Raw genomic sequence first — 111,747 nt, forward strand, 5'->3', positions numbered from 1 at the left:
CGGCACGAGGCTCGTCAAAGAAAAGGCCGCCGCATCTTTTTGCGGCGGCCACAGAGTCTTCAGCATGCACGAGGCCGGGGAGACGCCGTGATCAAGCCCACTCGCCACGGCGCATGACCGGAGCGCGGCTGCTGTCGGCACGCACGCCGTCGATGTCCACCTCACCCGAGCCGATCATCCAGTCGATATGGATCAGGCTCGAATTGCCGCCCTGGGCGCGGATCTGTTCCGGCGTCAGCTTGGTGTCGTCGACGAAGCAGCCCGAATAGCACTGGCCGAGCGCGATGTGACACGAGGCGTTTTCATCGAACAGCGTGTTGTAGAACAGGATACCGCTCGCCGAAATCGGCGAGGAATGTGGCACCAGCGCCACTTCGCCAAGCCGGCGCGCGCCCTCGTCGGTGTCGAGCACCTTGTTCAGCACTTCCTCGCCGCGCGATGCCTTCGCCTCGACGATCCGGCCACCTTCGAAGCGCACCTGGATGTTGTCGATCAGCGTGCCCTGGTGCGACAGCGGCTTGGTCGAGGAGACATGCCCCTCGACGCGCAGCGCATGCGGCGTGGTGAACACTTCTTCGGTCGGGATGTTCGGATTGCAGGTCACGCCGTTCTTGGCTTCGGATGCGCCGCCGCACCACAGATGGCCATCGGCCAATCCCACGGTCAGGTCGGTGCCGGGACCGGTGAAGTGGAGTGCGGCGAAGCGCTCGCCGTTCAGCCAGGCCGAGCGCCGGGCGAGGTTGGCATTGTGCTCCTTCCAGGCAGCGACCGGATCGGCGACGTCGACACGCGAGGCGGCAAAGATCGCGTTGGCGAGCTTCTCGACGGCAACGTCTTCCGGGTCGTTCGGGAAGACCAGCTTTGCCCAGGACGGGTTCGGATAGGAAACGATGTTCCAGTTGATGTCGAAGTTGGAGATCTTTTCGAGTGCCGGCTTGTAGGCGATGGAATTCGCCTTGTTGGCACGCGCGACCTTTGCCGGGTCCTGCGCCGAAAGCATCATAGGGTTGTCGCCGGAGACCGCAAGGCGCGCAGCGCCACCGGCAAAGGCCTTGGCCATGCCGTCGAAGAGCCAGTCGCTCGCCCGATCGAAGCTTTCGTCGGGGGCGTAGGCATAGCGCGCCAGCGTCGTGTCCTCGTCGGAATAGAGCGTCGTCACGAGCCCGGCGCCCGCCTTGTAGGCGTGCTTGGTGATCAGGCGAACGAGCGGCATTGCCGCTACCGGCGCGGTCATCACCAGATCCTGGCCGCGCTGCAACTGCAGGCCGACCTGGATCGCGACTTCCGCGAGCTTGTCGAGTTTCACCGGATCAATCGGATTGGGCGTATTGGCGGGATAGGTCATGATCTGCCTGTCTTTTGAATCGGAAGAAGAAGACTTAGAGCGCTTTGCGGCGAAAATGAAGGCCGAGCGCCGCTGCAATCAACGCGTGCCAAGCGCAGCGCGCACCCGTTCGATATTGCTCTGGTGAACAGTTTCGTAGGGCTCGAAATAGAGGATCGCGCCGGTGGCGAGCTCGTCGGCGATGAAATCCTTGAGTGTGCCGATCGGAGCGTCGGCCGCGATGGCGCTCGTCAGTCGCTCGATGTAGCGGCGATTGGCGTCGATCAGTTCCGGGCCGTAGCCACCGGCAGCGATGCGGTCCCGGTCGCCATGAGCAGGCAGGATCCTGGCGATCGGCCATTGTCGCAGGCGCGTGAGCTCGGCCACATGGGTTGCCGTCTGATCGGCCTCGCTGACGTAAGTCACGGTATCCTCGAGCGTGTCGCCGGCAAGCAGCAACCGCTCTTCAGGCAGCCAGATGACGTTGCCATCGGCGCTATGGATGGCGAAGTGATGCAACTCGACCTGCCGCTTTCCGATGGCAAACGTGAGCGTCTGCTCGAACAGCCGGTTGGGCATGACAAGCGGCCGGATCGGCGGCGTTGCCGTTTCGATCTTTTCGCGGTTTTCCGACAGCTTCTCGGCTGTCAGCCTGAGGGCAATGATCTCGCAATCGGCGAAGACGGCGTTTCCGGCCACGTGGTCCTTGTGCCAGTGGCTGAGTACGACACGGATCGAGGTAACGCCGAGGCTTTCGAGATGTCTGCGGATTGCCTGGGCGTGGTCGAGCGAAATATGCGTGTCATAGACCAGCGCCTGCTCGCCGTCGACGATGGCATAGGAGGCGACACCGAGCTGGTAAGCGCCGTCATCGAGCCAGTTCGGCCGTTGCGAGTGAAGCCGCACCCCGGCAACGCGCCCGTCATAATAGACGTAGACACCCGGGCAGGGCTCCAGGATCGTCAGGGTAGAGGTCATGTCCGTCACGCTGCATTCCTCCCAACATGGCTCTGTGACCGTCTTAGGCCAGCGACGAGCGAAAATGAAGGACCGACATGACCTCGTTTGGCTGGGTCACGCTCGGCGGGCGTTGAGCAGATAGGCGTCGTGATCCCTGAGGAAGGTCATCAGCCGCTCGCCGTAGTCCGGCGTTACAGCCGCCTTGACGCTCGGCCGTTCAGCGAGCGCCCTGCGCCAGGCGCTGACCCGATCGAGCCCGTCGAAGATGCCATGATCGGCGAGCGTGTCGAAGAGATCGAAATAGCGGAAGATCGGTGCGAACACCGCGTCGACCAGCGAGAACGCGGTACCGGCGAAATAAGGCCCCGCGGAAAGGGCCGCTTCGACGGTCGCAAACTTGCCGGCGATTGCCTTGCGTTTCTGCTCATAGGTTTCTGTATCCTTGGCGGTTTCGAAGCCCCAGAGATCCGAAAGGATCGACGAACCGAACTCCATCCAGCCGCGATGGCGCGCGCGCTCCAACGCGTCTTCGGGGTGAAGTTTGGGGCCATCCTGGGATTCCTCGACATATTCGGCGATGACCGAGCTTTCGAACAGCACGGCTTCGCCGCCTCGCTGCGGCACCTGCAGCAGCGGCACCTTGCCGAGTGGCGAGATCTTCAGGAACCAGTCAGGCTTGGCCTCGAGGTCGATATAGGTCCGCTCGAAACGAACGCCTTTTTCATCAAGCGCAATCGAAGCACGTTGCACATAGGGGCAGAGGTGGTGGCTGACGAGGGTGAGCATGGCAGTCTCCCGGTTGATGTAAGTAGATGCAATTGCATGTATGTAGGCTTGCTTCGACTTTCAAGATGGATGTAATTGCATCTATGAGCGATGAGACGAAGCACGACGAAAAGCTCCCCGGACCGGAAACCACGGAGGCCTGGACTGGGCTGATGCGCGCGCGCGAGCGCGTGCTTGCGCGGATCGAAGCCGATTTCAAGGCTTCAGGCTTGCCGCCGCTTGGCTGGTACGACGTGTTGTGGGAACTGGTTCAGGCGGAAGCTGGCCGGCTGCGCCCCTTCGAGATCGAGGCGCGCACGCTGCTTGCGCAGTACAATCTCTCGCGCCTGATCGATCGGCTGGCAAAAGAAGGCCTGGTCCGCCGCGAGACCTTCGACGCCGATGGTCGCGGCCAGTGGGTGGTGATTACCGAGGCCGGTCGGGCGATGCGCGCACGCATGTGGCAGACCTATGGCCCGTCGATCGAGGCCCATGTTGGCGCCAGATTGAGCGAGGGGGAGGCGCGGCAATTGGCGGCGCTGCTGGCGAAGCTGCGGTAGGTGCTATCGAAAGTAGCCGGTAGGCCTAAGTGCGGCAGGCGGCCAAGACGACTGCTGCTACAGCGCGGGAATAAACCCTCACCCTAAAGGGGAGAGGCGACGCGTGCTGCGGAGCAACTCGGCGATCACGGCCAGGGATCGCGAGGCGGTGCAATGTTGTTCCTTCTCCCCGCAGGCTGGGAGAAGCTGCCGGCAGGCGGATGAGGGGGCTCGACGTTGCGCTTCGTCGAGAAAGCGTCGCCGCCTAGCTGTTGAGGCCGAAGGATTTCTCCAGGGCTTCCCAGGTCTCGTCCATGGCAAAGGTACCGGAGAGGTAGGGGAGCGCCACGTGGCCGTAGAGCGGCGAAAGCTGCCATTCGGCCGTCTCCTCGTCGACGCCCGCGATCTGCTGCAGGTAGATCGTCGAGACGAGGCCGGTGCGATCGGCGCCGGCCTTGCAATGGATCAGCAACGGTTTCGGCGCGTCCTTCAGGATTGCCATCAAGACATCGGTTTCCTTGCGGTCGATTTCGGCCGAGGCAGACATCGGGAAGTTGATGAGCCGGATACCGTTACGCTCGGCAGCAGCGACCTCGTCGCGATACCAGCGCTCGTCGGGTTTCTCGCCGCGCAGATTGAGAATGGTGCGGATGCCGTAGGCCTTGGAATAGGTGGCGATCGCCTCCGGTGTCGGCTGGGCCGAACGGTAGACCTCACCGGCGACGAGCGTGTGGAAGTTGCCGGTCCATTGCAGACCGACGAGGTAGAGAACCAGGGCTGCGACGAGCGCAACCGTGCCGACGGCGAGGCGTTTCAGAAGACGCTTCGCGCGCGGAAACCTTGCAGATGCCATGAAACAACTCCGAAGCGACCCCTCGCTCCTGGCCATGAGCGGGATGCGGGCGAAAAACAGTGGACGTTTTCCTCATCCCGCCTTGGCTGCTCCTATAGGCCATCCGTGATATTTTGATGGCAAGGATCAGGCGATGAGTGGTGCGGCGATCGCCTTCAATGCGGCCTGTGCGTCGCGCGGCGCGAGCCGCACCTGCAGCCCGCGCTGGCCGCCATTGATATAGACTTCAGCCTCGGCAAGGGCGGCTTCCTCGATCGCTGTTGGCACCAGCTTCTTCTGGCCAAACGGGCTGATACCGCCGACATGGTAGCCGGTCAGCCGCTCGGCATCGGCGGGCTTCATCATGGCGGCCGACTTGCCGCCGAAAGCAGCGGCCAGTTTCTTCATGCTCACTTCGCGATCGGAGGGCACGACGCAGCAGACCGGCTTGCCGTCCACTTCGGCCATCAGCGTTTTCAACACCCGGCCCGGATCCTCGCCGAGCGCCTCCGCCGCCTGCAGGCCGACGCGTTCGGCATTGGGATCGTAGTCATAGGTATGCACGCTGAAGGCTACACCGGCCTTCGAAAGCGTCTGCGTCGCGCGCGTGGTCTTGGACATCGCCTGCCTCCGGCTCAGACGCTATAGCGCCGCCTCGTAGAGGTCAGGTTTGAAGCCGATCAGCAGATTGCCGTCGGCTTCGAGCACCGGGCGCTTGATCATCGAGGGCTGCGCCAGCATGAGTGCTATCGCCTTCTGCTCATCTAGGCCCAGCTTGTCGGCGTCGTCGAGCTTGCGGAAGGTGGTGCCGGCGCGGTTCAGCACGGTTTCCCACCCGGCTTCCTTGCACCAGCGTTCCAGGTGCGGGCGGTCGATGCCTTCGGCCTTGTAGTCGTGGAAGCGATAGGCGATTCCCCGGCCGTCGAGCCAGGTGCGCGCCTTCTTCATCGTGTCGCAGTTCTTGATGCCGTAGATCGTAACCGTCATTCCATGCCCCAACATCGTCGTGAGCAACTCCGCGAACAAACCGGAATCGCACAATTTCAAAGCGTGGCAGGAGTGATAGCGTCCCGGCGAGCCCGAGGGAAGACGTTGACCGTGCCTCAGGTCACGCCGGCATAGCGGCCGGGCCTGTGGTTGATCGCCAGCGTCATGTTGACGACGGCTGCACCCACGACCGAAAGCACGAGGTTTGCAGGCGGCAGCACGAAATAGGCGGCGGCGAGGATGGCGAGATCGACCGCGAGCTGGAAGTAACCGGCGCGGACGCCGAACTTTTCCTGGAGATAGATCGCCACGATGTTGATGCCGCCAAGCCCGGTGCGATGCCGGAAGAGGATCAGCAGGCCCGTGCCCATCAGTCCGCCGCCGACGACGGCCGCATAGATGGGATCGAGCCGGGCGATCTCCACCCAACCGGCCGTCAGCCGCGAAAACAGCGAGACGAGGCTGACGGCGATGAAGGTGCGCAGCGCAAACATCCAGCCGAGCCGTTTGATCGCCAGGACGTAGAAGGGCAGGTTGACGAGGGAGAAGACCAGCCAGAACTCGGCGCCAGTCGCATATTGCAGAAGCAGCGCCAGCCCGGAGGTGCTGCCCGTCAAGAGCATCGCCTTGCTGTAGATGATGACGCCGAGCGACATGATCAGCGTGCCCGTCAGGATCGCCAGCGCATCCTCGTAGAGGCGGTGGCGTTCGAGAGGGACTTCGGACACGTCGATGCTGCGCTCGGCCATCTTAGCCTCAGAGGTTCTTGAACTTGGCGATGACGCCGTCGACTTCCGCCGTCTTCAGGCCGGCGATGTTGATGCGGCCGGAGCCGGGCATGTAAATGCCATGCTCGTTCCTGAGCCGCATCACGTCGGCCTCGGCGAGCGGCAGCAGCGAGAACATGCCTTCCTGGCTGGCGACGGCACCGAGCGCCTGCCAGCGGTCGCGCAAGCCTTCGGCAAGCGCCCGGCGGATGTTGGCGATGCGCAGCCGCATGGTTTCGAGCTCTTCCATCCAGTCGCGCTTAAGATCCGTGTCGGAAAGAATAATACGAACGATGGCTGCACCATGATCCGGCGGCATCGAATAGCTGGTGCGCGCGAGGCCCGCGAGGTTGGAGCGGACGGTATCGGCCGAGGACGACGAAGTCGTCACCGCGAAGATCGCGCCGGCGCGCTCGCGGTAGAGGCCGAAGGACTTGGAGCAGGAAACCGCGACCAGCGCCTCCGGCACGACGCCGATCAGGTGGCGAAGGCCGGCGACGTCCTCGTCGAGGCCGCGGCCGAAACCCTGATAGGCGAGATCGACGAGCGGCAGCAGGCCGCGCTCGGCGATGACGGCCGCAAGCTCCATCCATTGCGCTTGCGTGATAACGCCGCCCGTCGGGTTGTGGCAGCTCGCATGCAGGAGAACGGCGTCGCCGGCAGCAGCGCCCTGCAGCGCCGTCATCATGTTGTCGAAGAGCACGGTCTGCGATGGCACGTCGAAGAACGGGTAACCGGCGGTTTCGAGGCCGGCCGTCTTGAAGATGCTCGCGTGGTTCGGCCAGCTCGGCAGACCGATCCAGATGCGCTTGCCGCCCATTTGGTGAATGAGGTCGGCCGCAAGCCTGAGCGCGCCGGAACCGCCCGGCGTCTGCACGCCGGCAATGTGGCTGCGATCGACGGTGTCGCCGCCGACCAGCGTCCAGAGATGATCGATGAAGACCAGGTCGCCTTCGGGGCCGACATAGGCCTTGCTGTCCTGGGTTTCGAGCAGGCGCTTTTCCGCAGCCTTGACGGCGCGGAAGATCGGCGTGTGGCCGGTTTCGTCGCGGTAGACGCCGACGCCGAGATCGACCTTTCCGGGGCGCTCGTCCTTGCGGTAGAGCCCGATCAGGGCCAGCAACGGGTCGTCGGGTTGGCGGGTCAGTGCGTCGAACATGCCGGAAAATCCCCCTTGAGTGGCAGCGGTGCGTTGTCGGTCGAGAATGCCTGCCGGCCGCCGTTCCTCCGGCTGCCCTGCGGCTTCCTTCTTAAGTCAGCGCAAGCGCAAAATCGATGCGATTTTTGCTGCGGAGACAATATCGACAGCGTGCTATTTGCGCGAAATTCTGCAATTGATTTGCTGATTTGCGTGTTGGAGCTTGGTGATGGTTGAAAAGGCGGTGATGGAACTGGATCAGGTCGACCGACGCATCATCCGTCTGCTGGTCGAGGATGCGTCGTTGAGCAACAACGAGCTTGCGGCCCGGGTCGGTCTCTCACCGGCGCCGCTGTCGCGCCGCCTCGCCCGGCTCTATGCGACGGGCGTTATCCGCCAGACGGTGGTGGTCGATCCGAAGGCCGCAGGCATCGGCTTCCAGGCCTTTGTCGAGGTGACGCTGGAGCGCACTGCAAGCAAGGTCGGCCACCGTTTCATCGAGCTGGTTTCACGCATGCCGGAGGTGGTGGAATGCCACACGGTCGCCGGCGACTTCGATTTTCTCCTGAAGATCGCCGTGCGCGACGTCGCCGACTACAAGCGTCTGCTCTGGAGCGAGTTCGAGCAGATCGCGGAGATCAAGACGCTGCGTTCGACCATCCTTCTCGACAGCCCAAAGATGACGGCCGCCACCTTGGGTGACGGCCGCTGAATGTGGGCGATTGGGGGGGCTCTCAGGCTTCGAGTGGTCCCGGCTTGCGCGCGGCGTTGGAGGGCTGAGCGCAGGCGATCTTCATCAGGTCCGAACGTCGGCGTGCAAGGCGGGTCGAGACGCGGGTGACGATCAGCCCATCCTGCGGCGCCCGCACTTCGACGGTTCCGCCGGCCTGGCCCGGCCGCGCGAGAATGGTGGCGAGCAGGTCGCCGGCCTTCACGCTTTCGCCGATGTCGCGATGAAACAGGATGGCGCCCGCCTCCGGCGCGCGGATCATCTCGATATTGTCGAGCGGCGAAACGATGCCGGCGAACGGCGCGATCGCGTCGTCACCGGTGATCACGCCACGGGCGACGAGGAAGCGGAAGACGCCATCTGCGTCCTTGCGGGCAAGCTCCGGATAGACGTCGCGGGTGCCGCGAAGCTCCACGGTAACCGACAGGCGTCCGGGGAGCCGCGTCTTCTTCTGCCCGGTCTCATATTTCCAGGCATAGGCGACCGCCTCCTCGAAGGCAGAGCTCTCGCCGTCCGAGAGGAAAACCGCTTCCATGCCGAGCGCAGAAGCGAGGTCGCCCGCCTCCGGCCAGAAGGCGTCGTCGATATAAGCGTATTGCAGCGCCTCGTCGTCGCAGTGGAGGTCGAGCATCAGGTCGGCGCCGAGCGCCATGTGCAGCAGCTGGCGCTTCAGGCGGTCGGTCGCCGAGTAACGGTCGAGATCGTCGATGAGGCTGTCGCGGTCGGCAAGCGAGATCAGCGGGAAGTCGCGGTTGAAGTTGGTGCGCGATCCCAGATCGAACCGGCCCTGCAGCTCGCCGAAATGCGACTGCGCCGTGCCGATCGGGTTTGCCTGCGGCACGACGGTGATGTCGCCGAGGATGGCGCCGTCTTTTTCTGCCTGCTGCAATCCTTGCAGAAGGAAATGCGCCAGCGCCGTGCCCGGCAACTCGTTGGCGTGCAGCGCCGCCTGGATATAGGTCTTCGGTGCCGCAGCGTTCCTGCCCTTGAAGCGGAAGACGGGCAGGCGCCATTCGATGCCGGACGTATCGCCGGCGATGATGATTTCGGAAATGTCCATGGGCTCCTCCCGTATCGTTTGTTGGTGGCGCTTATCGGCATTCCGACGGCGCTCCGCAAGTCGCTAAGAACTGGGGTACGGATGGGGTTGCGTCGAAGTCGCTCTGGCCTTGAGATCCGGGGAAGGCCTATTGTTCCTGGACAACGCCAGCACAGGCAGGAGACGGCAAAATGATCCTGATCGGCCAATACGATTCGTTCGTTCGTCGCGTGGGCATAGCGCTCACGCTGTACGGTATCCCCTTCGAACACCGCCCCTGGTCGTCCTTCGGCAACGCGGACGAGCTTCGCGCCCACAATCCGCTGACGCGCGTACCGACCCTTGTGCTGGGTGATGGGCTGGCGCTTACCGACAGCCACATCATTCTCGACTATCTCGATAGCCTCGTATCCGATGATCAGGTCATGTTCCCACGAGCCGAGCCGGCGCGGCATCGGGCACTGCGGATTGCCACGCTCGCGACCGGCCTTGGCGACAAGGCGGTCAGTCTGTTTTACGAGAAGCGCCTGCATGGCGAAGTCTCGGCGCTCTGGGTCGATCGCTGCCGCCGCCAGATCGAGGAGACGCTTGGCGTCCTCGAGGCGAGCCGCACTGAAAGCCGGAGCGAATACTGGTTCTCGGAGCGCATCGGCCACGCTGACATCGCAGTCGCGGCGGTCCTGCGATTCCTCAAGGACGTGCATTCCGATCTCGTCGCCATCTCGCATTATCCCCACTTGCGCGCCCACGCGGAGAAGCTGGAGGCGCTCCCCGCGTTCCAGACGATCAGCCAGCCCTTCATTCCGCCGGCCTGAGGCTTCTGCCGATCTTGAGTGAGCGTGGCCGATACTTCACCGAGGCGTGATGGTTTCGCGGCGGCCGGTCACTCGCAACTCCATTATCCGGTCACAAACGCGGAGGATTTGGCGAGGCTGGCGTTCAAGAGCCTCCGGGGCGTTTTGTGGGACCGAATGCAGTGCGAAATATAAGGCCGCGCAAGCCGCCGGCTCGCTCAATGGCATGAAATGGAATGACTTCCTGAAGGCGCAATGCGGAACCGACACCGCTGCCAAACCGGCAGTCATGACAAATGAAGAGCCGAAGGCCGCCAACACGGACAACGCGCCGGAGCCAGCGGCAACGACGGCAAAGGCGCCGAAGGGCGTGGTTTTCCCGAAGAAGGTCGACCCGAGATAATCGAATGAAGCCGCCGGAAAGGCGCGTATGCATACCTGCCTCGACCAATACAAGGCCGACAAGGCGAACAACACCTTGGGTGACCTCAACTGGATCAAGAAGGGCGGTGGCTACTACAGCATCTGCAATTCGCAACTGAAGCATTCCTGAATCCACGCGACCGGCACCCAGCTGCAAACCCGCGCGTCCTTTTTGGGCGCGCGGGAGCTTCAGTTCAAATCGCGGCCGTCTCAGTTGCTGCGGCTATTCCGTATCGAGAAAGCTGCGGATCGCTTTCACCGTTGCTTCCGGTTGCTCTTCCATCAGCCAGTGGCCGGATGCCGGAATCACCACTTCCGTGACGTTGTCGGCGGCTGCTCTGGCAACGACGGCCATCGTCGGCCCGAAGGATTTTTCGCCGCCAACGGCGAGTACCGGCATCTTCAGCTTGCCCTGCTTCAGAAGGGCCTGGTCATCGATCGCGTCCTGATCGAAGGCCGCAAACTGCGCGAAGCCGGCGTGCATCGCTCCGGGCTGGGCGTAAAGCGTGGCGTAGTGCTGGCGCGATGCTTCGTCCCACTTCTTCGGGTCAGCGGAGAACTCGTTCCAGAAGCGGTCGAGATAGATGCGTTCGCGGCCAGCGACCAACCGTTCCATGTCGGGCCCGCCAAAGCGGAAGTGCCAGAGCAGCGGGTTCTTGAGGATCTCCTCCCAGGGGCCGATGCCGGGCAGAGGCGCGTCCATGAGCACGAGTTTGGTCGTCCGTGCCGGATATTGCGCGGCGAACGAGTAGCCGACCATGTTGCCGATATCGTGCGCGACGACGTCGACCTTGTCCGCCTTCAAGGCGTCCAGCACGCCGGCGATATCCTTGGCTTCATTTTTCTTGTCGTAGCCGGTTTCAGGCTTCTGTGAGCGTCCCATGCCCCTGAGATCGGGTACGATGACGCGGTGACCGCGCACGAGTTCGGCGGCGAGCGGCGCCCACATGTCGCCGGTCTCGCCATAGCCGTGCAGCAGCACGACGGTTGGCCCGGACCCTCCGACACGGACATGAAGGGTTGTGCCGTTGGTTGCGATGTCCTGCATCGTAAAGGCCGCCGAATAGGGCTGAACGTCAGCGAGCGCCGGGGCAGCAATGGCGATGGCTGCGCTGGCGATGAGGGAACGAAGCATTCTGTCTCTCCTGTTGAGGCGTGTGCCGAATGGCGTTTCGATAATAAACAGAAGATGACATTGGGCCGACGTTCGAACTAGTGGCGGGAAAGCGAAGCTATTGTTCGCTATTGCCGAACGCTAAAGCCTTGTTCATCTATCGCCGGATGGCAACAAATAGGCCTCGGCGGCGACCTGAGATTGAGAGACCAGGTGGACGGTTGGCAAGTGATTTCGATCACTTCGAATAGCGGATCACGCCGTCCTGCACCGGATGTGCGCGGGAAAGCGGTTGGGCGTGCCGAGGACGCGCCTTTCGGAATTTGCGCTGCCATCGCTGACGACGCTACGTCGGCGGCATCGTCTCGAATTTCGTCAGAGCCGGATCGAGATGGTCCCAGTCGTATCCGCGCACGGCATAGGTCACTGCATCGGGCTTGTAGCGGCTCGGATCATCAAGGCTCGCCGCGCGCACACTGAAGAATTCGGGCATGGCCGCAAAGGTCATGTAGACGGGCGAGCCACAGGTGGGACAGAAGCCGCGCGTCTTCACATGGCCGCTGTCGGCAACCATATCCCAGTGCGTCGCTTCGCCTTCGAGCTTCACGCCGTCGCGGCGGAACGTCATATGCGATCCGTGTCCGGTCCCGCTTTCGTGCTGGCAGTCGCGGCACTGGCAGTCGTTCGAAAATACCGGTTCTCCGGAAATCTCGTAGCGGATCGCGCCGCAGGCGCATCCGCCGATATAGGACCTGCTCATGCATTCCTCCTGTTTCGGGCATGGCAAGGCCTGGCGCGCGGCCGCGAGCGCCGCGCCGACCATTCTCCTTGCTCGTTTCGGTTTGTAAGGTGCCGGCTCGCCGTGACGATCCGGCTTCGGTTTTAGGGCTGTTCGTCGGTGACCTCACCGAGGCGCGAGAGCACCTTCGGCCAGCCATTGCTCATATTGCTGAACGCCGAGTCGTTCTTCGGCGTGACGAAGCCGGAATGCACGAGGCGAAGACGGGTGCCGTTGTCGACCTTCGTCAGCGTCCAGGTCACGACCGTGTCGAGACGGGAGCCGTAACCGACATTGTCTTCATCACCGCTCTTCCACGAATAGACGAAGCGCTCATGCGGGCGGACCTCCAGCACCTGGCAACGGATCGTCCCGTCCCAGGCTCCGGCCGGTGTCGTCTGGAAGGTGAAATGCGTGCCCTCGACGGGCCTGAAGCCGGTCGGCGGCATGATCCAGCGCCCCATCAGGTCGCCATTGGTCAGGGTCTTCCAGATCGTCTCGGGTGCATGCGGAAACACCTCGTCTATGACGATGTCCTGTGTCTCGATTTTCAAGGCTGCTGCGTCGGTCATGGATCGATCTCCTTGAGAAGAGTGCGTAGATCTGCAAAGCGCTCGCGCCAGAAGCTGCCATAGTGGCTCATCCAGTCGACGAGCGGCGCCAGGCCTTCAGGCTCGGCGCGGTAATAGACGTTGCGGCCTTCCGGACGCTCGGCGACCAGGCCCGCCTGCTTCAGCGACTTGAGGTGCTGCGAAATCGCACCCTGCGTCACGCCGCTGCCGCGGGTGAGCTCGACCACGGTGATCTCGTCGGCATTGGCGATGCGCTCGAACACGGCGCGCCTTGTCGGGTCGGCAAGGGCGCGCATGACGGCGGTGACGGGGGTGGTTTCGATCATCATGAGAAACAAATAGCATTCACTAATTGATTAGTCAATACTATTGATAATGATAGCGGAAAAGGGCGAACCGTTTGGTCCGCCCTTCCTGTCCGTTTCGCGACCGCGATGTGCGGTGCCGGGATTATGCTTATTCGCTCGCCTGTGCCGCCTTTTCGATGAGCGCTGCGACGGCATCCGGCTTCGAGACGTAGACGGCGTGGCTGCCGGCGGTCTCGACCACCGTGGAACCGGCGCGTTTTGCCATCTGGCGCTGGGCGGCCGGCGGGATCATGCGGTCGTCGGTCGCAACGAGATAGAAGCTCGGCTTCTCCTTCCAGGCCGGAGCGGTGACGGTGCCGGCTGCCGCTTCCACGGCCCACGGGACCTGCGAGTCGGCCATGAAGGCTGCAATCTCAGGGTCGACGTCGGCCGCGAATGCAGCGGCGAATTTCGCCTTGTCGAGTGCGAGGAAACCATCGACGGGCGGCAGGATCGGCGGAACCGGAGCGCCGGCAGGCGGGTTGGCGATGAGCGAGGAAACGGACTCGCCCTTATCCGGCGCGAAGGCGGCGATATAGACGACGGACTTCACCTTTTCGTCGGTGCCGGCTTCCGAAATGACCACGCCGCCATAGGAGTGGCCGACGAGCACGACCGGGCCGTCCTGCGCGGCGATCGCGCGCTTGGTGATGGCGACGTCGCCGGCAAGCGAAAGGGTTGGGTTCTGGACGATGGTGACGTTGTAACCGTCCTTCTTGAGGATGTTGTAGACGCCCTGCCAGCCCGAACCGTCAGCAAAGGCGCCATGAACCAGCACGACATTCTTGGCGGCAGGGGCGGCCTGGGCCGACGTGAGCGCGCTTGCGGAGAGGGCGAAAGCGGCGGCAGCGATGAGGGACTTAAGCATTTCGGGTCTCCTTTGATTTGGTTGTTTTCGCGAAAATTATTATCGCGATAATCATCGTGTACGCCGACTCGGTTTTCTTGTAAAGATATTAATTATCGCGATATCGATTTTCGAGGCAGAAAACGCGCTGCGCATCCTTAGGAGCCCCAGATGTCCAATGATCCCACGACCGTGCCGCTGGATAGCCAGCTTTGTTTTTCGATCTATTCGGCATCGATCGCCATCAACCGCGTCTACAAGCCAATGCTCGACGCGCTCGGCGTAACCTACACTCAGTATCTTGTCTTGAGCACGCTCTGGGAGAAGGACGGCCTGACGATCTCGGCGATCGCCGATCGGTTGGGCCTTGAGTCGAGCACGATTACGCCGGCCGTCAAGCGGCTTGAAGCCGCCGGTTTCCTCGGCCGCCACCGCAGCGTCACCGACGAGCGACAGGTGGAAGTGCACCTTTCAGCAAAGGGACGCGGTCTGCATGTGAAAACCGGTTGCCTGACCGATGCTCTGCTGAAAAATTCAGGCTTCACCGTGCCGGAAATGATCGATCTCAACGAGCGAGTTCGGAAGCTGCGCGATGGAATGCGTGACGCGGTGAAGTAGCGGCGCCGCGCGGACCGAAGGGCCGGCGTGTCTGGATTTTGAGCGCGAAAAGTCGTGGCGAACCTGAGCCGCGCTTATCTCAGCCGGCCGATCGGGATGATCTCGGACGCGGAGGTTTCGAACGGTCTGCCGTCCCAGCCGCCGAGCCACTGCTCCACGACGAGTCCGGACTCGTCCATCATCGCGGTGAGGTCTTCGTGGGAAGGGAAGGCGATTTTCGACTGGGCCGCGTAGGTGCGTTCGTCCGCTGCGATCCGGTAGAACGTATCGTACTCCACCACCCCGGTTGCAGGGTCGTGCCGGACATCGTTCCAGGCGAGAACCTTGCCAAAGACGGGATGTTCGGTGTCCCGCTCGGATTCGTCCGGTGTCCATTCCTTCCATTCCTCGACCACCGGATTGCGGCTGTCGAAAATGAAGTGCCCTTCGGGCGAAAGATGCGCGGCGATGGTCTTCAGCGCCGCAAGCTGATCGTCTTTTGTCAGGAATACCTGAAAGGCATGGCCGCTGAGCAGCACCATGTCGAACGTCTCGTCGAGGCGGATGGTCCGCCCGTCACCCTCGACCCAACGGACGCGGTTACCGCCAGGTCTTGACCTGGCGACGTCCAGCATCGCGGCTGCCGGATCGACGCCGACGACCCGCTTTCCACTCTCAGCAAGAGCAGCGGTCAGCATGCCGGTGCCGCACCCCAGATCAAGGATCGAGGTGCGGCCTTCGGCCATGGTCTTCAGATATGCGGAATCGGCGGTCCAGCCGTTCTCGATGTCGTAGAACTCTACAAGGCTTGGATCGTTATAGAGCTTGTCCGACGGCATCGAGGTGACTGCTTATTCCCACTCGATCGTGCCCGGCGGCTTCGAGGTCACGTCGTAGACGACGCGGTTGATGCCGCGGACCTCGTTGATGATGCGCGTTGCCGCGCGTCCGAGGAATTCCATGTCGTAGTGGTAGAAGTCGGCGGTCATGCCGTCGACCGAGGTGACGGCACGAAGCGCACAGACGAATTCATAGGTGCGTCCGTCGCCCATGACGCCGACGGTCTGTACCGGCAGCAGTACGGCGAACGCCTGCCAGATGGCATCGTAGAGGCCAGCCTTGCGGATTTCGTCGAGGTAGATCGCATCGGCTTCGCGCAGGATCTCAAGCTTCTCGCGGCTGATGCCGCCCGGGCAGCGGATCGCAAGGCCCGGACCCGGGAAGGGGTGACGGCCGATGAAGCTGTCGGGCAAGCCGAGCTCGCGGCCAAGCACGCGGACCTCATCCTTGAACAGTTCGCGCAGCGGCTCGACGAGTTGCATGTTCATGCGTTCCGGCAGGCCACCGACATTGTGGTGCGACTTGATCGTGACCGACGGGCCGCCGGTAAAGGAGACGCTTTCGATGACATCCGGGTAAAGCGTGCCCTGGGCGAGGAAATCCGCGCCGCTGAGCTTCTTTGCCTCTTCCTCGAATACCTCGATGAACAGGCGGCCGATGATCTTGCGTTTGGTTTCCGGATCGCTCTGGCCTTCGAGTTCGCCGATGAAGCGGTCGGACGCGTCGACGTGCAGGAGGTGCAGGTTGTAGTGCTCCTCGAACATCGCAACGACGTTCTTCGCCTCGTCCTTGCGCATCAGGCCGTGGTCGACGAGGATGCAGGTGAGCTGGTCGCCGACGGCTTCGTGGATGAGCAGTGCCGCGACCGAGCTGTCGACGCCGCCAGAAAGCGCGCAGATCACCTTCTTGTCGCCGACCTGCTTGCGGATTGCCTCGACGGCCTTGGCGCGGTAGGCCGACATAGACCAGTCGCCCTTGATGCCGGCGATCTTGTGCACGAAGTTGGAAATCAGCTTGGCGCCGTCGGGCGTGTGCACCACTTCCGGATGGAACTGCACCGCGTAGTACTTGCGCTTCTCGTCGGCGATGAAGGCGAAGGGCGCGTTGGCGGAGGTCGCCACGACCTCGAAGCCTTCGGGGATGGCGGTGACGCGGTCGCCATGCGACATCCACACCTGGTGGCGCGAGCCGACGGACCAGAGGCCTTCAAACAGCGGGCAGTCCTTCTCGACTTCCAGGAAGGCGCGGCCGAATTCGCGGTGATGGCCGCTCTCGACCTTGCCGCCGAGCTGGGCGCAGATGGTCTGCTGGCCATAGCAGATGCCGAAGACCGGCAGGCCGGAATCGAAGATCACGGACGGTGCACGCGGCGAGCCGATGTCGAGCGTGGACGCCGGGCTGCCGGACAGGATCACGGCCTTCGGCTTCAGTCGCTGGAAGCCTTCTTCAGCCGACTGGAACGGCACGATTTCGCAATAGACACCGGTTTCGCGCACGCGCCGGGCGATGAGCTGCGTCACCTGGCTGCCGAAATCGACGATGAGGACGGTGTCGGGATGGGCTGTCTGGGTCATTGGAAGCCTTCAAACAAGCTTGATCATGGCGAGCCTTTAATGAAAGCCCGCCATCAGCGCAACGATTCAATTGCACCCCGACAATTCCGGGGTTTCAGAGCGGGATGGCGCCGCTTAAAACCGCATTCTCCAACCGGTCGATCACATCAGCAAGCTTCTCGTCGATGACGTGAAGGTATTCGGTCCAGTCGCTGACATGCTTGAGCTCCGCCTTGCCGTCGGAGATGCCGCGCAGGGCAATCAGCGGAATCCCAAAGGACTGGCAGGCGCGCAGAACCGCAAAGGTCTCCATCTCCACCATGTCGGCGTCGATCGTTTCATAGGCCGCGCCCGAAACGATATTGGCGCCGGTCGAAAGCCGGGCTTCGGGCACGCCGGGAATCCGGAGCGGCAGCGGCACCACGGCCGGCAGGTCGAGGAACGGAGTCGCGCCCTTCTCGAAGCCGAGCGGCGAGGCATCCATGTCGCGATAGCCGACGGAGACGGCCTGGTAGACTTCGGTCTGTTCAAGCGTGGCAGCGCCGGCCGAGCCGAGCGAAACGACGAGATCGGGCAGGGCCCGCTCCGCTGCGAGCTCGGCAAGCGTGCGCGTCAGCACCACGGCAGCCTCGACCGGGCCGACGCCAGTCATCAGCGGCTTGATCCGGTCCTTGAGGTGCGGCCCGTATTCGGCATCCACGGCCATGACGTAGAGGACCCTGCGTCCGGCGACGTCCTTGATGGCAAAACTCATCCTTCGATCCCCTCGCGTCCGCGCACCACCATCATCGTTCCCGTCATCGATGCGATCAGCTTTGCCGGTCCGTCCGCACGGATCGCATAACCGCGCCCGTCGGAGACGATGATCGTCGAGCCGGGCTTCGTCACTTCCCCGCGGAACAGGAAGCGCTCCCCGCGCCCCGGCGAAAGCAGATTGACCTTGAACTCGATCGTCAGGATCGAGGCATCGGGATCGATCACAGAATAGGCGGCGTAGGTGCCGGCCGAATCCAACGCAGCCGAAATGACACCCGCATGCAGGAACCCATGCTGCTGCGTCAGCTTCTCGTCGAAGGGCAGTTCGATCTCGACAGTGCCCTGTTCGACGAGCGTCAGTTCCGCGCCGATGGTGCGCATCGCCGCTTGCCGCGCAAAACTGTTGCGGATGCGCTTTCGGAAATCGGGGGGATCACGGTCGTCCATCAGTCCACATGGCCTTTTTAGTCGGGCGGCATCACTATGCCAGCGGGACAGTGGCACGCTCGTGAAGGTCCGACAAGTTCAATTCATGAGCAAAATCGAGCTGTTGAGCGCCGTCGCAAACGCAACCCAGGCGAGATAGGGAAGGAACAACAGGGCCGAAACGCGATCCCGCTGCCAGCTTGCGACAACGAAACCAGCGATCGCAATCAAGAGCGCGATGATGACGATCAGGGCCGAAGAGATGTCCTTGATCCCGAAGAACAGCGGCGACCAGAGGAGGTTGAGCATCATCTGCGCCAGCCACAAGCGCATGGCGGCGGCGCGGCGATGGTCAAGAAACATCCGGGCCCCGGCAATCCCGATCATCACGTAGAGGATCGACCACACCGGAGCGAAGATCCAATCGGGCGGATTGAACGCCGGTTTTGCCAGTGACTGGTACCATTGTCCGGGGATGTTGTTGTAGCCGATGAGGAGACCGAGACCGAGAACGGCGGCGATGAAGACTGCATACACGATGGTTCTGTTCATGGCCTCGACAGATAGAACAGACTTTCGGGCTTTCCATGGGGGCTGCCGTTTTGAAGCCGCGATCTGCCACCTATATCATGTGCCATGAAGAGTTTCAGACGCATCGATATCCGGCCGGCCGCCCCGGATGACATCATGATGATCGCCTCCGTCATCGTCGAAAGCTGGCGATCGACGTTCCGCGGGCTGATTTCCGACGATTTCCTCGATGGCATGAGCGTCGAGGAGCAGGCACTGCGCCATGCAAGGCGCATGCGTGTCGCCGATGTCTTCCATCTGGTCGCGGTCGACATGAGCACGAACAAGGTGATCGGCTTTGCCAATTATGGAAAAGCCCGATCGATGCCGCCGCGTTTCGATCGCGAGCTCTACGCGCTCTATATCCTCAAGGAATTCCAAGGCGCCGGCATCGGCTCGGCACTGGTGCGCAGCGTTGCCGGCCATTGCCGGGAGCTGGGCGGCAAATCCCTGTTTGCCTGGGTGCTTTCCAGCAATCCGAACAGGGCGTTCTATGAACATCTGGGTGCCGTTGCCGTCGGCCAGGGCCAGGTGAGCCTCGGTGGTGAAAACCACGACCAGACGGCCTATCGCTGGGACGACCTGGTAAAGCTCTCCGGCGCGGGCCGCTTTTCGGCGTGAGGCAGTTCCGGACGCAATATCGCTGCGCGCTTGCCATCGAACCGCTTTAGCTGCGGCCGAGCCGGACGATGTGCTGATCCCAGGCAACGCGGCTCTGGCTCGCCTTGAAGTGCCCATCATAAGAGGAAACGGCAAAGCCGTGCTCGGCGCTGGCGACCCCTGCCGCATCGGCGACGCGCTCTTCCTTCAAGACGGCGCCGGTTCGTGCATCGAGCGACACGGCCACGCCGCCCTTCGGCGAGGTCAGGCCAACGAGCCCTTCGCGCCGGTTGACCGCGATCGCGCCGACATAATTCGCCAGCGCTTCCGTCGTGCGCTCCGGCAACGACAGGAACTTCAGGTCCTCGCCCCTGGAGAAGGATCCGACGAGCGGCGGCAGATCGTTGCGGGCGCCCTCGTACTGGCAGGCAAACCAGATCTCCCCCTTCGGGCCGATATCGACGTGGCGTGTCGAAAGACGGCTGAGCTCGGCAGGTAACCCATGCTTCTGCACGAGCGCACCGGTTTTCGTGTCCACCAGCGTCAGGCTCGGCTCCATATGGTCGAGATTGAGCTTGGTGCGGCCGAAATCCGGGTGGGTCTCGATGCCGCCATTGGCAATGGCGAGCAGGTGACCGTCGGCTGTCAGCGTCATGTCGTGCGGGCCGATGCCGTAGGTTGGGAATTCGCCGATGCGGGTGAAGTCGTCGGTGCCGTCATAGATGCCGACCATGCCGCGATTGGCGGCGAAGTCGTTCTCCGTGGCATAGAGCAGCTTGCCATCGGCCGAGAAGCAGCCATGGCCGTAGAAATGCCGGCCCTCGGCCGCAGCAATCACGATCGGCTCGGCGGTCCCGTCGGTCGCAAGGATCATCGCATAGGTGCCGGGACGGCGTGCAAAGGCGACGGCTCGGTGCGTGGCCGGAGAATAGGCCATGCCATGCGCACGCGCCGGCAGCGCCGTGCGATCGATGATTTCGCCCGTTTCCGTCAGCGTCGCCACGCCATAGCTTCCATCCGGCGCCATGAAGGCTGAGGCAAAGACGGCATCGGCTCTGCCAAGCGCGAAGGTCCGATCGGGCGCGAGGCTCGCGACCCAGGCGGCGCCCGCCATTTTCAGGAAACTGCGTCGGTCGATCAGACCCGTGGCCGCCATCATGCTGTCGTCTCCACCAAGGCATTTTCGGTGAAACGGCGGCGCCTGGCGCCGCCGCTTGCGTAAGCGGACGATGCGGTCAGAGCCAGCCGCGCCGCTTGAAGTAGAAATAGGGCACGATCGCGGAGATCACCATCAGCATCAGTGCCGCAGGGTAGCCGAACTCCCACTGCAGCTCCGGCATCACGCCGAAGTTCATGCCGTAGATCGAGGCGACCAGTGTCGGCGGCAGGAAGACGACGGCGGCAACCGAGAAGATCTTGATGATCTGGTTCTGCTCGAGGTTGATGAGACCCAGCGTCGCATCGAGCAGGAAGTTGATCTTGTTCGACAGGAACAGCGCGTGGTCGCCGAGCGACGTTGCGTCCCGTTGGATCAGCTTGATCCGCTGCCGGCTTTCCTTTCCAGCCTTGCGCGGCCCCATGCCTTCGAGCGCCACGTGATAGGCGACGAGCCGACCGATGCTGACGAGGCTTTCCCGGATGACCGTCAGGAGGTCGCCCTTCTGGCCGATCTGCTCGATCAGCGACTGCAGGTCGCGCGTCTTCTTGGTGGCGCTGGCATTGGTCTTGCGGAACACCTCGCGCGAAATCGCGTCGACCTCGCTGCCGGCACGTTCCAGCGCATCCGCCGTACGGTCGATAATCGCTTCCAAGAGGCCGAGCATCACCAGTTCGCCGCTCTCGCAAATCTGGCCGTTGGCCTTCTGGATGCGGTGGGAAAACGTCTGGAACGGCTTCGGGTCGGCATGGCGGACCGTGACCAGCGTCGCGCCCTTGAGGATGAAGGTCACCGGCACCTTGACCGGATAGTCGCTGTCGAGCTTGGCGGCCGCCGTCATCGTCATGAATTCGGCGCCGTCCTCCTGGTAGAGGCGGTCGGAAAGCTCGATCTCCTGCATCTCGTCACGGGTGGGAATCTCGATGCCGAGCTGCCCTTCGACGAGGCGCGTTTCCTCGGTCGACGGATTGAGAAGATCGTACCAGATGGCAGGGGTCGGCAAGGCGATGCCATCCAGCATGTCGACGAGCACGAGGTGGCTGTTCTGGCTTTTGAAGATGCGCAGCATATTGGGCTCCATAGGGCGAGTCATCCGACCGCCGTGAAGCCCTGATCAAATCAGGACCGGACGGTCGTGAGCGTGAAGGCTCGACTTCGACTGTCGGGGTTCATTGTAGGTTGGTCCTTGTGGTGAAACGTGCCCGTGAGAGCGGGCACGGAAAGCGCTTTGCGCCTAAAAGCCTTGATTGTCAACACCCTGCCAGCGCGGCTGTTTTGTCAGTCGCCGTCGGCAAACGAGAAGCCTGCGCCAAGCCCGATCGCGCCGCCGAAATCGTTGTTCAGGCGGTTGAGGAGGTCGTTGGTATTGAGCGACAGAAAGGCGAGTTTGGCGCGCTTGTCCTCATCGGTGAGGGCGGCGTCGATTGGTCCATCGATGTTGCCGGCCATGCCGATCACCGACTTGAAGACGAAATCGGCCGAACCCGCCACCGAGCGGCTGTCTTCCGGCAGCAGGCTTTGCATGTCGGCGACATCGAACAGCGTCTTCAGGCCCCGGACGTTGCCGGCGATCGAGGCCATGGTGTTGCCGGAGCGCCAGTAGATCGCGAGCTTCGGATGTCCCTTGTCGTCCTTGCCTTCGTAGAACGGCTTCAGGCGCTGGTCCTTCACTGTCTCGACGCCATGGACGAGAATGCCGAGCAGTTCGGTGGCCGCCTCGCGGTTGTCGCGGAAATCGGGATTGTCAGGGCCCGGATGTTTCCAGGCGGCCTGGATGCCGTCGGGCTTCTGCCAGGCGGCGAGGAATTCGTTGGCGATATCATCGAGGTTCTTTGTGATCGCCAGGCCGTAGCGGCAGCGGAAGTCGCCCTCCTTGCCCGACAGCGCTTCGGAGCCGGTACCGTAGAGCACGTATTCGAGCGCACCCAGCCCTTGCGCGGCCACGCTCTTGCCCTTGAGCTTGGCTACGTCGGCCGCGCTTTCATCCTGCTTGGAAAGGATTGCCTGCACCTGCTTCAGTCCCGTGCTCTTGCGGTCGGGATAGAAGAGAAAGCGTTCGAAGCGGTTCTGTTCGAGCGCCGGGCCGAGCCTGACGATCTCGATCGCCGACCAGGCACCGACCAGATCGGAAAAGGCGCCTTGAGCGCTCTTAAGCGCCGGCTTCGACGGTGCCGCGCAGAGCTTGGCCGTTGCGACGTTTGCGGCCGCGGCTTTCTCCGTCAGTTTGCGATAGCCGGGGATGACGAAGTCGTCGACGGCCTTGGCCATCACCGTCGGCACGGCGGCCTCGTTGACGACGCGCGGCGAGAGCGCGCTGCCTTCCTGAGCCATCGTCGGGAACGCGGTCGCCAATGTCAGGGCGAATGCGAGGGTGAGTGTATGCGTGCGGGGCATCAGAGTGACTCCAGGAAGGCAAGGAGATCGCGGCGATCGCTTGCGGCAAGGGCGGCAAAGGCATCGCGGGCCTTCTGCCCTTCGCCGCCGTGCCAGAGGATCGCTTCGGTGAAATTGCGGGCGCGTCCGTCGTGCAGCAGGAAAGTGTGCCCGCTGACGGTCTTCGTCAAGCCGATGCCCCAGAGTGGCGGCGTGCGCCACTCTCGGCCGGTGGCGACACCTACCTGCTGTCCGTCCTCAAGGCCTTCGCCCATGTCGTGCAGCAGGAAATCGGAATAGGGCCAGATCAGCTGGAACGACTGCGCCTTGTTTGCTGCATCCCGGCGGGTGACGAATTTCGGCGTGTGGCAGCTGGTGCAGCCGAGGTCGTAGAAGGCCTTCTTGCCGCGAAGCGTCTCGGCAAAGCTCGCCTTGCGCCGCGCCGGCACGGCAAGGTTTTCCGAATAGAAGGTCACGAGGTCGAGCACCGGATCGGGCGCCTCGGTCGAACCAAGCCGTTCCTGCACACCGGTCGCCATGGTGAGGCATTTCACCTGAGCGGCCGTGCAGTCGCCATGGGGTCGGTCGGCGTTGGGGGAGGAGATGCCGATATCTGTGGCAAAGGCGTCGGCGCTTTGCTGTCGCACGGTGGCGTTCTGCGCCTTCCAGCCGAACCGCCCGAGCATCAGCTTGCCGGTCCTGGCGTCGCGCGTCAGTGCCGGGCGGCCGCTGATGCCGTCGCCGTCGGTGTCGTCAGGGTCGGCAAGGGCGAGAACATCCGCCTCATGGATCGCCTCGACGAGGCCGAGCCCGATCATCGGCTGGGCCACGCGCGGCGAGAGCGTCGTTGCCGGATCGAGAGGTCCGTAGGCAAGGTCGGTCACCGAATAGCGCGGCCGGCGCAGCGAAGCTTTTTCGCCGTCGGGGAAGGTGAACGGCTCCTCTGTATAACTGACTTCCAGATGTCCTTCGGCATCAAGGCCCGGCACAGCGCTGTCCTGAAGCTGGGCGCCATAGACCGGATCCGGGAAATTCACGACCTGATGTGCCTCGACCAACCGGCGTTCCTCCTCGTCGCGTGGCGGGCGCGCCAGGCGGAAGAACATCGAGGTCGTGTCGACGGCGCCTTCGGGCGGCCGGCCGCGACCGTCCTTCAGGTGACAGCTCTGGCAAGCGCGCGCGTTGTAGAGCGGGCCAAGCCCGTCGGAGGCCTGCGTGGAGGAGGGCGAGGAAACCCAGAGCTTGCGGAAGAGGGCATTGCCGAGCTTGAAGCCTTCCTCCTCCTGGAAGGTAAGGTTGGCTGAGAACTGGGAGAAGCTGTCGGCATTGACGGGCGCGATCGAGGTCGCAGCACCTCCGGACATCGCCTCGAAGGTTTCCGCCTTGGAGAAATCCGTCGTCGGTCGCGTCACCGTTGCGACGCGATCGCGGTCGGCGTTGCTCAGATCGGTGCGTTTGGTCGGGAAATAGTCGCCGGCAGCGGCGGGCAGGGCCGTTAGCAGCGCCTGGGCGAGAAGGAGCGCGAAAAGGCGAGATGCGCCAGATTTCATCAGGGGAGGATCGAGCCGCACCGGGTGCGATGCGGCCCGCCTTTTCAGCTTATTGGAAGACGGCGTTAGGATTGTCCAGGCTGTCCGAACCTTCAAGCTCGATCGTGCCGAGATCCAGCGACGCAATGACGCGCTGAACGGTCTTTGCCTGGGCGATCAGGCCGTCGATCGCCGCCTGAACGGTGGCGTTGCCCTCGGCATTGCCTTCGCCGATCATCTGGTCGTAGGCCTCGGTGGTCTCCGCGCGCTTGGCCATCGCCTGCATCTTCTCGACCGTGGTCGAAAGGTTGCCGGCCATTTCCTTGTCGAGTGCCGCATCCTTGGCAGCGACGAGTTCGGAGAGCGACGGGCCGGTCATCTTCGTGCCGTCGACGCGGGTGTATTCGCCGGTATAGGCCGACTGAATACCGATCGCGTCATGCAGATGCGAGTTGTGCGTGTTGTCGGAGAAGCAATCGTGCTCTTCTTCCGGATCGTGCAAGAGCAGGCCGAGCTTCATGCGCTCGCCGGCAAGTTCGCCGTAGGAGAGCGAGCCCATGCCGGTGAGGATGGCAACGAGGCCGGCCTTGGGGTCAGCCTCGACCGCCTTGGTGGCGGCACCATCCGGCGTCCAGTTGGCGACCATTTCCTTGAGGTCGGAAACGAGCAGCTCGGTCGCGGCCTTCAGATAGGCGGCGCGACGATCGCAATTGCCGCCGGTGCAGGCCTTGGTGTCGTAATCGGTGTAGGGGCGGTTGCCAGCACCCGCCTTGGTGCCGTTCAGGTCCTGGCCCCAGAGCAGGAATTCGATCGCGTGGTAGCCGGTGGCGACGTTCGCCTCGATGCCACCCGCTTCCTGCAGCGTGCCGGCCAGGAATTCCGGCGTGATGTTGCTGGCGTCGACATCCTTGCCGTCGATCTTGATCGTCTTGTTGGCAATCACGTTGGCGGTGAAGAGGGCGTTTTCGTCGCTCTCGGTGCCATAGCTCGGGTCGACATAGTCGATCAGGCCCTCGTCGAGCGGCCAGGCGTTGACCTTGCCTTCCCATTCGTCAACGATCGCGTTGCCGAAGCGGTAGACTTCGGTTTCCTGGTAGGGGTTGCGGGCCTTCTTCCAGGCGTCGCGCGCTGCCTTCAGCGTTTCTTCGCTCGGCGTCGCGATCAGCGCGTCGACAGCCTTGTTCAGGGCTTCGGCGGTCGTCAGCGCATCTTCGAACTTGGCATGGGCGACAGCGGTGTAATGCTTTACCACGGCGGCGGCGTCGGTTGCGGCGTGGGCCGGCTGCAGGGCCAGCACCGACGTTGCCGTCATGAACGCCAGCGCGGCGCCGCGGATGAATTTCTTGGTCATGACCCTCTCCTGTTGCTTCCTTCGGCGCAGCCGAGCGAGCCGGCAAACGCGGCATCGTTCAGGCGTCGGGCCATGAGAAAAGGCCCCGGCCGGGCCTGCCTCTCATGAACCAAAAGCAAACTTGTGTCAAAGTGTATAGTTTAGAACGTTTTCAATCTGATGCGCGTGTTTTGACCATTGTCAAAAGGCGTCAACCCTTGCGTTGCATCAGGCAGAAGAAGAAGCCGTCGGTGCCGGTTGACGCGGGCGTCAGCGTTACCGTCTTCATGTCGGCCGACCAGGGTTGCGGCTTGTCGGTGCCGAAGAGTGTCGCCCAGATGTCGGCCGCCGACAGGATCTCGAATTCCGGATTGTCTTCGCAGAAGCCGTAGACCTGGGCTTCGTTCTCCTCGGGGAGCACCGAGCAGGTGACGTAGATGAGGTGACCACCCGGTCGGACGAACTGGGCGGCACTCGCCAGCGCTTCCTCCTGTTGCGAGATGCGCTCTTCGAGGTTCTTCTGGTTGAGCCGCCATTTCGTGTCCGGGCGGCGGCGCCAGGTGCCGGTGCCGGTGCACGGCGCATCGACGAGTACGCGGTCGAATCGGCCGGCAAGCGGAGCAAGGCTGTCGGTGGATTCATGCACCTGGACATTGCGGGTGCCAGCGCGCTTCAGCCGCTCGATGATTGGGGCGAGGCGCTTGCGGTCGGTGTCGTAGGCGTGCACCTGGCCCTTGTTGTTCATTGCCGCCGACATGGCGAGCGTCTTGCCGCCGCCGCCGGCACAATAGTCGAGTACCTGTTCGCCTTCCTGCGGGAAGGCAAGATCGGCAACGATCTGCGAGCCTTCGTCCTGGACCTCGAACCAGCCCTTCTGGAAGGAAAGCTCGGCCGTCACGTTCGGCAGGCGCGAGGCGCCTTCGCCGGCCGGGATGCGGATGCCGTTGCGGGCGATGGTTGCGGGTTCGGCGCCGCTTCGCTCCAGCGCCTTCAGCACCTTGGCGCGCGAAGCCTTCAGCGTATTGGCGCGCAGGTCGAGCGTCGGTCGGCCGGCGAGCGCCTTGGCTTCATCGAGCCAGTCGTCGGAGAAGTTTTCCTCGAAGGAGGCTTGCACCCATTCGGGGATGTCGCCCTGGACATGGGCCGGCGCGTCTCCGAGCCGTCGCGTCGTGAAGGCCTGCATGTGCTCGGTGGAGGGGGCTTCCGGCGCGAACTTGTCGCCGTCGAGTTCGGCAGCGAGCGCTTCCGGGGTGAAGCCCCATTGCCGGTACATCACGGCATGGCCGAGTGCTGCAGCGCTGTCGCTGTCCATCAGGTAGGCGTGCGAGAGTTTCATGCGAAGGGCGTCGTAGACGATGTTGCCGATCGCGGAGCGGTCGCCGGATCCGGCGAAGCGGTGGGAGAGGCCCCAATCCTTGAGCGCGTCGGCGACCGGGCGCTTCCGCTTTTCGATATCCTCAAGAACTTCAATGGCTCCAGCGAGCCTGCCGCCCAAACGCATCTTCGATCAACTCCTTTTTCGCCGTGGTAGCGGCGATGGCATCGAAGAGCAAGACGGCGGAGAAGATTAACCGCGAAGAACGGTCTTTCTCAAGTAAACCCACCCGGCGATTGGCCGGACGGCAGTATTTCAAGATCAGGAATTGATGACGCGATAACAGACGCTGGCGGTGCCGGAGCGTACCATGCCGATCTGCGAAGCCGCGGCCTTGGAAAGATCCATGACGCGTCCGCGGATGAACGGCCCGCGATCGTTGATGCGAACGATCACGCTCTTGCCGTTGCGCTTGTTGGTCACCTGGACCTTGGTTCCGAATTTCAGGCTGCGGTGGGCGGCCGTCAGGTGAGCGGCATTCATGCGCTCCCCGGAGGCGGTCTTGGAGCTCAGCGCATACCAGGATGCGCCGCCGCAGCCGGCGCCGGCTGCATGGCTATCGGAAACGGAAACGAGACCGATAGCGGTCGTGAACAGCGCTGCAGCGGCAGCCGTCTTGATCTTCGCTGGCGTCAAACTGGCGATCCCCTCGGTCAAATGGTTGTCTAAAAATCTTCTGAGAACCGCTAATTAGGGCGAAAAATGGCAAAAGCGTGCTTCAACCGTTTACGATCTATTAGGATATATTAAAAAAGGACGAAAATTCAAAAACGAAGATTGTTTGAAATAGTTTAAAGAGAGCCCGGAAGTTCTTTGGAATCAGCGGTTGAACGTTGGCGGCCTTCCGCACGCAGGCCCAACTCAGTGGTAAACGAAAAATTTCATTAAAAATTTCGAATTGGACGAAATTTCCGGAATCCGGATGGTCGAAAATTCGATACTAGCGCACAGGTTGTATTTAATTCGTCAAGTATCGAACGAATATCCCGAGAATGTCACAATTCTGGCGACCTTCACGCCGCCATTACTGATAAACAGACTATCGGCTTTCTATAAGCATTTCGGGTTATGTTATTGATTGAATGCCACGTTGCGTTTCAGGCGTTGCGCCAAGCACCCGATTGCCAGAGCTGCGCAAGCGAGACGCGATAATCGGGATACGCGAATTCGAAACCGGTGGCGCGCATGCGCGCGTTCGAAACACGCTTGTTCTCGCCATAGAACGAGCGAGCCATCGGCGACAGTTCCGCCTGCTCGAAAGGCGTCTCCGGCGGTGGCTCGACACCCATCAGCCGCGCAGCTTCGGCGACAACGTCCTGCGGCGGCGCCGGCTCGTTGTCGGTGATGTTGAAGACGCCAGCCGTTCCGTTGTTGGAGAGGAACAGGGTAGCCGCGCCGATGTCTTCGACGCGGATGCGGTTAAACACCTGCCCCGGCTTGATCAGGCGTCGGGCCGTGCCGTTTGCGAGATTGCAGAAGGCGTTGCGTCCCGGGCCGTAGATGCCGGCAAGCCGGAGGACGGCCACCGGAATGGCCTGCCTGGCGCCGAAGGCGATCCAGGCGTCCTCCGCCTCCACCCGCTCGACCGAGCGGGCCGAGACCGGTTTGCGCAACATGTCTTCGGTGACCCATTCGCCGCCATGGTCGCCATAGACGCCGACGGTCGAGAGATAACCGATCCATTTGAGGTTGGGCGCGAGGTGCGCCAGATCCGGGCTGGAGGCGCGAAACATCGGATCGCCGTCGCGGCCGGGCGCGATCGACTGGATCAGGTGGGTCGCCTGCCCAAGCGCGGCAGCGAGCTCGGCGGATATGGTTTCACCGTCGAAGAGGATCGGGCGGATGCCGGCCCTTCCGAGCTTCGCCGCCTTCTCCTCGGTGCGGGTGGTGCCGACAACGCTTGTCGCTGTCGGAGCCATGGCCCGTGCGATTGCCATGCCGGAGTAACCGGCGCCAAGGATCAGGACATGCATCGGCTCACTCCCGCCATCTGCCATTCGTTGAGGACGTCTTCGTCCGTCTCTGGCTCGCATTGTTCGGCAAATTCCGCAAGCGCTGCCGGCGCGACCAATCGTGACAGCGCCCAGACCGCCATCGCCCGCACCACGGGCGAGACGTCGTCGATGCGCGCCTTTACGGCGGGCATAAGTGCTCGGTCGCCGGAGTTGCCCGCCGCGATCAGCGCGTTGCGCACGAACCGGTCGCGGCCAATGCGCTTGACCGGAGAGCCCGAGAACAGGCTGCGGAAGGCTGGGTCGTCGAGGCCGAGCAGCGTTTCGAGCGACGGCGCCTTCAGATCCTCGCGCGCCTTCAGCTTCATTTCGGAGGCCGCCTGGGCGAACTTGTTCCAGGGACAGGCGGCAAGACAATCGTCGCAGCCATAGATGCGGTTGCCCATCAGCGGGCGGAGGTCCGGGTCAATCGAACCCTTATGCTCGATGGTCAGATAGGAAATGCAGCGCCGCGCGTCGATCTGGTAGGGCGCCGGGAAGGCGCCGGTCGGGCACGCATCGAGGCAGGCACGGCAGGAGCCGCAGTGGTCACGCTCCGGCTCGTCGATGACGAGGTCTGCGGTGGTGAACAGGCTGCCGAGAAACAGCCAGGAGCCATACTCGCGACTGACGAGATTGGTGTGCTTGCCCTGCCAGCCGAGGCCGGCCTTTTCCGAGAGGGGTTTTTCCATCACCGGGGCCGTGTCGACGAAGACCTTGACGTCCTCGCCGGCGCGCGCGGCAAAACGCGTCGCGACTTCCTTGAGCTTGCCCTTGACGATGTCGTGGTAGTCACGGTTCTGGGCATAGACCGAGATCGCGCCGCGATCGGCCTTTTCGAGAATGCCGCGCGGATCGTCTTCCGGCCCGTAATTCATCGCGAACATCACCACCGAGCGCACCTCGCTCCAGAGCGTACGCGGGTCGGAGCGGCGCTCGGCAGTCTCGGCGAGCCAGTCCATCGTGCCGTGAAAACCGTCGTCCAGGAAGTTCTGGAGCCGGGCCGGCGCCTCGGGAATGGCGTCCGGCCGGGTGATGCGACAGAGATCGAAGCCCTTGTCCGCCGCCTCGGCCTTCAGAAACGCCGTCAGCTTTTGCCGCCGTCGATCTCCATTGTCAGCCTTGGCAGCGATGCCGGGCACGGTTTCAGCCTCAGAAGTCGAGGTCCGCGTAGTGCGGAACCGGGGTCACGCCACGCACGCGTTCGGCAAGCAGCGGGCGGAAGGAGGGGCGGGACTTCAGCCGCTGGTACCACTCCTTGGCGGTCGGAGCATCCGACCAGTCGATCTCGCCGAGATAGTCGAGCACGGATACCGTCGCGGCCGCGGCGAGGTCCGCATAGGAGATGCGGTCGCCGGCAAGCCAGGTGCGCGAACCCGCGAGCCAGGAGAGATACTTCATGTGCTGGCGGATATTGGCGCGCGAGGTGCGCAGGATCTTGCTGTCGGGTGCGCCGCCGCCCTGGTCCGGTGTCATCTGCAGCTTGAAGATCCGCTCGCGCACCAGCGGCCGGGTCACATCGGCTTCCATCTTGTGCAGGAACCACTCGACCAGGCGGCGGATTTCCGCGCGCTGGAACGGGTCTTCCGCCAGAAGCCGGCGATCCCGCTTCATGATGCCGTTCGTCTCGTCGAGATATTCCGAGATGATCGTGGCGCCACAGAGCGCTCTCATACTGTCGTCAACATAAACCGGTAGCGTCCCGGCCGGGTTCAGCGCCAGGAAGTCGCGCCGGTTCTCCCAGGGCTGTTCCTCGGACAATTCCGTCTGATAGCCATATTCCGAAAGGATAAGGCGAACGAACCGTGAAGCGGAGGACATGGGGTGATGATACAGTGTCGGCATCGATGATCTGGCTTCTCAGAGTCTTTTTGCTGGGGGCGTCAGCGTGGCGGCGCAAGCGTCTGGCCACGGCTCCTGTGATAGAGCTATAGAAATTTGTGGTGGCAAACACAAGCGAATCAGCCTTTTCCTCCCACTCCAAAACTTGTCAGGAAAATCTCATATATGGCGGATCAATCGATCATCAGCGCGCTCGTCCTCGGGCTCATCGAAGGCTTGACGGAGTTTATCCCTGTTTCGTCGACGGCGCACGTCCTCCTCGCCGGCCACTTCCTCGGCTTCAAGTCGCCGGGCAACACCTTCGCCGTCCTCATCCAGCTCGGCGCCATTCTGGCGATCCTGCTCGTCTATTTCCAGAAGCTTCTGTCGATCGCGCTGGCGCTGCCGACCAGCATCAAGGCGCGTCGCTTCGTCCTGTCCGTTCTGATCGCCTTCCTGCCGGCGGCCGTCATCGGCGCAATCGCGCATGATTTCATCAAGACGGTGCTGTTCGAAACGCCGATGCTCATCTGCGTCGTGCTGATTGTCGGCGGCTTCATCCTCTACGCGATCGACCATCTGCCGCTGAAGCCACGCTACACCAACGTCATGGACTATCCGCCGTCGCTGGCACTGAAAATCGGCCTGTTCCAGTGCCTGGCGATGATCCCCGGTACCTCTCGGTCCGGCGCGACGATCGCCGGCGCCCTGCTGATGGGGACCGACAAGCGTTCGGCCGCCGAGTTCTCGTTCTTCCTGGCGATGCCGACCATGCTCGGCGCCTTCACGCTCGACCTCTACAAGAACCGCGACGCGCTCTCCTTCGACGACTTCACGCTGATTGCCGTCGGCTTCATGGCGGCGTTCGTCGCAGGTATCTTCGTCGTGCGCTCGTTGCTCGATTTCGTCTCGCGCCGCGGCTTCACGCCATTTGCCATCTGGCGCATCCTTGTCGGCACGGCCGGCCTGATCGGCCTCTGGCTGTTCGACTGAGCCGGGATCAACTGTTACAAACGAAAAAAGGCGCGTTCTTCACGCGCCTTTTTCTTTGATCCCAGTTTTCTTCGACTTCGGACTAGGCCCTAAAAACAAAGCCGCGTGCGTCTCAAGGTGAAACGCACGCGGCTACTGGCCCCCGCCAATAACTCTAATTATGCCCTTCCAAAGCAATTCCAGGAAAATGCGAAGCCGTTTTCCGTCGGGACTTGCGTGATTTGAAGGGCGCCGGCCTTAGTTGCCGGAAAGATCGATCGATGCCGTCGTGCACGGATCCACGCCATAGGCCGGCGCACAATCCTTGCCGCTGCTCGCGACTGTGTTCGGCGCGATGAATGAGCCAGCCAGAATGATCAGTGCCGCACACGCAAAAAAGATTGCGATCGACTTGCCCATGGACGCTATGCCTTTCGAGATTGCTGCTGCCGCCCGCCGTCATGCCTTGCGATCGGGGCGCGAGGCGGTGTTTAGTCGCTGGATATGACATGATCAATATCAGGACATGTTGAATTTGCGGTAAATGCCATTCGCTTTGTTAACTGCGGCAGAACTGCAACGCTGTTGCCTGGATACAACAGCAAACGGCCGCCGGTGGATGCCGGCGGCCGTTCGAAAAAGGGTAGGTCTTTGCAGCGATCAGGCGGCGCGGCCGCTGCGGGTGTACTGGCCCTGCGGGCGATAGCGCACCAGGTAGGTCGGCAGGATCGGCTCCAGCATCGTCGCATCGATGCCGATGCCGGCGAGCGTACGTCCCTCGGAAACCGCCTTTGCCGAGACGACATTGTCGGATTTCAGCAACACCACCTGGTCGGCGGTGAGCGGTGGCGTGACGAACGGCACCATCGACGCGACGCTGCCGATGAAGGAAGCGATGCCGAAGGGCAGCGAGACGAGCGTGCGCTTGCGATCGATCGTGTTGAGCATGATCTCGAGACAGTCGCGGAAGCTTAAGACATCCGGGCCGCCGAGTTCGTAGATCTTGCCCTTGGTGATCTTGCCGTCCACGGCGCGGGCCACGGCTTCGGCGACATCGGTCACGTAGACGGGCTGGAACTTGGTGTGTCCGCCGCCGATCAGCGGCAGGACCGGCGAGAAACGCGCCATGTCGGCGAACTTGTTGAAGAAGCCGTCCTCGGGGCCGAAGACGATCGAGGGGCGCAGAATGATCGCGTCGGGCTTCGTTTCAAGGATTGCCGCCTCGGCGCGCCCCTTGCTGCGGGCATAGTTCGACGGCGAGGAAGCGTCTGCGCCGATCGCCGAGATGTGCGTCAGCGTCGCGCCGACGCCGCGCGCCGCTTCCGCCACGGCGCGCGCGCCGAAATCCTGGACGGCGTCAAAGGTGTTGCGGCCGCTTTCAAACAGCACGCCGACGCAGTTGATGACGTGGTCGGAGCCTTCGACGGCGCGATCGACCGATTTACGGTAGCGCAGGTTCGCCTGGACGAAGGAGATCTGGCCGACATTGCCGAGCGGCTGCAGGTGGCCGGCAAGGTCCGGTCGGCGAACGGCAACGCGAATGCGGTAGCCGCGCTTGGCGAGCGCGCGCACGACATGACGGCCGACGAACCCGGATCCGCCGAAAATCGTCACCAGCGGCGGAAGGTTGGACAAGGTCATGGGAAACGCACTCCTGATCGCAGAGGAAAGAATTGATTGCTACATAACCCAACAGCCGCGCGAGGTGAAGGCCAATCCACGCGGCTTGTCGGACCTGTCGGAAGATGGGGGTGCCAGGCCGTCAGACGCCTTCGACGACGACCATCTCCGCGTCGGCGACTTCCTGGCGGATCGCCGCGGCAATCTGGTATTCGGGCGAGTTGTAGCAGTCGACCGCTGCCTGCAGCGACGGAAATTCGATGACGACGTTGCGCGCGCGAACGCCGCCCTCAAGGCGGTGGTGTTCGCCGCCGCGCGCGAGAAAGTTCGCGCCATATTTCTCGAAGGCCGGCTTTGCTGCCGCCACATAATCCTTGTAGCGCTCGGGGTCGCGGACATCGACCCGTGCGATCCAGTATCCCTTGGCCATGCTAAGCTCCTCGTCTTTCGGCTCCGGGGCCGACGGGAGTTACTTCCGGCAAATTTTGGTTGAGGTCAAGCGGATCGACACGGATCGCCTCCGTGTCCGGAATGCTGCCCGCGTCAACGCGAAAGGGCCCCATCCATTTCCGCAAGAATCGCGCGCGCGGCCGCAAGTGGCTCGGCGACTGCGACGATTGGGCGCGCGATGACGAGATGGCTCGAACCGGCCTTCAGCGCGTCGGCAGGCGTCATCACCCGCTTCTGGTCGCCCTTATCGGCGCCTGCAGGCCGGATGCCCGGGGTGACCAGCGCCATGTTCGGCCCGATGATCTTGCGGACCGCTGCCGATTCCTCCGCCGAGCAGACGATGCCGCCCATGCCGGCGGCGCGCGCCTGTTCGGCCCGGCGCAGCACCAGCGTGTGCGGGTCGTATTCGTAGCCGGCATCGATCACGTCCTGCTCGTCCATCGAGGTGAGCACGGTGACGCCGAGCAGGCAGAGATCGGAACCCTTCGCCGCCTCGACGGCCGCCTTCATCGCCTTGGGGTAGGCGTGCAGGGTCAGCATCGACATGCCCATCTTGACGATGTTCTCGACACCCTTGGCAACCGTGTTGTCGATGTCGAGCAGCTTCATGTCGAGGAAGACCTTCTTGCCGCTTGCAGCAAGATCGCGCGCGAATTCGAGTCCGCCGGCAAAGACCAGCTGATAGCCGATCTTGTAGAAGGAGACGTCGTTGCCGAGCGTCGAGACGATCTTCTCGGCATCGGCGATCGTCGGAAGGTCGAGGCCTACGATCAGTCTGTCGCGCGCGGTTTCGGTCATCGTCTAGATCCCCTGCCAGTGTTCCATCGGGGTCCAGTCGCACGCAACGGATCGATCCGCAAGGCGGAAAGCAAAGACATTGCCGCCGCCGCCGCCCTTCTGGTCGGCAGTGCGAGAAATCGGCGCGCCCAGCAGTCGGCATTTCAGTAGCGTGCCGACGCCGCCATGGCCGACGAAAGCGATCGGGATCTTTGGATCATGGCCCTCGAGCACGCGGAAAACTACCTCCGAGATGCGGGTCTGGGCGTCGACCGCCCGTTCCCAGCCCTTGAAGCTTTCGGTGGGATTGGCAAAGAACCAGTCTGCCGCCTTCTCGAATTCCGGAGGCGGCAGGAAGCCGGTGGCGGAGCGATCGTTCTCGCCCATGTCATGGTGGGTCTCGATCGTCACGCCGGCTGCGTCGGCGAGCAATTGCGCCGTCTCGATCGCCTTGGTCTCGTCGCTCGAGATGATCCGTCCGAGCGAACGCACCCAACGCGATGCAACGGTGATGACCGCGCGTTCGCGGCCAACAGCGGAAAGTCCCCATTGCGGAACGGGCACGTCCGGATCGATCTGCACCTGCGGATGGGTGACGTAGACGCCGAACATCCTGTCAGTGTGCCCGACGATAGACCCAGAGTTGTGCCGGGGGAATGTTGCGCACGACGAAGTCGAGATGCTGGATGCTGTAGCGATCCGGCATGGCAACGACCGGCGACAACGGCCCGTACGAAATCTGCACCACCGGCCGGCCGACCGGAATGCGCGAGAGCAGGTCGTCGATCAATTCAACGCGCCGGTGCATCGGGAAGTTCAAGAGCGGCACCGCCGAGACGACGCTGTCGAAGGTCTGACCCTTCAGTTCGCCGAGCGTGTGTTCCAGATCGAAAGCATCACCATTGACGAAATTGACGCCGGCGAAGTTGGCCCTGAGCTGGTTGTAGAAGTCGGTGGAATACTCGACCGAGACCAGGCTCGATGCGGGCAGACCGCGATCCAGAATTGCCTTGGTAATGACACCCGTGCCCGGGCCCAGCTCAAGAACCGGCAGGCCCGAAGCGGGATTGATGACGCTCGCCATCCGGCGCGCGGTTATGGAAGAGGTCGGCAGGATTGCGCCGACAGCCTTGGCATTGCTCATCCATCCCTTGAAGAAGCGAATTTCCTCATCGAACTTCCGTCCGAGCCGTTCCTTCACCTTCACGCGCAAATTCATTGAACCCCTCAAAACCGTCGTCCTCTCCTCATGCGGGCCGCCCGCTGTGATCTCCGCTCGCTGATTCGAGCTGATCCGAACGGCGCCAATCATAATGTGTCCCCATCTGCGGCAAAAACAAGTCTGTCTGCGCCTGAAAGCATCGCCTTATCAACAGCCGCCGGATGGATCGATCAACAAAAAACCCGCCACGCGCGGGCGTGACGGGTTGGCATTTCGCGCCGCGTCAGGCCCGGTTACACGCGCATCGGCATCAGCACGTAGAGTGCGTCTTCGGCAGCAAGATCCCGAACCAGCGTCGGCGAGCCCGGATCGGCCAACATGAAGATCGCGTCGGTGCCGGTCAGCTGCGAGGTGATGTCGAGCAGGTACTTGGCGTTGAAGCCGATCTCGAGCGGATCGTGTTCGTAGCCGACGGGCAGTTCTTCGGTAGCACTGCCCGAATCCGGATTGTTGACCGTGAGCGTCATCTGGCCTTCGTTCAGCGCCAGCTTGACGGCACGACCGCGCTCGGACGAGATGGTCGAAACGCGGTCGACGGCCTGGGCGAAGGACTGGCAATCGACACGCAGTTCCTTGTCGTTATTGGCCGGGATGACGCGCTGATAGTCCGGGAAGGTGCCGTCGATCAGCTTCGACGTCATGACGATGGAGCCGATGGTGAGGCGGATCTTGGCATCGGACACCTCGACGGTGACGACGAGGTCCGGATTGTCGAGCAGCTTCTGCAGTTCGCTGACGGTCTTGCGCGGGATGATGATGCCCGGCATGCCTTCGGAACCTGACGGCGCTTCGACGTCGGCCCGGGCAAGGCGGTGGCCGTCGGTTGCGACGGCGCGCAGCTTCAGTTCGCCCTTGCTCTCGACGGTGTGTACGAAAATGCCGTTGAGATAGTAGCGGGTTTCCTCGGTCGAGATCGCAAACTGGGTGCGATCGATCAGCATCTTGAGGTCCGTCGCCTTGAGGCGGAAGGAGTGCGAGAAGCTGCCGGCGGTCAGGTCCGGGAAGTCCGACTGTGGCAGGCACTGCAGCGAGAACTTCGAGCGGCCTGAGGCAACGGTCATTGCCGTGCCTTCGGCATTGGTGGCGAGCAGCACTTCCGAACCGTCGGGCAGCTTGCGCACGATGTCGTAAAGCAGATGCGCCGGCACGGTGGTCGCGCCCGCCTGTTCCACCTGCGCCGGCGTCGCCTCGGTGATTTCGAGGTCGAGGTCGGTCGCCTTCATCTCGAGGCTCGCACCGTCGGAACGCAAGAGCACGTTCGAGAGGATCGGGATCGTGTTTCGCCGCTCGACCACGCGGTGCACGTGGTTCAGCGATTTCAGGAGGTTGGACCGCTCGAGAGTAATGCGCATGGGATGCCGCTTTCAACCATTGCCCGGCGGACGAGGCGCCCGCCTGAGCGTCAACTGCGAGTGTCCCGGCCGACCGACCGGAAAGATTGTGGACCGGCAAAATGGCAGAAACAGCGCCCGGAAAGCAAGGGGTTTGAGGGGGTCTGTCCCCAGATGCAGCGCGCTGGGCCGTTGCCGTGCCCTTGCCCTGCCATGCCGGCTCACTCATAAAGACCGGATAGGCGCGTCGATAAGCACAATCAGGACGTTACAGGTGGAAAAGCAGAAGACATCGGAACCATCAGGCGGGCAGAGAGAACGCAGCTATCGCCTGCACAATGTCAGCGTTCCAGCTCGCCCGCTCGATGCCGCGCTGTATCTGGTGGCGACCCCGATCGGCAATCTCGGCGATATCACCCTGCGCGCGCTGGAGACGCTGGCCGGCGCCGATGTTCTCGCGTGCGAAGACACACGGGTCACGCGCGTGCTGCTCGACCGCTATGGCATTGTGAACCGGCCCTACGCCTACCACGAGCACAATGCCGACGAGGCCGGACCCCGGCTGCTGGCAGCACTCGCGGAAGGGCGATCGGTGGCGCTCGTCTCCGACGCCGGCACGCCGCTGGTTTCCGACCCGGGATATCGGCTGGGGCAGCTTGCGATCGAGGCCGGGTATCGCGTCGTGCCGATCCCGGGCGCATCGGCGCCGCTTGCGGCTCTCGTCGGCTCCGGCCTGCCGAATGATGCCTTCCTCTTTGCCGGTTTCCTGCCGACCAAGGACAAGGCGAAACGCGATCGCCTCAGGGAGTTCGCGACCGTGCCGGCGACGATCATGTTCTTTGAATCGCCGCACCGCATCGCCGCGACCGTGGCCGCCGCGGCCGAGGTGCTGGGCGAGGGGAGGAGGGCCGCCGTCTGCCGCGAGCTCACCAAGACCTTCGAGGAGTTCCGCCGTGGCACGCTCGGCGAGCTTGCCGCCCACTATGAAGAGGCAGGCGCGGTCAAAGGCGAGATCGTGCTTGTCATCGGACCGCCAGATGCGGCGCCGGAGCCGGAGGCCGCCGATGTCGACGCGCTGTTGACAAGGCTCGTTGCCGACATGCCGGCAGGCAAAGCGGCAACCGAAGCCGCCCGCCAGACGGGCTTGCCGCGCAAGGAGCTCTACGATCGGCTGCTGCAGCTGAAGGAGCGCCATGGCGAGTAACGGTGGCGATAGGCGACGGCTGAAGGCACTCCAGCGGGGGCGGCTGGCGGAGTATCGCGCCGCACTTTGTCTTTTGCTGAAAGGCTACCGCATCGTCGCCATGCGCCATCGCACCAAGCTCGGTGAAATCGACATCATCGCAAGGCGCGGCGATCTGATCGCCTGCGTTGAGGTCAAGGCCCGCCGCTCGGCCGAGGATGGCGTCTTCGCTGTGACGGCCACGGCGCAAAGACGCATTCGCGCGGCGAGCGATCTCTGGCTGGCCAGGCAACCGGATTTCAGCCGGCTTTCCATACGCTACGACATCGTCACAGTGACGCCCTGGGGATGGCCGCGGCATCTGCCGGATGCCTTTTGAACCGCGGTGAGATGAGGAGAAATGATTGCGATGTTCCGTCTTGCCTCGTCTTGGAACAAAATCGCGAATTTGTAATCGTTCCGACATAAAAGCGTTACAGGCCTGTCATTGAAGGTCACTAGTCCACTGCCATCCCTAATCCGGTGGAGAGGACAGTCATGTTCAAGAAGTTTTCGCTCGCAGCCCTTACTATTGCTTTTTCCGCAACCTCATCGTTTGCCGCCACCAACATCACCTGGTGGCACGGCATGGCCGGCCGCAACGGCGAAGTCATCAACGAAGTTTCCAAGAAGTTCAACGAAGCCCAGAGCGCCTGCGCGCTGACCCCGGTTTCGAAGGGCACCTATGAAGAGGCGCTCGCATCCGGCATCGCCGCTTTCCGCTCGGGCGAACAGCCGAACATCCTGCAGGTGTTTGACGCCGGCGCCGCCACCATCATCAACGCCAAGGGCGCGGTCATCCCGGCCGAGGACCTGATCATCAAGGCCGGCCACAATTTCGACCGCAACGCTTTCATCGACGGCGTGCGCTATTTCTACGCCGACAGCGAAGGCAAGTTCGTCGGCATGCCGTTCAACTCGTCGGCGCCGATCATGTACATCAACGACGAGGCGCTCAAGAAGGCCGGCGTCGAAGCGCCGAAGACCTGGGAAGAGTTCGAGGCCGTTGCCCCGAAGCTGAAGGAAGCCGGCTACATCCCGCTCGTCCAGTCGCAGCTCACCTGGCAGTTCACCGAGAACTTCTTCTCGCGCAACAACATCCAGTTCGCCACCAACAACAACGGTTATGACGCCGTCGTCGACACGCAGCTGAAGGTCACCGACCCGAACCTCATCATGATGTTCGACAAGCTCAAGGCCTGGAAGGACGAAGGCTACTTCGCTTTCTACGGCGCCGGCTGGAACGACAACCAGAAGGTCTTCGAAGAAGGCAAGGCTGCGTTCTGGATCGGTTCGTCGGGCTCCTTCGGCGGCCTGCAGAAGACGGCACAGATGCCGTTCTCGGCAACCTTCCTGCCCTACTGGGGCTCGATCAAGGGCGCCGGCACCAACTCCTTCATCGGCGGCGCTGCCCTGTTTGCCATGTCCGGCAAGTCGGATGAAGAAAACAAGTGCGTTGCCGACTTCTTCCAGTTCCTGACCTCGCCTGAGATCCAGTACTTCTACCACAAGGCCACCGGCTATGTGGCGATCACCAAGGCAGCCTACGAGCTTGCCCAAAAGGACGGCTACTACAAGGAAAAGCCGGTTGCCGAAGTCGGCATCAAGCAGCTGCTGCTGCCGGCCGGTGACTGGTCGAAGGGCTACCGCCTCGGCTTCTACCCGCAGATCCGCGAAATCATGGAACGCGAATACGGCCGCATCTTCTCGGGCGAAACGACCGTCAAGGACGCCTTCGACACGATCGAGAAGGAAGGCAACGAACTTCTCGCCCGCTTCGCCAAGACAGCCGGCTGATCTCCATGACGACCGCGACAGATCTCCTCCCCGCAGCGCGGGGAGGGACCGGAACTGAAACCCGGGGGCGTCGCTTCGGCGCCTTCCGGCTTTTCGGTGGCCAGTCGAATAGCGGAGGTGAAAGTACCGCCAAGCGCGTGCAGTTCGCCTCGCCGTTCCTGCCCTACCTTTTTCTCGCGCCACAGCTCGCGATCATCTTCATCTTCTTCTACTGGCCGTCGGTTCAGGCGATCCAGTCGTCCTTCTATCTCGAAGACCCCTTCGGCTTCGGCTCGACCTTCGTCGGCATGACCAACTATACGGACGTGCTGAAATCCGGCGAGTATCTCGGCATTGCCCGCTTCACCGCGGTGTTCACGGCCCTCGTCACCTTCTTCGCGCTGTCGATCGGCTTGCTGCTCGCCGTCAAGGCCGATGGCGTCATCCGCGGCAACGCGGCCTATAAGACGCTGCTGATCTGGGTCTATGCCATTGCGCCGCCGGTTGCGGGCCTGATCGGCATGATGTTCTTCGACCAGCATATCGGCCCGATCGTCGAGCTTGCCCGCTGGTTCGGCTGGGACATCAAGGTTGGCCTGAACTATTTCGACACTGCCTTTTCCATGGTGGTCGTCTCGGTCTGGAAACAGATCCCCTACAATTTCATCTTCTTCCTTTCAGGGCTGCAGGGCATTCCAGTCTCGGTGCGCGAGGCGGCGGCGATCGACTGCCGCTCCGGCTTCCGCCGCTTCTGGACGGTGATCCTGCCGCTCTTGGCGCCGACCGCTTTCTTCCTCCTGATCATCAACGTCACCTATGCGCTGTTCGACACCTTCGGCGTCATCGACGTGATGGTGAAGGACAAGGCCGCCAACAACCCGATCACCCTTGTCTACAAGGTCTACATGGACGGTTTCCGCGGCAACGATCTCGGCGGCTCTTCGGCCCAGTCGGTGATCCTGATGCTGATCGTCTTCGTGCTCACCATCTTCCAGTTCCGCTTCATCGAGCGGCGCGTGCACTACAACTGAGGTGGGACCGATGTATCGCACCAAGATTTTCGACCACGTCATCCTGCTCTTCGGCGTCTTCATCATGGTGGCGCCAGTTGTCGTCGCCTTCATGACCTCGACGCATGAGGCAGCCGACATTCACCGCAACGGCCTCAGCCTCAGCTGGGGCGGCCATTTCGTCGAGACGTACAAGACGGTGCTGACGCGTCAGGGCGGATTCACCGGCAAGATCACCGGCTTCAACATGATGCTGAATTCGATGATCCTCGGCTTGGGCTTTGCCGTCGGCAAGATCGTGCTGTCGATGCTGGCCGCCTATGCGCTGGTCTATTTCCGTTTTCCGCTCGCCACCTTCTTCTTCTGGGTGATCTTCACGACGCTGCTTCTGCCGCTCGAAGTGCGCATCCTTCCCTCCTACGAGGTGATGAACACGCTGAAGCTGACGAACACCTATACCGGCCTGATCGTGCCTCTGCTGGCCTCGGCCACCGGCACCTTCTACTTCCGCCAGTTCTTCAAGTCGGTGCCGGACGAACTCTTGGAGGCGGCACGCATCGATGGTGCGGGGCCGTTCAAGTTCTTCATCGATGTGCTGGTGCCGCTGTCGCGCACCATGATGGCTGCGATCTTCATCATCATGTTCGTCTACGGCTGGAACCAGTATCTCTGGCCTACCTTGATGACGACCGACGAGGGCTTCTTCACGCTGGTGCGCGGCATCAAGCAGATTCTGCTCGTCTGGGTCGGCTCGAACATCCCTGACTATAACGAGGCCTTTGCGCTGGCGATCCTCGCCATGCTGCCGCCGGTGATGATCGTCGTGATCTTCCAGCGCTGGTTCATCAAGGGTCTGACGGAAAGCGACAAGTAAGCGGAGCTGAGGCGGGACAAAGTTTCGCCCGCTCCTGAAACGACACCAAATTTACGGAGGCAGCCATGGCGGCCATTACCATCGCCGAGGTCTCGAAGATCTATCACGGCAATGTCGAGGCGGTGAAATCCGTCTCGATCGACATCGAGGACGGCGAATTCATCGTGCTCGTCGGTCCCTCGGGCTGCGGCAAGTCCACCCTTCTGCGCATGGTCGCGGGGCTGGAAACGATTTCGAAGGGCACGGTCACCATCGGCGCGCGCGTCATCAACGACGTCGATCCCGCCGAGCGTGATATCGCCATGGTCTTCCAGAACTATGCGCTCTATCCGCACATGACCGTCTACGACAACCTCGCCTACGGCCTCAAAAACCGCAAGACGCCGAAGGCCGAGATCGATGCTCGTGTGGCGGAAGCCGCGCGCATGCTGGAGATTGAGCCCTATCTTTCCCGCAAACCCCGTGCGCTCTCCGGCGGCCAGCGCCAGCGCGTCGCCATGGGCCGCGCCATCGTGCGCAAGCCGGCGGCCTTCCTCTTCGACGAACCGCTCTCCAACCTCGACGCCAAGCTGCGCGTCTCCATGCGCGGCGAGATCAAGCGCCTGCAGAAGCGGCTCGGCACGACCTCGCTCTACGTCACCCACGACCAGCTCGAGGCGATGACGCTCGCCGACCGGCTGGTGGTGCTGAACGGCGGTCGCATCGAACAGATCGGCCGTCCGCTCGACGTCTATCACCGCCCGGCATCGACCTTCGTCGCGAGCTTCATCGGCTCCCCGGCCATGAATTTGATCAAGGGCCAGATCGAAGGCGGCAACCTGCAGATCGGCCTCTACAGGATCGAACTTGGCGGTCACGCCCCGGTTGAAGGTCCGGTTACAGTCGGCCTGCGCGCTGAAGATTTGAAGCTCGCGAGCGCCGGTGAGGACGCGATGCTGTTCCAGGTCGATTACGTTGAGGAGCTCGGCGCCCAGCGGCTCGTGCACGGCACCATCGAGGGGCAGGCGCTCACCATCGCGCTCTCTCCCGAAACGCCGCTTTCCGGCGATCTCGCCGTGACGATCGCGGTTGACCGTCTGCATTTCTTCTCGCCCGAGAACGGCAAGCGGCTGGAGCGCGGCACGTCCTTCGCAGGCGATGATCTGTCGGTGCAGAGCCCCCGTCTGGAGACCGCATCGTGATCCGTGAGATCGTAGACCAACTTTCAGTCCCGTCAGCTGAAATCCGTGCTGGGGTTGCCGAGATCGTGCGCACCATCGCAGCCCATGACGCAGCCATGGCTGCACGCCCGGAGATGAACAGCGTCGAGGTCGGCGGTGCGCCTTCGTCGGATACGCCGCTCGCCTTTCCGTTCACTGTCGCTGCCTGGAACCTGGAGCGCTGTCTGTTCCCGGCGGAAAGTGCAGCACATCTGGTCGCAACGGGCGCTCCGGTCGTCCTGCTTTCGGAGATGGACAACGGCATGGCCCGCACCGGCCAGCGCCATCCGACCGCCGAAGTGGCTGCCGCACTCGGCATGCAATACGCCTATGGCATCGAGTTCATCGAGTTGGGTCTCGGCTCTGACACCGAGCGCGAATTCTGCGAGGACGATTTCAACGCCAAGGGCTTCCACGGCAACGCGTTGATGGCCTCAGTGCCGCTTGGCCGGCCCTTCATGCTGCGCCTCTGGGGCGAGCGGCTCTGGTTCACCGACGGCGAACAGCCGCGCCTTGGCGAACGCTTCGCGATCGGCGCCGTCATCGAGACCGAGGCCGGTCCGTTGGTCGCCGTCTCCACCCATCTCGAAAGTGCGACGACCGCCGTCTATCGCGAGCGCCAGGTCAAGGAATTGATCGATGCGCTCGACGAAGCGTTCCCCGGCATCCCCGTGCTGATCGGCGGCGATCTCAACACCGGCAACCATGCCGGCGGCGACTTCGAGGCCGAGGGGCTCTTTGCCATGAGCGCTGCCCGCGGCTTTACCCGTCACGGCGGCCCGCTCGAGGTGATGACCACCCGGCCGAGCCTGATCACCCGCTGGCCGGAGCGCGCGATGAAGCTCGACTGGTTCCTTGCCCGCGGTCTGAAGATCGGCGAGACCAGGATCATTCCCTCGCTCGATCCGTCCGGTCGGCCGCTCTCGGATCACGATCTCATCACCTGTGTCGTCGAAGGCTTCGAATAGCCGCACCTCTCCTTGCCTAAGGCCCGCCCGCATTCTACATGTCGAGGGCTTTTGCAGAGCAGAGCGGCAAGCGGTTTCTGCTGCCGTTCCGCTTTGGCGGTTTGAAATCGATCACGGGTGTCCGTGATCCAATGGGGACGGGAAGATGGCGAAAATCGTCAATGTCGGGGTCCAGATGGACCATGTGTCGGGCATCAACATTGCAGGTGATTCCACCTTCGCGATGAGCCTTGAAGCACAGTCGCGCGGCTACCGCCTCTTCCACTACACGCCCGAAAAACTGTCGCTGCGCGACGGCAAGGTCTATGCAAGCGTGCAGCAGATGACGCTGCGCGACGTCAAGGGTGACCATTTCTCGCTTGGCGAAGCCGAGCGCGTCGATCTTTCGACCATGGACGTCATCCTGCTGCGCCAGGACCCGCCCTTCGACATGGCCTACATCACCTCGACCCATCTTCTGGAGCGCCTGCATCCGAAGACGCTGGTCGTCAACGATCCGGCCTGGGTGCGCAACTCGCCGGAGAAGATTTTCGTCACCGAATTTGCCGACCTGATGCCGAAGACGCTGATCACACGCGACCCCGCCGAGATTGCCAGCTTCCGCCAGGAGATGGGCGACATCATCCTGAAACCGCTCTACGGCAATGGCGGCGCTGGTGTGTTCCATTCGACCCGTGACGACCGCAACCTGTCATCGCTGCTCGAGATGTTCGGCCAGATGTTCCGCGAGCCCTTCATCGCCCAGGAATACCTGCCGGCGGTGCGCAAGGGCGACAAGCGCATCCTGCTCGTCGACGGCGAGCCGGTCGGCGCCATCAACCGAGTTCCGGCCGAACACGACGCCCGCTCCAACATGCATGCCGGCGGCCGCCCCGAGCCGACGGAGCTGACGGCGCGCGAAAAGGAAATCTGCGCCCGCATTGCGCCTGCGCTCAAAGCCCGCGGCTTCCTTTTCGTCGGCATCGACGTCATCGGCGACTACATGACGGAGATCAACGTCACGTCTCCGACCGGTATCCGCGAAGTGAAGAAGTTCGGCGGTGCGGACGTCGCAAGTCTTCTCTGGGATGCGATCGAGCGCAAGCGCGCCTGAGGCGGAAGCAATCGCTGACTGAAAGAAGGCGGGCATAAGCGCCCGCCGACCCCGCACTCGTATTGGCCTGGCGAGACTGTGTTCGGCCCCCGGATCAGAGCCCGTCGACCACTGCGTCCAACACGACCCGTAGCCGCCGCAGGCGCTTGAGGTCGCCGTGATACCCCACCCAGACGTCTCGCGCCGGCGGTGACAGGTCTATGTTGATACGAGCCAGACCGGCGATCTGCCCCGCCAAAAGGTTTGGCAGCACCGCGATGCCGGCGCCGGAGAGGACGGCTTTCGCCTGAACCTCGCGATTGTTGCTGCGAAAGCCGATACTCGCCTGAGGGAATGTCTCGCGAAGCCAGGTCGCGTCGGGCAATGTCTCGAATGCATGGTCCATCGTCACGAGCCTGAAGCCTAGGCCTGAGCCGGGCTTTGGTTGCTCGGTGCCGCGCGCGCCATAGAGCCCGTAGTCGAGCCGGGTCAGCTTGCGCTGGATGATGCCGCTCTCCTTGAAAGGTGTGATCCGGAACGCCAGATCCGCCTCCCGCCGCGCAAGGCTGTAGATGCGGGCGTCGGTCAAAAGCTCGACCGTCAGCCGCGGATGATCGGCCACGAGCTTTGCGAGGATCGGCGTCAGCACATGGGTTCCGAACCACTCCGAGCTGGCGATCCGCACCGTGCCTTCAAGCTGCTTGCTCTGGCCATCCAGCTCCCGCTCGAACGAAAGTGCGTCCTCTTCCATGCGCTCGGCATGCGCCAGCACCGCCGAACCTTCGTCGGTCAGGACAAAGCCTTCGCTCGTGCGTTGGAACAGCGCGTGGCCAACCGCTTCCTCCAGCGCCTTCAGCCGGCGACCCATGGTCGGCTGGCTTTGTCCCAGCGCACGCGCCGCCGCACCCAGCGTGCCGTTTCGCGCGATTGCCAGGAAGATCTTGATGTCGCTCCAGTCCATCTCGTTGCCCATGCAATTTTGAATGAATTTCAATCAAAGTTGTAAGTTTCAAACGGAAACATCTGCGCCCATCTTCGCCTCGTCAACAGCGCGACGGAGATAGACGGATGTCTGAGAAGCAAAAGACGATGCGGGCAGCCTTGCTCGAAACCCATGGCGGCCCGTTCAGGCTGGCTGAGATCGCGCGGCCGCAGCCCGGCCCCGGCGAAGTCCTGGTGCGGGTCCACGCAAGCGGCGTCAACCCGCTGGATATCAAGATCCGCGCTGGCGCGGCCGCGCACGCCAGGCATCCCCTGCCGGCCATTCTGGGGATAGATCTCGCCGGCGTGATCGAGTCCGTCGGCCCGGATGTAACGGCATTCCGCTGCGGCGACGAAGTCTACGGCATGACCGGAGGCGTCGGCGGCATCCAGGGATCGCTTGCCGAATACGCCTCAGTCGATGCACGTCTGCTGGCCCGCAAGCCGGCCAATTTCGGCTTCCGCGAGGCGGCGGCGCTCCCTCTCGTTTTCATCACCGCCTGGGAAGGGCTTGTCGATCGCGCCGGCGTTCGCGCCGAGCAAAAGGTGCTGATCCAGGGTGGCGCCGGCGGCGTCGGTCACGTCGCCGTGCAGATCGCCAAGGCCTTTGGAGCCGAGGTCTATGCCACTGCAAGTGCGGAGAAGAAGGACATGGTCGAAGCCCTCGGGGCGACTGCGGTCGACTATCGTGCCGAGACGGTCGAGGACTACGTCTCCGCCCATGCCGGCGGCGAGGGCTTCGACATCGTCTACGATACCGGCGGCGGAGCCATTCTCGATGCCTCCTTCAAGGCGGTCCGTCGCTTCGGCCATGTGGTCAGTTGCCTTGGCTGGGGAAACCACGCGCTGGCGTCCTTGTCGTTCCGCGGTGGTAGCTATTCCGGCGTCTTCTCGCTGCTGCCCCTTCTGACTGGCGTCGGACGGGAACACCACGGTGCCATCCTGGCGGAGGCAACGCGCTTGATCGAGGGAGGCAAGCTTGTGCCTGCGCTCGACCCCCGTTCTTTTTCCCTGGGTGGCGTGGCGGCGGCCCACAGTGCGATCGAGGACCGCAGCGCACGCGGCAAGATCGTCGTGGACGTCCCGCGCTACGAGGCGGTGCCGGGCGAAGCAACAGACAAGCCCTTCGCAAACGCGTGCTGATCGTACAGTTGCCCTCGATGTTCTGTAATTGTTCTTGTTTTTGTGCGTGAACCGTGCAAGGCTCCATCCTGCAACCCAGGGCGGTTGCGGCGCCCGCAAGTATGGGCTGCCTGGGCGAGGGAGCAAACATGGTCGCGCGTGTCAGCACGGTCGCATTTCAGGGTATCGAGGGACTGCCGGTCGACGTGCAGGTCATGGTCGCGCCCGGCAAGGTCGGCATGCAGATCGTCGGCTTGCCGGACAAAGCGGTGGCCGAAAGTCGCGAGCGCGTGCAGGCGGCCCTTCATGCCTCCGGCCTCGCTCTGCCTGCCAAACGCGTCACCGTCAATCTGGCCCCTGCCGATCTGCCGAAGGAAGGCAGCCATTTCGATCTGGCGATCGCGCTCGGCCTGATGGCGGCCCTCGGCGCCATCCCCGGCGATGCGCTTGCACCCTATGTCGTCATCGGCGAACTCAATCTCGACGGCACCATTGCCGCCGTTGCCGGCGCGCTGCCGGCGGCGATCGGCGCCAACGCGCTCGGCAAAGGGCTGATCTGCCCGGCCGAAAGCGGGGCGGAAGCGGCCTGGGCCGGTGCCGAGATCGACATCCTCGCTCCACGCAGCCTGATTGCGATCGCCAATCATTTCCGCGGCACACAGGTGCTCTCGCGGCCTGAGGCTGCGATCCGCTCGGGTGCCGCCAACCTGCCCGACCTCGGTGACATCAAGGGTCAGGAAAGCGCCAAGCGGGCGCTGGAGGTGGCGGCTGCCGGCAACCACAATCTTCTAACGTTGTGCTACATTAATTAACGCGGATGCCTTCTGCCTGCCATGCCCGAGACGGTCGAGGATTAGGCATCTAAGGTTGGATGCAGTCTGCTGTAACAAATTGGGCGGGCTTCTTCACGAAGGGCGGCAAACCGGGGGCGGTGATCGCGTTGCCGCCAGCTTCATGCTTTGCCAAGCCGAGATTGAGATCGAGTAGGAACTGCAACGGGTCTTGCTTCCTCGCCATCCCGTATGCCTTACGCACCGCGTCGTCCAACGCTGCCGTCGCAACTTTTAGCGGGTGATCGCCCGGCAGTTCTATGGACCTGTAGAGTTCGCGAAGCGTGATGTTATGCTTCGCGAGCAGGCGGCGACGTTCATTACGCAGATGCAAGCTCGCCGCCGCCACGTCCGCGATTGCGCGGGCGGTCGGTGCTTGAGGCCACGGAAAGCTATCGAAGACCGTGTTGGACGTATACCTGGGATCGCTTTTGATCGTAGAGCATCGCTCCACAAACCAAAGCCAATGGATTGACGATTGGAGAATTCCGAACGTGTAGTCGTCCGCGTGAGAAAATACCGTTAGAGCGTCGTTGGGTCGAATGCTCGGTGAGACGAATTCGAAGATCGGGCGCTTCGTGACCCGCCCGCAGGCGATATACCGTGGAAGTTCGGTTATCTCTGAAATCATGCTGGCGCGGGCATAGGACATTTGCCACCAACGTTTTAGAAAGCCTTCGTGGTGGCGGTTCACCTTTGCATTGGGGTTAACGTCCAGAAGTTCTTTGTTCCGCTCGGCCTCCTTCTTAGCAGCCTTGATGCGATCAGGAAGAACGCTCTTCTCGACCTGAGAAAATAGCTCTGAAAACTCCTTCGCCTCCAGTAGCTCAAGACCCGTGAAGTCAATCACATATCTGGATGGCTTTCCGCCTTCTTCGCCCATCAGGTCGTCGGAGATCATAAATGGCTTTAGGACCGCCGAGTAAGCAGGCTTCTTTTTCAGCAGCGCCTCTGCCGCTTCCTTGGCGACCAAAAAACCTTCGTGGCCGTGCGTCTGGCCCTGGTGGCAGCCGCCGCGTGCGTTGGTGAGAAGCGGTTTGGCCTTCGTGACATCGAGCGCGAATGAAAGCGAGGAGGGAATTCGGTCGAGGTCAGCAAAGCGCCAGCCGGAGCTAATGATGTTCCCCTCTTGGATATAGAGCCGTTTCAGCCCCGGAGCGTCCCCTTTCACCCAGTTGGCGATGGACACATGAACGACTGCCTTGCCGGGCCAAATCATACTTGAGACAGCTTCGGTGATCGTTCCGCCGTTCCCAACGATATAATCGAGACCGCTATGGCGGCTGTAGTTCTGTCGTACGGTGTTCGTCCCGACCAGTCCTGCGTGTTGTCCGTCCTTCAGGTGATCGTGCGCCAGACGATACCAGTAGACGCAATAGTCCGCGCGACCATCCACCTCCGGGTGGCGCTCTCTGAGCTTGTGCAGGTATGCAGGGCCAAGCTCCTCTTGGAGCTTGTTCTTGCTCTGATAAGGTGGGTTTCCAACGATCACTTCGGCGTCCGGCCACTCCATGAACAGCGCGTCGCCGAGAAGGAGGTTGTTGTCGAGATTGTCGAGGGGCAGCGCCTCCTCGTTGTGGAACGCGAATTCCTTAGTTCCCCGCTGAAACTCGCCTTCTCCTTCAGCGAAAGTCTCCACTGCCTCGTCCAACGCAAGCTTTTTGGCAAGCATGAGGGTCACTTTTGCAAGCTCGACGCCAAAGGGGTCATTGTCCATTCCGAAGAACTGACGTGGGCTGACTGCACTCAGCAACTTCGCCTGGTTCAGAAAATCTTTGCTATTGACCATCAACTTCAGGCGCATCATGAGCCGAGTATCGAGGCGTGCTAGTTCGCGGAATGCCACATAGAGAAAGTTTCCGCTTCCGCACGCCGGGTCCAGAACGCGATACTCTGATAGTTCCCGCCGCAGCGCCAAAAGTTCTTGGCGGTTTTTCGCGGCGTCAATCTTTGCTTGCCAAGGGCGAACGATGCAGGGTCCAATGACGCGCAAAATATCGGCCTCGGATGTGAAGTGGCGACCATGCTGATGCCGGTGCTTTTCGTCCATGCTTTGCTGAAAGAGCGTGCCGAAGATCGCGGGGTTGACCTTTGACCAGTCTTTTGTTGCCACGCCTCCCTCGCCGCCTATAAGCGCCATTTCGCCCGGCGTAAGGTCGATTGCCTCGACTTCTGCGAACAGCCCGCCGTTGAAGTAGGGAACGCCAACGAACCGGCCACCCTTCGCCGGTTTGGGGTCGTTCATCTGGCGGAAAAGCCCGCCAAGCAGGTCATAAGAGGACATGCCGTGCTCAAGGCAATCGCGAATGATCGACGTAACTGTCCCAGCCGGGAGCATGTCAATGTCTTCGGCGAACATAGCAACCACGAGCTGCAGCACGAAGCGTTGCGCCTCTTGCCGGGGAATAGCCTTTTGAGGTCTTGCTACCAAGCTGCGGAAAAGTTCCGCTGTCTGGTCAGCCGCCCGGCGAGATACCGCCTCCCGGTCGTTGTTGAAGATCGGTTGTCGGTCTTCTGGGAAAAAGAAATTTAGGGCAGTGTAGCGGACGGCAAGTTCGGAGATCGTAATTCGGTCAACTGGCTCGTCGAGCTGACGGTCGAAGTCATAAATCCAGAATTCATCAAAGTTGCAAAGGACCACGTAGCGCGGCCTGTTCGGAACGGCGTTTAGCCAATAATTGAACGCTTGATAATAATGAAGTTGAAGCTTCTCTCCTCGCTTCTTCATTTCTAGGAGAAGCCGAGGCTTCCAGATCAAATCAGCAAAACTTGTACCTTTGCTCGATTTTTTCTTAATCCGAAACTCTAGGGTAGCGCCTGCCTCTTTATATCCTTCATGCCCAAACGCTTTGAATAGTCTGTCACAGAAGACTTGGGCCTCGCCCTTTTCGTCCCCGTCGAGTAAAGCGGCATATGCCTGAAAGGATTTAAGATCGTCGACGATTTTAGACACGTATTCCATCCCATGTGCATTCGGCGGCGCTTAAATAGCCGCTTGGCTGATCGAGCGTAATGGGAAATCGCTAACAATCCACGATAGCTCTAGGCTTAACTTTGCTCCATTGTGCATTGAAGGGATGACAGGAAATCGCACCGACAGATTGCTCGCCTCTCTCGGTTCAATGCCTTCACGCGTATCGAATTAAGCAGTTGAGAAACTGCAGCCCCACTGTAATCTCTGCTTGCATTAGTCGGGGCGACGACGTGGCGACATTTATCAGTGACTACTTCCGTATAGAGCAGGCTGTATTCGAAAATTACGGGGCGGTGAACATATCGGTGATTAGTGACTACAGTAGTGTCCGGCTCGCATTTGGACGCGACGACCACTAGGGGCAAGGTCAGGCGGCCGTAGGGTCGCCGTTGCTTTCTGGAAGATGAAGGTGGTAGTTTGCGGCTCAACGCACGTAATGCACGAGATGCAGCTTTGTCCAAGATAAACCGCAGCGATATATTTGATAAAAATCTAAATTTTCTTATCGGGTCGGGTGCATCCTACGGTTTGTTGCCGACCTTAGCTGTTCGGCTCAAGAAAAAAGATGCCGAAGAATCTCATACTCTTGAAACCCTGGCTACCCAGTTTGAGAGTAGCCAGGCGTTAAAAACGCTCATTTTTTCTTGGTACGTGAAAGAGGTTATCAAGCCAGCCTCAGATTTCCAGATCGGTGCGGGTTCATCGCTCGACGCAACTCAAAAGGAAGTTCTGGACAATTACGAGCGCTTTCTCAAGACCGTGTTGGCGTTGACCGCTAAGAAAGGAGAACAGAATAGGGCCAACATTTTCACGACGAACTACGATGGTTTGATCGCGCATGTATCAGAACAGATGTTGCGGCAGGGCCACGCGGACTTCGTTCTAAATGACGGAGGCTCTGGTTTCATAAAGCGGACCATGTACACCAGGAATTTCAACAGATTCTACCGTGACCAAGGCGTGTTTGATCGACACAGCAAAAGTGTGCCACAGTTAAATCTGCTCCAGTTGCATGGCTCAGTGTATTGGTACAAAGACGATAGCGAGAACATTGAAGTCTCATACGACCTCGCTCGCGCAAAGACGCGAGTATCGGAAGTGCCGTGCATAGAGTCTGAATCTTTCAATGCTCTTGTGAATGATGAAAGTAGGAGCGATGATGATATAAGTTCGCTTGATATCAACATTGCGGTCGATCAAATTGAAGCGTTTTGGAAGAAGTACGAACAACTGCCAATCGTCAATCCAACAAAATGGAAATTTCACGAGACCGTTTTTGACGAGCACTACTATCAGATACTTCGCCTCCTCAGCTATGAACTAGAAAAGCCGAATTCCGTTTTTATCGTATTTGGATTTTCGTTTGCAGATGAGCATATCTTGAATTTGGTCAAGAGGTCTCTTTCAAACCCGACATTGAAAATGTTCGTTTGCTGTTTCGGTGATAAGGAGAAGGCCTCACTTCTGAAGAAATTTGAAGGCTTTGAAAACGTAGAACTTATCCGCGTAGAAGGAGACCTGAATTTCAAGGCCTTTAATGAAGAGGTCCTTACACTTGAACCGCCGTCAGCTGAAGCTCAGCCATGACGATAGCAATTGGCGAAGTGATTGCGGTCGTTGGCATTGAGGTGACATTACGCGCGTTTGACAGTTCCAATTTAGAGACGCATTTCTACAAAGGCCAACGCTATAAGGGCGTCTCAATTAGGGAGTTCATCGCGATTGAGCATGGATTCCGGGATGTCGTTTGCATTGTCGAAGGCGAATATCTGGACGAACGAAACATTGAATATGAGGGAGCGCAGCAACGCTACATTCGAAAGCTCAAAGTACGCCCGATTGGCTACTTTGAAGCTGAAAAATTTAAAGACGGCATCAAGTTTCTGCCCAAGATCAGTGATTCAGCACGCTTGCTGTCAGAGGCGGAAATCAGTCGCATTTTCGAAAGACAGGAGAGTAAAAATTTTGCCATCGGAACGCTGTTGAAAGAAGGGATCGAAATTTCCCTGCCATGGCAAAGGATATTTAACACTCATTTCGGAATATTCGGTAATACGGGCAGCGGAAAATCGAATACTCTCACGAAACTTTTCACAGTTTTGTTTGACAACAAGTTCGATAAAATATCTAAAAAAAGCAAGTTTATATTTCTAGATTTCAATGGTGAATATACCGCCGATCAGCTGGCCAATGCCAATCGAAAGAAAGTCATTCGATTGTCAACGCGTACAAGCTCCGGGGACAAGTTTCATCTACCGGATAATGAGTTTTGGGACGCAGAAACGCTCGGAATACTATTCCAGGCCACTGCAAACACGCAAAGACCATTTCTTCGCCGCTTGATCGCAGGTCGGGCAAAATTCATATCATTATCCGACAGCCTATCACGATATATCGTTTCTAGCTTCCAGAAGGTTCTCTGCTCCAAGGAACCTAAACCTGAAGCGTTGGAGCTTTTGAAAGCGCTAGCTAGGGACTTAGGGGTTGATGACAGTCTTTTGGGAGCCTTGAACAAGGTAGGGTTCAAGAAGGGAAACGATTCATTTCACTTTATCGATGGCGACGGAAGTTGGAAGTACCTCAGCTCGAACAATGATTTTTATGGAGAAAGATTCGAAAAGGCAGCGAAGCAAATTGACGCTACCGGAATAGGCGGCTTTCAAGAGCTACAAATTCGCTCCGACCTCCAGATCATTCGGGACGTGCTGTACGGGTCCGTTCAGTATGAGCATATTCATCCGCTTTTGCGTCGTATTGATGCGATGAAGGATGATTTCGCGAAGGTCGTTTCCGTCTCCTCCGAGCCTACCGATTCAGAGACTATAACCGTGATCTCCCTTCGAGATTGCAAGCAGGATGTAAAGAAAATACTGCCGCTACTAATTGCAAAACATTTCTACGAAAGACATAAGGCGACTGTTTCGTCGCCCCCCGATTCAACCATGCATGTTATAATCGACGAAGCGCATAATATCCTTTCACAGCAATCAGTTCGTGAGGCTGAAAGTTGGAAAGACTATCGCCTGGAGTTGTTCGAGGAGATTATCAAAGAAGGGCGAAAATTCGGTATGTTTATAACCCTTGCTAGCCAACGGCCCGCAGATATTTCTCCGACAATCATATCTCAGTTACACAATTTCTTTATCCATCGCTTGGTCAATGACCGAGACTTAGCTCTCCTTGAGAATACGATCTCCACGCTGGATAGTGTTTCGCGCAGTCAAATCCCAAACCTGCCTCAAGGAGCCTGCGTGATAACGGGAACAACGTTTGACATCCCGATGCTGGTGCAAGTCGACAGGCTTCCGGACAACAAGAAGCCGGACAGCCGAGATGTCGATTTGGAGGAACTGTGGAGTTAGCGTGAACTTGACCCGCCACCCCGAACGAGGTGTCAGCACAAGCGACAGCAAGGCTATGCCGCATTTTTCAGGGGTGCCGCAACATACGGAGTGTAGGCATCACTGAATCCGCAACGTACAGCTGGTAGTGCATGTTTGTTTAGCGCTCGTAATTGCACGAGCGAAACAGTAAATTTCCGGTCTCGCTTAGACTTTTTTGCAATCTTCCGGGCAGCCGATAGTGGCCCTGCGTAGACTTCTTGAAGCTGGGCCATCTCGTTGACTTCGAGGACCAACAGTAATTTTGCCTTTCCTCGGAACCCCACTCGTTTCGTATCCCTCCGGCGTGAACCGCCTTGCGAAGTTCCGCGTCTCCCGTGAGTCTGCACTCTTAAGAGTGGACTTAAGAGTGCATTGAGCATGGGACATGCAGTTTTGCTGACGGGGCCGGAGCGGCGTCGGCGATGGTCGTTGGAAGATCGCGCCCAGATACTGGCCGAGGCTTTCGCGCCAGGCGCGGTGGTTTGCGAAGTCGCACGCCGTTTCGATGTTGCGACTGGGCTGATCTATACTTGGCGACGGCAAGCTTTGGCGCCGGAAGCCGGTCCGGCGTTCGTCCCGGCCAAGCTCGTTGACGTTCCGAACAATGGTGATGCGGCCGAGCCGGCCGTGTGCGTGGACTTCCCGAGTGGCGTGAAGGTGAGGATTGGCGCGGCAGCGCCATGCGAGCTGGCAGCCGCGGTCATGCGAGCGCTCAAATGATCCCGATCAGTTCCGGGGTGCGGGTGTGGATCGCGAGCGGTCACTGCGACATGCGCAAGGGCATGCAGGGTCTGGCACTGCTGGTGCAGGAGGGCCTCGGCCGCGATCCGTTTAAGGGTGACGTCTTCGTCTTTCGCGGTCGCAGCGGCCGACTGATAAAGGCCCTTTGGCATGATGGGATCGGCCTATCGCTGTACGCGAAGCGGCTCGAGCGCGGCCGCTTCATTTGGCCGGCGACGGAGGATGGTGCGATCGCGCTGACCGCCGGTCAGATGTCCTATCTGCTGGAGGGGATTGATTGGCGAAACCCGCAACAGACCTGGCGCCCGACCAGTGCCGGGTGACCGTCTGAAGGGCGATTACTCCGCAACAAGTTCTTTGAAATGCTAGGCAAATCAGGGCTTCTGTGATTCACTTCGGGCATGGAAAACAGCCCCGATTTGCTTCCCGACGATGTTGCCGCCCTGCGAGCAGAGCTCATCGCGGCACGCGCCAAGGGCGCCCAGATCGAGGCTGAACTTGCCGTTGCCAAAGCCAAAGCGTCCGACGATCTTGCTGTCATTGCCCGGCAGAAGCTGCGCATCGAAAAACTCGAGCGGCAGCTTTACGGCCCGAAGGCAGAGCGTCGCGCCCGGCTGATCGATCAGATGGAGTTCCAACTGGCGGAGTTGGAGATGGCGGCGACCGAGGACGAACTCGCGGCCGAAATGGCGGTGGCGGCCACCGTCAATGTCGCCGGCTTTACCCGCAACCGGCCGGTGAAGAAGCCTTTGCCCGAGCATCTTCCGCACGAACGCGTCGTCGTGCCCGGTCCCGTGAGCTGCCAGTGCTGTGGTGGCGACCGACTGCGCAAGCTGGGCGAGGACATCACCGAGACCCTCGAGGTCGTTCCGCGCCAATGGAAGGTGATCCAGACGGTGCGCGAGAAGTTCACCTGCCGCGATTGCGAAAAGATCAGCCAGGCGCCGGCCCCTTTCTATGCCATCCCGCGTGGATGGGCCGGCCCCAATCTCCTGGCGATGATCCTGTTCGACAAGTTCGGCCAGCACCTGCCGCTCAACCGTCAGGTCGAGCGCTTCGAACGCGAAGGCGTTCCGCTCAGCCTGTCGACGGTGGCCGACAGCATCGGAGCTTGCTGTGCCGCACTCACTCCGCTCCTCAAACGGATCGAAGCCCATACGTTTGCGGCGGAGCGATTGCACGGTGACGACACGACGGTTCCGGTCCTGGCGGCAGGAAAGACCGATATTGCCCGAAGTTGGGTCTATGTCCGCGACGATCGCCCGTTCGGCGGCACGGCTGCACCATCGGCGATGTTCTACTATTCCCGTGACCGCGCGGGCGAGCACCCGCAGGCGCATCTCGCCGGCTATAGCAGCATTCTGCAGGCGGACGCCTATGGCGGATACACCAAGCTCTATCTTCCGGATCGACGGCCCGGCCCGATAACGGAAGCAGCCTGCTGGGTCCATGCGAGGCGGCCCTTCTACGCGATGGCCGACGTCGAGGCGAATGCGCGCCGACGAGCGCAGGGCAAGACGCCGGCTGTCATCTCGCCGATCGCCCTGGAGATGGTGCAGCGAATCGATGCCCTGTTCGACATCGAGCGCGACATCAACGGTCAGAGCGCGGAGTTCCGAAAGTCGGTTCGTCAGGAGCGCAGCAAACCCTTGGTCCTGGAGCTGGAAGCGTGGATGAAGGCTCAGCGTGCCAAGCTGTCGCGCGATCATGATCTCGCCAAGGCCTTCGATTACCTGCTGAACCGCTGGCCGGCCTTCACCCTCTTCCTCGATGACGGGCGTGTTTGCCTCTCGAACAATGCCGCCGAACGCGCCCTGCGCGGCATAGCTTTGGGCAGGAAATCGTGGTTATTCGCCGGATCGGACCGCGGTGGCCAGCGCGCCGCCGCCATGTACAGCTTGATTGTCTCGGCCAAGATGAACGGCGTCGATCCGCAAGCCTGGCTCGCCGACGTACTTCACCGCATCGCCGGTTATCCCGCGCATCGCATCGATGAGTTCTTGCCTTGGAATTGGAAGAGCGCGTCGCCAGCGGCGCACATGCACGCGGCCTGAAGATGCCGGCCATCCGGCCGCAACGCGGACCGCAAATCACGCCGAAAAATCCAAAAGCCTTCAGCCTGCGGCCTTCGCCGGATGCTTACCTCGTTTCGAGTGTCGAGCTACTTTGATCTGAACCGTTTGATCACGCCACGTAGCGTCGTAGTCCCGTGACCCGGACCCCGCCTTCTTCAAACCGTAGTGGCGTATAGCTATAAACTCTCCAAAATCACCGAGTAGATTTCCGAGGCCAGCCCACCTGTATCGTCCATTGACTTCTTTAAGCCGCTTCTGAAGGTGGAATATTTGAAGAATGTGCTGCTGCACGTCGGTACAAGCAGCATCGCAAACGTCCTGTTCACACATACGACCTAGCGTCTCCACGTTGCAAATGTGAATGGCTTCTAGTCGAAACTTTTCAAAGGACCCGTTAATTGCCTCGGCCGCTGGCCCAAATGGTTCTACCGGAGCGCCAAAATAGGTGCACGCTTTCCTTTGCGCAGCGGATAGGTCTTCACAACTGGTATTTCCCAAGATCAGTTCGAGTCGTCGGACTTAAGGAGGTCATCCAGCACACCCAGCTGATAAACATGCAAAGACTGCACTTTGTTGAACAACTCCCTAACTATCGGCATGCTCGGGGCAGTCGTTACTAAGTCTTCTCTGATCGGAGTCGTATGTTGATAAATCTCCAGAGAGTAATATGGGCCGTTCCATATATAATCGTTCGGTTCCTCGTCGTACCACTCCTGCCTTTGAACCTGCTTTAAAACATACCTATTCTTTTGGTGTTTAGCCTCATACGCCCTGTCCACCTTTTCATTGTTTACGTCATCGTATTCATGAGCTAATTCCCATTTAATTTGCTGCTTTGACGTAAGCTCGGTCAGCTTCGAAACGGCTCTGATCCAGTCGTGTTGCGTGTAAACCATTATTTTGCTTTCTCTTCCTCAATCGAGGTGCTGACGTGCAGACTGATCTCGTTCAGTTCTCTGAAAAGGTCCCACATCGCGTCACATTCGTTGAGCAGCGTGCCTGCTGATCGATTCGCAGAAAGCCACTTTGTGACTTTCCGATTTTTAGAGATTATAGACTTAGCGAGCTTTCTATTTTTGAAGCCGTTCAACCGTCCGAGAGCGGCGATTTGTACCGACACTTCAGAAAATACTTGTGCCGTAATAGCCTGGTCGGCAGGCAATTCGGCGATATCCGCTAGTTGTGGGGCCAATTTATCAATTTTCCTGCGTAAATCAGGTAAGCGGACACGAGCGAAGTAGCGATCAGAAAGTCGCTTGACGCCCAGCGCAGCATACCCTGAGAATACGAGCCCTAGATATCCTATGAAAAAGGCAATGATAGACAGCCAATCTATCAGCCGATAGGTACCAAATTCTGGTGGCAGTGGTTTGCTAAGATACCAGGCTGTTAGAAACAGCGCTGGCGCAACCAAAAATGTAATGATGAATGCGGTCACTGCTCTTCCGAGGTTTTTAGCGGATCGATCTGCATACACGCTATTTACAATAGAGTTACAACCTGGGAAAGACCGTGAGCAATGTCTTCATTTCCGTCGGACAATACCCCCAGTGCCACTACCTGACTGAGCTTGGAGTGGCCACTATGAAGGCCCTACAAGAACTTGCGACCCCTGTAGTGGTCGAAAAACCCACCGATGAGGTATACCCTCGCGGACGCTTGCCATCGACGGCCAGATGGCGTCCGCAAGGGTTGTTACTTGCATCCGGACGCCTGAACCTCTGGATATGATCCAATCGGACAGTCCGGAGGACACATGCCCGTCATTTTCTATGCTCGCGTTTCCACCGCAGAACAGAATATTGATCACCAGACCGCCCAAGCTCGGGCGGCTGGTTTCGTCATCGACGAAATCATTGCCGATCACGGCATATCAGGTATCAGCACGTGTCTTGCTGATCGTCCCCAAGGAAAGCGGCTTTTCGACAAGCTTCGGACGGGCGATACCCTCGTTGTCCGTTGGGTGGACCGGCTTGGCCGCAATTACAGTGATGTGACAGACACAATCCGCCACTTCATCCGGCAGGGCGTTGTGATCCGGACAGTCATAAACGGCATGACATTCGATGGCTCGACTACAGACCCCATGCAGCAGGCGGTGCGGGATTCACTCATTTCGTTCATGGCTGCGATGGCACAGGCTCAGTCAGAGGTAACGAAGGAGGCTCAGAAGGCTGGGATCATGGCGGCGAAACGCGATAGCCGGAAGTACCCCGGCAAGAAGCCGAGCTACACCCGTCGCGATTTTGAAACGATCCAGGAGATGCTGATGGCTGGTTCCGGAGCGTCCTTCATAGCGAGGGAAACAGGTTTGACGAGGCAGACAATACTCCGGATCAAAACTGACCCAGTTGCGGCGGAAGCGGCCTTATCGCGATGGAGATTGTGACCGGCCCAAGCGTCGGGAAATCGACCACCAGGGGAATTTTTGCCCTTGGGCCCCATCATGTCCGGTCATTTCTCATAAGTTGTCCTATGCAACGCGGGACGCGACCTTTCTCTCAAAGGAGATCGCGATGCCGCAGCACCAGCTTACCCCCGCCCAGAAGTCCAAAATCAGGAAGCAAGAAGAACGTCGCGAACGCGAACGCCAGCGGCGCGAAGATGAATATCGCCGCCGTGTCGAGCGATTACGTCGCCAGATCGAGGAGGCGCGAAAGCGTCGCCAGCGCCTACTGCTCCTACTATTACTGGCATTGCTTGCAGCCCTGGAATCGACACGGCCAGCTTTTACGTTTCAGCATTGGCACGAACCACGTCCAGAACCGAAAGAAAAACCGAAAGAATGGGCCCCATCGCCGGAAAATGATTTCGCGCCCCGTCGCGGCCACGACGACTATATCGACGGCTACTCCTATGAGCAGTGGACAAGACTGGCGGACGCTCGCGGCATCAGCCTAACGAGTAAAGCTGCGCTCAAACGGCGCTGGGAGGCGGACCCGGAGCATGAGCTTTTTCCGCGCCGCTATAGAGATTGGGGCTATCGTCCAACCCTTCGCGAACTCATGTACGACCTAACCGCACCATATTGGCAAGCCGATGCGTTCGCGGCGATCAAACTCATGTCCCCTGCCGAAACTCACCAATATTTGGACGAAGCATATGCGACTGACCTCGGCGATTTGTTGATGTGCCGTGCGGGTTCCAGCGACGAAATCACCAAAAATTTCCAGTCCGCTGCCGTCGGGTGGGAAATCCGCAAGCGCCGCGAAGCCGAAGAAGCAAAACGCGAACGGGAATTATCGCGAAAAAACGACGGTGACCAAGGAATTCCCGAGCCAAATTGAAGGGATTTTTCCGAGAATTCCTTGGTCGGAGACCTGGCAATTCTTCGTTGCAAGGAGTTTTCTCGAAAATTCGACCGCACCAAAGGAATTTGGAAGAAAATCATTTAATTTGATTTTTTAGAAGAATTCCTTTGCTCAAAAAAACCATTTGACGGAATAAATTTGCTCAACTACCTATTCGTCGTTCACAACGAAAAGGAGCTTGGCATGATGAATACAATCTACATCTCTGCGGACGTGATCCAGAATTCGATGCTCGACACGGGCGACGCGATTGCGGCTTTCAGCAATTGGAAGCCAAAGCCAGGGGAGGCCGTCTTCAGGTACGAGGCGGCAGACATCCGCATTACGGCTGCGGGCGGTGCGATCTACCTGATGTCTGAGGAGGAGACGACACAGCCGAAAATCCCGTTCACTCCTGTGCCCGCTGCCGAGATTGGTAAGCTCGTGCGGTCGTTAAATGGTGCCGCATAATGGCGGCGTTGCCACCAGACCATGACCTGTCAGGCGACGAGACTATTACCCAATTTCGGATGTATCGGAGCCGGTACCGGCGGTGCAGCCTTTGCGTCATACCGGCCATCATCAAAGGACAGATATTCGAAAAGTGGCATCAGGCCGCCACGGATGAGCAGCCGTTCACCGTGGCAGACGTGAAGAGTATCATATCGAAGAGGTGCGGTGACTGCTCCTCGAAGGGATGGCCGAAAGTGTCGGTCGAGGGCAGCACCCTCTTCCTGCATGTCGCCAGTAGCGACCGGCGGAAGATGAAATGATCGGTAGAGAAGATGATGCGGGGACGGCTCCATTCGCCCCCGCACCTCCCGCTCCGAGCCACAGAGCGGACATTAGGAAATGGTGATTGACAGCACCAAATCCGAATACTCGCCGTCCTTCGTCGCCTTTATGGTGACGCTATAATTTCCCCGCTGCGCAGCGACACCAATGATTTTGCCGGTTGACGTATCGAGCATCAACCCCACAGGCAGCCGGTCTTTCGAATTGAATACATATCCGCCGACATCGCCGACAGGAGAGACTTTGACGACCGATCCGGCGGCAACCCGGATCGGCGCATAATGAACGCCAAGTACCGGTTCCTCCGGTTCGGGTTCCGGCTGTGTTGGCGCTGAATCAGAAATAACTGCGATAGTGCCGGTGGTTGGCGACCTCCAGACTATTTCACCAGCCGAAGCGCTGGACGCGGATAGGATGACTGCGATTGAAAGTGCTTTAAGCATTACGTTTTTTCCTTTTTTTTGAGATCGGGTTTCAATACCAGTTTCGGACCCAGCGAGAGTTCCGGCGCGGAATGATCGGCAGCAGGCGATAGAATCGACCGCAGTCGATCACGCTCGACGCCCGCCTTAAAGGCCGCATCTTTCGCCTCACGAGCTTGTTGCTCTGCTTCATAGCGCTGGCGCTCTGCTTCAAGCTGTCTGCGCTCGGCGTCTTTTGCCTTGTCGCGCCAACGGTCTATTTCACCTGAAAGGTCAGACCGGATTTGCTCGACTAGCTTTGATCTCCGAAATCCATCCCAGATGGCGCGGATGCGACCGGCCCAGCCGCCGTATTTAACAGCGTCCGCCATTGCCGCTTTCGCCTGCTCCTGTTCTTGCCGGGCGCGATCCTGCGCAGCCAGAGCGGCAGCAGCGGCTTTGCGGGCAGCCTCCTGCGCGCGAGCAGCATCGGCGGCGATGTTGGCGGCATCGGCCTTCGTACGGCTTATGTAGGCCTCACCATCCGCCTTGACTGCCTTCGCGCGCTGGACGACCTTTTGCAGTGATTTCGCTTGTACCTGTTCACGCTGCCACTCATCCCGCGTCAGGCGGCGACGTTGCGGGCCGAGTCGCGTAAGACCGGAGGGTACGGCAACCGCTACATGGTAGGAATCTTGCCATGCCCGCATTGTAGCCTTGTAGGCGGCATTGGCACGCTTCATGAGTGCCTTTTGATCCTCGCCTTCGGTTGAACCAGCATCCATTACGGACCGCTTCACGGTCGCGCCGGGGTGGTATTTCTGCGCTTTCAGCTCAGGATCGGAGATCGGCACGACATAAGCGTGGATATGAAAATGGGACTCGTCTTCGTGACGGATCACGGATTTCAAATCGTCGCCATACTGGTGTCGCAACCATTCGACCGTCCGCTTCTCCCACGCTTCTGCCTCCCGGCGCTTGCCGGGATCGACGCGGATTTCGTCCATGGTGAGAGGATGCGAGGCGACAACCGTGTGAAGTGTCTTTTGATCGGTGCGGATTTTCCGGGTCTTGCCGCCCTTAACTGCGACAGTGGCGCTCGCCACGGCGGCGTCATGCATTTCCTGTACATCCTCAATACCGATGCCGAACACGACGACAGGCGTCAAGGGAGCAGAAACATGCACCGAGACTTCAGGGCGACGAGATGCTTCACCGAAAATAAAATTCGTGTCCCGACCCTTCGCGTCCGCCTTGCGAGCATACCCCTCTAAATGGATAAACTGGTAGCCCACTGCATCACCTCAAGTCATGCGACGGCGCAACACTTCAGCACAAAGAACGTCATTAAGCTCATCCCAGTTGTCGCCAAACTCAGCAACAAGCTCATATTTCAGTTCGCAAGATCGGCCTTCGACATCCCACATCCACTCCGCGACCGGCCCGTATTGCGGATGCGTACGCAGATCGCGCCACTCGCCCAATTCAGGCGATTTCCAGATTTTCGCAAGCGCTGGATCATTTGCACGCACTGTGCGGTGCAACGCATGCAAAGTTGTTACTCGCACTATGTCTAGGTCGACAATTGCCGCGACTTTCGCCGAAATATCATCTTCAGTCATTGCTTCGCTCCAAAGAATAGGAAATTACTCCTACAATGGTGCGGGCAAAAACAATGGGCGCAAAGCGGATTTTGGTACCGGAAACAAAGATATAGTGACCGACTAGCACTATCTTCGATAGTGTCGGCTCTCCGAGGGGCCTTCAGCCGGACCACTTCATGGAGACAACGCCGTTGAGGGTCTGCCGACTGCCCCCTCATTCGCCGGGGAGGCGATCACTCTCAGGCCGCATGGCCTCGTTGCCAGCCATTGGCCGACAAAGCGAAACGCTGGAAAATCAGCGTTCGTCACGAAGTGATGCGGTGTATGGTGTTTACCTTCCACGGGGTCCGGGGGGCTTTGTCCCCCGGTCATGGGAAAATCATAATTTTCCTTGTCTTTGGCGCGCCTGCCGTGCCTCAGCCATAGCCTTGGAAATCTGCCCCGCCGACACATTGAAATGCGCTGCAAGGTCATCGCGACGCATGCCCTTCGTTGCTTGCAGATATAGCGCCATACCGCCCATCTCTAGTCGTGCCGCCTGTTGTACGCCCCGATCCTTCACGCCTCTGTCACGCCTCGACCTCTCCATGCGCTCGACGGAAAGTTCCCGTTTCCGGCCTTGATCAACCAACACCCGCAAACCTGCCGCGCGCTGTTCCGCCGGATCGATCCGAAGCCATTCGACAATGGTGCTGGCCTTCACCTGATAACGGCAATCGACCTCGCGACCGTTGAACGTAATCGTCTGTCCTGCCGCTGCCTGCCGCGCGCGCTTGATCACGGAGCACATGCGGGATTTCGTTTCGCTGTCGCGCCATCCCGCCGCCTCGTTCGCGAGCGATATGATTTCTCGACCAAGAACTTCCGCCGGAGAAATCCATGACATGGCAACGCCCGCCATGAACAGCCATGCGTCACGCTGGCCTTCCGGCAAATCGCCCTCTGGACAACGATACGCCCGAAGTCGTTGGAGATCGGTCAGCACTGTTTCCCAATAGGTCGCCGCCGACAGATGTACCGCCGGGCCTGTCTGGTCCTTTCCCGCCGCCTTGCGCTTCGCCCGCTCAGCACGGAGAGAAATTAGCTCAGCATGGGTGACAGGTAGGACTTCATCTGCAAGCGTCCCAAAATCGTGGCGCGTCGGCGCTTCCGGCGACCCATGACACCACACCATCCCGACTTTGCACCTGTCCCGGTCTGCGCTGGAGTTCTCGCTTCCTGCAAGCCGAAAGACGCGGGCCGCGTCCAATGCCCGCTTGTCCGCTCCGAACGGCTCTAGAACCGATCCTAGACGCTTCTGGACGGCATTCCACCGAGGTAGGACGGCACGAGGAAGCAATTCCGACAGCCAAACACAAACAAGACCTCGGCCCGTCGACAGGATATACGACGGATGTGGGATAATCGCTTCTTCCAGATGACCGAGAACGGCACTGGCTACATCGCTCGGAGCCTTCCCACGCCACCGAGCTACATTGTGATAGTCGAGGTCCGCATAGCAGGCCCCGATAGCCGTCAGTTGTGAAATAGATCGCCATTTCCAAAATGCGGCTTGCGAGACGTACAGGTCAGTCCGGTTTTCCTGCTGAAAAAGCCGTTCGGCCTCCATTATCGCGCCGCCGCCGACGGGAACCGTCCACTCTTTCCATGGCTTTTCCTGCCCGCGCACACGCTGCGCAAAGCTGATTACGCCATTTCTCAGGCCGCTGCGTGAACTGTTTGGATGGAGATTTTCAATGTGCTGGCGCGCACCAAAAGCGCCGTAGTCGAAACCTTGAGGCCCCGAATTAATGTCAACATTTCTTTTTTGAAAATCGTCTGTCTGTGTGTTTTGGGCTGGGCTATGTGCCAGCCCCCCGGTCACTCAGCCGTCAATGGCGGCTTTACAATGTCATAAAGATTGTTCATCATTATAAAACATTCCTACGAAAAACCGACCGAGGGCCGCTAACCCTATGACGTCGGTTTTTTTATGCTCAGAGCAAAGATGATCGGCGTCAAGCGTTAACGCGATCCCGCCGAAGGATGACAGATGCAACGGCGGCAGCATAATCATCATGTGCATACTCCAGGAGGTGCCACGCCTTGCCACCAGCAAGCTCATCCGCAAATCTGGAATAATCCGCAGCGTGAAGAATGGCCATGATAAGGGCGGTTTCACCTGATGATGCGGGAAAGCTCATCAGGCGTTCAACAAGCGCGCCCTCAGTCTTCTTATTCACTTGCTGAAAGTGCGCAGCAAACGCTGACCAAGACGTCACGCCCATCAACGAAAGTCCGACCCGTTCGCAAAGGTTGCCCGCAGGTCCACCACGAAAATCACTAAATGCTAACATGTCGCTTACTCCTTAAAAAACAGCCGACACGCCGCAGTTAGTGACATTTCTTGGGAATGTAAGAGAAAATCGTCGGCGATAGTCTCCCGGGGGCTTCGGCCCCCTGTCGCGGCCTTCCGGCCTTGCCCGCCCCCAACCTCATTGCCGGTGGGCTAGTCCGGACAGGGGCTAGCGGCCGTTGGCCTTCTGTCCCTGTCCGGTTGCCGTAGGATTGGGTCGCTCCGGTCAGTCAAGGGTTCGCTGCGCGCCGTCCTCGCCATGCGCGGCCTGCGGCCTGTGCGTGGCTCTGGGCGGCCCCCGTGACAGCCCTCCCGCTCCGCCTGGCACCCGAATAGGAGGTAAATGATTATCTCTCAAAACTATTAAAATCCGCTCAAATATGTTTACGAACCCTATCCCAAAGCCGTCATTTTTCCCGGGCACTGGATTCTCAATAATCGCGATTTTTGCTATATATTATGTAATAAAATCAATGAGAAAGCAGAGATTTCAATGCGCCAAACGATCACAAGAATTCGAGGGCTGACGGTTAATATCGAAGTCGTCGAAGTCTGCCAGACAGACGCAAACGGCGGCATAATCTGGTATCACGCCGCGATCTACATCCAGCAGCACGGAAGCAAGGAAAAGACGCTGGTCCGTAGGTCCCGTTTGCCTGGAGCGGCGGCGGAATTGAGGCGGGAGATTCAAAGAGATGGGATTCGAGCTTTCGACCGGATCAAGGCTTAGTCCCAATCAAAGCTGGATCGAGGCACGCCAAAGAACGCCTCAAAGGCTTCGTCGGATGCGTTCTCTTCGAGCAGTACGATTGTACCGATCCCCTGTCCGCCCTTCGTGAGATAGGTACCGTCTGTATCAATATGGAAGCGAGAGCGATTGGTAATCGTCATCTGTATCCCAGGCAGACGAGAAAATTTGACATGATCGACTATCCCTCGAATAATCGCGTTCAACTTGACCTTCGTTGCCACAACCTTCTGTGTATCCACCGATTCGATATCGGCAAGCAAATCATCCAACAACGCCTTGCGTGTTGCCGAGTCGTATTCAGACCTGACCATCTTCAGATCGGCCTTCGCCTTTTTCAGTTTTGCCTTTATTTCCTTTAATTCAGTTGCTGTTTGTTGGAACCGCTCATTTAACGCTTCGTCAAAGTCTGTTGTTTCCACAAGCCTCAGTAATTTATCGCGGACGCTCTCTTTGTCCGCCAGTTGTGCTTCCAAGGAAATGACTTCAGAGCCCTGGTTGGCTTCGTTTCGTTTGAAATCTATGTCTTCCGCGACAAGCTGGCTCAGCGCATGAAGCAATTTGCGCTCCGTCTCATCTACACGGTAATGTTTGGCGTTCTCGCAGCCCATCTTTCGCTTGGCGTTCTCGCAGACCAAATAAACGCCACCTTTTGGTTTCGGGCCTTTGTTGCTTATGTGCATGACGCTTTGGCATTCACCACATTTCGCCAAGCCTTTGAGGATATGCGCCCCTCTAACCCCGGTCCTTCCAGCCGATCCGTGCTGTCGGCTGGTTACGGCGGACTGCGCTTGCCAGAACATTTCCTCTTTTATGATGGGAGGGTAATAATCAAGTATTGGCTCGCCTTGAGGGGTGCGATTGCGAGCACTATGTCGACCAGCATGTGGCTGATACTCCCCAAGCACAGCTTTGCTGGATAAAATCTTAGCTATTGAGGATATTTGCCAGCCTTTTTTCCCGCGAAAGGCTGGAATTCCAAGCTCATTCATTCTCCTGGAAATAGCGCGCCGACCAAATCCGTCTATTGTTGCCTCGAAAATACGGTAAACAATCTTGGCTCTTTCCTCGTTTATTACAAATTTTCCGCCTTCGATGCTAAGCCATTCTGGGCACCGCTTCGTGATAGGAATTTTCTTAGATCGAGCCGCAGCTTTTTTCTGCTTCCAAGCCTCGCCAACTCGCTCGGATTTGATCCGCGATTCCTCGTGTGCGCGGGCCATTACAATCAATGAGAAGAGCAACGGCGTCCAATCTGTCCGCAGTCGCTCTTCCGAATACTCCTGTCCGTCGCTGAGCGTGACGACGATAATTCCAGCGCGAATGAGGTCGAAAAGCCGACTGGCGGCATCCATTACCGTTTCGCGCGAAATACGGTCGAGGCTTTCGACAATGAGATATGAACCCCGAACTACCTTTCCTGACTCGACCAACTGGAGGAAGGACCGTAAAGCGCCGGTGGTGCGGTTCGCTCCATGGTATGCGCTCACACCCAGGTCGCGAAGCGTGTCATCTAATTCAATGCCGCGTTCTTTGCACCAACTAGCGGCCTTCTCTGTTTGACGGCGAAGAGAGTCGCCGCGAGCCTGCTCAGGTGTCGAAAATCGAATGTAGGAGTAGGCTTTCGCGATCATGCAAACCTCATAGCATGGACTATGGGATTAATGTAGCATAACTTGCTGATGGTCGGACCGCCGGGATCAGGGAAATCCATGCTCGCCGCCCGCCTGCCGTCGATCCTGCCGCCGCTCAATCCGGCCGAACTGCTCGAAGTGTCGATGATCCATTCGATCGCCGGACAATTGCCGGGCGGCAAGCTCTCGGACCGCCGTCCCTTCCGCACGCCGCACCATTCCGCCACCATGGCCGCCATGGTCGGTGGCGGCTTGCGCGCCAAGCCCGGCGAGGCCTCGCTCGCGCATCACGGTGTGCTGTTCCTCGATGAGTTTCCGGAGTTTTCGCCCCAGGTGCTCGATGCGCTCCGTCAGCCGCTCGAAACCGCCGAGTGCATTATCGCCCGCGCCAATCATCGCGTCAGCTATCCTGCCGCCATCCAGCTGATCGCCGCCATGAACCCGTGCCGCTGCGGCATGGCGGGCGAGCCCGGCCGCACCTGCGCGCGCGGCCCGCGCTGCATGTCGGACTATCAGGCGCGCATCTCCGGCCCGTTGATGGATCGCATCGACATCCGCATCGACGTGCCGGCGGTCAGCGCCGCCGACCTGTTGAAGCCGGCGACAGCCGAAAGCAGCGAGGTCGTGGCCCGCCGGGTCGCCCGCGCCCGCGCCTTGCAAATCGATCGCTTCGCCGCCCTCGGCCATGCGGAGCTGACCAGCAATGCCCGGTGTTCGACCTCGATGATCGAGAAGATCGCCGAGCCCGACGCGGCGGGTCTGCAGCTTCTCCGAGACGCCGCCGAGAAGATGAAATTTTCCGCGCGCGGTTACCATCGTGTGCTGAAGGTCGCACGCACGCTCGCCGATCTCGACGGCGCGGCGACGGTCGGTCGTATTCATCTGGCCGAAGCGATTTCTTACCGAATTGCCGGCGAGAGGCTGCAGGCGGCGGCGTAAAGGTCCGTTCGAAAGAAAAGGGCGCCCGCAGGCGCCCTTTTCGATTGCAGGAGAAGCCGTGACTTAACCGCCAAGACCTTCAAACAGCGCTGTCGAGAGATAGCGTTCGGCAAAGGATGGAATGATCACGACGATCGTCTTGCCGGCGTTTTCCTCGCGCTGGCCGACCTCGATTGCCGCCGTCAGTGCGGCGCCGGCAGAGATGCCGACCGGCACGCCTTCGAGTCTCGCGACAAGGCGGGCAGCCTCGATCGCTTCGGCACTGTTGACGGTGACGATCTCGTCATAGATCGAGGTGTCGAGGATTGCAGGCGCAAAACCTGCGCCGATGCCCTGGATCTTGTGCGGGCCGGGGTTGCCGCCGGAGAGCACGGGAGATTCTTCCGGCTCGACCGCGATCACCTTGATCGAGGGCTTGCGCGCCTTCAGCACCTGTCCCGCGCCGGTAATCGTGCCGCCGGTGCCGATGCCGGACACGAAAATGTCGACAGCACCATCGGTATCGTTCCAGATTTCCTCGGCCGTCGTCTTGCGGTGGATTTCCGGGTTGGCCGGGTTTTCGAACTGCTGTGGAATGATGGCGTCAGGCAGGGTCTCGACCAGCTCCTGCGCCTTGGCGATCGCGCCCTTCATGCCCTTGGCACCTTCTGTCAGGACCAGCTCGGCACCGAAGAGCGCCAGCATCTTGCGGCGCTCGACCGACATCGTCTCCGGCATGGTGAGAATGAGCTTGTAGCCCTTGGCGGCGGCAACGAAGGCGAGCGCGATGCCGGTGTTGCCCGAGGTCGGTTCGATCAGCGTCGTGCGGCCGGGAACGATCTTGCCCTGGGCTTCCAGGCTCTCGATCATCGCCACGCCGATGCGGTCCTTGACCGAGGCAATCGGGTTGAAGAATTCAAGTTTGGCGAGCAGGTTTGCCTTGACGCCCTTTTCCCTGGCAAGCTTGTCCAGCCGCACGATGGGTGTGTCGCCGATCGTTTCGGTGATCGAGGAATAGACGCGGCCGCGGCCGGGCTTGCGTGTATCGGACATGGGTTTCTCCCTTGGGCGTGAACTGTCAGCTATGAGAATAGGAACAACGGCCACTCAATTCCAGAACGACAAACACGGCGCGATGATCCGCCGGAGGAAAAAGCACCGGCGAAGTCGTTGTTCGGGAAAAGTTTTTTCAGCTTGCGCGGACGGCGATGTAGGCGGCCGTGCCGGCGAGCACACTGGCCGCAACCCGGTTCAGGGCCTTGAGTGCCTTGGGTTGCTTGAGCAGCAGGCGTGCCCGTGACGCGAGCAGCATGTAGGGCACCAGTACCGTCAGAAGCACCAGGAAGGTCGCCGTCAAAAGCAGGCCGTAGTCGCTGGGGCCGATTGCCTGAATGTCGATCAGCGTCGGAACAAGCGCGACGTAAAACAGCATCGTCTTCGGATTGCCGAGCGTGATCAGCAGGCCGGAGAGGAACGACATGGCGGCACTTGTCGACGGCTTCGCCTTGATGTCCTCCGGCAGCAATCCCGTACTCCAGAGCTTCCAGGCGATGTAGCCGAGATAGAGAACACCGGCGAACTTCACCACCAGAAAGACCGTGGTGAAGGTCTGGGCAATCAGCGCCAGCCCGAGAATGACGGCGGTCAGATAGACCATGTCGCCAAGCGCGATGCCGAGGCCCATGAAGAAGGTCTCGCGGAAACTGGAGCCGAGCGCACGGGCAACCAGCGCCGTCACGCCGGGACCCGGGATGGCCGCAGCGATGAAGAGAGCGCCGCTATAGGCGATGAGAGCCGCGAGCGTCATGGACGGTCCTTCCGATGGTGATGCGAACTTTTAACGCAAACCGCCAACAAAAGGAACTCTCAGAACGACGGCACCTGGATGCCGCGCGACAAAATTGACCCGGTGACAAGTCCAGGCATTGTGCGGCGATGCGAGATGCGTAGAGCTTGCGAAGACAAGCGAAAGGCGCCCCTCATGCCCGAGTTGAAAGACCTCATCGGCTTTGCCCTCCTTGCCCTCGGCATGGTGCTGACGCCGGGGCCGAACATGATCTACCTGATCTCGCGCTCGATCAGCCAGGGGCCGGGCGCCGGATTGATCTCGCTTGGCGGCGTCGCGCTCGGCTTCGTCGTCTACATGCTCTCGGCCGCACTCGGCATCACCGCGCTGCTTCTGGCCGTGCCCTTTGCCTATGATGTGCTCCGCATCGCCGGCGCCGGCTATCTTCTCTATCTCGCCTGGCAGGCAGTCAGGCCCGGCGGGCGTTCGCCGTTTCAGGTCCGTCATCTGCCGAAGGATGGGCCGAAGAAGCTGTTCGTCATGGGCTTTCTGACGAGCCTGCTCAATCCCAAGGTGGCGGTGCTCTATCTTTCGCTACTGCCGCAGTTCATTCGGCCCGAACTCGGCAACGTGCTCGGTCAGTCGCTGGTGTTCGGGTCGATCCAGATCATGACCAGCGTTACCGTCAACGCAATGATCGCCGTTGCCGCCAGCGGCATCGCGGCCTTCCTCGCCGGGAGGCCGCTGTTCATGGTGGTGCAGCGCTGGGCCATGGGCACGGCGCTTTTCGGATTTGCCTTGAGCATGGCGTCGGAGGCGCGGCGTTAATCCGCGCTCGCGTTCTTTCCGGCGACACAATTCCGGATCGAAAACCTCCGGATCGAAAACTGCTTCACACTTTTCCGGGAATTGTTCACTCGAAAACCGGCCGCATGAAGCTGCGCTCGTAGCTGACGATACAGCGCGTCTTGTCCGCATAGGCGAAGGCTTCCTGGCACTCCGGGTCCTTGGCCATTTCCTGGCGGTAGCTCTCGTAGGCCGCAAGGCTTGGAAAGCTGAAGAGCGCGAGCGCTACGTTGTTCGCTCCCTCATGTGGCATGAAGTAGCCGTGATGGGCGCCACCCAGGCGATTGACGAGCGGGATCCAGAGCTTGGCGTAGTGCTCAAACTCGGCGGCCTTGTAGGGGTCGATGATGTATTTCAGGTAGCAGGTGATCATGCGGCTCTCCCTTCGCGTTCACGCTTGATAGAAGAGGGGAGGCGAAGTTTCCAGCCCAGATTCATGCCGGCGGCGGCCATAAGGATCGCGACCGAGCCAAGGATCTGGATCGGCTGCAGCTGATGGCCGAAGGCGATGCGATCGACGACGATGGCGGCGATCGGGTAGATGAAGGAGAGCGCGCCGGTCATATGCGTCGGCAGCCGCTGGATCGCGCCGTAAAGCAGCACATACATCAGCCCGGTGTGGATGACGCCGACGGTGACGAGCATCGACCATTGCGCAGCACCTGACGGGGCGGAGCCAGCGAGCGCCATCGGCGCCAGCATCAGGGTTCCCGTGATCACCTGGATCAATGCGATCAGATGCGGCGGTGTGCCCTTGAGCAGCTTTGTCGCGATCGCGGCGATCGCATAGAAGAAGGCGGCGCCGATCGAAAGCGCTACACCGATCAGATAGCTCTCCGGCGCGAAACCATGGCCGGGCTTGGCGGCGACAATCGCCAGCATGCCGGCGAAGGAGACGGAGAGCCAGAAGATCTTCGTTGCCGTGATCTTCTCGCCGAGAAACACTGCGCCGAGCCCCAGAAGCATGAAGGGCTGGGTGTTGTAGACCATGGTCGCGATCGAGATCGATGCGTGGGAATAGGCGGCAAAGAGCAGCAGCCAGTTGACGACGATCGCGATCCCGCCCACGACCGACAGCAGCAGCATGCGGCGGCTGAAATGCTTCCGGTCGAGCAGGCCGAAGAACCAGGCGATGGCAACGAGCGTGATTGCGCCGAAGACACACCGCCAGAACACCACGCTGGTCACCGGCTGGCCCGACATCAACACGAACCAACCGATGGTGCCTGAGATCAGCATCGCCGCCGTCATCTCGATGCTGCCGCGCCTGAGTTCCGAGTTCATAGTCGCCACCCCCTGGTTGATGATCCGAGAATAGCCGGCCGGTTCCGCATTTTCCATGGATTGGAAAAGGTGATTGTGCGATAATGCCTAATCTTCGAAGTTATACTTGTTGTTTCGGCTTACGGTGGCGCGATGTTGGATGAGATCGACCGACGAATCCTCGACATTCTGGCAGCCAATGCGCGGGTGTCTCTGAAGGAGCTGGCGCAGGAGGCGGGCCTGTCCTCGCCGAGTGCGGCCGATCGGCTGCGCAAGCTGGAAGAGCGCGGCATCCTCGATGGTTTCACGATAGCGCTGAACCCGCTGAAGCTCGGCTATCCCCTGCAGGCAGTGATCCGCGTGCGCCCGATGCCGGGCATGCTGCACATCGTCGAACGGCTGATCCAGGATACACCCGAGATCGTCGAATGCGACAAGGTCACCGGCGACGATTGTTTCATCGCCAAGCTCTTCGTTCGCGACATGACGCAACTCGATACGATCCTCGACCGCATCGCCGAGAAGGCGCAGACCAACACTTCGATCGTCAAGTCGTCACCGGTCAGGCGCCGGCTGCCGCCCTTGATCTAGTTTTTAGAACTGGGGATCTCAGACCCCGGTCGAGCCGAAGCCACCGGCCCCGCGCGTCGTCTCGCTGGCATTGTCGCTCTCGCGGACCGTGGCTTGCGTAACCGGCGCGATCACCATCTGCGCGATGCGCATGTCGCGCTCGATGATGAAGTCCTCGTCGCCGAGATTGACCAGCAGAACCTTCACTTCGCCGCGATAGTCGCTGTCGATGGTGCCGGGTGTGTTGAGGCAGGTGATGCCGTGCTTGAAGGCGAGGCCCGAGCGCGGGCGGATCTGGGCTTCATAGCCTGCGGGCACTTCGAAGATGAAGCCCGTTGGAACGAGAGCGCGTTTGCCCGGGGTGAGCATGAGGGGCCGATCGGCGAGGACGGCCGCGCGCAGATCCATGCCGGCGGCGCCCGCCGTCTCGTAGGCGGGCAGCTCGAGGCCTTCGCCATGCGGCAGCCGAACGAGGTTGAGGGTCGGGCGGGATTCGGAAGGGTGCGTGCTCATGACCGCATAAGCCGGGCGGCAGACGCCTCGGTCAATTGCATAATCGGGGCCGAGCCTGTAAAGGACGCGGCAACTCACAGGATTTTACGACATGGCTGAAACTCTCACCGAGGCGGTTTCCCGCCGCCGCACGTTTGCGATCATTGCCCACCCGGATGCCGGTAAGACCACGCTCACCGAAAAGTTGCTGCTGTTCGGCGGCGCCATCCAGCTCGCCGGTGAAGTCAAGGCCAAGAAGGACCGCATCCAGACCCGTTCGGACTGGATGAAGATCGAGCGCGAACGCGGCATCTCGGTCGTCACCTCGGTGATGACCTTCGAATATGGCGGCAACGTCTTCAACATCCTCGACACGCCCGGCCACGAAGACTTCGCCGATGACACCTACCGCACGCTGACGGCGGTGGATGCCGCAGTCATGGTCATCGACGCCGCCAAGGGTATCGAGCCGCGCACGCTGAAGCTCTTCGAAGTCTGCCGCATGCGCGACATCCCGATCATTACCTTCGTCAACAAGATGGACCGCGAGAGCCGCGATCCCTTCGAGATCCTCGACGAGGTCGAAGAAAAGCTGGCGCTCGACTGCGCGCCGGTCACCTGGCCGATCGGCCGCTCGAAGACCTTCTGCGGTTCCTATCACCTCGCCAACAACACCGTGCGCGGCTCCGACACGCAGGAAATCCCGACCAAGGTCAACGGCCCGGAAATGGCCTCCCATCGCCTGCCGGAAAACGAGCGCGACGCCTTTACCGACGAGCTGTCGCTGGCGATCGAGGCCTGCAAGCCCTTCGACAAGAAGGCTTTCCTCGAAGGTCACCTCACGCCGGTGTTCTTCGGCTCGGCGCTGCGCAACTTCGGTGTGCGCGATCTCATCAACGCGCTCGGCGACATCGCGCCGCCGCCGCGCGACCAGGTGGCCGATATCCGCACGGTGCACGCGACCGACGACAAGATGACGGCCTTCGTCTTCAAGATCCAGGCCAATATGGATCCGAACCATCGCGACCGCATCGCCTTTGCCCGCGTCTGCTCCGGCAAGCTGGAGCGCGGCATGAAGGCACGCCTATCGCGCACCGGCAAGCAGCTGGGCCTGAGTGCCCCGCAGTTCTTCTTCGCCTCGCAGCGCCAGCTCGCCGACACGGCTTACGCCGGCGACGTCGTCGGCATTCCCAACCACGGCACGCTCCGGATCGGTGACACGCTGACCGAGGGCGAACCGCTGGTGTTTCAAGGCGTTCCGAACTTCTCGCCGGAAATCCTGCGCCGCGTGCGGCTCGAGGACGCGATGAAGGCGAAGAAGCTGAAGGAAGCGCTGCAGCAGATGGCCGAAGAAGGCGTCGTCCAGCTGTTCTCGCCCGAGGATGGCTCCCCGGCGATCGTCGGCGTTGTCGGCGCGCTGCAGCTCGACGTCTTGAAGGAGCGCCTCAGCGCCGAATACGGCTTGCCGGTGTCCTTCGAAATGTCGCGCTTCTCCGTCTGCCGCTGGATTTCGTCCGATCAGCCGGCCGAACTCGACAAGTTCGTGACGGCCCGCCGCGGCGACATCGCCCGCGACCTCGATGGCGACCCGGTCTTCCTGGCGCAGGACAGCTTCTCGCTGCGCTACGAGGCGGAACGCTATCCGGCGATCAAGATGGTCGCGATCAAGGAGTATCACGTCGCCAAGGCGGCCTGATTGCTTTCAGTCCGGCCGGCGCCCAAGCGTCGGCCGGCTTCCGGCATCTCAGGTGTTGGACCTAAGTCTTTACGTCGAAAAGTCGAAACGCGGTGACGAGCGATCGAGCATGGCCATGCTCGGGCGAACGCCCCAGGCTGCCGTCGTCGCTTCATGAAGCACGGTCATCAAACGCTCGATATCCTCGACTGCCGTCTCGTGCAGGGCCTCGGCCACAATCAGCGCATGTGTCGTCTGCGGCCGGATCGCCGAATGGCCGCTCTGCCGGTTGGTCCAGCGTCGGGCATGTGCCCGTCCGTCGGCATCCGCAAAGATCACCTCGCCGAATTCCGGATTTTCCGTTTCCCCCGCGAAGGTCAGATAGGTCTCGCTGCCGAGCGCCCGGCGGACATGCAGAAAACCGCTGACGCGTGAGAGGTCGAAGACCGCGATCGGAATGGCGAAGGCGAGCGATGCGGCATTGCAGAGATCGATCAGCGGATGGATCGCCGGCAGATTGCCTTCCTTCCTGAAACGTCTGAGCAACGCCTCGGAGGCCGACCGATACTGTGTCGGCTTCATCCCCATCTTGGCAAAGGCCCGGCGCCATGCCTGGATTTCCGGCAGATCGCTTTCCGATCCGGCGTCGAGGCGGTCGCCGGCAATCGTCTGGAACTGGCGAACATGGTCCCCGAGCGAAACATCGCCGCGTACGCCATCGATGAAGAGCGCGCCGGCGCTGAGTTCCGGAAAATCGCGCCAGATATCGTTTGCGTGCTGGAAGTGCATGGAGGTCCTCCAAATTGGTGGGGTCATTCTGGCTCAAGCCCTCCTGGTGGGTAAGGCGCGCGCTGTTCTTCTACCGGCGCGGATCTGCGGTACGGTGAGGCCAAGCACGGCGGCAAGCACGCAGCCGATCCCGAGCAACTGGTGGTCCCCGATCGGCTCGTCGAGCAAAAGAAAGGCGAAGAGCACGGCCGAGACCGGCGCCAGTGCCGTGAAGACGGAAGCCTCGGTGCCACTCACTTTTGCCGATCCAGCATACCAGAGCAGGAAGCCGGCAACGGTAGGGATGAGGGCATAGTAGACAACCGCAACGATCGCGCCCTGGTCGATCTCTTCAGTCGCATGTGTCTCGAAGAGGGCGGGGATGAGTGACACCGCGAACCCGAGCCCGGCCATCAGTGTCGAGAGGGCGAGTGGGGAGACCTCGGCCTTCACGCGTTTGTTGAGAAGGATGAACAGGCCCTCGCAGATGACGGCGCCGAAAATCAACGCGATGCCGAGCGCAGAATGGCCGCCGCCGTCGCCGGGCTTGAAGATGATCGTGAGCACGCCGAAGGCGGCAAGCGCGATCGCCGCAAGCATCCGGCGGTCGGGGCGCTCTCCGAGAAGCAGGAAGGCGATCGCTGCGGAAACGACGGGGAGAGTGCCGATCACGACGCCCGCGTTGGCCGCAGATGTCAGGCTCAGCCCGGCAATCAGCAGCGTCGTGTAGCCGACGCTGCCGGCTCCTGCCTGGGCGATGAGGATCATCCAGTCGTGCGACCCGAGTTTCGGCCACTGTGTTTTGGTTAGCCGCATCAGCAGCAGGAAAAGCGGAAAGGCGATGGCGAAACGCATGGCCGTCGCTGTGAAGGGGGCGAAGCCGGCGGCAATGATCTTGCTGGCGATCACCGTGCTGCCGACGAGGATCATCGCCAGCGACAGATAGAGGTAGCCCTGAAATTTTTCCGACATGTCCGTTCTCCGTTGCAGTGCCGCGCTTGCCTATGCGCAAAGTGAGCAATGCGCCGGAGGGGGAGGCGGGTCTTGAACGGAATTGCGGGTGCTACTTCCTTGCCTCGGCATAAGCGCCGGGCGAGAGACCGTACTTGCTGACGAACACGCGCGTCATGTGGCTCTGGTCGGCGAAGCCGGCGGCGACTGCCGCTTCTGCCAGCGGTGTGCCCTTGCCGATCAGGCGGCGGGCGAGATCGATGCGGCGCTGCACGATATAGGCATGCGGTGTCAGGCCGACCGATTTCGCGAAGTTGCGCACAAGTTGAAAGCGGCTGAGCCTTGCCTCCGCAGCGAGATCCGCAAGGGTGATTGCCGCCGTCGGATCGTCGTCGATCATCGTTTTTGCGGCGGAGACTGTGGCCGGTTTTTCGCATCGTTCCGGCCGGCCGGTGGCAAGAACGCTTGCGAGCAGCAACAGAAGCCGCTCTTCGCGCCGGATCGTCTCGTCCTTGGCTGTAGGGTCTGTGATTGCCGCAAACAGCATCCGGAACTGATTTGCTGCCTCCGCATCCGTAAAAGCCGGCGATGCAAACTCGCCGGCGTCCGACCGGCCCTGGCTGATATCTTCGGCGGCGGTGGAGATGACGGAAGGATCGAAATACAGCATGCGCCAGGAGCGCCCGGCATCGCCGATCGGCGCGCCATCATGCACCTCGCCAGGATTGACGGTGATCATGTCGCCGGCGCCGGCCTCGATCATGCCGCGGCCGCTGAGCGACTTCTGGGCGCCCTGGTAGATGAGGCCGATGCCGAATTGGTCATGGGTATGGCGGGCGAAGGAATGGCGCGTCTCCGCCTCGACCGCGTCTATGCCCGCGGTCGCGCTCTGCAGCATCCTGAATTGACCCCTTGGCATCCGTGCGCCGATCCTTTGCTCAAAGACTTCTACATCCTTCGGGTGCATCCCGCCATCGTCCTGACTTCGCCCATTCATTTGGCGATGTGAGTAGAAATTATGCAAAATATAAGTTTGTTGAAACATTAGGCAAAATCTGTTGCGGAATTTGCTGCGCTGCATCATGATCGAGCCATGACGCACCGGGACCTCACCATTCTCGTGATCGACGAGAACGCCATCCGCGCCTCGATCATCGAGGAGGGCTTGCATGAGGCCGGCCATCGCAAGGTCACGGTCATCCACGAGGTCCAGCGCATGGCCCGCACCATCGAGAGGCTGAGGCCCGATGTCATCGTCATCGATATCGAAAACCCCAACCGCGACATGATGGAGCATTTGTTTCAGCTCACCCGCACCGTTGGGCGGCCGATCGCCATGTTTGTCGACCGTTCCGACACGGCCTCGATCGAGGCGGCGGTGGAGGCCGGCGTTTCCGCCTATGTCGTCGATGGGCTGAAGAAGGAGCGCGTCAAGCCGATCCTCGACATGGCTGTCAGCCGCTTCAACGCCTTCAGTCGGCTCCAGCGCGAACTCGCCGATGCCAAGTCGGCGCTGGAGGAGCGCAAGGTGATCGAACGCGCCAAGGGCATCCTGATGAAGATGCGCGGTCTCTCCGAGGATGAGGCCTTCGCGCTGCTGCGCCAGACGGCGATGAACGAAAAGAAGAAGATGTCGGAGATCGCGCAAAGCGTAGTGACGGCAGCGGGCCTGCTGATGTGATGCGTGCGCTGGCGGCCGAGCGGTCGGAAGGAGACAGTGGAGTGAACGTCATGACGACCATCGACAACTCGCGGCCCGGCGCGGCGATGGGCGAAGGGTTGCCTGCGCCCGTGCGGCTCAGCGGCGAAGGGGCGCGTACGATCCGCGCCGGCTTCATTCCGCTGGTCGATGCCTCCGTGCTGATCGCAGCGGCGGAACTCGGTTTCGCCCGCAAGGAGGGGCTGACGCTCGATCTCGTCAAGGACGTTTCCTGGGCCAATGTGCGCGACCGCCTTGCCTTTCGTCAGTTCGATATCGCCCACATGCTGTCGCCAATGCCGGTTGCAGCCATGCTTGGCCTCGGCTCCAATCCCTCGCCGACGGTCGCCCCGTTCTCGCTCGGGCGCGGCGGCAATGCGATAACGCTTTCCAACCGGCTCTTCGCCCGCATGCAGGAGGAAGGTGGCCTTGGCAAGCCAGAGGATGCGCTCGCCTATGCGCGTGCGCTCGCAGCGGTGCTTGCCCACATGCGCAAAAGCGGTGAAGCGCCGCCGACACTCGGCGTCACCTATCCCTTTTCCTCGCACAATTACGAGTTTCGCTATTGGCTGGCCGCCGGTGGCATCGATCCCGACCGCGACGTCAGGCTCGTCGTCGTGCCGCCGCCGCTGACTTCGGATGCACTGGCCGCCGGCGCCATCGACGGTTTCTGCGTCGGCGCGCCCTGGAACATGGTGGCCTCCGAGCGTGGCCTCGGACGTATCGTCGCCGCCAAGCAGGACATCTGGCCATCCGCGCCGGAAAAGGTGATCGGCATGCGGCCCGAATGGGCCGAGAGTAACGCCGAAACGGTGTCGCATCTGATCCTGGCGTTCGATCGGGCAGCACGCTGGTGCGACGAGCCGGATAATCGCGGCACGCTTGCCGAACTGCTCGCCGCCCCCCGCTACATCGGTGCCCCGGTCGAAATCATCCGCCGGGTCCTCGCCGGAGAGTTCACCATCGATGCGGCCGGCAACAGGCGTGTAATCGACGACTACTTCGTCTTTCACCGAGACCACGCCAACTATCCACGTCCCGGCCAGGCGTTGTGGATCTACAGCCAGATGGCCCGCTGGGGGCAGGTGCGGCTGTCGCCCGGGATGCAGGCGATTGCGGCTGCCGCCTATCGCCCCGACCTCTATCGTCGGGCGCTCGGCGAGGCAGCTGCTCCCGCCGATGCGGATGTTCGTATCGAGGGCGACAGACCAGGCGAGCGCTTCATGGATGGACACGTTTTCGATCCCGCTGACGTCGAGACCTATGTCCGTTCCTTCCCGGTCCGCGCTTCGGCAGAAGCCGCTCCCGTCGAGGCGGAGGGCTGACGATGGCGCACCATGTTTGTGCAGAGTCCGGGCGTGAAATATGTGCGTCGCACAATAATTCAGCAGATTCTACAATAGCCGCATTTGTGGGCGCCGCATCCGCATCCGCAAATTACGTTTTGAATTCAATCCACTAAGGCCGCGCAGGCGAACTGGCACGGCCCTTGCTTTTCTAGAAATGCTCCGGTCAACGGCGATCGAAGCGAGCTCAAACGCCAGATCGCGTTTGCCAACGACACCGACGTCGCAAGGTTTTTGTTCCCGTGGGTTCCTCCCGATCCCGGACGCAATCACCGAGCGGCGTTTTTTTATGTCCGGTTTTTCGACCCGAGCAGAGGGACCTGCGCATGACCAAGTTTTTGACCGGCGGTCTGACCCGCCGAAACCTGCTGAAGACCACGGCAACCGCCGCCCTGTTCGGCGCGGTCAAGTCGGCCTTCCCATCCGGTGCCCTTGCGCAAGCCTCCGGGCCGGAAACCACGAAGGCCGTACTCGGCTTCATCGCGCTCACCGACTCCGCACCGCTGATCATCGCCAAGGAGAAAGGCCTCTTCGACAAGTACGGCATGACCGAAGTCGAGGTGGTCAAGCAGGCCTCCTGGGGCACGACGCGTGACAACCTGGTGCTCGGCTCCGCCGGTGCCGGCATCGATGGCGCCCATATCCTGACGCCGATGCCCTACCTGATCTCGACCGGCAAGGTCACTCAGAACAACCAGCCGCTGCCGATGGCAATCCTCGCCCGCCTCAATCTCGATGCGCAGGCGATCTCGGTCGGCCAGGCCTATGCCGATCTCAAGGTCGGGATCGACGCCGCCGCCCTCAAGGAAGCCTTCGCCAAAAAGAAGGCGGAAGGTGCCGCCGCCAAGGTGGCGATGACCTTCCCCGGCGGCACCCATGATCTCTGGATCCGCTACTGGCTCGCTGCCGGCGGGATCGACCCGGATACGGACGTCGAAACCATCGTCGTCCCGCCGCCGCAGATGGTCGCCAACATGAAAGTCGGCACCATGGACTGTTTCTGCGTCGGCGAGCCCTGGAACGAGCAACTCGTCAACCAGAAGATCGGCTACACCGCCGTCAACACCGCCGAGATCTGGAACGAGCATCCGGAAAAATCCTTCGCCATGCGGGCCGACTGGGTGGAGAAAAACCCGCGTGCTGCCAAGGCGCTCACCATGGCGATCCAGGAGGCGGCGCAATGGTGCGACGACATGGCCAACAAGGACGAGCTGGCGAAAATCGTCGGCAAACGTAGCTGGTTCAACGTGCCGCCGAAGGACATCGTCGATCGGCTCAAGGGTGAATACGTCTACGGCAACGGCAAGGTCGTCGAACAGAGCCCGCACTTCATGAAGTTCTGGCGCGACCACGCCTCCTATCCGTTCCAGAGCCACGACACCTGGTTCCTGACCGAGAACATCCGCTGGGGCAAGTTCGCGCCCGATACCGACATCAAGGCGCTCGTTGCAAAGGTCAATCGCGAGGATATCTGGCGTGAGGCCGCCAAGGATCTGGGCATCACCGACGTGCCGGCATCCACCTCGCGCGGCATCGAAAAATTCTTCGACGGCAAGGTCTTCGATCCCGCGGATCCGCAAGCCTACCTCAAGAGCCTTTCCATCTCGCGTGTCGCCTGACCACTGCCGATGCTGGCCGGCGTGACGGCCAGCTACCGCTTACGAATTCCAAGGAGAACGGCATGACCGTCACCAATCTCAAACTCAAGGAGCAGCCGGCACCACGACCCGCCGCCCGGGTGATTGCCTTTACCCGGTCGGCGAAGCCCGGAAGCAGCCGTCCGTTGCTCGCAAGGCTCGCTGCCGGCGCCGCAAACATCGCGCCGCTCATCGTCACGCTTTCTCTGATCCTGATTGCCTGGCAGATCCTCTGTTCCGCGCCCGATTCCAGCCTGCCGTCGCCGACGCGTGTGATGGAAGAAAGCTGGGAACTGATCGCCCATCCCTTCTATGTCGGCCAGGGCGTGGACCAGGGCCTGTTCTGGCACATCGCGGCGAGCCTGCAGCGCGTTGCGGTCGGCTATGCGCTCGCGGCTGTGGTCGGCATTGCCCTCGGCGCGCTGGTCGGCCAGAGCCAGCTTGCCATGCGCGGCCTCGATCCGATCTTCCAGGTGTTGCGCACCGTGCCGCCGCTCGCCTGGCTGCCCTTGTCGCTCGCCGCCTTCCAGGACGGCAACCCGTCGGCGATCTTCGTGATCTTCATCACCGCCATCTGGCCGATCATCATCAACACTGCCGTTGGCATCCGCAACATTCCGCAGGATTACCAGAACGTCGCCAGGGTGCTGCGCCTCAACGCCTTCGAGTACTTTTCGAAGATCATGCTGCCGGCCGCCGCCCCCTACATCTTCACCGGCCTGCGCATCGGCATCGGTCTCTCGTGGCTGGCGATCGTTGCCGCTGAAATGCTGATCGGCGGCGTCGGCATCGGCTTCTTCATCTGGGATGCGTGGAACTCCTCGCTGATCAGCGACATCATCGTCGCGCTTCTCTATGTCGGCATCGTCGGCTTCCTGCTCGATCGCCTCATCGCACTCGTTGGCCGCGTCGTCACCCGCGGCACCGCAACCGCTTGAGAGAGGCCAAAGCCATGACCAAAAGCTATCTTTCGCTCGAACTGATCGACAAGAGTTTTGAACGCGGCGGCGTGCGGACGGAAGTCCTGAACCAAGTGTCGCTGTCTGTCGACAGAGGCGAGTTCATCTCGATCATCGGCCATTCCGGCTGCGGCAAGTCCACCCTGCTCAACATCGTCGCCGGCCTGACACTGGCGACCACCGGCGTCGTTTTGCTCGACGGCCGCGTTGCCGACGAGCCGGGGCCGGACCGCGCCGTCGTCTTCCAGAACCACTCGCTGCTGCCCTGGCTGACGGTCTACGAGAACGTCCGCCTCGGCGTCGACAAGGTCTTCTCGGCAACGAAGAGCAAGGCCGAGAGGCATGACTGGACGATGCGCAATCTCGAACTGGTGCAGATGGCGCACGCGGTCGAGAAGCGCCCTTCCGAAATCTCCGGCGGCATGAAGCAGCGTGTCGGAATCGCCCGTGCGCTCGCCATGGAACCCAAGGTGCTGCTGCTCGATGAGCCCTTCGGCGCGCTCGACGCGCTGACCCGGGCGCATCTGCAGGATCAGGTGATGCAGATCCACGGCGAGCTCGGCAACACCGTGCTGATGATCACCCACGATGTCGACGAGGCCGTGCTGCTTTCCGATCGCATCGTCATGATGACCAACGGGCCATCGGCTCGCATCGGCGAAATCCTCGAGGTGCCGCTCGCCCGCCCGCGCCGGCGCATCGAGCTTGCCGGCGACCGGACCTATCTCAAATGCCGCGAAGCCGTGCTCAAGTTCCTCTACGAGCGCCACCGCTTCGTCGAAGCTGCGGAGTGATCCCCATGGCTCATCAGACACCTGAGAAACTCGTGATCATCGGCAACGGCATGGCGCCGGGCCGTATGCTCGAGGAACTGTTCGAAAAGGCGCTTGGCCGCTACGAAGTGACGATCTTCAACGCCGAGCCGCGCGTCAATTACGACCGGATCATGCTGTCGCCGGTGCTTTCGGGCGAGAAGGCCTATGAGGACATCGTCATCCATGGCGACGCCTGGTACGAGGCGCACGGCGTAACCCTGCACAAGGGCGCAAAGGTCAGCCACATCGACCGCACAGCCCGCACGGTGACCTCGGAAAGCGGCATCACGGTCGGCTACGACAAGCTGGTGATTGCCACCGGCTCCAGCCCGTTCATCATCCCGGTTCCCGGCCATGACCTGCCCGGCGTGCTCGCCTATCGCGATCTCGACGACGTCGAGAAGATGCTCACCGCCAGCCGCAAGGGCGGCCGTGCCATCGTCATCGGCGCCGGCCTGCTCGGCCTCGAGGCCGCTTACGGCCTGAAGCGCCAGGGCATGGATGTTACCGTGATTCACCTGATGCCGACAATCATGGAGCGCCAGCTCGATCCGGCCGCCGCTTATCTTCTGGAAAAGGCGCTGACCGAACGCGGCATCGACATCATCACCAAGGCCAACACCAGGCGCATCCTCGGCGAGGACAAGGTCGAGGGCATCGAACTCGAGGACGGCCGGATCATTGAAGGCTCGATCGTCGTCATGGCCGTCGGCATTCGTCCGGCCTCCGGTCTCGCCAAGGAAGCCGGTATCGCCGTCAACCGCGGCATCGTCGTCGACGACGGCATGATGACCTCCGACGCCTCGGTCTTTGCGCTTGGCGAATGTGCCGAACATCGCGGCATGTGCTACGGCCTGGTCGCCCCCCTCTACGAAAGCGCCAAGGTGCTCGCCGACCGGCTGGCTGGAGGCGACGCGGAGTATCACGGCTCGGTCACCAATACGAAGCTCAAGGTCACCGGCATCAACCTTTTTTCGGCGGGCGACTTCGCCGATGGCGAGGGGCGCGAGGAGATTGTGCTGCGCGACGCCACCGCCGGTGTCTACAAGCGCCTGGTTCTCAAGGACAACCGTATCATCGGCGCGGTGCTCTACGGCGAGACTTCGGACGGTTCCTGGTTCTTCGACCTGATGAAGAAGGCGGCCGATATCACCGCCATGCGCGAAACCCTGATCTTCGGCCAAGCCTACCAGGGAGGATCGCCGCTGGACCCTATGGCGGCCGTTGCAGCCTTGCCGGATGATGCGGAGATCTGCGGCTGCAACGGCGTCTGCAAGGGTAAGATTATCCAGACGATTGGTGCGAAGGGCCTGACCTCGCTTGACGACGTGCGTGCCCATACCAAGGCGTCCGCCTCCTGTGGCTCCTGCACCGGACTTGTCGAGCAACTGATGACGCTGACGCTCGGCGACACCTACAATCCGGCCGCCGTGCAGCCGATGTGCACCTGCACCGAACTCGGCCACGACGATGTGCGCCGGCTGATCAAGGCCAAGGGTCTGAAGACCATTCCGGCCGTCATGCAGGAGCTGGAGTGGAAGACCTCCTGCGGCTGCGCCAAGTGCCGACCGGCGCTCAACTACTACCTCGTCTGCGACTGGCCGGACGAATATGCCGACGACTACCAGTCGCGGTTCATCAACGAGCGCGTCCATGCCAACATCCAGAAGGACGGCACCTATTCGGTCGTGCCGCGCATGTGGGGCGGCGTCACCAATTCCGGCGAGTTGCGGGCGATCGCCGATGTGGTCGACAAGTTCGAGATCCCGCTCGTCAAGGTGACGGGCGGCCAGCGCATCGACCTGCTCGGCATCGAGAAGGAAGACCTGCCGGCCGTCTGGGCCGATCTCGGCAAGGCCGGCTTCGTTTCCGGTCAGGCCTATGCCAAGGGCCTGCGCACGGTGAAGACCTGCGTCGGCTCCGACTGGTGCCGCTTCGGCACGCAGGATTCGACCGGTCTCGGCATTCGCATCGAAAAGTTCATGTGGGGTTCCTGGACGCCCGCCAAGCTGAAGATGGCGGTCTCCGGCTGTCCGCGCAATTGCGCGGAAGCGACCTGCAAGGACATCGGCGTCATCTGCGTCGACTCGGGCTTCGAGATCCATTTTGCCGGTGCCGCCGGTCTCGACATCAAGGGCACGGAAGTTCTCGGGCTGGTGAAGACCGAGGACGAGGCGCTGGAGCACATCGTGGCGCTGACGCAGATGTATCGCGAACAGGCCCGCTATCTCGAGCGCATCTACAAATGGGCCAAACGCGTCGGTCTCGACGAAATCCGCCGCCAGATCATGGGTGATGCGGGCAAGCGCAAGGCCTATTTCGATCGCTTCGTCTTCAGTCAGAAGTTCGCCCAGGTCGATCCCTGGTCGGAGCGCGTCTCCGGCAAGGACAAGCACGAGTTCCGGCCGATGGCATCGGTCGGCTTTTCTCAAGCCGCGGAGTGAGAGGAATGGATATGAACTGGTCGAACGAAACCTGGCATCCGATCGGCGATATCTCGGACATACCGTTGAGGGGCGCGCGTTGCGTGAAGACGCCACAGGGCAAGATTGCCGTGTTCCGCACCGCCGAAAGCGAGGTCTTCGCCATCGAGGATCACTGCCCGCACAAGGGCGGACCGTTGTCGCAGGGCATCGTCCACGGCACGGCGGTGACCTGCCCCTTGCACAACTGGGTGATTTCGCTCGAAACCGGCAAGGCGCTCGGCGCCGACGAGGGCGCGGTGCGCACGATCCCGGTGCGCAATGACGGCGGCGCGCTGTTCATCGCGCTCGAAAGCCTGCTGATCGCGGCGGAATAGCCATGGAGCGGGAGGTCAAGACCACCTGTCCCTATTGCGGCGTCGGCTGCGGCGTGATCGCAAAGGTCACTGACGACGGCGTCGTCTCCGTTCGCGGCGACGCCGATCATCCCGCCAATTTCGGCAGGCTTTGCTCCAAGGGCTCGGCGTTGGCCGAGACCCTCGACCACGATGGCAGGCTTCTGCATCCCGAGGTCGACGGAAAGCAGATCGACTGGGACGAGGCGCTCGATCTCGTCGCCACGCGCTTCGCGAAGACGATTGCCGAACACGGGGCGGATTCGGTCGCCTTCTATGTCTCCGGGCAGTTGCTGACCGAAGACTATTATGTCGCCAACAAGCTGATGAAGGGCTTCATCGGCTCGGCCAATATCGACACCAATTCGCGGCTCTGCATGTCATCGTCGGTTGCCGGCCATCGCCGTGCCTTCGGCTCGGACACGGTTCCCGGTTGCTACGAGGATCTGGAACTCGCCGACCTCGTGGTGCTGACCGGCTCCAATCTCGCCTGGTGCCATCCCGTGCTCTACCAGCGTCTTGCGGCAGCCAAGGCCGCCCGCCCCGACATGAAAGTCGTGGTGATCGATCCCCGCCGCACCATGACCGCCGATATCGCCGACCTGCATCTGGCGATCCGCCCCGATGGCGATGTGGCACTCTTCAATGGTCTGTTCGCCCATCTCGCGGCGAGCCCTGCCGTCGACCAGTCCTACGTCGGCGCGCACACCAGCGGCTTCGCGGAGGCTTTCGCTGCGGCAAGCGCCCTCGACGAGGCCGCTCTGGTGCGGGCGACCGGACTGACGTCATCGGAAATCGCCGCCTTCTTTCATCTGTTCGAAGCGACGGAAAAAGTCGTCACCTGCTACAGCCAGGGCGTCAACCAGTCCTCCTCCGGCACCGACAAGGTCAACGCCATCATCAACTGTCATCTGGCGACCGGCCGTATCGGCCGGCTGGGCATGGGACCGTTCTCGCTCACCGGTCAGCCCAATGCCATGGGCGGCCGCGAAGTCGGTGGCCTCGCCAACATGCTCGCCGCTCATATGGATATCGAGAAGGCCGGGCATCGTGATCAGGTGCGCCGTTTCTGGGGCGCGCCATCGATCGCCAGCAAGGCGGGCCTGAAGGCCGTCGATATGTTTCGCGCGGTCGCTGACGGCCGGATCAAGGCCATCTGGATCATGGCGACCAATCCCGTCGTCTCCATGCCGGACGCCGATGCGGTTGCAGCAGCGCTGAAAGCCTGTCCCTTCGTCGTCGTTTCCGACGTGCTAAGGGAAACCGACACCACCCGCTACGCCCATGTGCTGCTACCCTCTCTCGGTTGGGGTGAGAAGGACGGCACCGTCACCAATTCCGAGCGCCGCATTTCCCGCCAGCGCGGCTTTCTCGCTTCCCCCGGCAAGGCTTGCGCCGACTGGTGGCAGCTGAAGGAAGTGGCGCGCCGCATGGGTTATGCGGGTGCTTTCGCCTTCACGTCGCCCGCAGAGATTTTCGCCGAACATGCCGGCCTCTCGGCCTTCGAGAATTCCGGCCGCCGCGATTTCGACATCGGCGCCCATGCGGAGATCGATGCCGCGACCTATGACGCCCTGGCCCCGTTCCAATGGCCGCAGCCGCAGGGGACGCCTACGGGCGAGACCCGCTTCTTTGCCGATGGTGGCTTCTTCCACGCAGATGGGCGCGCCCGCTTCATGGCGGTTGCGGGCGCCGTGCCGGATCGCGTCAACGGCGACTATCCCTTCACCTTGAACACCGGCCGTGTGCGCGACCACTGGCACACGATGACGCGCACCGGAAAGAGCGCGCGGCTCTCGGCTCATCTCGCCGAACCTTTCGTCGAGATCCACCCGCGTGACGCGATGGACTTGCACATCGCTCCCGCCGATCTCGTCGCGCTCGCCAGCCCGAACGGTTCGGCGATCGTCCGTGCACTCATCACCGAGCGCCAGGCGCGCGGCAATCTCTACGTGCCGATGCACTGGAGCGACCAGTTCGCCGCCAAGGCACGAATTGATGCGCTGGTCCCGCCGATCACCGATCCGGTCTCCGGCCAGCCGGCTTCCAAAAATGTCGCCGTTGCGATCCGCCGCTTTTCCGCCTCGACCTACGGCTTCGCGGTCAGCGTGTCGAAACCCTCAGGTCTCGATCTCGGTTACTGGGCCGTCGCCAAGGCCAGGGGCGGTTGGCGTCTGGAGCTTGCGACAGAGGAGATACCGGCCGACTGGACCGTCTGGTGCCGCGAGACCTTCGGCCTTGCCGAGGACATTGAGCCGATCGGTTATGCAGACGGTCCTTCCGGTCAACGGCGCCTTGCTTTCTTTGAGGGAGACCGACTGCTGCTGGCACTCTTTCTCGCGCCCGAGCCCGTGGCTGTTGCCCGCAACTGGGCCGTCGAGCAGCTGAGCGCCTCGCATGCTGACCTGCGCATGCGCTTTGCACTTGTTGCCGGCCGGCCCGGTGCCGACCGGCCGGACCCGGGTGCCACCGTCTGTTCCTGCTTCAATGTCGGCGTCAACCAGATCGTCGCTGCTGTCCGCAGCGGTTGCCGCTCGGTCGAAGCGGTCGGGCAGGCGCTGAGTGCCGGAACCAATTGCGGCTCCTGCCGCGCCGAGATCAGGGGGATCGTCGATGGATGCCTTGCAGCCGCTGCGGAATGAAACGAAGTCTCGTGCCGAACCGGCACGCATGGCGGCGCTTGCCAAGCTGCCGGTCTTCTGGTCGCTCGAAGGCAAGCGTGTCATCGTGGCGGGCGGCAGCGACGCCGCGGCCTGGAAGGCGGAGCTGCTGGCCGCCTGCGGCGCCGAGGTTCACCTCTATGCGCCGGCTGACGAGATTGGCGAGGTCTGCTCTGCGCTGATCACCAGGGATCCCGCTCATCCCTCCGGCTGCCTCATTCATCACCGCGAGGCCTGGCAGGTGGATGCGCTGGCCGGAGCGGCACTCGCGGTCGCCGATTGCGAAAGCGACGAGGATGCGCGGGCCTTCTTCGCGGCGGCCCAGCAGGCCGGAGTGCCGGTCAACGTCATCGACAAGCCCGCCTTCTGCCAGTTTCAGTTCGGTTCCATCGTCAACCGCTCGCCGGTCGTCGTCTCGATCTCGACCGATGGCGCAGCACCCATTCTTGCCCAGGCGATCCGCCGGCGCATCGAGACGCTGCTGCCGCCGGTGCTGAAGGATTGGGCGGTTCTGGCGCAGATTTTGCGGGACAAGGTCAATGCCCGGCTCAAGCCCGGCGCGCCGCGCCGCGCCTTCTGGGAGCGGTTTGTCGATCTCGCTTTTCAGGCGACACCGGAGGAGGGTGTCGAGACGCGGCTGGTGGGGGAAATGGAGCGCCTGTCGGCGAACCATGCCGCCACCGGCCGCGTGACGCTTGTCGGCGCCGGTCCCGGCGACAGTGAGTATCTGACGCTGAAGGCCGTGCGGGCTCTGCAGGCGGCCGACGTCATTCTGTTCGACGATCTGGTTTCGAACGAGGTTCTGGAACTCGCCCGCCGCGAAGCCCGACGCATGCTGGTCGGCAAGCGCGGCGGTCGCGAGAGCTGCCGCCAGGAGGACATCAACGAAATGATGGTGTCGCTGGCACGCGCCGGTAAGCGCGTCGTCCGGCTGAAGGCCGGCGATCCCATGATCTTCGGCCGTGCCGGTGAAGAAATCGCCCGTCTCGAAGAGGAGGGTATCCCGGTCGATGTCGTGCCTGGCATCACGGCAGCGAGCGCGATGGCCGCCCGTCTCGGTCTGTCGCTCACCCATCGCGACCACGCCCAGGCGGTGCGTTTCGTCACCGGCCACTCCCGCCATGGCGGCCTTCCCGCCGACATGGACTGGCGCGCTTTGGCCGCCCCGAAGACCACGACGGTCTTCTACATGGGTGGACGCACCGCGCCCGCCATCGCGACCCGTCTTCTTGCCGAGGGATTGTCCGGCGAAACCCCGGCGGTCATCTCGGCCAATGTCAGCCGCGACAGCGAGCGGAACTGGCAGGGTAGCCTGCGCGAGCTTGCCGCCGGCATCGCCGTGATCGGCTACGACGATCCGGTGCTGATCGGCATCGGCGCCGCCTTCGGCGCAAGACGGATGCCGATGGGCACCAAAGTGCCAGTGCCCTTGGCCACGACTGCGCTTGCGGGCTAGGGCGGCTCGAAGAAAGGTGCAGATCGCTCTCCCGTTCCGAAGCGCGCCTGTTCAAACAGATGGAACCTTTTACCTGTCCGGCGTTGCATTCGCGGACCGCATGCTTACCTTGCGGCGTCAAACGATGCTGACGACCGGAGGCTGGAATGCTGGATTTGCGCGTTCATTTTCTTGAAGCGGACGGATCGCTCGCCCCTTGGCGCGAGCGCATCCTGCAAGACGTGAGGGAGACGGCCGAACGGGTCGGCGCTCGTGTTTCTGCCCCGGACAGTGCCGCTCCGATCGATATCGCCATCGAAAACAGGCCGGGAGAGACCATTCCCGAACTGGGTGTTGCCGGCGCCTGCTATCGCAGGGGGTTGGTCTGCCTCACGCTCGACCCAGGCAACGAGAACTTCCATGCCAGCCTTGCCACCGGCGAATTGCGGAGAATGCTGACGCATGAGCTGCATCATTCCTTCCGCCACGCGACCTGTGGCTATGGCTCCAAGCTCGGCGAAGCTCTGGTCACCGAAGGCCTTGCAGACGCCTTCGATGTCGAGATCAATGGCGGCGACGGCCATCCTTGGAACCACGCGATTGACGCAGGCGATTGGGCAGATTTGCTGGACCGCGCCGAGCGGGAATTCTGGGCGGAAAGCTATGATCATGCCGGCTGGTTCTATGGCTGCGATCGCGCGCTGCCGCGTTGGGCCGGCTATACGATCGGCTATCACCTTGTGAAGACCTATCTCGCAGCGAATCCCGATGCACGCCCGTCGCAGATGACGTCGATGCCCGCATCTGTCGTCATCGGCGAAGCCTGGGCGCCGTTGAAGCAGGGCCTGTCGGCCGCCGCTTGAGCGATTAAGCGTAGGGCGCCTCGTCGCAGTCGCGGCCGGGCAACTTCCTGACGTCGCCGATCCAGGGCAGTGCCGAAGAACACCAGATCTGTGATCTTGGCCTGAGATCCCGGCGCTGGTTGATCGTGCCAACCCGGATGCCGACTTCCAGCGCGTCCTCGTCGGTGCCGGTGGTATAGATCGGGGAGCCGCAATTCGGGCAGAAGAACTGCAGCCGCTGGCGTCCATTAGCACCGATCTTCGTGTAGAGCTTCGGTTCACCGCCAGTTAGCCGGAAGTTCTCGCGCGCGGTGCCGGCGGTCACGCGATAGGCGGATCCCGTCAGTTGCTGGCAATCGGTGCAATGGCAGATCGCGACGTCGGCCGGGTCGATCTCGGCCTCATAGGTCACAAAGCCGCAGTGGCATTGCCCGTCGATGTGCATGGAGACCTCCCTGAAAGCAGGGAAGCTAGCGCGGAACGGCGAAAAGTGTATGCCGCTTTTCCGCGTTTGAGTTTTTGAACGGCTCGCGCTCTCGACGACCGGCGCCACAGATTGCCTCGACTGAAACATGGTGGCGGTTTGATGTGTAAGTGAGAGCTTACACGCCTGTGAAGAGCCACTCGTGTTCGCGGGCGTTGTGGAACTTCCAGATACGCTTCGGTCCGGCCATGACGTTGAGATAATAGACGTCGTAACCATGTACGGCGGCAACCGGGTGATAGCCCCTCGGTACCAGCGCCACGTCGCCATCTTCGACGGCCATGGTCTCGTCGAGCGAGCGGTCGTCTGTGTAGACACGCTGCATGGCAAAACCCTGCGGCGGATTGATCCGGTGATAATAGGTCTCTTCCAGGTAGCTTTCGGCCGGCAGGTCGTCCTGGTCGTGTTTGTGCGGCGGGTAGGACGAGGTGTGGCCACCGGGCGTGATCACTTCGACGACGAGCAGCGACTGCGCCGAGCCGTCGTCTTCCGGCATGATATTGGTGACGTAGCGGGTGTTGGTGCCCTTGCCGCGCGTCATCTGCGGATGCGTGCCCGGCGCGATCACCTTCGCCTTGAACCCGTCGCCGCCTGGCGCCGAGCAGATGGCGAGGTCGAGATCGGAGGTTGCCGTCGCCTGCCAGCGGCTGCCCTTCGGCACATAGACGGCATAGGGCTGCCCCTCGAACGGCGTCATGCGCTCGCCGAGTTCGCCGAAGCTTTCGCCATTGACCGCAACTTTCGCCTTGCCGGAGACCAGCACCAGGCAGACTTCCTTGTCGCCGGTCTCGCCCTCGGTCGTCTCGCCTGATTTCAGTCGTTCGAGCGCAAAGCCGACATAGGTCCAGCCGGCGCTCTCCGGCGTCACGTTTTGCATGAGGCCGGACTTGGCCTTCGGTTTGACGAGCAGCTTGGACATTGACGGTCTCCTGACTTAGTTCATTGAGCGCCGGTGGTGCGCTTCGCCCCTCTCCTCGGGTTCAACCCGAGGACTAACCCTCTCCCCGCAGGCGGGGAGAGGGGATTGTCGAGTTCGCCGCCTGCTTCTCCACCTCACCTCACGAGGGATCGGAGAGCGAGCAGCATATCATCCCTTCTCCCCGCTTGCGGGGAGAAGGTGGCGGCAGCCGGATGAGGGGCACGCTCTCACCCAATCCGGCAAGCGGTGGCTTACTTGTCGAGTCCGGCTTCCTTGGCGAAGGCCTTCAGCGACTTCAGCCCGAGCGACTGGTATTCGAACGGGTTGCGCACGGCCGAATCCTGTTCGGCCTCGATCACCAGCCAGCCGGAATAGTTGTGTTCCGCGGCGATCTTCAGCACGGGCAGGAAGTCGACGCCGCCCTCGCTGTCGCCGGGCACCGTGAAGACGCCACGGCGCACGCCTTCGAGGAAGGAGAGGCCCTCGCCCTCGACGACCTTGCGCACGGCGGGGCGCACATTCTTGCAATGAATGTGGCGGACGCGGTGCATGTATTTCTTCGCGACCTCAGCCGGATCCGAGCCGCCGAACCACGCGTGACCGGTATCCAGCAGGAGCTTGGTCGCCGGGCCGGTGTTCTGCATCAGCAGATCGATCTCTTCGCCGGTCTGGACGATCGTGCCCATGTGGTGGTGGTAGACGAGATCGATGCCCTGGTCGGCGCAATATTGAGCGATCGCCTCGAGATCGGCGCCGAACTTCTTCCACTGGTCGGCCGGCAGCACCGGCTTGTCGTTTGCGACCGACTTGGTGTCGTCGCCGTGAATGGCGTTCGAGGTTTCGCAGACGATCGCCACCTTGCAGCCATTGTGCTTCAGGAGGTCGAGATGCGGCTGGATCGCCTTCTTCTCGGCTTCGACGTCATGGGTCAGCAGGTTGGTCGAGTGCCAGCCGGAAACGAAGACGAGATCGTAGGAGCCGAGCTTCTGCTTCAGCGCCTCCGGATCAGCGGGCATCTTGTGGCCCTTCTCGATGCCGTCGAAGCCGATCTTCTGGCAATCGGACAGGCAGTCGTCGAGGGTCAGATGCGCGCCGATCGAATGATCGTCGTCATTGCTCCAGGCGATCGGGTTGGTTCCGTAGCGGATCATGTCTTTCACTTTCTGATGCCATCCGTGGAAGGCGGATGCTCTGTGACCATAAACGGGAAAAGCGCCCGCGCGGAAAACGCGGGCGCCGAAGGGGTGTTCTTAGCCGAAGCGCTGGGCGGTGAGGGCCTTCTCATAGCCCTTGCGTGCATCGTTGACTTGGCTGCGGTCCGAGACCTCTGGCACCGCGACATCCCACCAGTGGCCGCCGGCCTGCGTGGTGATCAGCGGGTCGGTGTCGATGACGATGACGGTCGTGCGCGTTTCGCCGGCCGTCTCCTTGAGCGCCGTTTCGAGCTCGGAGATCGAGCCGACCTTGCGGGTAACCGCGCCCATGGCGCCGGCATGCGCCGCAAAGTCGATCTGCGGCAGTTCGACGTGGTGCGTGTCCTTCAGGAGATTGTTGAAGTTGGCACCGCCGGTGCCCATCTGCAGCCGGTTGATGCAGCCGTAGCCGGCATTGTCGAGCAGCACGATGGTGAATTTGGCGCCGAGCATGATCGAGGAGGCGATTTCCGAGTTCAGCATCATGTAGCTGCCGTCGCCGACCATGACGATCACGTCGCTTTCGGGCTTGGCAAGCTTGACCCCGAGACCGCCGGCAACCTCGTAGCCCATGGTCGAGAAGCCGTACTCCATGTGATAGCCGCCAGGCTCTTCTGCCTGCCACAGCTTGTGCAATTCGCCCGGCAGACCGCCTGCCGCGCAGACGAGCGTCGTGTTCTTGCCACCGCGGGCGCGCTGGACGGCGCCGATCACCTGGGCGTCGGAGGGAAGGGCGGCATTGGTCGTGGCCGTGGCCTTGTCGGCCGCCGCCAGCCATTCGGCCTTGCCGGTCTTCGCCTTGGCGGTCCAGCTCGGGTCGGCTTTGTAACCGCCGAGGCCGCCTGAGATGCGGTTGAGACCAGCACGGGCGTCGGCAATCAGCGGCAGGCCATTGTGCTTGCCGGCATCGAACGGCTGGACGTTGAGGCCGATGATCTTCAGGCCTTCGTTCTTGAAGAGCGCCCAGGAACCGGTGGTGAAGTCCTGCAGTCGCGAGCCGACGGCGAGAACCACATCGGCCTCTTCGGCAAGCGCGTTGGAGGCGGAGGTACCGGTAACGCCGACCGAACCCATGTTGAGCGTATGCGAGTGCGGCAGCGCCGACTTGCCGGCCTGTGTCTCGACGACGGGAATGCCGTGCCGTTCGGCAAAGTCGCCGAGTTCCTTGGTCGCTTCCGAATAGAGCACGCCGCCGCCGGCGATGATGATCGGCTTCTTCGCTGCTTTGAGCGCTGCGATCGCGGTTGCCAGTTCGTCGAGATCAGGTTCGATGCGGCGCGGCACCCAGACCTTCTCGTCGAAGAAGTTCTCCGGATAGTCATAGGCTTCAGCCTGGACGTCCTGGCAGAGCGACAGCGTCACCGGGCCGCAATCGGCGGGATCCGTCAGCACCTGCATGGCGCGCCGCAGCGCCGGAATGATCTGCTCGGGCCGAGTGATGCGGTCGAAATAGCGCGACACCGGGCGGAAGCAGTCGTTGGCCGAGATCGTGCCGTCGCCGAAGCTTTCGACCTGCTGTAGCACCGGATCGGGGCGACGGTTGGCAAAAACGTCGCCGGGCAGGAACAGCACCGGCAGGCGGTTGACGTGCGCCAACGCCGCCGAGGTCACCATATTGAGCGCGCCGGGGCCGATCGAGGTGGTGCAGGCCATGAAACGGCGGCGGAAGCTCGCCTTGGCAAAGGCGATCGCCGCATTCGCCATGCCCTGCTCGTTCTGGGCGCGATAGGTCGGCAGCGTGTCCTTGATCGCGTGCAGCGCCTCGCCGACACCGGCGACGTTGCCGTGGCCGAAGATGGCGAAGACGCCACCGAAGATCGGCACCTTCTTGCCATCGATGACGGTCATCTGGCGGGTCAGGAACCGCGCCACGGCCTGGGCCATGGTCAGGCGCACGGTCTTCTGGCTCATAGTCTGTCTCCTCCTCGTGGCGAAACCGTCCCGTTTCGCCCTTTCTGCCGCATGGTCAACGATTGCGTCGATCCTATGCCGCCTTTGTTTCACCCAGTTGCAGCCAGAGATCGACCAACGCCTTGAACTTGCCGGCCATGTCGGCGATCGCCTGGTCGTCTGTCATCGTCCCGCCGAGCCAGGCCTTGCCGGCATCGGCGAAGATCGTGCGGCCAACGGCGAAGCCCTTGACCGTCTTCGAGGTGCGGGCTGCCGCAAAGCCGTCCTTCAACTGCTCATAGGGCGCTTCGAGGCCGAGCAGCACCACGCCGCGGCAGAGTGGATCGCGCGCCTCGATGACGGCGTCTATCGCCGCCCAGGCGCCGCGGCTTGCCTGCGGCTCGAGCTTCCACCAGTCGGGCTTGAGGCCGGCGTCATAGAGCTCGTTGAGGGCGCGCGGAATGGTCTGGTCGTCGAGCTTGCCGTGCTTGCCGGCGATGATCTCGATCAGGATTTCGCGGCCGACCTTGCGCGCCGCCTCGAAAGCCGAGCGCAGCTTTACCACCTGTTGGGCTTTCAGTTCAGCCGGATCGTCCGGATGGTAGAAGGAGAGCACCTTGATGCAATGGTCGACCGGCCAGTCGATGAGGCGGCTGCCGAGATCCTGGCTGAATTCGAACTGCAGCGGACGCGAGCCCGGCAGCTCGATCGGCTTGCCGATCCAGAAGTCGCGATGGGCTCCGGTGGCGTAGAGTGCATCGCGGCCATACTTGTCGTCGATCAGCATACCGAAGCCCGGCCGTCCGGCCGCAACCTGGGCTGCGGCCTTGACCGCCAGAACCTTGAAGGCGGGAATGCGGGCGAGCAGCGCGGGATCGCCGGCGGCGATGTCTTCGAGCTGGCTGCGATGGTCGATTGCGAGCGCCATCAGAAGCGGAATGTCGCGGCGGCGGGTGGTCGCCCAGTGCACGTGGTTGATCGCCTCGTCCTTGCGCAGCGCCCGTTCCTTGCTGCCTTTTTCCAGGAAGAACTGCAGTTCGGTCCAGGTTGGGATCTCAGGGGCGCAGAGCAGGCGCGAAACGGCAAACGCTCCGCAGGCATTGGCCCAGGTGGCGGACGTTGCATGCGGCTCGTTCTTCAGCCAGCCGCGGAGGAACCCGGACATGAAGGCGTCGCCGGCGCCAAGCACGTTGTAGACCTCGATGGGGAAGCCCTTGCCGACGATGCCGTCTTCAAGATTGTCGGAGATCGAACCGTCATAGACGATGCAGCCCATCGGCCCGCGCTTGAGCACGATCGTCGCCTTGGAAAGCGAGCGGATCGTCTTCAGCGCCTGGAGCAGGTCGCTTTCGCCCGATGCGATCAGCACTTCCTCTTCCGTGCCAACGATCAGGTCGCAATCGGCAAGCACGGTCTTGAGATGCGCCGAGACACGGTCCGAGGCGATGTAGCGGCTTTCGCCGGCGTCATGGCCGGCAAGGCCCCACAGGTTCGGGCGATAGTCGATGTCGAAGACGATCCTGGCGCCGTTTTCCTTGGCAAGGCGCATCGCCTTGCGTTGAGCGGCATCGGTGTTCGGCTTGGAGAAATGGGTGCCGGATACGAGGATCGCGCGGGCGGAGCGGATGAACTCTTCCGAGACGTCGTCTTCGCAAAGCGCGTTGTCGGCGCAGTTGTCGCGGTAAAAGAGTAGCGGAAAGGACTTGTCGTTTTCGACGGCGAGGATGGCAAGCGCCGTCAGCCGTTCCGGGTCGGTGACGATGCCGCGGGTTTCGACACCCTCGCGGGCGAGCTGCTCGCGGATGAAGCGGCCCATCTGTTCGTCGCCGACGCGGGTGAGCAACGCCGACTTGAGGCCGAGGCGTGCGGTGCCGACCGAAATGTTGCAGGGGCAGCCGCCGACCGACTTGGCAAAACTCGAAACATCTTCAAGCCGAGTGCCGATCTGCTGGCCGTAAAGATCGACCGAGGCCCGGCCGATGGTGATCAGGTCGAGCGGCTTTGCTCCCTGTGCCGAAACGTTCTGGCTCACTGCTTCCTCCCCGCGGACACCTTGGCGGGCCCGACCATTTTCGTACTGTGGGTGATGGCGGTATGAAACATAAATTCCGACGTTTCGTCAATATGGAATTTTCATTCTATTCGTTCCGTTTCGCTTATTCGCCCTCCGCGAGCCTCTGGCGCTTCTCGGCAATGGCGACCGTGAGTGCCATGGCAAACGCCATGCTGGCGGAGAGCGAACGGAAACCGGCGTGGTCGGCCTCTACCAGTTCGAACCAGACCTTCGAGGATTCCGCCAGTGGCGAGAAGGCCGAGTCCGTCAGCGATACGACCGGCACTTTGCGCTCGGCGAGCAGGCGCGCCTGGGCCGCACTTTCGGAGGCGTAGGGCGAAAAGCTGACGGCAAAGGCCGCGTCGTTGCTCGTCGCCATCGCCAGAATGTCCTCGTCGATGCCGGCGGCCGTGCCGACGAGTTGGTACTTTACCTTCAGCTTGCCGAAGGCGTAGGCCATGTAGCTCGATATCGGGTAGGAGCGGCGCTTGGCGATCAGATAGACCGTATCGGCCTTGGCGAGAATGTCGACGGCGCGCTCGAAGGCTTCGGGATCGACCGAAGAGGCGATGTTGTCGAGCGAACGGTGGGCGGCGGCGACGAAGCCGTTGAAGATCGAACCGCTTTCGAGCTTGCTGTGATCGTTGGCGCTCAGCGCCTTCAACCGGTCTTCGTAACCGGGCGTTCTCTCACGCAAGCGCGCACGAAAAATCTGCTGCAGGCTGGAGAAGCCCTCGAAGCCGAAATGCTGCGCGAAGCGCACCAGCGTCGATGGCTGCACCTCGGCGGAGGTGGCGATGCTTGCCGCCGTGCCGAAGGCGATCTCGTCGGGATTGTCGAGCGAATAGGCGGCTACCTGGCGCAGCCGTTTCGGCAGTTGCGCCTTGCGTTCCAGAATGGCGGCCTTCAGCGCCTCGAAATCCTGCGGCACCTCTGCGGTCGTTTCCGGCATGGCCATGTCTCGCTCGTCTCCCTCGATGTCAGTCTGGTTTGCGACCTCACCCTAATCGATTAGTCGGGAACGGGATAGAACAGGCGTTCCATTTTTCTCGGAGCGTTTCCAGCATAAAGTGCGTAGCGGTTTTGCGTCCGGAAATGCGCAGCGCGGAACCGCTTAGATGTGCACCCACTCGTTGGTCTTCGCCGATTGATAGGTCGCCGAAAGCACCTTCTGTACCTCAAAACCTTCGCGGAAATCGGTCGAGGGCGACTTTCCTCCGGCGATGGCGTCGAGGAACTCCTTGACCTCGATCGCCTTCAGGTCGTTGAAGCCGATCTGGTGACCGGGGGCGACGCAGAAGGCGCCATAGGGCGGATGCTCAGGCCCCGCCCAGATGGTGCGGAAGCCGCGGGTGCGGATGTCGTCGCCGGTCTTGTAGAGGCGGATCTCGTTCAGCCGCTCCTGGGTGAAGACGATACTGCCCTTCGAGCCGTAGATTTCGAAATCGTGTTGCATCTTGCGGCCCGTGGCGATCCAGCTTGCCTCGAGGCTGCCGGTGGCGCCGTTCTCGAACCGCACGAAGGCGCGGGTGATGTCGTCCACTTCGACCGCGCGCATCTCGCTGGAGCCTTGGGTGATCGGGCGTCCCGGAATCTGGATGATCGTCTCGGCGAGCACCGACTTGATCGGTCCGACGAGGTGGCGCATGGAGGCGATGATGTGGCTGCCGATATCGGCGAGCGCGCCGCCGCCGCTGGCCGGGTTCAGGCGCCAGCCCCACGGAACCTGCGCGTCGGCCATGAAATCTTCCGCATGGATGCCGCGCATCGAGCGAATCTCGCCGATCTCGCCGCTTTCAATGATGTCCTTGGCAAGGAAGATCAGCGGGTTCTTGAGATAGTTGAAGCCGACCTGGGTGACGACGCCGGCTTTTTCCGCCGCCTCGACCATCTCGCGGCATTCGGCAACCGTCGGCGCCAGCGGCTTCTCGCAATAGACGTGCTTGCCGTGAGTAATCGCCGCCAGCGCCATCTCCTTATGCAGCAGGTTCGGCGTGGTGATGTCGATGATGTCGATATCGGGATCGGTCAACAGTTCGCGCCAGTCGGCGGTCGCCTTGCGAAAGCCGAGCTGGCCGCGTGCACGCTCCGCGCTCTCGACGGTCACATCGGCGACCGAAACGAGATCAAGATCGAAGGGCAGGTCGAAGACCCGTGCCGCGATCGTAAAGCCGAGCGCATGGGCCTTGCCCATGAAGCCCGTGCCGATGAGCCCGATCCCGAGTTTGCGCTTGCTGCCCATGTTGAACTCCTCCGTCGCCGACGCTGCCGTATTGGCTCGAAATGAAATATTTTGTGCATGATTTGTCAATATGGAATATTTGTTCGAAATATGGTGGTGGGATTGGATCAGTGCCGATGGAAACAGCCAAAACTGTGTGTTCCGGCTAGGTGGATCTTGACGAAGGGGGAATGTGTTAACGCATTTTTACCATGTTCCGTTGGAACATCGCACTTCGTCATGGTTAACGAATCGCTCCGACGACAACGGGGCGGAGCTGGAGTGAAATCAGCATGTGCCGCTGGGCAGCCTATCGCGGGGAGCCGCTCTATCTCGAGGAACTGGTAACCTCTCCGGCGCACTCGCTGATCGAACAGTCCCATTGCGCGACACGGGCGAAGACCGCCACCAATGGCGATGGCTTCGGCGTTGCCTGGTACGGCGATCACCCGGAACCGGGCCGCTATCGCGACATCCTGCCCGCCTGGTCCGATTGCAACCTGAAGAGCATCGCCCGCCAGATCCGTTCGCCGCTTTTCCTCGCCCATGTGCGCGCTGCCACCGGCGGCGGCACAAGGCGCGACAACTGTCATCCCTTCGTCTTCGGCCGCTGGTCCTTCATGCACAACGGCCAAATCGGCGACTTCGAACATCTGCGCCGACCGATGGAGAGCATGCTCGACAACGATCTCTATTCGGCGCGTACCGGCACGACGGATTCGGAGCTTCTGTTCCTGCTTGCCATGCAGTTCGGGCTCGACCGCGATCCGCTCGGCGCGATCGCCGAAGCGCTCGCCTTCATCGAGCAACTGGCCGAACACCTGGAACGCCAGGTTCTGGTTCGCTTCACCGCCGCCTTTTCCGACGGTCACGATCTCTATGCCGTGCGTTATGCCTCCGACTGGAAGGCGCCGACGCTTTATGCGGCGCCCATGGGTCCAAGCGGCGGCTATTGCCTCGTCTCCGAGCCACTCAACGACGATGACAACGCCTGGGTCGAAATCCCCGACGGCACGGCGGTCATCGTGGGCGAAAACGGCGTCGATGTTCGGCTGTTCTCGACAAAGGGAGCACCGGTCAGGACTCGCCAACTGGCCTGACCCAACCGCTCGTGGCTGCGATCAGCCCTTCAGCGCCAGTTGCTCGGCAACCATTGCTGCCAGCTTTTCCGCCACAGCGTCCTTGTCCATTTCAGGCCAGTCGTCGTTACCGGCAGCCGAGATCAGCTTCACCTTGTTGCGGTCGCCGCCCATGATGCCGGTCGAAGGCGAGACGTCGTTGGCGAGGATGAAGTCGGCGCCCTTGCGCTCGAGCTTGGCGCGGCCGTTGTCGGCGACATTCTCGGTCTCGGCGGCAAAGCCGATGACGAGCTTTGGCCGCTTGGCATGGTGCCCGACGGTCTTCAGGATGTCGGGGTTTTCCGCAAGCTGCAGCGGTGGCGGGGCCTCGCCCGGCTTCTTCTTGATCTTGTTGCCGGCAGCCGTCGCCACCCGCCAGTCGGCAACGGCCGCGACCATCACGGCGACGTCGGCGGGCAGGGCGGTTAGCACCGCGTCGCGCATTTCTTCGGCCCGCTCCACATGCACGACCTTCACACCTGCCGGATCCGGGATCGTCACCGGACCGGAGACGAGCGTGACGTCGGCGCCAAGTTTCGCGAGCGCTGCGGCGATCGCATGACCCTGCTTGCCGGAGGAGCGATTGGCGATGTAGCGCACCGGGTCGATCGGCTCATGCGTCGGGCCGGAGGTCACGATGACGCTGCGTCCGGCAAGCGGCTTCGACGCGCCACCGAGAAGATCCTCGACCGCCGCAACGATCGCAAGCGGCTCGCTCATGCGGCCTTCGCCGGCCTCGCCACTTTCGGCCATCTCGCCGGCTTCGGGGCCGATGAAGCGGATGCCGTCCTTGGCAAGCGTTGCCCGGTTGCGGCGCGTTGCCGGATGCGCCCACATCTTCGGGTTCATTGCGGGTGCGACCAGCACCGGCCGGTCGGTCGCGAGCAGGATGGTGGAGGCGAGGTCGTCCGCATGGCCGTTCGCCATCTTCGCCATCAGGTCGGCGGTTGCAGGTGCCACTACGATCAGGTCGCATTCGCGCGCCAGCCGGATATGGCCGACATCCTGTTCGTCCTCGCGCGAAAAAAGATCGAGATAGACGTGCGAGGCCGAAAGCGCACCGACGGCAAGCGGCGTCACGAATTGTTGCGCGCCCGCGGTCATGACCGGCCGTACGCTCGCCCCGCGCTCGCGCAGGCGCCGAATGAGATCGAGGCTCTTATAGGCGGCGATGCCGCCGGAGATGATCAGGAGAATACGCTTGCCCGACAGTGTCATTTGCTACCGGCCTTTCGGCCGTCCTCTTGCCCGGCATGGGCCGCCGAGCCTACGCGATACCGGAACAATCCCATCGGCTGGCCTCGCCAGCGTCTTCCAGGTCGAACCTACTTGAGCGATCTGTCGGGCGCAACGTGTCCCGGCTGGGCTGGCCTGTGCAGATATCGACGATTGCTCCGCTCCGTAGTGTGCGATGGAACAAAAGCCGCTTCGTCCGCTTCAACTTGTTCTGGGCCTGTTGCCGAAGCCTGATAATGCGGTTAATCCGCTCTCAATGCGCGGGGGCTAGGCTTCTACCATGCGAATAAATGCGATCACCAACTGGGCCTATGGCGTGACCGTGCTTCTGACGGGGCTTTCGGGCGCGGCCTTCATTCTGTCGACGGACAGCGCGATCAGGGAACGACAGGCGGTCGAGCAGCATCTGGTGCTCGATACGCTCGGCGAAGAGCTTGCGCTCGGAGCGGAAGTGCGGACCGACGAGGCGCGCCTTTACGTGATGCGCAGCGACGAGCGCCATCTCGAAGCCTTCCATCGCGCGGAGGAAGAGGAGCGCAAGCGCGAAGAGGCGATCAAGACGGCCACGAGTTTCGGCGCGTCCCAGGCCGAGATCGCAGCCCTTCAGGAGATCATGCGCGAGGCCGAAGCACTCGACAAGATCGAGGTTGCCGCGATCGAAGCCTATCAGAAGGGCGATCGCACCAGCGCCCAGGAGAAGCTGTTCGGCCCCGAGCACGAGCGCCTGCAGACAGCACTTCTGGATACGGTCTCGCGGTTTCGCGACCTGACCAATGCTCGCACGGGCGGGACGCTCAACGAGGCGCAGGAGCGCAGCGACTGGTACGCCGTCGCCGCCAAGACGATGCTCGGCATCACCGCTGCCCTGTTCTTGAGTGTGCTCTATTTCATTCTCAAACGCCGTGTCGCCATGCCGCTCACCCGCATGAGCGGCATCGTCACACGCCTGGCAGAGCAGGATTACGCCGTGGAGGTGCCGCTCGATCGGCGTCGCGACGAGATCGGTGAAATGAACCAGGCGATCCATATCTTCCGCGAGAATGGCTTGGAACGCGACCGGCTCGATGCCGAACGGCGGCTGGACCAGCAGACCAAGGACCTGATCCTGCAGATGATGCACCGGCTGCAGGCCTGCCAGGGCCAGGACGAACTGGCCGAGGTCGTCGCTCGCTTTGCGCCGCAGGTCTTTCCCAATCTCGCCGGCCATCTCTACGTCTTGAACGACAGCCGGACGCTCTTGACCCGCGTCGGCACCTGGCTCGATCCGCAGCATTCCGCGCCGTCCTTCCCGTCCAGCGCCTGCTGGGGACTTCGCCGCGGCCGGCCGCATGTCAGCAACCGCGGTCATAGCGACATCGCCTGCCAGCATCTCGACGACGGTGGCACGGTCGGCCTCTGCGTGCCGCTGACGGCCCAGGGGGATACGATCGGCCTTCTCTATTTCGAAGAACGCTCTGACGAAACATTCGCGGTCGAAGCGTCGCGCCTCTATCTCGAATTGATCGCCGAAAACATCGGGCTTGCCGTCGCCAATCTTCAGTTGCGCGAGAAGCTCACCAATCTGGCGGTGCGCGACGCGCTGACGGGGCTGCTCAACCGCCGCTGCCTCGATGAGGCGCTGAACCGGCAGCCGCGCGGGCAGGGCGGCAAACCGCTCACCTGCCTGATGATCGACATCGACCATTTCAAGCGCTTCAATGACGAGTTCGGCCACGACGCGGGCGACGTCGTCATGCAGTATGTGGCGCAGATCATCGTCGATACGGTGTCCGATGCCGGCAGCGCCTACCGCTTCGGCGGAGAGGAATTCACGGTGCTGCTGCCGGAGGCTGGCGAAGCCTCGGGCTATGAGCTTGCCGAGCGGCTCAGGACCCGGATCGGCACCACACCGTTGTCGCATCGTGGTCGGATCCTCGGTACGGTTTCGGTTTCGATCGGCATCGCTTCGGCCCCGAACGACGGGCCTGTCGCCACGCTGCTCACCCGCGCCGACGCGGCCCTTCTCGACGCCAAGAACCATGGCAGAAACCGCAGCGTCTGCGCCTCCGGACTGAGCTTCGGTGATGGCGCGGAACGGCGCAGTCTGGCCTGACAGCACCGCCCTCACAGAGCCCCAGCGAATGTCCGCCTTGAAACGGGCGCATTCGATGCTATCTATTGCCGCGATAGAAATTTGAACAGGATACACGCATCGATGGATTTCACCCTGAACGCCAAGCCGAACCGTCTTGCCATCAGGGAAAACCGTATCCATGCCTGCTTCAATTTCACTCTCCCAGCTTTCGTGGTCCACGCCTGAGGGCCGAAGCCTCTTTTCCAATCTCGACCTGACCTTTGGTCCTGTTCGTACCGGCCTTGTCGGCCGCAACGGGGTGGGGAAATCCACGCTGCTGCGCCTGATCGAGGGCGCGCTCGCGCCGCAGGCCGGTAAGGTCGCCGTCGTCGGCAGCCTCGGCGTGTTGAGCCAGACCGTCCAGGTCACCGCCGACGAGACCGTCGCTGATCTCTTCGGCGCTGCCGATGCGCTTGCCGTCCTCAAGCGGGCGGAAGAGGGATTGGCCAGCATGAACGAGCTTGCCACCGCCGACTGGACGCTCGAATCCCGGCTGGAGGGGGCACTTGCCCGCGTCGGTCTGGATGCGTCGGCTGGGACGCGCTTAGCAGCCCTTTCCGGCGGGCAGATGACCCGCGTGAAGCTTGCTGCCCTTGTCTTCAAGGAGCCGGATTTCATTCTGCTCGACGAGCCCACCAACAATCTCGACCGGGAAGGACGCGCGGCCGTTGCCGCGCTGATGGCGGGTTGGCGCGGCGGCGCCATCGTCGTCAGCCATGACCGCGTACTTTTGGAGACGATGGACGCGATCGTCGAGCTGACGACGCTGGGCGCCACCACCTATGGCGGCAACTGGAGCCACTACCGCGAGCGCAAGGCGATCGAGCTGGCCTCGGCCCGCCACGATCTCGTCGATGCCGAGCGGCGTCTGGCCGAGGTCGAGCGCAAGACCCAGGAGATGGCCGAACGCAAGGCGCGCAAGGACGCGGCCGGCCGCCGCAAGCGCGCCAAGGGCGATGCGCCGCTGCTGCTGCTGGATGCAAGGAAGGAGCGCAGCGAGAAGACCGGTGGCGACAACGCCCGGCTGGCGGATCGCCGGCGCGATTCTGCCATCGGTGATCTGGCCGAAGCGCGCGAACGCATCGAGATCCTGCAGCCGCTGACCGTCCGCCTGCCTTCAACCGGCCTTCCCACCGGCCGCAGCGTGCTGCAGGTCGATGATGCCGGCGTTGGCTATCAGCCGGGGAAGCCGGTGATCGACCGGCTGTCACTGTCGATTGTCGGCCCGGAGCGCGTGGCACTCACCGGCCGCAACGGCTCGGGCAAGACGACGCTACTGGCGCTGCTGACCGGTGACCTCAAGCCCTGGTCAGGCAGCGTGCGCATCCTGGTCGATCACGCCATGCTCGACCAGCAGGTGAGCCTGCTCGATCCCCGTCTTTCGATCCGCGACAATTTCCGGCAGCTCAATCCTGAAGCCAGCGAGAACGACTGCCGCGCGGCACTCGCCCGTTTCATGTTCCGGGCGGACGCAGCCTTGCAGGTCGTTTCGAGCCTCAGTGGCGGTCAGATGCTGCGCGCCGGGCTTGCGTGCGTACTCGGCGGCCGCAACCCGCCGCAACTGCTGATCCTCGACGAGCCGACCAACCATCTGGACATCGATTCGATCGAGGCGGTCGAGGCGGGGCTGCGCGCCTATGACGGGGCGCTGCTTGTCGTCAGCCACGACCGCGCCTTCCTGGAGGCGATCGGCATCAACAGGCGGATCGAGCTTTCCTGATGGAGGATCACTCCGCCCAGCGCGCTTCACCGGTAAAGGCGATCGTCAGCCAGCGGTCTTGGCCGGGATCGCCGATCTCCTCGCCGACCTCGGCGCGGATCCGGTCGAGTTCGGCGAGCGTGCCGACCTTGGTTTCCGGCGTTCCGATCAGATAGACCTCGATCGTCCTGGAACGCCCGACCTTGGCGACATAGGTGCGATAGTCGACAAAGCCGTGGCGGGCGACTGCATTTGCAGCCGCCTGGCGCACGCGCTCGTCGAGCTCGGCAGGCGCGACCAGGAAGATCTCCTTCAAGGCCTGGAACACCGTGCGGATCGGCAGCGGGATAAGGCAGAGCGTCAGCACGATCAGGATCGCCGGGTCGACATAGGGCGTCCAGTGTTCGTAGGCCGTACCCTTCAATGCCGCGGCGATCACGAAGGCGACGAGCAGGGCCGAGGTGATCGCGCCGGACATCGCCCAGGCACGCACGTCGAGCGCCAGGAACTCCGAGCCGATCGGCCGGTTCGCCCGGCGTATGTAGAAAAACATAACGAGGCAGATCACCACGACGACGGCCGCATAGGCAATGGCCCAGTCGAAGGCGAGGTGGTTGCCACCCGACAAGAGCGATCCGACGGCGTTAACCATCGCGTAGAAGGAAAGCAGCGTCAGCAACCCGGCATTGAACAGCAGCACCATGGGTTCGATGTGCCAAAACCCCATCTGGAACCGCTTGCTCTGCTTCGGGATCAATTGCGTCACGCCGAGCGCAAGCACGGTCATGGAGGCGTCGACCGCGGAGAAGACACCGTCGAAGACGATGGAAACCGAGCCCGAAAGCAGACCGAAGATAACGCCCGTCATCCCGACGACGACGGTGGCCGCGATCGATTGCTTGAGGACTGTCTGTTCGGTTTGGGCGGCCATGATGTTGTTTTTACTCCTGTTTCGGCGCGGTGCTTAGGGGTTGGCGGTGTCGAAATGGTGGCAACGGCCGCAAACATAGCGGTTTGCCTGCGCGCAAGACAGCTGTTGCGTGCATCCGCTAATAAAGCGAGGCGTTGTATTTCGGGGTCTCTACGCTCAGAATTGCCGGCAGTATCGGCGACCGGCGGAGGGGAAAATGATCGTCGAGATATTGCTCGGTGCCCTCTTCATTTTCGGCACGGTCGCCCTGACGCTCGCCGCCTATTTCCTGATGCGGTTGATCATGGGGGGCGAGGCGGAAGGCGATGAAAAGGAACTTGCGAGCTCCATTATCTTCCGGGTTGCTGCGCTGCACGGCCTGATCCTCGCGCTCGTCTTCGCGCAGGAGATGGTCGAGTACCAGCAACTCAAATACACGATGGCCATCGAAGCCGGCGCCATCGCCGACATCTACTTCGATGCCGGGCGCTACGGCGAGGATTTCAAGGCGCCGATCCAGCAGGCGATCTCCGCCTATGCGGCTGAGGTGATCGACGGCGAATGGCAGTCGTTGGGGAACAAGGGACGTCTTTCACCAGAGGCTTGGGTTCGTTGGGATGAAGCCTATCAGCAGGTGCTGAACCTTTCGCCGGCCGACAAGCGCCAGGAGAGCCTGCGCAGCCAGATGCTGGAGCGTCTGCACGACATCTCGCTAAGCCGGACCAAGCGGGAAAGCAATGTCGCGGATTCGATCGACAGCATCTTCTGGTTCGCGGCGCTTGCGGGCGTCATCTTCATCGCGCTCGCCTATTATTCCTTCCCGCCGATGCGGCGCAATCTGCTGCTGCTTTGCCTCTTCGGCGCCTATACCGGCATCATTCTCTTCCTGATCTACGCCTTTTCCAATCCGTACGAGCCGCCAGCGGCGCTGGCACCTGGCCCGCTCGAACGGGTGCAGCAACAGATCAGTGCATCGTCACCTGCGAGCGGCGGGTAGCGCTCAGTCCTAGGCGAACTGCTCCAACCGCAGGAGATCGCCGCCAATGGCGACGCGCTCGGACGTATCGGCGCGCGCGGCCTTGGGGCGTGGCGGCGGCATGGAGTGGCCGATCGCAAACAGAAGCGCGCTTGCCGCTGAAAGCAGCCCGAACAGCAGGAACATGCCGGCGCCGCCGACGGTGCCAAGTGCCAGGCCGCCGATGAGCGGCCCGAGGAAGTTTCCGACAGTCGAGAGCGAATGGGCGCCGAAATAGGTGCCGCGATTGCCGGCATTCGAAATGCCGTCGACCAGCACATATTCCGAGGGCACGACGAGCACCTCGCCGATGGTGAAGAGGATCATCGAGGCGACCAGCATTTCCATTCCGGACGAGGCTGCAAAACCGACTTCGCCGACCAGAAACAACAGGCAGCCGAGCGACAGCGCCGGCAGCGCACCGATCCTTTCGATCACGAAGCGGGCAGGCGTGCTCGCGATCAGCACCGTAGCGGCATTGGTCGAAACCAGGAGCGCAAAGAGCGTGACACCATCCTCGAACGCGGTGTTGAGATACTGTGACAGGGTCACCGACCACTGACCATGGACGGCGAGCAGCAATGTGCCGCCGACGACGAAGAAGACCAGCCTTCGGTCGCTAAGCGCGGCGACAAGCCCGCGCCAGCCACCGCCGGCCCGGGATGCCCCCTTGGTCTGGAGCATCTGCCTGTTGCCGGCTTCGGGCACCGTCAGGAAGAGCACCAGGCCGAAGACCGCGTGTATGACGCCGGCACTGATGAACAGCGTCGAATAGGCAGCGCCGACCCAGACGCCGATCAGCGGTCCGATGGCCCAGCCGGCATTGATGGCGAGATAGCGCCAGGAGAAAATCTTGAGGCGCAGATGCTCAGGCGCGGCATCGCTCATCAAGGCACGCGCAACCGGCTCATAGACGGCGGCTGCGACGGCGGAAACGATGTGCGCCAGCGCGAAGGCGGCGATCGATTGCGCCAGCCCGAGCCCCGCCAACGCCAGCCCGGCCATGAAAAGCGCTGCGGTCAGCACACCTTTTCGGCCGACCCGGTCGGACAGCGTGCCGGCAAAGGGGCTGACGACGGCGCCAAGCAATGGGCCGGCACCGATCAGGGCGCCGATGCCGGCGGGGCTGAGGCCAAAATCGCGCTGCAGGCGGATCGCGAGGAAGGTCAGGCTCATGCCCTTGGCAATCGTCACCACGCCGGAGCCTGCTATGAGAAGCAGAGCAACACGGCGGCCAGCGTCTTCGGAGTAGGCATTCATCGCAGGCACCTGCAGGCTGGGCGGGCGCTCGGTTTCCGTGCGGATGTCGAGCGGCCACAAGAGGGAAAGAGACTCCTCTTGCGATTACATCCGTCGCGTGTGCTCGGCAAGGGTGCAGCGATCCGGCGACAATCGGCCGCTGCGGGGCGAAGGCATGTCCCATGCGGCCGTGATCTGAACGAAAAAGAAAAGCGGTCACAGGTCATGGCGGCCTCAGAACGGTCTCGCAATGTCTGCGCCTGGCTCTGGCGTCGGGCTGCCGGCTAGTCCTTCCCCTGCCGTTCCTGCCAGGTCATGTAGAGTGATTTCGGCTCGGCATCGTCGACCGGCACGTGCCGAAAACGCATGGCCTGCTCGGCAAGTGGTTTTGCCAGTTCTGCGTAGATCGCTGCGGTCGACAGGCCGAAGGGTTCGGCATCGGCGTTCGAATGCGCATAGGCGATCTCGGTGATCCCGGCCATGCGCATGGCTGCAAGGCACATCGGGCAGGGCTGGCCGCTGGCGTAGACCGATGCGCCTTCGAGCCGCGGCGAGCGGAGTGTGCGGGCGGCGGCACGCAAGGCGTTGAGTTCCGCATGCGAAGTCGGGTCGCCGGTCGACAGCATCTCGTTGACGCCGCGGCCGACGATCTCACCGTCCTTGACGACGACCGCGCCAAAGGGGCGACCGTCTTTCTCGATGTTGCGGCGAGCGAGCGCTACGGCCTCTGCCAGATAGGTCTGTTCCTGGTTCATCGGAGTTCTTTCTAACGCGCGCCGGCGTCGACCAGCAGTTTCTCGATCTGACTGTGGCCGCGCTGGCGCGCATGGGTGAGCGGGCTCACGCCTTCGCCATCGGCAAGGTTTACGTCAGCGCCGGCCTTGATCAGCAGCCGCACGATCTCGGTGTGTTTTTCGCCGCCGGTGCCAAGGATGATCGCCTCAAGCAGCGCCGTCCAGCCGAGGCGATTGACGTGGTCGACATCGACGCCCGCCTTAATCAGCGTCTTGACGGTCTCGACATGGCCGCGCTCGGAAGCTGGAATGAGCGCCGTGCCGCCATAGCGGTTCGTGCTCTTGAGGTCGGCGCCATGCGCAAGCGTCAGCTTCAGGATTTGGAGATGGCCACGTGCGCCGGCGTAGAGGTAAGGACTGTCCTGGATCTTGTCCTTGGCATTGACGTCGGCGCCGGCCTCGATCAGCGCGCGCGCCGCATCGACGCGGTTTTCGTGGGTGGCGACGAGAAGGGCCGTGGCGCCGCTGGCATCGCGGGTCTCGACGCTTGCGCCCTGTTGCAGCAGCGACTTGATCTTGTCCGCATCCCCGGCCTCGGCAGCGGAAATCAGTTGGTTTTCGAGCATGGAGGCCCCCACAGGTGCGGGTGAAAGGCTGAAGACGGCGATCGATGCGCCGACCAGCGAGCCGAAAAGTCTTGGTCGCATTCCATCTTTCCGATCATGCCACCGGTCGAACAGGCCGGTCTCAGTGGTTCCGGTTGAGGCGAGACGTGGAAACCCGGAAGTGGCGGTGCCTTCGTCCTCGCTCGTGGCGTTCTCGTGCTTACTTGAACAGGTCCGCAACCTTTTCAAGGGCGCTGGACACGCGTCTTCACCGAACGTGTTGCCCGCCCGGCAATGGCCCCTCGTCGCGGACCATAGGAGTCGCAGCGCCTATTCGGAAATTAAATGTACGAATGATCACGAGTGGAAAAATGAATGAATAACCCTTCGACTGCGCCTGCCCAGAGATCTCGGAATCGCGGCGGAGCACGGGGGCTCTACCGCGTCGACCGCCAGCGGAAAAGCGGTGGCGGCCAAAGCGAAACGGGCGTGATGCGACCGTTGGCGATCACCCAATCCCGTGAGCGCGCCTGGGTCGACGTCGTGTCAGAGCATCGAG

The 111,747-nt window shown here is 61.6% G+C and carries 110 protein-coding genes and 3 pseudogenes (1 of these 113 running past the window's edge); 44 read left to right on the top strand and 69 right to left on the bottom strand.

What is annotated here, in order from left to right; translation table 11 throughout:
• Positions 1–91 precede the first annotated feature (91 nt).
• The 3 genes from PWG15_RS19910 to PWG15_RS19920 all read right to left on the bottom strand — a co-directional run bounded on the left by PWG15_RS19910 (position 92) and on the right by PWG15_RS19920 (position 3,070).
• On the bottom strand, positions 92–1,345 hold the full coding sequence (locus PWG15_RS19910; RefSeq protein WP_275022300.1) for an aminopeptidase: 1,254 nt from the start codon (positions 1,343–1,345) through the stop codon (positions 92–94).
• A gap of 78 nt (positions 1,346–1,423) precedes the next feature.
• Entirely contained in the window at positions 1,424–2,302 is an 879-nt protein-coding gene (locus PWG15_RS19915; protein WP_275024468.1) for an MBL fold metallo-hydrolase, read from the bottom strand.
• A gap of 96 nt (positions 2,303–2,398) precedes the next feature.
• The gene (locus PWG15_RS19920) at positions 2,399–3,070 is read right to left on the bottom strand and encodes a glutathione S-transferase family protein (protein WP_275022301.1); all 672 of its coding nucleotides are present in this window, start codon (positions 3,068–3,070) and stop codon (positions 2,399–2,401) included.
• 83 nt (positions 3,071–3,153) lie between these two features.
• On the opposite strand from PWG15_RS19920, the gene PWG15_RS19925 reads away from it, so the two are divergent.
• Positions 3,154–3,609 (top strand): MarR family winged helix-turn-helix transcriptional regulator, encoded by a 456-nt coding sequence (locus tag PWG15_RS19925; RefSeq protein WP_275022302.1) that lies wholly within the window; start codon positions 3,154–3,156, stop codon positions 3,607–3,609.
• A 244-nt stretch (positions 3,610–3,853) separates the two neighbouring features.
• On the opposite strand, the gene PWG15_RS19930 is transcribed toward PWG15_RS19925, so the two are convergent.
• The 5 genes from PWG15_RS19930 to tatA all read right to left on the bottom strand — a co-directional run bounded on the left by PWG15_RS19930 (position 3,854) and on the right by tatA (position 7,333).
• Positions 3,854–4,441: a dual specificity protein phosphatase family protein gene (locus PWG15_RS19930; RefSeq protein ID WP_275022303.1), complete on the bottom strand. Its 588-nt coding sequence runs from the start codon at positions 4,439–4,441 to the stop codon at positions 3,854–3,856.
• Positions 4,442–4,567: 126 nt separating this feature from the next.
• The gene (ybaK, locus tag PWG15_RS19935) at positions 4,568–5,041 is read right to left on the bottom strand and encodes a Cys-tRNA(Pro) deacylase (RefSeq protein WP_275022305.1); all 474 of its coding nucleotides are present in this window, start codon (positions 5,039–5,041) and stop codon (positions 4,568–4,570) included.
• Between the two features lie 21 nt (positions 5,042–5,062).
• Positions 5,063–5,407: an ArsC family reductase gene (locus tag PWG15_RS19940; RefSeq protein WP_275022306.1), complete on the bottom strand. Its 345-nt coding sequence runs from the start codon at positions 5,405–5,407 to the stop codon at positions 5,063–5,065.
• 116 nt (positions 5,408–5,523) lie between these two features.
• Positions 5,524–6,156, bottom strand: a complete 633-nt coding sequence (locus PWG15_RS19945; protein WP_275022307.1) for a YitT family protein — start codon at positions 6,154–6,156, stop codon at positions 5,524–5,526.
• Between the two features lie 7 nt (positions 6,157–6,163).
• Positions 6,164–7,333 (bottom strand): tyrosine aminotransferase, encoded by a 1,170-nt coding sequence (tatA, locus tag PWG15_RS19950; RefSeq protein ID WP_275022310.1) that lies wholly within the window; start codon positions 7,331–7,333, stop codon positions 6,164–6,166.
• Positions 7,334–7,541: 208 nt separating this feature from the next.
• On the opposite strand from tatA, the gene PWG15_RS19955 reads away from it, so the two are divergent.
• A complete protein-coding gene (locus tag PWG15_RS19955) occupies positions 7,542–8,024 on the top strand; it encodes an Lrp/AsnC family transcriptional regulator (protein WP_275022311.1) in 483 nt (160 codons plus the stop codon).
• Between the two features lie 22 nt (positions 8,025–8,046).
• On the opposite strand, the gene PWG15_RS19960 is transcribed toward PWG15_RS19955, so the two are convergent.
• A complete protein-coding gene (locus PWG15_RS19960) occupies positions 8,047–9,102 on the bottom strand; it encodes a M14 family metallopeptidase (RefSeq protein ID WP_275022313.1) in 1,056 nt (351 codons plus the stop codon).
• A 170-nt stretch (positions 9,103–9,272) separates the two neighbouring features.
• Here PWG15_RS19960 and PWG15_RS19965 point away from each other — a divergent pair, with 170 nt between their 5' ends.
• Both PWG15_RS19965 and PWG15_RS19970 read left to right on the top strand, forming a co-directional pair.
• Positions 9,273–9,896 carry a glutathione S-transferase family protein gene (locus PWG15_RS19965; protein ID WP_275022314.1) on the top strand — a complete coding sequence of 208 codons (624 nt, stop codon included), beginning with the start codon at positions 9,273–9,275 and terminating at the stop codon, positions 9,894–9,896.
• 154 nt (positions 9,897–10,050) lie between these two features.
• Positions 10,051–10,428, top strand: a pseudogene (locus tag PWG15_RS19970) (hypothetical protein); the annotation flags it as partial.
• A 93-nt stretch (positions 10,429–10,521) separates the two neighbouring features.
• On the opposite strand, the gene PWG15_RS19975 reads toward PWG15_RS19970, so the two are convergent.
• From PWG15_RS19975 to PWG15_RS19995, 5 genes are all read right to left on the bottom strand, one after another.
• The gene (locus tag PWG15_RS19975; RefSeq protein ID WP_275022315.1) at positions 10,522–11,433 is read right to left on the bottom strand and encodes an alpha/beta fold hydrolase; all 912 of its coding nucleotides are present in this window, start codon (positions 11,431–11,433) and stop codon (positions 10,522–10,524) included.
• A 325-nt stretch (positions 11,434–11,758) separates the two neighbouring features.
• The gene (locus PWG15_RS19980) at positions 11,759–12,172 is read right to left on the bottom strand and encodes a GFA family protein (protein WP_275022317.1); all 414 of its coding nucleotides are present in this window, start codon (positions 12,170–12,172) and stop codon (positions 11,759–11,761) included.
• Between the two features lie 122 nt (positions 12,173–12,294).
• On the bottom strand, positions 12,295–12,762 hold the full coding sequence (locus PWG15_RS19985; RefSeq protein WP_275022318.1) for an SRPBCC family protein: 468 nt from the start codon (positions 12,760–12,762) through the stop codon (positions 12,295–12,297).
• A complete protein-coding gene (locus PWG15_RS19990) occupies positions 12,759–13,088 on the bottom strand; it encodes an ArsR/SmtB family transcription factor (RefSeq protein ID WP_275024469.1) in 330 nt (109 codons plus the stop codon). The genes PWG15_RS19985 and PWG15_RS19990 overlap by 4 nt, the downstream gene beginning before the upstream one ends.
• A 130-nt stretch (positions 13,089–13,218) precedes the next feature.
• A complete protein-coding gene (locus tag PWG15_RS19995) occupies positions 13,219–13,977 on the bottom strand; it encodes an alpha/beta fold hydrolase (RefSeq protein WP_275022319.1) in 759 nt (252 codons plus the stop codon).
• Between the two features lie 150 nt (positions 13,978–14,127).
• Here PWG15_RS19995 and PWG15_RS20000 point away from each other — a divergent pair, with 150 nt between their 5' ends.
• Positions 14,128–14,574 (top strand): MarR family winged helix-turn-helix transcriptional regulator, encoded by a 447-nt coding sequence (locus tag PWG15_RS20000; protein WP_275022320.1) that lies wholly within the window; start codon positions 14,128–14,130, stop codon positions 14,572–14,574.
• Between the two features lie 74 nt (positions 14,575–14,648).
• Here the strand turns inward: PWG15_RS20000 and PWG15_RS20005 are convergent, their stop codons facing one another.
• From PWG15_RS20005 to PWG15_RS20025, 5 genes are all read right to left on the bottom strand, one after another.
• Entirely contained in the window at positions 14,649–15,392 is a 744-nt protein-coding gene (locus PWG15_RS20005) for a class I SAM-dependent methyltransferase (RefSeq protein ID WP_275022321.1), read from the bottom strand.
• A 12-nt stretch (positions 15,393–15,404) separates the two neighbouring features.
• The gene (gene guaA, locus PWG15_RS20010) at positions 15,405–16,967 is read right to left on the bottom strand and encodes a glutamine-hydrolyzing GMP synthase (protein WP_275022322.1); all 1,563 of its coding nucleotides are present in this window, start codon (positions 16,965–16,967) and stop codon (positions 15,405–15,407) included.
• 94 nt (positions 16,968–17,061) lie between these two features.
• Positions 17,062–17,700 carry a 5'-methylthioadenosine/S-adenosylhomocysteine nucleosidase gene (locus PWG15_RS20015; RefSeq protein ID WP_275022323.1) on the bottom strand — a complete coding sequence of 213 codons (639 nt, stop codon included), beginning with the start codon at positions 17,698–17,700 and terminating at the stop codon, positions 17,062–17,064.
• On the bottom strand, positions 17,697–18,149 hold the full coding sequence (locus PWG15_RS20020; RefSeq protein WP_275022324.1) for a PaaI family thioesterase: 453 nt from the start codon (positions 18,147–18,149) through the stop codon (positions 17,697–17,699). The genes PWG15_RS20015 and PWG15_RS20020 overlap by 4 nt, the downstream gene beginning before the upstream one ends.
• A gap of 78 nt (positions 18,150–18,227) precedes the next feature.
• Positions 18,228–18,680 (bottom strand): TspO/MBR family protein, encoded by a 453-nt coding sequence (locus PWG15_RS20025; protein WP_275022325.1) that lies wholly within the window; start codon positions 18,678–18,680, stop codon positions 18,228–18,230.
• Positions 18,681–18,764: 84 nt separating this feature from the next.
• On the opposite strand from PWG15_RS20025, the gene PWG15_RS20030 reads away from it, so the two are divergent.
• Positions 18,765–19,319, top strand: coding sequence for a GNAT family N-acetyltransferase (locus PWG15_RS20030; RefSeq protein WP_275022326.1), 555 nt, complete (start codon positions 18,765–18,767; stop codon positions 19,317–19,319).
• Positions 19,320–19,365: 46 nt separating this feature from the next.
• Here PWG15_RS20030 and PWG15_RS20035 read toward each other — a convergent pair whose 3' ends face one another.
• The 10 genes from PWG15_RS20035 to PWG15_RS20080 all read right to left on the bottom strand — a co-directional run bounded on the left by PWG15_RS20035 (position 19,366) and on the right by PWG15_RS20080 (position 30,897).
• Positions 19,366–20,454, bottom strand: a complete 1,089-nt coding sequence (locus PWG15_RS20035) for a DUF1513 domain-containing protein (RefSeq protein ID WP_275024470.1) — start codon at positions 20,452–20,454, stop codon at positions 19,366–19,368.
• A gap of 79 nt (positions 20,455–20,533) precedes the next feature.
• Positions 20,534–21,523 carry a magnesium transporter CorA family protein gene (locus tag PWG15_RS20040; RefSeq protein WP_275022328.1) on the bottom strand — a complete coding sequence of 330 codons (990 nt, stop codon included), beginning with the start codon at positions 21,521–21,523 and terminating at the stop codon, positions 20,534–20,536.
• A 209-nt stretch (positions 21,524–21,732) separates the two neighbouring features.
• Positions 21,733–22,848, bottom strand: coding sequence for an imelysin family protein (locus PWG15_RS20045; RefSeq protein ID WP_275022330.1), 1,116 nt, complete (start codon positions 22,846–22,848; stop codon positions 21,733–21,735).
• On the bottom strand, positions 22,848–24,377 hold the full coding sequence (locus tag PWG15_RS20050) for a di-heme oxidoreductase family protein (protein ID WP_275022331.1): 1,530 nt from the start codon (positions 24,375–24,377) through the stop codon (positions 22,848–22,850). The genes PWG15_RS20045 and PWG15_RS20050 overlap by 1 nt, the downstream gene beginning before the upstream one ends.
• 49 nt (positions 24,378–24,426) lie before the next feature.
• The gene (locus PWG15_RS20055; protein WP_275022333.1) at positions 24,427–25,707 is read right to left on the bottom strand and encodes an imelysin family protein; all 1,281 of its coding nucleotides are present in this window, start codon (positions 25,705–25,707) and stop codon (positions 24,427–24,429) included.
• Positions 25,708–25,897: 190 nt separating this feature from the next.
• The gene (locus tag PWG15_RS20060) at positions 25,898–27,187 is read right to left on the bottom strand and encodes an RsmB/NOP family class I SAM-dependent RNA methyltransferase (protein WP_275022334.1); all 1,290 of its coding nucleotides are present in this window, start codon (positions 27,185–27,187) and stop codon (positions 25,898–25,900) included.
• Between the two features lie 135 nt (positions 27,188–27,322).
• Complete coding sequence (locus PWG15_RS20065; RefSeq protein ID WP_275022336.1) at positions 27,323–27,697, bottom strand: septal ring lytic transglycosylase RlpA family protein; 375 nt, start codon at positions 27,695–27,697, stop codon at positions 27,323–27,325.
• A 461-nt stretch (positions 27,698–28,158) separates the two neighbouring features.
• The gene (locus PWG15_RS20070; protein ID WP_275022337.1) at positions 28,159–29,034 is read right to left on the bottom strand and encodes an SDR family oxidoreductase; all 876 of its coding nucleotides are present in this window, start codon (positions 29,032–29,034) and stop codon (positions 28,159–28,161) included.
• Positions 29,022–30,194 carry a tRNA epoxyqueuosine(34) reductase QueG gene (gene queG, locus PWG15_RS20075; protein ID WP_275022338.1) on the bottom strand — a complete coding sequence of 391 codons (1,173 nt, stop codon included), beginning with the start codon at positions 30,192–30,194 and terminating at the stop codon, positions 29,022–29,024. Before queG ends, PWG15_RS20070 begins: the two co-directional genes overlap by 13 nt.
• A gap of 10 nt (positions 30,195–30,204) precedes the next feature.
• Positions 30,205–30,897 (bottom strand): glutathione S-transferase family protein, encoded by a 693-nt coding sequence (locus PWG15_RS20080; protein WP_275022339.1) that lies wholly within the window; start codon positions 30,895–30,897, stop codon positions 30,205–30,207.
• A gap of 162 nt (positions 30,898–31,059) precedes the next feature.
• Between PWG15_RS20080 and PWG15_RS20085 the strand changes: the two genes are divergently transcribed.
• Entirely contained in the window at positions 31,060–31,866 is an 807-nt protein-coding gene (locus PWG15_RS20085) for an undecaprenyl-diphosphate phosphatase (protein WP_275022340.1), read from the top strand.
• Positions 31,867–32,103: 237 nt separating this feature from the next.
• Here PWG15_RS20085 and PWG15_RS20090 read toward each other — a convergent pair whose 3' ends face one another.
• The 7 genes from PWG15_RS20090 to dnaN all read right to left on the bottom strand — a co-directional run bounded on the left by PWG15_RS20090 (position 32,104) and on the right by dnaN (position 37,266).
• Complete coding sequence (locus tag PWG15_RS20090) at positions 32,104–32,265, bottom strand: hypothetical protein (protein ID WP_104662576.1); 162 nt, start codon at positions 32,263–32,265, stop codon at positions 32,104–32,106.
• Positions 32,266–32,505: 240 nt separating this feature from the next.
• Positions 32,506–33,486 (bottom strand): complex I NDUFA9 subunit family protein, encoded by a 981-nt coding sequence (locus PWG15_RS20095; protein ID WP_275022343.1) that lies wholly within the window; start codon positions 33,484–33,486, stop codon positions 32,506–32,508.
• Positions 33,487–33,607: 121 nt separating this feature from the next.
• A complete protein-coding gene (locus PWG15_RS20100) occupies positions 33,608–33,895 on the bottom strand; it encodes a DUF1330 domain-containing protein (RefSeq protein ID WP_065372437.1) in 288 nt (95 codons plus the stop codon).
• Between the two features lie 113 nt (positions 33,896–34,008).
• Positions 34,009–34,713, bottom strand: coding sequence for an orotidine-5'-phosphate decarboxylase (pyrF, locus tag PWG15_RS20105; RefSeq protein ID WP_275022344.1), 705 nt, complete (start codon positions 34,711–34,713; stop codon positions 34,009–34,011).
• A 3-nt stretch (positions 34,714–34,716) separates the two neighbouring features.
• Positions 34,717–35,304 (bottom strand): histidine phosphatase family protein, encoded by a 588-nt coding sequence (locus PWG15_RS20110; RefSeq protein ID WP_275022345.1) that lies wholly within the window; start codon positions 35,302–35,304, stop codon positions 34,717–34,719.
• A gap of 4 nt (positions 35,305–35,308) precedes the next feature.
• Complete coding sequence (pmtA, locus tag PWG15_RS20115; protein WP_275022346.1) at positions 35,309–35,911, bottom strand: phospholipid N-methyltransferase PmtA; 603 nt, start codon at positions 35,909–35,911, stop codon at positions 35,309–35,311.
• 236 nt (positions 35,912–36,147) lie between these two features.
• Positions 36,148–37,266: a DNA polymerase III subunit beta gene (gene dnaN / locus PWG15_RS20120; RefSeq protein WP_275022347.1), complete on the bottom strand. Its 1,119-nt coding sequence runs from the start codon at positions 37,264–37,266 to the stop codon at positions 36,148–36,150.
• A 253-nt stretch (positions 37,267–37,519) separates the two neighbouring features.
• Here dnaN and rsmI point away from each other — a divergent pair, with 253 nt between their 5' ends.
• The 8 genes from rsmI to gshB all read left to right on the top strand — a co-directional run bounded on the left by rsmI (position 37,520) and on the right by gshB (position 45,387).
• Complete coding sequence (gene rsmI, locus PWG15_RS20125; RefSeq protein WP_275022349.1) at positions 37,520–38,449, top strand: 16S rRNA (cytidine(1402)-2'-O)-methyltransferase; 930 nt, start codon at positions 37,520–37,522, stop codon at positions 38,447–38,449.
• Entirely contained in the window at positions 38,439–38,807 is a 369-nt protein-coding gene (locus PWG15_RS20130) for a YraN family protein (protein ID WP_275022350.1), read from the top strand. Before rsmI ends, PWG15_RS20130 begins: the two co-directional genes overlap by 11 nt.
• A gap of 158 nt (positions 38,808–38,965) precedes the next feature.
• Positions 38,966–40,264 carry an extracellular solute-binding protein gene (locus tag PWG15_RS20135; protein WP_275022351.1) on the top strand — a complete coding sequence of 433 codons (1,299 nt, stop codon included), beginning with the start codon at positions 38,966–38,968 and terminating at the stop codon, positions 40,262–40,264.
• A gap of 5 nt (positions 40,265–40,269) precedes the next feature.
• Positions 40,270–41,274, top strand: coding sequence for an ABC transporter permease subunit (locus PWG15_RS20140; RefSeq protein ID WP_275022352.1), 1,005 nt, complete (start codon positions 40,270–40,272; stop codon positions 41,272–41,274).
• A gap of 10 nt (positions 41,275–41,284) precedes the next feature.
• On the top strand, positions 41,285–42,127 hold the full coding sequence (gene ugpE, locus PWG15_RS20145) for a sn-glycerol-3-phosphate ABC transporter permease UgpE (protein WP_275022353.1): 843 nt from the start codon (positions 41,285–41,287) through the stop codon (positions 42,125–42,127).
• A gap of 65 nt (positions 42,128–42,192) precedes the next feature.
• A complete protein-coding gene (locus PWG15_RS20150) occupies positions 42,193–43,308 on the top strand; it encodes a sn-glycerol-3-phosphate import ATP-binding protein UgpC (protein WP_275022354.1) in 1,116 nt (371 codons plus the stop codon).
• A complete protein-coding gene (locus PWG15_RS20155; RefSeq protein ID WP_275022355.1) occupies positions 43,305–44,294 on the top strand; it encodes an endonuclease/exonuclease/phosphatase family protein in 990 nt (329 codons plus the stop codon). The genes PWG15_RS20150 and PWG15_RS20155 overlap by 4 nt, the downstream gene beginning before the upstream one ends.
• A 145-nt stretch (positions 44,295–44,439) precedes the next feature.
• Positions 44,440–45,387, top strand: a complete 948-nt coding sequence (gene gshB, locus PWG15_RS20160) for a glutathione synthase (protein ID WP_275022356.1) — start codon at positions 44,440–44,442, stop codon at positions 45,385–45,387.
• 94 nt (positions 45,388–45,481) lie between these two features.
• On the opposite strand, the gene PWG15_RS20165 is transcribed toward gshB, so the two are convergent.
• Positions 45,482–46,327: a LysR family transcriptional regulator gene (locus PWG15_RS20165; protein ID WP_275024471.1), complete on the bottom strand. Its 846-nt coding sequence runs from the start codon at positions 46,325–46,327 to the stop codon at positions 45,482–45,484.
• Positions 46,328–46,455: 128 nt separating this feature from the next.
• Between PWG15_RS20165 and PWG15_RS20170 the strand changes: the two genes are divergently transcribed.
• Together PWG15_RS20170 and PWG15_RS20175 are read left to right on the top strand one after the other, a co-directional pair.
• Positions 46,456–47,490, top strand: coding sequence for a zinc-dependent alcohol dehydrogenase family protein (locus tag PWG15_RS20170; RefSeq protein ID WP_275024472.1), 1,035 nt, complete (start codon positions 46,456–46,458; stop codon positions 47,488–47,490).
• Positions 47,491–47,618: 128 nt separating this feature from the next.
• A pseudogene (locus PWG15_RS20175) lies at positions 47,619–48,260 on the top strand (magnesium chelatase domain-containing protein); the annotation flags it as partial.
• Between the two features lie 70 nt (positions 48,261–48,330).
• Here the strand turns inward: PWG15_RS20175 and PWG15_RS20180 are convergent.
• On the bottom strand, positions 48,331–51,252 hold the full coding sequence (locus PWG15_RS20180) for a DNA methyltransferase (RefSeq protein WP_275022358.1): 2,922 nt from the start codon (positions 51,250–51,252) through the stop codon (positions 48,331–48,333).
• A gap of 474 nt (positions 51,253–51,726) precedes the next feature.
• Here PWG15_RS20180 and PWG15_RS20185 point away from each other — a divergent pair, with 474 nt between their 5' ends.
• Both PWG15_RS20185 and PWG15_RS20190 read left to right on the top strand, forming a co-directional pair.
• Entirely contained in the window at positions 51,727–52,860 is a 1,134-nt protein-coding gene (locus PWG15_RS20185; protein ID WP_275022359.1) for an SIR2 family protein, read from the top strand.
• The gene (locus PWG15_RS20190) at positions 52,857–54,635 is read left to right on the top strand and encodes an ATP-binding protein (RefSeq protein ID WP_275022360.1); all 1,779 of its coding nucleotides are present in this window, start codon (positions 52,857–52,859) and stop codon (positions 54,633–54,635) included. The genes PWG15_RS20185 and PWG15_RS20190 overlap by 4 nt, the downstream gene beginning before the upstream one ends.
• Before the next feature lie 53 nt (positions 54,636–54,688).
• On the opposite strand, the gene PWG15_RS36565 is transcribed toward PWG15_RS20190, so the two are convergent.
• Positions 54,689–55,036, bottom strand: coding sequence for a DUF6998 domain-containing protein (locus PWG15_RS36565; RefSeq protein WP_425536721.1), 348 nt, complete (start codon positions 55,034–55,036; stop codon positions 54,689–54,691).
• On the opposite strand from PWG15_RS36565, the gene tnpA reads away from it, so the two are divergent.
• The 3 genes from tnpA (at position 55,035) to tnpC (ending at position 57,451) form a co-directional block, all read left to right on the top strand.
• Positions 55,035–55,376, top strand: coding sequence for an IS66-like element accessory protein TnpA (gene tnpA, locus PWG15_RS20195; RefSeq protein ID WP_275022361.1), 342 nt, complete (start codon positions 55,035–55,037; stop codon positions 55,374–55,376). The genes PWG15_RS36565 and tnpA overlap by 2 nt on opposite strands.
• A complete protein-coding gene (gene tnpB, locus PWG15_RS20200) occupies positions 55,373–55,720 on the top strand; it encodes an IS66 family insertion sequence element accessory protein TnpB (RefSeq protein ID WP_040679045.1) in 348 nt (115 codons plus the stop codon). Before tnpA ends, tnpB begins: the two co-directional genes overlap by 4 nt.
• 78 nt (positions 55,721–55,798) lie before the next feature.
• Positions 55,799–57,451: an IS66 family transposase gene (gene tnpC / locus PWG15_RS20205; protein WP_275022363.1), complete on the top strand. Its 1,653-nt coding sequence runs from the start codon at positions 55,799–55,801 to the stop codon at positions 57,449–57,451.
• A 60-nt stretch (positions 57,452–57,511) separates the two neighbouring features.
• Here the strand turns inward: tnpC and PWG15_RS36570 are convergent, their stop codons facing one another.
• The 3 genes from PWG15_RS36570 to PWG15_RS20215 all read right to left on the bottom strand — a co-directional run bounded on the left by PWG15_RS36570 (position 57,512) and on the right by PWG15_RS20215 (position 58,910).
• Positions 57,512–57,802 carry a DUF6998 domain-containing protein gene (locus tag PWG15_RS36570; protein WP_425536722.1) on the bottom strand — a complete coding sequence of 97 codons (291 nt, stop codon included), beginning with the start codon at positions 57,800–57,802 and terminating at the stop codon, positions 57,512–57,514.
• 170 nt (positions 57,803–57,972) lie between these two features.
• Positions 57,973–58,368 (bottom strand): hypothetical protein, encoded by a 396-nt coding sequence (locus PWG15_RS20210; protein ID WP_275022364.1) that lies wholly within the window; start codon positions 58,366–58,368, stop codon positions 57,973–57,975.
• Entirely contained in the window at positions 58,368–58,910 is a 543-nt protein-coding gene (locus tag PWG15_RS20215; protein WP_275022365.1) for a hypothetical protein, read from the bottom strand. The genes PWG15_RS20210 and PWG15_RS20215 overlap by 1 nt, the downstream gene beginning before the upstream one ends.
• Before the next feature lie 318 nt (positions 58,911–59,228).
• On the opposite strand from PWG15_RS20215, the gene PWG15_RS20220 reads away from it, so the two are divergent.
• From PWG15_RS20220 to PWG15_RS20230, 3 genes are all read left to right on the top strand, one after another.
• Positions 59,229–59,861 carry a recombinase family protein gene (locus PWG15_RS20220; protein WP_275022366.1) on the top strand — a complete coding sequence of 211 codons (633 nt, stop codon included), beginning with the start codon at positions 59,229–59,231 and terminating at the stop codon, positions 59,859–59,861.
• A 127-nt stretch (positions 59,862–59,988) separates the two neighbouring features.
• Positions 59,989–60,759, top strand: a complete 771-nt coding sequence (locus PWG15_RS20225) for a hypothetical protein (protein WP_275022368.1) — start codon at positions 59,989–59,991, stop codon at positions 60,757–60,759.
• A 207-nt stretch (positions 60,760–60,966) separates the two neighbouring features.
• Positions 60,967–61,233, top strand: coding sequence for a hypothetical protein (locus PWG15_RS20230; protein ID WP_275022369.1), 267 nt, complete (start codon positions 60,967–60,969; stop codon positions 61,231–61,233).
• A gap of 374 nt (positions 61,234–61,607) precedes the next feature.
• Here PWG15_RS20230 and PWG15_RS20235 read toward each other — a convergent pair whose 3' ends face one another.
• The 5 genes from PWG15_RS20235 to PWG15_RS20255 form a co-directional block, all read right to left on the bottom strand.
• Positions 61,608–62,000, bottom strand: a complete 393-nt coding sequence (locus PWG15_RS20235; RefSeq protein ID WP_275022370.1) for a putative Ig domain-containing protein — start codon at positions 61,998–62,000, stop codon at positions 61,608–61,610.
• The gene (locus PWG15_RS20240; protein ID WP_275022371.1) at positions 62,000–63,253 is read right to left on the bottom strand and encodes a plasmid recombination protein; all 1,254 of its coding nucleotides are present in this window, start codon (positions 63,251–63,253) and stop codon (positions 62,000–62,002) included. Before PWG15_RS20240 ends, PWG15_RS20235 begins: the two co-directional genes overlap by 1 nt.
• 9 nt (positions 63,254–63,262) lie before the next feature.
• A complete protein-coding gene (locus tag PWG15_RS20245; protein WP_275022373.1) occupies positions 63,263–63,580 on the bottom strand; it encodes a hypothetical protein in 318 nt (105 codons plus the stop codon).
• Between the two features lie 361 nt (positions 63,581–63,941).
• Positions 63,942–65,426 carry a hypothetical protein gene (locus tag PWG15_RS20250; RefSeq protein ID WP_275022374.1) on the bottom strand — a complete coding sequence of 495 codons (1,485 nt, stop codon included), beginning with the start codon at positions 65,424–65,426 and terminating at the stop codon, positions 63,942–63,944.
• 133 nt (positions 65,427–65,559) lie between these two features.
• The gene (locus PWG15_RS20255; RefSeq protein ID WP_275022376.1) at positions 65,560–65,898 is read right to left on the bottom strand and encodes a hypothetical protein; all 339 of its coding nucleotides are present in this window, start codon (positions 65,896–65,898) and stop codon (positions 65,560–65,562) included.
• Between the two features lie 492 nt (positions 65,899–66,390).
• On the opposite strand from PWG15_RS20255, the gene PWG15_RS20260 reads away from it, so the two are divergent.
• Positions 66,391–66,627 carry a hypothetical protein gene (locus tag PWG15_RS20260; protein ID WP_275022377.1) on the top strand — a complete coding sequence of 79 codons (237 nt, stop codon included), beginning with the start codon at positions 66,391–66,393 and terminating at the stop codon, positions 66,625–66,627.
• On the opposite strand, the gene PWG15_RS20265 is transcribed toward PWG15_RS20260, so the two are convergent.
• Positions 66,624–68,279 carry a recombinase family protein gene (locus PWG15_RS20265; protein WP_275022378.1) on the bottom strand — a complete coding sequence of 552 codons (1,656 nt, stop codon included), beginning with the start codon at positions 68,277–68,279 and terminating at the stop codon, positions 66,624–66,626. The genes PWG15_RS20260 and PWG15_RS20265 overlap by 4 nt on opposite strands.
• Positions 68,280–68,315: 36 nt before the next feature.
• Between PWG15_RS20265 and PWG15_RS20270 the strand changes: the two are divergent.
• Positions 68,316–69,218, top strand: a pseudogene (locus PWG15_RS20270) (YifB family Mg chelatase-like AAA ATPase); the annotation flags it as partial.
• A gap of 63 nt (positions 69,219–69,281) precedes the next feature.
• Here PWG15_RS20270 and cysK read toward each other — a convergent pair.
• Positions 69,282–70,250: a cysteine synthase A gene (gene cysK / locus PWG15_RS20275; protein ID WP_275022379.1), complete on the bottom strand. Its 969-nt coding sequence runs from the start codon at positions 70,248–70,250 to the stop codon at positions 69,282–69,284.
• Between the two features lie 136 nt (positions 70,251–70,386).
• Complete coding sequence (locus tag PWG15_RS20280; RefSeq protein WP_275022380.1) at positions 70,387–71,004, bottom strand: LysE family translocator; 618 nt, start codon at positions 71,002–71,004, stop codon at positions 70,387–70,389.
• Between the two features lie 174 nt (positions 71,005–71,178).
• On the opposite strand from PWG15_RS20280, the gene PWG15_RS20285 reads away from it, so the two are divergent.
• Positions 71,179–71,811, top strand: coding sequence for a LysE family translocator (locus PWG15_RS20285; RefSeq protein ID WP_275022381.1), 633 nt, complete (start codon positions 71,179–71,181; stop codon positions 71,809–71,811).
• 85 nt (positions 71,812–71,896) lie between these two features.
• Here PWG15_RS20285 and PWG15_RS20290 read toward each other — a convergent pair whose 3' ends face one another.
• Both PWG15_RS20290 and PWG15_RS20295 read right to left on the bottom strand, forming a co-directional pair.
• A complete protein-coding gene (locus PWG15_RS20290; RefSeq protein WP_275022382.1) occupies positions 71,897–72,202 on the bottom strand; it encodes an NIPSNAP family protein in 306 nt (101 codons plus the stop codon).
• Positions 72,199–73,113 carry a DMT family transporter gene (locus PWG15_RS20295; RefSeq protein ID WP_275022384.1) on the bottom strand — a complete coding sequence of 305 codons (915 nt, stop codon included), beginning with the start codon at positions 73,111–73,113 and terminating at the stop codon, positions 72,199–72,201. Before PWG15_RS20295 ends, PWG15_RS20290 begins: the two co-directional genes overlap by 4 nt.
• A gap of 132 nt (positions 73,114–73,245) precedes the next feature.
• Here PWG15_RS20295 and PWG15_RS20300 point away from each other — a divergent pair, with 132 nt between their 5' ends.
• Entirely contained in the window at positions 73,246–73,683 is a 438-nt protein-coding gene (locus tag PWG15_RS20300; protein WP_275022385.1) for an Lrp/AsnC family transcriptional regulator, read from the top strand.
• A gap of 18 nt (positions 73,684–73,701) precedes the next feature.
• Here PWG15_RS20300 and dut read toward each other — a convergent pair whose 3' ends face one another.
• A complete protein-coding gene (gene dut, locus PWG15_RS20305) occupies positions 73,702–74,175 on the bottom strand; it encodes a dUTP diphosphatase (protein ID WP_275022386.1) in 474 nt (157 codons plus the stop codon).
• A 91-nt stretch (positions 74,176–74,266) separates the two neighbouring features.
• Here dut and PWG15_RS20310 point away from each other — a divergent pair, with 91 nt between their 5' ends.
• Positions 74,267–75,850, top strand: a complete 1,584-nt coding sequence (locus tag PWG15_RS20310) for a peptide chain release factor 3 (RefSeq protein WP_275022387.1) — start codon at positions 74,267–74,269, stop codon at positions 75,848–75,850.
• A gap of 69 nt (positions 75,851–75,919) precedes the next feature.
• Here the strand turns inward: PWG15_RS20310 and PWG15_RS20315 are convergent, their stop codons facing one another.
• From PWG15_RS20315 to PWG15_RS20325, 3 genes are all read right to left on the bottom strand, one after another.
• Positions 75,920–76,618, bottom strand: a complete 699-nt coding sequence (locus PWG15_RS20315; protein WP_275022389.1) for a B3/B4 domain-containing protein — start codon at positions 76,616–76,618, stop codon at positions 75,920–75,922.
• A 33-nt stretch (positions 76,619–76,651) separates the two neighbouring features.
• On the bottom strand, positions 76,652–77,569 hold the full coding sequence (locus PWG15_RS20320) for a DMT family transporter (RefSeq protein WP_275022390.1): 918 nt from the start codon (positions 77,567–77,569) through the stop codon (positions 76,652–76,654).
• A gap of 91 nt (positions 77,570–77,660) precedes the next feature.
• Positions 77,661–78,467, bottom strand: a complete 807-nt coding sequence (locus tag PWG15_RS20325) for an AraC family transcriptional regulator (protein WP_275022391.1) — start codon at positions 78,465–78,467, stop codon at positions 77,661–77,663.
• 174 nt (positions 78,468–78,641) lie between these two features.
• Between PWG15_RS20325 and PWG15_RS20330 the strand changes: the two genes are divergently transcribed.
• The 10 genes from PWG15_RS20330 (at position 78,642) to PWG15_RS20375 (ending at position 91,780) form a co-directional block, all read left to right on the top strand.
• Complete coding sequence (locus PWG15_RS20330; RefSeq protein ID WP_275022392.1) at positions 78,642–79,229, top strand: ANTAR domain-containing response regulator; 588 nt, start codon at positions 78,642–78,644, stop codon at positions 79,227–79,229.
• A gap of 41 nt (positions 79,230–79,270) precedes the next feature.
• Complete coding sequence (locus PWG15_RS20335) at positions 79,271–80,572, top strand: CmpA/NrtA family ABC transporter substrate-binding protein (RefSeq protein ID WP_425536723.1); 1,302 nt, start codon at positions 79,271–79,273, stop codon at positions 80,570–80,572.
• 347 nt (positions 80,573–80,919) lie between these two features.
• Complete coding sequence (locus tag PWG15_RS20340) at positions 80,920–82,212, top strand: CmpA/NrtA family ABC transporter substrate-binding protein (RefSeq protein ID WP_275022394.1); 1,293 nt, start codon at positions 80,920–80,922, stop codon at positions 82,210–82,212.
• A gap of 62 nt (positions 82,213–82,274) precedes the next feature.
• Positions 82,275–83,168, top strand: coding sequence for a nitrate ABC transporter permease (ntrB, locus tag PWG15_RS20345; protein WP_275022395.1), 894 nt, complete (start codon positions 82,275–82,277; stop codon positions 83,166–83,168).
• Positions 83,169–83,182: 14 nt separating this feature from the next.
• Positions 83,183–83,983 (top strand): ABC transporter ATP-binding protein, encoded by an 801-nt coding sequence (locus PWG15_RS20350; protein WP_275022396.1) that lies wholly within the window; start codon positions 83,183–83,185, stop codon positions 83,981–83,983.
• A gap of 5 nt (positions 83,984–83,988) precedes the next feature.
• Positions 83,989–86,448, top strand: coding sequence for a nitrite reductase large subunit NirB (gene nirB, locus PWG15_RS20355; RefSeq protein ID WP_275022397.1), 2,460 nt, complete (start codon positions 83,989–83,991; stop codon positions 86,446–86,448).
• A 5-nt stretch (positions 86,449–86,453) separates the two neighbouring features.
• Positions 86,454–86,804 (top strand): nitrite reductase small subunit NirD, encoded by a 351-nt coding sequence (gene nirD / locus PWG15_RS20360; protein WP_275022398.1) that lies wholly within the window; start codon positions 86,454–86,456, stop codon positions 86,802–86,804.
• Between the two features lie 2 nt (positions 86,805–86,806).
• On the top strand, positions 86,807–89,464 hold the full coding sequence (locus PWG15_RS20365) for a nitrate reductase (RefSeq protein ID WP_275022399.1): 2,658 nt from the start codon (positions 86,807–86,809) through the stop codon (positions 89,462–89,464).
• Positions 89,436–90,938, top strand: a complete 1,503-nt coding sequence (cysG, locus tag PWG15_RS20370) for a siroheme synthase CysG (RefSeq protein ID WP_275022401.1) — start codon at positions 89,436–89,438, stop codon at positions 90,936–90,938. The genes PWG15_RS20365 and cysG overlap by 29 nt, the downstream gene beginning before the upstream one ends.
• A gap of 146 nt (positions 90,939–91,084) precedes the next feature.
• Positions 91,085–91,780: a DUF2268 domain-containing putative Zn-dependent protease gene (locus tag PWG15_RS20375; protein WP_275022402.1), complete on the top strand. Its 696-nt coding sequence runs from the start codon at positions 91,085–91,087 to the stop codon at positions 91,778–91,780.
• 4 nt (positions 91,781–91,784) lie between these two features.
• Here the strand turns inward: PWG15_RS20375 and PWG15_RS20380 are convergent, their stop codons facing one another.
• The 7 genes from PWG15_RS20380 to PWG15_RS20410 form a co-directional block, all read right to left on the bottom strand.
• Positions 91,785–92,204: a GFA family protein gene (locus PWG15_RS20380; protein WP_275022404.1), complete on the bottom strand. Its 420-nt coding sequence runs from the start codon at positions 92,202–92,204 to the stop codon at positions 91,785–91,787.
• 157 nt (positions 92,205–92,361) lie between these two features.
• Positions 92,362–93,162: a 5-deoxy-glucuronate isomerase gene (gene iolB, locus PWG15_RS20385; protein ID WP_275022405.1), complete on the bottom strand. Its 801-nt coding sequence runs from the start codon at positions 93,160–93,162 to the stop codon at positions 92,362–92,364.
• A 251-nt stretch (positions 93,163–93,413) separates the two neighbouring features.
• Positions 93,414–94,313 (bottom strand): myo-inosose-2 dehydratase, encoded by a 900-nt coding sequence (gene iolE, locus PWG15_RS20390; protein WP_275022406.1) that lies wholly within the window; start codon positions 94,311–94,313, stop codon positions 93,414–93,416.
• 99 nt (positions 94,314–94,412) lie between these two features.
• Positions 94,413–96,266, bottom strand: coding sequence for a 3D-(3,5/4)-trihydroxycyclohexane-1,2-dione acylhydrolase (decyclizing) (gene iolD / locus PWG15_RS20395; RefSeq protein ID WP_275022407.1), 1,854 nt, complete (start codon positions 96,264–96,266; stop codon positions 94,413–94,415).
• A 73-nt stretch (positions 96,267–96,339) separates the two neighbouring features.
• On the bottom strand, positions 96,340–98,277 hold the full coding sequence (locus PWG15_RS20400; RefSeq protein ID WP_275022408.1) for a bifunctional 5-dehydro-2-deoxygluconokinase/5-dehydro-2-deoxyphosphogluconate aldolase: 1,938 nt from the start codon (positions 98,275–98,277) through the stop codon (positions 96,340–96,342).
• Between the two features lie 124 nt (positions 98,278–98,401).
• Complete coding sequence (locus PWG15_RS20405) at positions 98,402–99,256, bottom strand: MurR/RpiR family transcriptional regulator (RefSeq protein WP_275022409.1); 855 nt, start codon at positions 99,254–99,256, stop codon at positions 98,402–98,404.
• Positions 99,257–99,412: 156 nt separating this feature from the next.
• Complete coding sequence (locus PWG15_RS20410) at positions 99,413–100,540, bottom strand: Gfo/Idh/MocA family protein (protein ID WP_275022412.1); 1,128 nt, start codon at positions 100,538–100,540, stop codon at positions 99,413–99,415.
• A gap of 272 nt (positions 100,541–100,812) precedes the next feature.
• Here PWG15_RS20410 and PWG15_RS20415 point away from each other — a divergent pair, with 272 nt between their 5' ends.
• Positions 100,813–101,619, top strand: a complete 807-nt coding sequence (locus tag PWG15_RS20415) for a class II glutamine amidotransferase (protein WP_275022413.1) — start codon at positions 100,813–100,815, stop codon at positions 101,617–101,619.
• Positions 101,620–101,640: 21 nt separating this feature from the next.
• Here PWG15_RS20415 and coaBC read toward each other — a convergent pair whose 3' ends face one another.
• Complete coding sequence (gene coaBC / locus PWG15_RS20420) at positions 101,641–102,855, bottom strand: bifunctional phosphopantothenoylcysteine decarboxylase/phosphopantothenate--cysteine ligase CoaBC (protein ID WP_275022414.1); 1,215 nt, start codon at positions 102,853–102,855, stop codon at positions 101,641–101,643.
• 298 nt (positions 102,856–103,153) lie between these two features.
• Between coaBC and PWG15_RS20425 the strand changes: the two genes are divergently transcribed.
• Entirely contained in the window at positions 103,154–104,965 is a 1,812-nt protein-coding gene (locus PWG15_RS20425) for a sensor domain-containing diguanylate cyclase (RefSeq protein WP_275022415.1), read from the top strand.
• A 160-nt stretch (positions 104,966–105,125) separates the two neighbouring features.
• Positions 105,126–106,706 carry an ABC-F family ATP-binding cassette domain-containing protein gene (locus tag PWG15_RS20430; protein WP_275022416.1) on the top strand — a complete coding sequence of 527 codons (1,581 nt, stop codon included), beginning with the start codon at positions 105,126–105,128 and terminating at the stop codon, positions 106,704–106,706.
• 7 nt (positions 106,707–106,713) lie between these two features.
• On the opposite strand, the gene PWG15_RS20435 is transcribed toward PWG15_RS20430, so the two are convergent.
• Positions 106,714–107,616, bottom strand: a complete 903-nt coding sequence (locus PWG15_RS20435; RefSeq protein WP_275022419.1) for a cation diffusion facilitator family transporter — start codon at positions 107,614–107,616, stop codon at positions 106,714–106,716.
• 196 nt (positions 107,617–107,812) lie between these two features.
• Here PWG15_RS20435 and PWG15_RS20440 point away from each other — a divergent pair, with 196 nt between their 5' ends.
• Positions 107,813–108,592 carry a bestrophin-like domain gene (locus PWG15_RS20440; protein WP_275022429.1) on the top strand — a complete coding sequence of 260 codons (780 nt, stop codon included), beginning with the start codon at positions 107,813–107,815 and terminating at the stop codon, positions 108,590–108,592.
• A 9-nt stretch (positions 108,593–108,601) separates the two neighbouring features.
• Here PWG15_RS20440 and PWG15_RS20445 read toward each other — a convergent pair whose 3' ends face one another.
• From PWG15_RS20445 to PWG15_RS20460, 4 genes are all read right to left on the bottom strand, one after another.
• On the bottom strand, positions 108,602–109,930 hold the full coding sequence (locus PWG15_RS20445; RefSeq protein ID WP_275022430.1) for an MFS transporter: 1,329 nt from the start codon (positions 109,928–109,930) through the stop codon (positions 108,602–108,604).
• A 203-nt stretch (positions 109,931–110,133) separates the two neighbouring features.
• The gene (locus tag PWG15_RS20450; protein WP_275022431.1) at positions 110,134–110,604 is read right to left on the bottom strand and encodes a nucleoside deaminase; all 471 of its coding nucleotides are present in this window, start codon (positions 110,602–110,604) and stop codon (positions 110,134–110,136) included.
• Positions 110,605–110,615: 11 nt separating this feature from the next.
• Positions 110,616–111,209, bottom strand: coding sequence for an ankyrin repeat domain-containing protein (locus PWG15_RS20455; protein ID WP_275024473.1), 594 nt, complete (start codon positions 111,207–111,209; stop codon positions 110,616–110,618).
• 525 nt (positions 111,210–111,734) lie between these two features.
• A protein-coding gene (locus tag PWG15_RS20460; RefSeq protein WP_275022433.1) for an SDR family oxidoreductase crosses the window boundary here: on the bottom strand, positions 111,735–111,747 show its 3' portion. Its footprint extends 767 nt past the window's final position; 13 of the gene's 780 nt are visible here — the last part of the coding sequence; the start codon falls outside the window, past its right edge; the stop codon is at positions 111,735–111,737.

The sequence above is a fragment of the Ensifer adhaerens genome, assembly GCF_028993555.1.
Lineage (GTDB): Bacteria > Pseudomonadota > Alphaproteobacteria > Rhizobiales > Rhizobiaceae > Ensifer > Ensifer adhaerens_I.

Bases quoted from the DNA above. Each gene is read 5' to 3' on its own strand.
- PWG15_RS20050 (WP_275022331.1), bottom strand. From the start codon at position 24,377: ATGAAATCTGGCGCATCTCGCCTTTTCGCGCTCCTTCTCGCCCAGGCG.
- PWG15_RS20365 (WP_275022399.1), top strand. From the start codon at position 86,807: ATGGAGCGGGAGGTCAAGACCACCTGTCCCTATTGCGGCGTCGGCTGC.
- PWG15_RS20255 (WP_275022376.1), bottom strand. From the start codon at position 65,898: ATGTTAGCATTTAGTGATTTTCGTGGTGGACCTGCGGGCAACCTTTGC.
- guaA (WP_275022322.1), bottom strand. From the start codon at position 16,967: ATGACCCAGACAGCCCATCCCGACACCGTCCTCATCGTCGATTTCGGC.
- iolB (WP_275022405.1), bottom strand. From the start codon at position 93,162: ATGTCCAAGCTGCTCGTCAAACCGAAGGCCAAGTCCGGCCTCATGCAA.
- PWG15_RS20450 (WP_275022431.1), bottom strand. From the start codon at position 110,604: ATGAACCAGGAACAGACCTATCTGGCAGAGGCCGTAGCGCTCGCTCGC.
- PWG15_RS19920 (WP_275022301.1), bottom strand. From the start codon at position 3,070: ATGCTCACCCTCGTCAGCCACCACCTCTGCCCCTATGTGCAACGTGCT.
- nirB (WP_275022397.1), top strand. From the start codon at position 83,989: ATGGCTCATCAGACACCTGAGAAACTCGTGATCATCGGCAACGGCATG.
- PWG15_RS20455 (WP_275024473.1), bottom strand. From the start codon at position 111,209: ATGCTCGAAAACCAACTGATTTCCGCTGCCGAGGCCGGGGATGCGGAC.
- PWG15_RS20085 (WP_275022340.1), top strand. From the start codon at position 31,060: ATGGCGGATCAATCGATCATCAGCGCGCTCGTCCTCGGGCTCATCGAA.
- PWG15_RS20220 (WP_275022366.1), top strand. From the start codon at position 59,229: ATGCCCGTCATTTTCTATGCTCGCGTTTCCACCGCAGAACAGAATATT.
- PWG15_RS20000 (WP_275022320.1), top strand. From the start codon at position 14,128: ATGTCCAATGATCCCACGACCGTGCCGCTGGATAGCCAGCTTTGTTTT.
- ugpE (WP_275022353.1), top strand. From the start codon at position 41,285: ATGTATCGCACCAAGATTTTCGACCACGTCATCCTGCTCTTCGGCGTC.
- PWG15_RS20340 (WP_275022394.1), top strand. From the start codon at position 80,920: ATGACCAAGTTTTTGACCGGCGGTCTGACCCGCCGAAACCTGCTGAAG.
- tnpA (WP_275022361.1), top strand. From the start codon at position 55,035: ATGGGACATGCAGTTTTGCTGACGGGGCCGGAGCGGCGTCGGCGATGG.
- PWG15_RS20140 (WP_275022352.1), top strand. From the start codon at position 40,270: ATGACGACCGCGACAGATCTCCTCCCCGCAGCGCGGGGAGGGACCGGA.
- PWG15_RS20095 (WP_275022343.1), bottom strand. From the start codon at position 33,486: ATGACCTTGTCCAACCTTCCGCCGCTGGTGACGATTTTCGGCGGATCC.
- PWG15_RS20080 (WP_275022339.1), bottom strand. From the start codon at position 30,897: ATGCCGACACTGTATCATCACCCCATGTCCTCCGCTTCACGGTTCGTT.
- PWG15_RS20290 (WP_275022382.1), bottom strand. From the start codon at position 72,202: ATGATCACCTGCTACCTGAAATACATCATCGACCCCTACAAGGCCGCC.
- iolD (WP_275022407.1), bottom strand. From the start codon at position 96,266: ATGAGCCAGAAGACCGTGCGCCTGACCATGGCCCAGGCCGTGGCGCGG.
- PWG15_RS19960 (WP_275022313.1), bottom strand. From the start codon at position 9,102: ATGGACATTTCCGAAATCATCATCGCCGGCGATACGTCCGGCATCGAA.
- PWG15_RS20225 (WP_275022368.1), top strand. From the start codon at position 59,989: ATGCCGCAGCACCAGCTTACCCCCGCCCAGAAGTCCAAAATCAGGAAG.
- PWG15_RS19955 (WP_275022311.1), top strand. From the start codon at position 7,542: ATGGTTGAAAAGGCGGTGATGGAACTGGATCAGGTCGACCGACGCATC.
- gshB (WP_275022356.1), top strand. From the start codon at position 44,440: ATGGCGAAAATCGTCAATGTCGGGGTCCAGATGGACCATGTGTCGGGC.
- PWG15_RS19910 (WP_275022300.1), bottom strand. From the start codon at position 1,345: ATGACCTATCCCGCCAATACGCCCAATCCGATTGATCCGGTGAAACTC.
- PWG15_RS20245 (WP_275022373.1), bottom strand. From the start codon at position 63,580: ATGACTGAAGATGATATTTCGGCGAAAGTCGCGGCAATTGTCGACCTA.
- PWG15_RS19925 (WP_275022302.1), top strand. From the start codon at position 3,154: ATGAGCGATGAGACGAAGCACGACGAAAAGCTCCCCGGACCGGAAACC.
- PWG15_RS20285 (WP_275022381.1), top strand. From the start codon at position 71,179: ATGCCCGAGTTGAAAGACCTCATCGGCTTTGCCCTCCTTGCCCTCGGC.
- PWG15_RS20055 (WP_275022333.1), bottom strand. From the start codon at position 25,707: ATGACCAAGAAATTCATCCGCGGCGCCGCGCTGGCGTTCATGACGGCA.
- PWG15_RS20330 (WP_275022392.1), top strand. From the start codon at position 78,642: ATGACGCACCGGGACCTCACCATTCTCGTGATCGACGAGAACGCCATC.
- PWG15_RS20025 (WP_275022325.1), bottom strand. From the start codon at position 18,680: ATGAACAGAACCATCGTGTATGCAGTCTTCATCGCCGCCGTTCTCGGT.
- PWG15_RS19965 (WP_275022314.1), top strand. From the start codon at position 9,273: ATGATCCTGATCGGCCAATACGATTCGTTCGTTCGTCGCGTGGGCATA.
- PWG15_RS36570 (WP_425536722.1), bottom strand. From the start codon at position 57,802: ATGTGTGAACAGGACGTTTGCGATGCTGCTTGTACCGACGTGCAGCAG.
- PWG15_RS20280 (WP_275022380.1), bottom strand. From the start codon at position 71,004: ATGACGCTCGCGGCTCTCATCGCCTATAGCGGCGCTCTCTTCATCGCT.
- PWG15_RS20350 (WP_275022396.1), top strand. From the start codon at position 83,183: ATGACCAAAAGCTATCTTTCGCTCGAACTGATCGACAAGAGTTTTGAA.
- PWG15_RS19980 (WP_275022317.1), bottom strand. From the start codon at position 12,172: ATGAGCAGGTCCTATATCGGCGGATGCGCCTGCGGCGCGATCCGCTAC.
- PWG15_RS20170 (WP_275024472.1), top strand. From the start codon at position 46,456: ATGCGGGCAGCCTTGCTCGAAACCCATGGCGGCCCGTTCAGGCTGGCT.
- coaBC (WP_275022414.1), bottom strand. From the start codon at position 102,855: ATGACACTGTCGGGCAAGCGTATTCTCCTGATCATCTCCGGCGGCATC.
- iolE (WP_275022406.1), bottom strand. From the start codon at position 94,313: ATGATCCGCTACGGAACCAACCCGATCGCCTGGAGCAATGACGACGAT.
- PWG15_RS20135 (WP_275022351.1), top strand. From the start codon at position 38,966: ATGTTCAAGAAGTTTTCGCTCGCAGCCCTTACTATTGCTTTTTCCGCA.
- tatA (WP_275022310.1), bottom strand. From the start codon at position 7,333: ATGTTCGACGCACTGACCCGCCAACCCGACGACCCGTTGCTGGCCCTG.
- PWG15_RS20150 (WP_275022354.1), top strand. From the start codon at position 42,193: ATGGCGGCCATTACCATCGCCGAGGTCTCGAAGATCTATCACGGCAAT.
- PWG15_RS19915 (WP_275024468.1), bottom strand. From the start codon at position 2,302: ATGACCTCTACCCTGACGATCCTGGAGCCCTGCCCGGGTGTCTACGTC.
- PWG15_RS19940 (WP_275022306.1), bottom strand. From the start codon at position 5,407: ATGACGGTTACGATCTACGGCATCAAGAACTGCGACACGATGAAGAAG.
- PWG15_RS20300 (WP_275022385.1), top strand. From the start codon at position 73,246: ATGTTGGATGAGATCGACCGACGAATCCTCGACATTCTGGCAGCCAAT.
- PWG15_RS20165 (WP_275024471.1), bottom strand. From the start codon at position 46,327: ATGGACTGGAGCGACATCAAGATCTTCCTGGCAATCGCGCGAAACGGC.
- PWG15_RS20035 (WP_275024470.1), bottom strand. From the start codon at position 20,454: ATGGCGGCCACGGGTCTGATCGACCGACGCAGTTTCCTGAAAATGGCG.
- PWG15_RS20405 (WP_275022409.1), bottom strand. From the start codon at position 99,256: ATGGCCATGCCGGAAACGACCGCAGAGGTGCCGCAGGATTTCGAGGCG.
- PWG15_RS20265 (WP_275022378.1), bottom strand. From the start codon at position 68,279: ATGATCGCGAAAGCCTACTCCTACATTCGATTTTCGACACCTGAGCAG.
- PWG15_RS20415 (WP_275022413.1), top strand. From the start codon at position 100,813: ATGTGCCGCTGGGCAGCCTATCGCGGGGAGCCGCTCTATCTCGAGGAA.
- PWG15_RS20380 (WP_275022404.1), bottom strand. From the start codon at position 92,204: ATGCACATCGACGGGCAATGCCACTGCGGCTTTGTGACCTATGAGGCC.
- dut (WP_275022386.1), bottom strand. From the start codon at position 74,175: ATGAGCACGCACCCTTCCGAATCCCGCCCGACCCTCAACCTCGTTCGG.
- PWG15_RS20325 (WP_275022391.1), bottom strand. From the start codon at position 78,467: ATGCCAAGGGGTCAATTCAGGATGCTGCAGAGCGCGACCGCGGGCATA.
- PWG15_RS20410 (WP_275022412.1), bottom strand. From the start codon at position 100,540: ATGGGCAGCAAGCGCAAACTCGGGATCGGGCTCATCGGCACGGGCTTC.
- PWG15_RS20440 (WP_275022429.1), top strand. From the start codon at position 107,813: ATGATCGTCGAGATATTGCTCGGTGCCCTCTTCATTTTCGGCACGGTC.
- cysK (WP_275022379.1), bottom strand. From the start codon at position 70,250: ATGTCCGATACACGCAAGCCCGGCCGCGGCCGCGTCTATTCCTCGATC.
- PWG15_RS20020 (WP_275022324.1), bottom strand. From the start codon at position 18,149: ATGGACGACCGTGATCCCCCCGATTTCCGAAAGCGCATCCGCAACAGT.
- dnaN (WP_275022347.1), bottom strand. From the start codon at position 37,266: ATGCGCATTACTCTCGAGCGGTCCAACCTCCTGAAATCGCTGAACCAC.
- PWG15_RS20015 (WP_275022323.1), bottom strand. From the start codon at position 17,700: ATGAGTTTTGCCATCAAGGACGTCGCCGGACGCAGGGTCCTCTACGTC.
- PWG15_RS36565 (WP_425536721.1), bottom strand. From the start codon at position 55,036: ATGCTCAATGCACTCTTAAGTCCACTCTTAAGAGTGCAGACTCACGGG.
- PWG15_RS20430 (WP_275022416.1), top strand. From the start codon at position 105,126: ATGCCTGCTTCAATTTCACTCTCCCAGCTTTCGTGGTCCACGCCTGAG.
- pyrF (WP_275022344.1), bottom strand. From the start codon at position 34,713: ATGACCGAAACCGCGCGCGACAGACTGATCGTAGGCCTCGACCTTCCG.
- PWG15_RS20320 (WP_275022390.1), bottom strand. From the start codon at position 77,569: ATGTCGGAAAAATTTCAGGGCTACCTCTATCTGTCGCTGGCGATGATC.
- PWG15_RS20435 (WP_275022419.1), bottom strand. From the start codon at position 107,616: ATGGCCGCCCAAACCGAACAGACAGTCCTCAAGCAATCGATCGCGGCC.
- PWG15_RS19995 (WP_275022319.1), bottom strand. From the start codon at position 13,977: ATGCTTAAGTCCCTCATCGCTGCCGCCGCTTTCGCCCTCTCCGCAAGC.
- PWG15_RS20375 (WP_275022402.1), top strand. From the start codon at position 91,085: ATGCTGGATTTGCGCGTTCATTTTCTTGAAGCGGACGGATCGCTCGCC.
- ntrB (WP_275022395.1), top strand. From the start codon at position 82,275: ATGACCGTCACCAATCTCAAACTCAAGGAGCAGCCGGCACCACGACCC.
- PWG15_RS20070 (WP_275022337.1), bottom strand. From the start codon at position 29,034: ATGCATGTCCTGATCCTTGGCGCCGGTTACTCCGGCATGGCAATCGCA.
- pmtA (WP_275022346.1), bottom strand. From the start codon at position 35,911: ATGAATTTGCGCGTGAAGGTGAAGGAACGGCTCGGACGGAAGTTCGAT.
- cysG (WP_275022401.1), top strand. From the start codon at position 89,436: ATGGATGCCTTGCAGCCGCTGCGGAATGAAACGAAGTCTCGTGCCGAA.
- PWG15_RS20090 (WP_104662576.1), bottom strand. From the start codon at position 32,265: ATGGGCAAGTCGATCGCAATCTTTTTTGCGTGTGCGGCACTGATCATT.
- PWG15_RS20060 (WP_275022334.1), bottom strand. From the start codon at position 27,187: ATGCGTTTGGGCGGCAGGCTCGCTGGAGCCATTGAAGTTCTTGAGGAT.
- PWG15_RS20040 (WP_275022328.1), bottom strand. From the start codon at position 21,523: ATGCTGCGCATCTTCAAAAGCCAGAACAGCCACCTCGTGCTCGTCGAC.
- PWG15_RS20110 (WP_275022345.1), bottom strand. From the start codon at position 35,304: ATGTTCGGCGTCTACGTCACCCATCCGCAGGTGCAGATCGATCCGGAC.
- nirD (WP_275022398.1), top strand. From the start codon at position 86,454: ATGGATATGAACTGGTCGAACGAAACCTGGCATCCGATCGGCGATATC.
- tnpB (WP_040679045.1), top strand. From the start codon at position 55,373: ATGATCCCGATCAGTTCCGGGGTGCGGGTGTGGATCGCGAGCGGTCAC.
- PWG15_RS20310 (WP_275022387.1), top strand. From the start codon at position 74,267: ATGGCTGAAACTCTCACCGAGGCGGTTTCCCGCCGCCGCACGTTTGCG.
- ybaK (WP_275022305.1), bottom strand. From the start codon at position 5,041: ATGTCCAAGACCACGCGCGCGACGCAGACGCTTTCGAAGGCCGGTGTA.
- PWG15_RS20030 (WP_275022326.1), top strand. From the start codon at position 18,765: ATGAAGAGTTTCAGACGCATCGATATCCGGCCGGCCGCCCCGGATGAC.
- PWG15_RS20005 (WP_275022321.1), bottom strand. From the start codon at position 15,392: ATGCCGTCGGACAAGCTCTATAACGATCCAAGCCTTGTAGAGTTCTAC.
- PWG15_RS20230 (WP_275022369.1), top strand. From the start codon at position 60,967: ATGATGAATACAATCTACATCTCTGCGGACGTGATCCAGAATTCGATG.
- PWG15_RS19975 (WP_275022315.1), bottom strand. From the start codon at position 11,433: ATGCTTCGTTCCCTCATCGCCAGCGCAGCCATCGCCATTGCTGCCCCG.
- PWG15_RS19930 (WP_275022303.1), bottom strand. From the start codon at position 4,441: ATGGCATCTGCAAGGTTTCCGCGCGCGAAGCGTCTTCTGAAACGCCTC.
- PWG15_RS19945 (WP_275022307.1), bottom strand. From the start codon at position 6,156: ATGGCCGAGCGCAGCATCGACGTGTCCGAAGTCCCTCTCGAACGCCAC.
- PWG15_RS20260 (WP_275022377.1), top strand. From the start codon at position 66,391: ATGCGCCAAACGATCACAAGAATTCGAGGGCTGACGGTTAATATCGAA.
- PWG15_RS20315 (WP_275022389.1), bottom strand. From the start codon at position 76,618: ATGCACTTCCAGCACGCAAACGATATCTGGCGCGATTTTCCGGAACTC.
- tnpC (WP_275022363.1), top strand. From the start codon at position 55,799: ATGGAAAACAGCCCCGATTTGCTTCCCGACGATGTTGCCGCCCTGCGA.
- PWG15_RS20100 (WP_065372437.1), bottom strand. From the start codon at position 33,895: ATGGCCAAGGGATACTGGATCGCACGGGTCGATGTCCGCGACCCCGAG.
- PWG15_RS20190 (WP_275022360.1), top strand. From the start codon at position 52,857: ATGACGATAGCAATTGGCGAAGTGATTGCGGTCGTTGGCATTGAGGTG.
- PWG15_RS20295 (WP_275022384.1), bottom strand. From the start codon at position 73,113: ATGAACTCGGAACTCAGGCGCGGCAGCATCGAGATGACGGCGGCGATG.
- PWG15_RS20425 (WP_275022415.1), top strand. From the start codon at position 103,154: ATGCGAATAAATGCGATCACCAACTGGGCCTATGGCGTGACCGTGCTT.
- PWG15_RS20210 (WP_275022364.1), bottom strand. From the start codon at position 58,368: ATGGTTTACACGCAACACGACTGGATCAGAGCCGTTTCGAAGCTGACC.
- PWG15_RS20130 (WP_275022350.1), top strand. From the start codon at position 38,439: ATGGCGAGTAACGGTGGCGATAGGCGACGGCTGAAGGCACTCCAGCGG.
- PWG15_RS19990 (WP_275024469.1), bottom strand. From the start codon at position 13,088: ATGATCGAAACCACCCCCGTCACCGCCGTCATGCGCGCCCTTGCCGAC.
- PWG15_RS20235 (WP_275022370.1), bottom strand. From the start codon at position 62,000: ATGCTTAAAGCACTTTCAATCGCAGTCATCCTATCCGCGTCCAGCGCT.
- PWG15_RS20045 (WP_275022330.1), bottom strand. From the start codon at position 22,848: ATGCCCCGCACGCATACACTCACCCTCGCATTCGCCCTGACATTGGCG.
- PWG15_RS19985 (WP_275022318.1), bottom strand. From the start codon at position 12,762: ATGACCGACGCAGCAGCCTTGAAAATCGAGACACAGGACATCGTCATA.